The sequence below is a fragment of the uncultured Fibrobacter sp. genome, assembly GCF_947166265.1.
Lineage (GTDB): Bacteria > Fibrobacterota > Fibrobacteria > Fibrobacterales > Fibrobacteraceae > Fibrobacter.
This window is the reverse complement of sequence record NZ_CAMVDO010000008.1, coordinates 57672-143557: the sequence shown is the minus strand read 5'-3', so window position 1 is coordinate 143557 and position 85886 is coordinate 57672. Positions and strand designations below refer to the sequence as shown.

The window sequence follows — 85886 nt, the reverse complement described above, 5'->3', positions numbered from 1 at the left end:
AAATAAGGCGAATTTAACCTAACTTTAAACAGTCCAACTTCTTGGGTTCACTTCAGCGAGGGGGTGATGGAAGACCCGGCTAGAAGATCCCCGCCTTCGCGGGGATGACGAGTGGGGCGCGGTGATGACACAGCCGGGGCTGCAATCAGGGGGAAACGTTCCCCTTTTCTATATCATATCTCTCGTCTTTCGTCTCTCGTCTTTGGAATTGTCACTTCGTTCCAATCCCAAATTCTAGTCTCGGTCATGTCCAAGCAAGCTTGGCCGCGACGCTCGACTTGAGAATTTGTCGTCTAATTTCTATCTTGGCGCTCCTTCGGAGCGCATTTAGCACGGCTCAGCAATGTCAAAACAACAAGTTGTTTTGCCGCTGCGTTCGCCTTTTGCTAAATTTACGCCCGAAAAAATAAAGGGACACATTATGCCTACTATGACTTCTGCGCAGGTGCGCGAATCTTTTATCAAGTTCTTTGAATCCAAGGGCCACCTCTTTGTGCGTTCTTCGCCGGTGGTTCCGCATGACGACCCGACGCTCATGTTCACGAACGCGGGCATGAACCAGTTCAAGGCCATTTTCCTGGGCGACAATCCGAAGGGCTGGAAGCGCGCATGCAACAGCCAGAAGTGCCTCCGCGTGTCCGGTAAGCACAACGACCTCGACGTGGTGGGCCGCGACAACTACCACCACACCTTCTTCGAAATGCTCGGCAACTGGAGCTTCGGCGACTACTACAAGAAAGAAGCCATCGCCTGGGCATGGGAACTTTTGACCGAAGTGTGGAAGCTCCCGAAGGAACGCCTGTTCGCGACCGTGTACCAGGACGACGACGAAGCCTGGCAGATTTGGAAGGACGTGTCCGGCCTCCCGGATGACCGCATCATGCGCTTTGACGCTCACTCCAACTTCTGGGAAATGGGCGACACCGGTCCGTGCGGCCCCTGCTCCGAAATCCACTACGACCGCGGCGACCTCGCTACGCAGGCCGAAACGTTCAAGGACCCGATCAAGGGCGTGAACGGCGAAAACGACCGTTACATTGAAATTTGGAATAACGTGTTCATGCAGTACGAACGCGTGAGCGATGGCTCCCTGATTCCGCTGAAGGCCAAGAACGTCGATACCGGTATGGGTTTCGAACGTATCTGCGCTATTCTCCAGGGCAAGACCAGCAACTACGATACCGACGTGTTCACCCCGATTATCGCTAAGATTGCTGAACTCTCCGGCGTTCCGTACAACGATGGCGAAGCTGGCACTCCGCACCGCGTGATTGCCGACCACATCCGCGCTATTTCTTTCGCCATTGCCGACGGCGCACTCCCGTCTAACGAAGGCCGTGGCTACGTGCTCCGCCGCATTCTCCGCCGCGCAAGCCGCTTTGCCCGCCTGCTCGGCCAGAAGAAGCCGTTCATTTGCCAGCTCGTGCAGGTTCTCGCCGACACGATGGGCGATGCCTTCCCGGAAATCCGCGAACGCAAGGAATTCGTGGCAAGCGTCATCAAGAGCGAAGAAGAAAGCTTTATCCGTACGCTCGACGCTGGTCTCGAACGCTTCGCCGCTATCTCTGCCGAACTCAAGAAGGGCGACAAGATTCCGGGCGACAAGGTGTTCCTGCTGTATGATACTTATGGATTCCCGCCGGACCTCACTGGCATTCTCGCCGAAGAAAAGGGCCTCCTGATTGATGAAGAAGGCTACGAAAAGTGCATGGAAGAACAGAAGGCCCGCGCCCGCGCCAACATGAAGCAGGGCATCAACACGATGGGTACCGAAGGCTGGACGCAGTACAGCGAAGAAAGCACCAAGTTCGTGGGCTATGAACTTTCCGCTTGCGAAACGAAGGTTGTCCGCTGGCGTGAAGACAAGGGTGTCCTCTCCATCGTGCTCGAAACCTCTCCGTTCTATGCCGAAATGGGTGGCCAGGTCGGCGACAAGGGAACGCTCGTTTCTGCTGATTTGGAAATTGACGTATTCGACACCGTGAAGGTGAACGATACCGCCCTCTGCCGCGGTAAGGTGAAGAAGGGTACGGCCAACGAAGAGACGATGGGCGCCGTGTTCATGGCGACTGTCGACAACGACCGCCGTAACGACATCCGCAAGAACCACTCCGCCACCCACTTGCTGCAGGCTGCGCTGCGTCAGGTGCTCGGCACTCACGTGCAGCAGCAGGGTAGCTTTGTTTCCAACGAACTCCTCCGCTTCGACTTCAGCCACTTCAACGCCATGACTGCCGAAGAAATCCAGAAGGTCGAAGACATCGTGAACGCGAAGGTGATGGAATGTCTGCCGGTCAACACCCAGGTGATGGGCGTTGATGAAGCTAAGGCTAGCGGTGCTATGGCTCTGTTCGGCGAAAAGTATGGCGATGAAGTCCGTGTGGTGAAGATGGGCGCCTGCAACGAAGAATTCTCCAAGGAACTCTGCGGTGGCTTGCATGTGCAGAACACCGGTAACATCGGCCTCGTGAAGATTATTAGCGAATCCAGCGTGAGCGCTGGCGTACGCCGTATCGAAGCCGTCTCTGGCCGTGGCGCACTCTCGCTGCTCCGCGCCGGTACGCAGATTCTCACGGCTCTCCGCGAACAGCTCCGCTGCAAGGACGCCGAAGTTCTTGACCGCATTCAGCAGACCTTCGCCAAGACGCAGAACCTGGAAAAGAGCTTGCAGTCTGTGAAGCTTGAACTCGCAACGCTTGCCGCTGCCGAAATCTTGAATGGTGGCATCAACGTGATGGGCGTGAACCTGATTGTCCGCGACCTAAACATGCCCGAAGACAAGTACAAGGACTTGCTCGATGGTGTTCAGAACAAACTTGACGTTGACAGCGTCGCCGTGATTGCCAACAAGGTGAACGGTGCCGGTAGCATCGCCGTGATGGTGGGCAAGAACGTTCAGGCCAAGGGCATCAAGGCCGGTGACATGGTAAAGGACCTTGCCGCTGCTTGCGGTGGTCGTGGCGGTGGACGCCCCGACCGCGCTCAGGCCGGTACCAAGGAAGTCGACAAGATTGCCGGTGCTATCGCCAACGCCAACAATTGGATTAGGGCCAAGCTGGGTGCTTAGTTAGACGAAAGAACGCCGCGTTGCGGCTACAGACGAGAGACGAAAGAATCTCAAAATTTTCAGGCGGCCTTAGGGTCGCCTTTTTTGTTTGTGGACCGGGGGCCGCGCGCTTCTCGGTTGCGCGCCTCTCGTAAAAAAGCAACAGCCTGTTGCTTGTTTTTGCTATAGCTTGGTTCTATATTATACTCGTCAAAAGAAATGATAAACGATTAAAAATATTTTATTTGCAAAAGGAGAATATTATGGAAGTACGAGAAGTTTTGCTTAAGTTGCGCTCGAATCAAAACCTGACCCAGGACCAGATGGCAGAACGCTTGCATGTAACGCGCCAGGCTGTGAGCCGCTGGGAAACTGGCGAAACCCAGCCGAATACCGAAATGCTCAAAGTCATCTCCCGTGAATTCGACGAGTCCATCAACACGTTGCTCGGCGCTCCGCGCCAACTCTTCTGCCAATGCTGCGGAATGCCTCTCAGCGAAGATTCCATGATCAGCCGTGAACCCAGCGGCGAATTCAACGAAGATTATTGCAAGTGGTGCTATACCGACGGTAAGTTTGTTTACAACGACAAGTCGGTCCTCCTCGATTTTCTGCTTTCGCACATGCCCAATCCCGACAATACTTCCGACGCAGAACGCCGTGCCTTTTTCGACAAACACCTCTCGCAACTAAAGCATTGGAAACAAGCGTAAAGCTTTTTGCACAAAATATATATAGAAAAACCCTATAAAGCGCTATAGTTAAATATATCTTGCTGATAACTCTTGCCAATCCTATCTTTCGCGTGCAAAAAATAGGAGAGTAAAATGAATATTGTAAAAATCAGCAAGGTTATTTTGTCTGTGGCGATTGCTGCCGCTGCCGCGTTTTCTGCCGAAGTCATCAAGGTCGGTGCAACCCCGGAGCCGCATGCTTCTATCTTGAACCTGGTAAAAGAGGACCTCGCCAAGGCGGGATACGAACTCAAGGTGGTTGAGTTTACCGACTACGTTACACCGAATGAGGCTTTGGAATCGGGCGAACTGGACGCGAATTATTTCCAGCACTTGCCTTATCTCGAAAGTTTCAATAAGGAAAAGGGGACGCACCTTGTGAATGCGGGCGGTATCCATGTGGAACCTTTCGCGCTTTATCCGTCGAAGAATTCCAAAAAGAAGGTGAAGTCTCTTAAGGATCTGAAGAAGGGTGGCACGATTGCGATTCCGAACGACCCCACCAACGAAGGCCGCGCCTTGCTTTTGCTGCAGTCTGCGGGACTTATCAAGCTTGACCCCAAGGCGGGTATCACGGCGACTCCCATCGACATTGTCGATAACCCGAAAAAGCTGAAGTTCAAGGAACTGGAGGCTGCTTCGCTCCCGCGCATTTTGCAGGATGTCGATGCGGCGGCCATCAACGGCAATTACGCGATTCCGGCGGGGCTTAACGCTTCGACTCACGGCTTGTTTGTCGAAAATGCGAGTTCGCCTTATGTGAATGTGGTTGCCGTCAAGGCGGGTAACGAAAAGTCCGCAAAGATTCAGGCCTTGGTGAATGCGCTCAAGAGCGAAAAGGTCAAGAACTGGATCAAGGGCAAGTACCCCAAGGGCGAAGTGGTTCCCGTTTTTTAGGTTGCGCGATGCAGCTTAAGCTCGAACATCTGAATAAGACATATACGACAAAACGCGCAAGCGTCACGGCAGTCAAGGATATTTCCCTTGACTTTCCTGATAATGCGATTATCGGCATTATCGGCAAGAGCGGGGCGGGCAAGTCTTCGCTATTGCGGCTTGCGAGTTTGCTAGAAACTCCCGACCAGGGCGAGGTCTATTACGACGGTGTCCGCGTAGACCATTTGCCTAAAAAGGAACTGAATCGCCGCAGGCTCGAAATCGGGATGATTTTCCAGAACTTCAACCTGTTCAGTTCGCGTACGGCGGGCAAGAATGTGGCGTTCCCGCTGGAACTTGCAGGTTGGAACCGCCGCGATATCGACGCTCGCGTCAAAGAGATGCTTGCGCTTGTGGGCCTTGAAGACCGCGAGAAGTCGCCGATTACAACACTTTCGGGCGGTCAAAAACAGCGCGTGGCGATTGCTCGTGCCTTGGCACCGCGGCCGAACATTCTTTTTTGCGACGAAGCGACGAGTGCGCTCGACCCGCAGACGACTCACGAAATTCTGGACTTGATTAAGAAAATCCACGCAGGAATGAATCTCACAGTGGTGATGATTACGCACCAGATGGAAGTGGTGCGCGATGCTTGCCAATATGTGGCGGTCATCGACAAGGGCTGTGTGGTAGAGACAGGCGCGGTGTCGGATGTATTCCGTTCGCCCAAGCACGAAATTACCCGCGAGTTCCTTTCGAATATTCGTCGCAACGAAATTTCTGTCGAGTCGGCAATCGCCTATTTGCAGGACAACGGTTACGAGGTGAGTAAAAGATGAGTCCGATAACGGAACTGGTGTTGCAGTCTACTTGGGAAACCATAGTCATGGTTTTCTTTTCGACTTTGTTTGCAGTACTTCTCGGGTTCCCGTTGGGCATTTTCCTGTTCGTGACTTCTCCACGGGGAATCGCTCCCAAGATTGTTCCGTACCAGCTGATTAGCCGTATCGTGAACACGCTGCGTTCTTTCCCCTTCGTGATTTTGATGATTGTGATGTTCCCGCTTTCGCGCGTGGTGCTGGGAACGGCGATTGGGACGGAGGCGACGATTATTCCGCTTTCTGTTGCGGCGGCTCCCTTTATTGCGCGTCTGACCGAGACTGCGTTGAACGAGGTGGACAAGGGCGTCATTCAGGCGGCGGTTGCTATGGGCGCTTCCAAGCGGCAGGTTGTGCGGAAGGTGATGATTCCCGAGGCGCTTCCGTCGATTATTTCGGGCGTTACATTGACGATTATTACGCTGATTGGCTATTCTGCGATGGCGGGCGCTATTGGCGGGGGAGGCCTTGGCGACCTAGCCATTCGCTACGGCTACCAGCGATTCCGCACCGATGTGATGATTGAATCGGTTATAATCATCATCGTTATGGTAGAGGTCATCCAGTTCCTTGGCAATAAAGCCGCGGCCCTGGTGGCAAAATACCCGCTAGGCAGTTTTAGCCGGTCGAAGCGTTCTTAGCAGAGTTTTTTGCGGTTGTCTTTTTCTTGCGCTAGGTCAAGTCCGGGAATTTGCTTTTCAAGTTCTGCCGCCTGCGCGGCGAGCTTTTTCTGGAATTCTGCGGTGGCGGGAGAGCTTTCGTCTTTAATGTGGTGACTCGCCATTTTCAGGAATTTTTCCACGCGGGCGATGTCTGCGCGGGTCTTTTCGTCGCAGTAGGTGTCTACCATGCGCTCAAAGATGTAGTCTTCGGCGGTTTTAGACAAATGAACCATGTCGTCGGCGTAAAAGCGGTAGTCGCGCAACTCATCCATCACGATTTCGTAGCTAGGGAAATATTCAGCGATGTCATTGCGAGGAGCCAACGGCGACGCGGCAATCTCTTCGATAGCTCTTTCTATGCCGAGTAATACTGTTGCCTTGGAAAGGTTGTTGCCGTGTGCTCCGTCGCCCTTGTGCCTGATTGGCGACACGGTGAACACGATGCGGGGTTCGCGGCCGTTGCTGTTTTCTGCGGTCGCGGCGATTTTACGCAAGTTCTCGACGATTTCGCGGATGGCGCAGGCGACTTCTTCGACCGAAATCAGCCGGCGCGTGAACAGATTCGGGTCTTGCCTGTGACAATTCGATACGGGCTTGCCGCTGTCCTTTAAATAGTAGACGAATGCGGAGCCGAGCGTGATGAAGACGGTGTCCGCCTTTTGCAAGAATTCCCGGGCCTGCTTCGCGGCGGCGTTCAGCTTGGCGATGCATTCTTCGCGGGTGCTTGCCGAAAGCGAACTGTGCGCATCCCAGCAGTGCCAAAGCCCGTCGCATCGCGTGTCTTGAAAAACATCGTCTTCTCCGAAAACTTTCCCATCGGCAATCGCTTTGACTTGGCTCTCCAAAGAAATCGGATTATATACCGTGCCGAACGGGTTTGCAAGAACGTTGAACTTCCGTTCTGCAAACTGTGCTGAGATATTGTCTGCGAAACACGATCCGAAAAACGCCAGGTGGCTTTTGTAGTCGATTTGCCAGTCGGATATAGGAATGTCGATTTTCGTGAAAAGATTCATGACGTAAATATAGTAGACGGTAAGAAAAATGAAAAATGCCGAATGTCATCCTGGAGCGCAGCGACGGAATCCAGGGCAGAATGTGGCGAGAGGTCTCTGAGGCCTAAGCCTGTGCCTGCACTGAGTTTAACCGAAGTAAAGGGTGGAAAAGCAGGTGAATTGCGTTGGAAGGCGGATTTGTGAACGTGGGGTGAACGAAAATGCCTCAAATGGGGGCAAAGAAAAGGCTTGTGGGCTTCGGTTTTTCGTCTTTTTTATTATCTTTCTAAGAGGTTACCCTTGTGGTAGAAAGGATATTTTATGAAACCTGGGAAGACAGAACTCCGTCTGAATGCAGAAATCGAGAAACGTGGGGCACTTTTTGCAGTGCTACTGGATCCGGATACCTCGGACGAAGTCGCCTTTGTGAAGGCTGGCGCGATGGCTGCCGAAAACGGTGCCGACCTCTTGTTGGTGGGCGGGTCTTTCCTGGGTAACTTTACGCTTCCGAAGCAGGTGGCGGCGCTCAAGGCGAATGTGGACCTGCCTGTTGTACTTTTCCCGGGTGGAGCCTCGCAGGTGGTGCCCGGCTTTGACGCGATGCTTTTCATGACGCTCGTGAGTGGCCGTAACCCGAACTACCTGATCGACGAACAGGTGCGCGGTGGAGCACTCGTGCGAGCCTTGAACATGGAAGCGATTCCGACAGCCTATCAGCTGATCAACAGTGGCAAGCGCACGACGGTGGAATATATCAGCGGTACGATGCCGGTTCCCGCAAACAAGCCGAAACTCAGCATGGTGAACTCCATTGCCGCCGAACTCATGGGCATGCGCTATGTGTACCTAGAAGCGGGCAGTGGTGCCGAGGAACCTGTACCGGTGGAACACATTGCCTATACCCGCAAGGCGACCGAGATGACGATTATCACTGGTGGTGGCATCAAGGATCCGCAGACGGCTGCAGTCCGTGTGGCCGCTGGCGCAAACATCATCGTGACCGGAACCCTATGGGAAAAGGTGGACGATCCTGCACTTCTCAAGGAATTCGCCTCCGTGATTCACGTTAAGGGATAAAAGTCCGACTATACTCTATTGCAGTTGTTGTCGAATCTACGCAACCTCGATGTCGAGCTTGCTTTCGGTATAACGCTTGACCACGGAATTGAGCAACGTCTGGTAAGGAATTCCGACGCGTTCAGCCTTCGCCTTGAATGCCTCTAAAACACCCGGATCAAAACTTGTTCCGACTTTGGTTTTGCGTTTCTTGACTGTGGCAATGGCTGCTGCCATTGATGGGGCCGGGGGCATTGCGATGCCAGCATTATCACCCGTTTCCTCATATTCCCTTTCGAGGGCCAATGCAAGTTCTTTGTCTGTCATAATCTACCTCCTAGGGAAAAGTGTTATCAGCGTATCCGTGAGCACGTTATAGACCAACCTAAATTTGCGCCCATCAAACACAGTGTCAACCAAAATAACAGAGTTGTCGAAATTGGATAAATTCCAAGAAAAAATCGGCTCGTTGGAATCGAAGAAATTCCTCACCTGTTCTTCGGAAACACCTCTCTCATCCATTCTCTGTTTTGCGTGTTCGCTTATCTTGATGTCCATAATATATATCTTTATCTAGATAATGTCAAGATATTTGTTGCTGGGCAAATTTTATTCACCCCTATTAGTTAACACGTATTTTTTGACTAGACTTGTAGGCGCTTTTTATAGCCTTTTTTGACATTTTTACCTCTCCATTCCCTAAATAATTGTGTATTTTTCAGCTAAAAGGATGCACCGCACCGGTGCAGTTTTGAGGTATCTATGCGTAAACTCGTTATTGTGACTTACGTGCTCCGTGCGCTAGGCTTTGTGCTTGTGCTTCTGAGCTTGTTCGGTCACAGTGTTATTTTGAACTTGTTTCCCGCTCTCGAAGGGCGTTCCATCAACCCGATTTTTTATTCGGGTATTTTGTGCTATGCGGTGGGAGCGGTCATTTATTTCTTTATCAACAAGAAAGAAAAGGCTGAACGCCGTCGCAAGGAAATCGAAGAGGCTGAGTCTCGTGCGTTTGGCGGCTCTAGAAATTCGGAGCAGGAGTGATTTGGTAGATGATTAAGATTGAACATTTGCATAAGACGTACCGCAGCGGTTTCTTGATGAAACCGAAGCTTGCGCTCAAGGATGTGAGTTTTTCCGTGGAACCGGGACAGGTGTATGGCTTTATCGGGCCGAACGGCGCGGGTAAGTCTACGACTATCAAGGTGCTGACGGGTCTTTTGAATTTTGATTCGGGCAAGGTGCTGGTAAACGGGATTTCTCCGCGTAACGTGAAGAGCCGTGAATACATCGGGTATTCTCCGGAACAGCCGTACTTTTACGATTACCTCACGGGCCGCGAACTGCTGAAGTTCTACGGCAAGCTGGTGGGGCTGACGGGTGCCGAGCTCGACAAGCGGATCGACTGGTCGCTGGACCTGCTGCATGCGAATAAGGACTGGATCGATCGCCGTCTGCGTTCGTACTCCAAGGGTATGATGCAGCGCGTGGGCATTGCACAGGCGATTCTCGGCAAGCCGAAGCTGTTGATTCTCGACGAACCCATGAGCGGTCTTGATCCGATGGGCCGTCGCGATGTGCGCGAAGCGATTATGGAACTCAACCGCACGGGTGTGACGATTTTCTATTCGAGCCACTTGCTTAGTGATGTGGAATCGATCAGCCACAAGGTCGCGATGATTGTCGACGGTAAGATCGTCCGCGAAGGTACTGTGGATGAAATTACGGAATCTTGCGGCGTGGAATATCACGTGCGTACCCGCGAAGCGATTCCGCAGATGGAACTGCCCGAAGGCGTTAGCCCCGCAGGGCATCCGCAGGAATGTGTGTGTGCCGACGATGCCGCACGCGATCGTTTGTTGCGCTATTGTTTGGACAAGGGGATTGCCGTGGAACGAATGGACCACAAGCGCCCGAGTCTCGAAGATATTTTGACGGAGGAAATTGCCCGTGCAGACGCTTAAGCATATCGGCATCATTGCCCTCAATACGTTCCGCGAATCCATTCGCGACAAGATTCTTTACAACATCGGTTTCCTCGCGATTGCGATGACGCTTTTTAGCATCGTGCTGGGCGAGTGGTCGGTGTTTGACCGCGCCTACGTGATCAAGTCCACGACGCTTTCGGTGATGAGTCTTTCGGGACTCCTGATTTCGATTTTTGTGGGCATCAGTCTGGTGCAAAAGGAAATCCAGCGCCGCACGGTGCTTACGCTTTTGTCGAAACCCATCAGTCGAGCCTCTTTCATTGTGGGGAAGTACTTTGGCCTTTTGGCCGTGGTGGCGGTTCACCTCATGCTCTTGACGGCAATCTATTATGTGATGCTGTTCCTCACGGGCTCTGCCCCGACGCTTAGCTTGCTCACGGCCATCTACCTGATTTTCTGCGAGATGGCGGTGGTGATTGCGGTGGCGCTTTTGTTCAGCAGCTTCAGTAGCACTGTGCTTAGTGCTCTGTTTACACTGGGCGTTTACTTTGCAGGCCACCTGAGCGATCAGCTCTTGGAACAGGTGCGTTTCGCTACTCGCATGGGCGAACTGAACGGAACGTCCAGTATGGTTTTCCAGAGGGCAGCCGAAGTGATTCATGCGATTTTCCCGGGGCTTTACCGTTACAACGTGACGACTTACGTGGTGCATGGAGTCTCGCTCCCTGACATGTACGTGTTCTGGAACAGCGTTTATGCTTTGGGCTACATTGGCGTGTTTCTTGCGATTGCAAGCTGGTGGTTTAGCCGGAGGGACTTCCTATGAGAAACCAGTACATGGCGAAAGTCCTTGTGCACAACAAGGTGGTGACCGAGGCGCAGGTCAAGGCGCATTGGAACGAGATTACCGACAAGAAAGATATTGGCCAGGTACTCGTGGATGCCGGAATCTTGCCTCCTCCGATGTACATCAAGGTGCTCGCTTTTGTGAAAAACCTGGAAGCGAAAGCCGCCGCCGAAGGCGGCGCAGGGGCTTCTCCGGCGAATGCGTCGGGTGCGGCTTCGGCTCCAGCGGGGGCCGCTTCCGCTAATGCTGCTACTTCGGCAAAACCGGCGGTGTCCCGCTTCGAGGCGCCTCCGGCATCGTCTCCTTCGGTTGCCCCTGCGGCTCCGCAGCCTGCGCAGTCCGAAGGCTTGCAAATTGAAGGCAACAGTAGCTTGTACGGTGAAGTATCCACATCGAATGTGGAAGTTGAGGCCGTGGCGGGGCTTGAATCTACCAGCATCAGCACGGTGCAGGTGCAGGCCGAAGCGGAAGAGGAATCTTCTGAAGAAGAATCCGAAAAATTGCCGAGCCGCTTTGCCATCTTGACGGGTGAAGGTACGCCTGTCGAGGCCCCGGAAAAGATTCGCCCGATGACAAACATTTCGCAGATGATTGCCTTTGCCCGTAAGTTCGGCGCAACGGATATCTATCTGTATGCCGATCGCCCCGTGGTAATGCGCCAGTCGGGGGCTCTGTTTGTGGCTTCTGACGATGCGCTCGACTTGTCGCGTATCAACGAACGCCTGGACGAGGCTTCCAAGGGATTTTCGGACGGCTACAAGATTGTGGTCGGCAAGAATTTTAGCAAGACGATTGGCCTTGCGGGGGTGGGCCGTGCCCGTATGACGGTCACCTGGAACGGAACCAATCCGAGTATCGCCATTCGCGTGATTCCGCAGGAATCGACGACGCTGGAAAACCTTTACTTGCCGCCGTTCTGCAACCAGTTCGCCGAACTCAATAGCGGCTTGGTGCTGGTAGCGGGCCCTGCTGCGAGCGGACGCTCTACAACCATTTCGACGTTTGCCGAGACGATTGCCGCGAACCGCGACGTGTATATCCAGACTATCGAAAAGCCGATTGAACGCGTACTCCAGAATCCGCGTGGCGCCATTGCCCAGCGCGAGGTGGGGCTTCATGTGCGTACCGGTGTCGAAGGTATCGAACTTGCCATGCAGAGTGGTGCTGACGTAATTCTCTTTGACCACCTTGAAACGATGGAAGAACTTTCGATGCTGTTGCGCGCATCCAACGCGGGCGCCCTCGTGTTTGCAACGGCGATTGGCAACAATGTACATGGGCTGCTTTCTCGCCTGATTTCGTCGGTGTCGGTCGAAAACCGTACCGCCTTTGCGAATTCCTTGGCGGAACAGCTCAAGGGCATTATCGTGCAACATCTGATTCCGATTGTGCAGAACCAGGGGCAGGTGCTTGCGGTCGAGGCGACCAAGATGACCTCTACCATGGCGAATATGCTTCGCAAGGGTGAAATTGCGCAGTTGGCGGCTGCTATCAGCAGTCAAGGAAACCAGGGAATATCTTTGGATGATTCCTTGCAGAAATGTGTGGAATCCGGTTATATCGAAGGAGCTGAAGCGTGGATGCGTGCAAACGATAGCCGTCGCTTTGCTTCGTACCGTCCGGCGAACTAGGGGGTGTTTTTATGGCGACAGAAATTGAATCTTTGTTGGAATACACGTTGAACGTGGGTGCCTCTGAACTTTTGATTACCGAAGGGGCCGCTTCTGCGGTACGCCTGGCTGGTAAGGTTTGCGCCATTCCCGATGCTCCGGCGGTTGAACCGGGAACGCTCCGTAACTTTCTGGGCTCAATGGAAGGCGAGTCGGGAACAATGATGGGTGGCCCCTGGTGCGGGTCGCGTTTTCGTGTGCGCTACAATCGTACGGCTCTGGGTAACTCGGCCATTTTTAGGCCGGTACTCGATGAATGCCCGGACTTTTCTGCACTTGGTGCGCCACCGACGCTGTCTAACTTACTCGGAATCCGTTCGGGTCTTGTGGTGTTTGCTGGCCCCGCCTGTAGCGGCAAGACAACGACGGCGACGGCATACGTTTCGGCGCTTTGCCAGTCGGGTATTCTTCGCGTGAGTTTGTTGGACGAAGGTGCTGAACTCCCGGTGAAACGCGGCGAGTCGCTGGTGCTCGAAAATTCGTCGGGAACGATTCCCGAAAAAATGGAGCAGGCGCTCCGCAGTGGAATCGACCTGATCTGGCTCGGTAATTTCGAAGGTCAGTCGCTGATTCCCGTGTTGCGAGCTGCCGAGGCGGGGGCACTTGTCGTGCTTACGGTGACGGCCGGAAATGCGGTGGGCGCCTTGGATGCCCTGCTTTCTTCGGAAACCCTTGAAAACCGTGACATGGCGCGCAATATGCTGGCCTCCGTCCTCAAGGCGGTGGTGGTGCAACGTCTATTGCCCAGTTCTCAGGGCGTGGTGCCCGCTTGGGAAATTCTCTACGGTACGCAGAATGTGGCGTCGCGGATTAGGAACGGGGAACATTTTACGCTTCCCTCCATTATCGCGGCGTCATCGGCCGAAGGGATGATGCTTATGGATGACTGCCTTGCCGGTCTAGTCAATTCGGGCTTTATCACGCAAGAGGACATGGCGCGTTATGCGTCCAATCCGGCTCGTATGGGATAATCTTGTAAAGGCGAAGGGCGCCGCCCTGTTTGGGCTTGCGCTATCTTCTATCGCCTTTGCTGCGGGGGACTCCCTTGCGGCTTCTTCTGCAGTAGAGGATTCTCTGGCTAAAAATGCCGCTTCGGCGGAAAATAGTGTTCCGTCTCTCGATTCGCTTGTTTCGCAGGTAGATTCTGTTGTCGTGGATTCCTTGCGGCCAGATTCTGCGCTTGCCGAGGCGAATTTGAAAGGAATTTCGGCGAATGCCGATTCCTTAAAGGCTCCCCTGAAAACCGTCCTTTATTTGGGCGGCGGTGAGCGTTCACCGTGGTTTCAGCTGGGAGTGCTTTATGCTATCGAGGAATATCGAATTCCGGTAGATTCCATTGTCGCGACTTCTTGGGGCGCCTGGATTGGTTCGTTGTGGGCGCGAGGGGTCCCGCTGGATGACATCCAGAAAATGATGCTGGATTCTGCGGTTGCCCCGTTTATGGGCCACGATCTTTCCTTGTCCGAAAACAACTTGGGGAACGAGGAAGAATCGTTTCAGGATTTCCCGGTTTCGATGTCGGGCATCCCTTCGATGCGTCAGCGCTGGTCTCTGTCTGCCGATTCGTCTTTAGCGTTACACTGGACCAAAAAAACGCTTGCGCCCGATTCGGTGCAGGTGGTGCATGGCATGGCGAAACTCCGGTTGCAGGAAAGTCTTTACCGCCAGCGCTCCAGTTATCGCATTCCCTTTGCGGTACAGTCCTGTGATGCGGGGAATCCGGTCCTTGTCGGTAATTCGATTCCCCAGGTGATGTCTTCGCTTCCGTTGTGGGAAAATGGGCGCAAGTCCCGCCTGCCCGGAGAAGTCTCCGGTGAAATTTGTCCGTATTATGCGATGCCCACGGAAGATAACGCCTCCGAACTTTCAATTATCGTGGTGTCCGATCCGCTAAGGGCCCCTGTGGTCGGTGATGCGCGAAGCCGCCTGTTGAAACTTCATGCCGCCGATATCCTTGCGAGCCAGCCGGGTGTTATTGTGCGTGCTCATACCATTCTCGATACAGCTCGTTTTGCGTGGATCCAGTCTGGGTTCACCTCGTTCGAAAAGCGGCTTTCCGAGTTTGCCGTACTGAAGGGGCGCAAGGGCGACTATTCTGCAAATCGCGAGGGAGCTAAGCCATGGTTCCGCTTTGAACCGAGATATGACAGCCTGTCGTCGGAAATCCAGCAAGCGGTGAGCTCTTACTGGAACGAATCGGATACGGGTATGGTTGCTCCGGAGGATTTTTCCTACAGGCTCTTGCAGAATCCGGCTTACGATTCGCTGGACTTGAGTATGCAGCCGAGCGGAAATCTGCAGGTGGATGCGGCGGTGCATCCGACATTTGATGTGGCCGTGGGCGGATTTGGTTCCAACGCGATAGGTCCCAACGCCTATTTCGAACTGTCTACGCATTATGTGGACCATGTGGAAATCGAGCTGATTCTTTCGGGATTCTGGGGCGAATATTCGTACGGACTGCAACCCCGCCTGAATTTGTCCAAGTTCTGGAATCGGCATTGGAATTTGCAGTTTGGCTACGACTACTTGAAACTCGAACCCTTGAAGTCGTTCAACGGAACGACGGATCGATACCTGCGCGTCGTTTCTGAGGAACGTAGCGATCTTACGATGAATATTTTCTATGAGGTCGATGCGTTCCAGCGAATTTCCGCCGAATTTATTTTTGGCTCCAGAACATTCGAACTGGATCCGCTTTACTACAAGCGTAATACTGTCAAGACTTATCCCGTCTCGCCGATGTTGCATTACCGCTATCTGAATGGTGCCGATGACAACTGGTTTGCAAATAAGGGCTACACCTTGAATATTTGGGGTGGTTTCGAATCGATTGGCTTTGACGACGGCATTATCGATGTGGTTCCCATTTACTGGAAACTTCTGGCAGATGCGCGTTATTCGGTTTCACCGATTCGCTTTACGACTTTTGCCGCCGCTCTTGCTGGTGGAATAGAACGCTATCATGACGAAGGCCATGGCTACGTGTCGCCCAGGTCCTTTAATTATGCTCCTCTGGATATCGCCTACCGTCAGCATGTAGCGGTGACTCCCTGGTCCACGGAATGGTACAATGCTGAACTTTCTTCGCACGAATACGGAATGGCTAGGCTAAGTGCGGGGCTACACAGCGACTATTTTGGACTGTGGCTTTTTGGAGCCTATTATCATGATTTCGAAAAATCCCCGTATGCGGAGCTGAACGAAAACAAGTTTATTTTTGAACCGGCCCTGCGGTTTGCGTACCGCTCGTTTGTTGTCTATGCCGGTATGAACCGCATTGTGGACAAGGATTCGTTTGACGACTTTACTCACGTCAAACAGTACAATTATTTTATCCGAATCGGCAACTACGATTTCTAATCGGTTTGGAATTATACCACGCCGTACTGTTTCCACTTACCGCCACGCCAACGGATGTAGTTGACAATGGAACGGTAGAATTCGTCGGCGGCCATGCCGAGCCAGATACCCACGAGCCCGAGGTGAAGCCCGAAGGCTAGCAGAAGTGCGGTGCCGAGTCCACAGGTCCACATCATGGCAGAGCCCACGATGGCGGGAAACTTGGAATCGCCCGATGCGCGGAGTGCCGAGGTAATCACCATATTTGCGGCCTTGAACGGTTGCAAAATTACGTCGCACCATAGGCAGAGTTTGCCGAGGTAAATGACTTCAGGGTCGTTGGTGTAGAGGGTGAGCAGTTGCCCGCCAAAAATCGCGACGACGATGGCTACGATAAAGCCGCTTGCGCTTCCTGCGATAAGGCTTTGGTGCAGTCTGCGGTTAGCCTTGTCAAAGTCATGGGCGCCAACGAGGTGTGCGACCAAAATCTGGTTTCCGCTACTTAGGCCTACGCTCAAAATGACGGCGAGCATCGCAAAATTTGCGCTGAAAATGCGGGCGGTCATGGCGATAATGCCTAAATGCACCACGATGGCGGTGAGCACTACCTGGAATATCTGGAAACTCACCGGTTCTACCGCAGCGGGGAATCCGATGCGAATCCAGTCCGGTAAAATGACGCGGGAACGTTTGAAGTCGGTTCGGCGAATCTTATGGTGCACCTTGACTCGCAAAATGATATAGAGAATGCTTGCGGCAATGAGCCACGAAAGCATGGTGGCAAGCGCCACGCCCTTCACCCCCATCTGAGGAAATCCGAAGTAGCCGTTTAGAAAAACGACGTTCATGGCGGCATTCGAAATAATCGTGATGATGTTTCCGAGCAGGTTCCACACGGTAAGGCCGTGAGTTGCGATGAGCGAAGTCAGAGTAGATTGCAGCGCGCGGAATGCAAAGCCGAACGAGACGATATGCAGAAAGTCGCGGGCGTGGTGGGCGGCATCGCCTGTAAGCCCCATCCAGCTTACAATCTGGCTGTTCAAGGGAATCACCACCAGCGTAATCGCGATGCCGAGCAGAAGGCTCCCGAGCAGCACCATCGTTTGCGTGGTACCCGCTTGCCTGGGGCGTTCTGCGCCGATAAACTGCGAGGCGATGCTCGCCCCCGCCTGGGCGAAGGCGTTGATGGCCATGAAAAGTGCACCGAGAACGGGCATCAATGCCCCCACGCCCGCCGCCGCCGATTCCGATGTCCGCGACAAAAACCAGCTGTCCATCATCGGCTGGCACGTGGCAATCCCGAAGGTGATGAATAGCGGCCACGAGAGGCTTAAAAGGGAACGGTCCTTGACTTGCACCTGCATACGCTGCCAATTTTAGAAATGCCCCTAGCAAAAAGCTAGAGGCAAAAAGAATACTTTTTGTATACGGCTGTGTGCAGCTATTCTCCGCGGTTCTTCGCGGCGACGTCCTTGTACTTGTTGTGGTCGGAGAGGTTCTTGCTAAAGAAATGCGTCATGCTCCCGTCGTCTTTTGCAACAAAGTAAAGCGCCTCGGTCTTCGCGGGGAATAGCGCCGCCTCGATTGCCTTGCGGCCAGGATTCGAAATCGGCCCCGGCATCAGCCCCTTGAACTTGCGGGTGTTGTAGGGGCTGTCGCTGTTGAGCTGGCTCTTGTAGATGGGCCCGGTTAGGTTCCTAAAGATGAACCGCACCGTGGGGTCTGCCCCGAGCGGCATTCCGATGCGGAGTCTGTTGTGGAACACTCCTGCGATCAGCGGACGTTCTTCGGGGATTCCCGTCTCTTCTTCGACAACACTTGCAAGGGTCAGCACCTTGTGCCAGCTGCCGAGCGTATTCCACATGGAGCCGGACTTCTTCTGCATTTCGTCGCGGACCTTCAGATTCGCGGCCACCATCTGCTTCAATATGGTTTCTTCGTCGGCGTCAATCGGGAAGGGGTAGGTGTCGGGGAGCAGGTAGCCTTCCAGCGAATTGGCTTCGATTCCAAGCGAACGGGCGAACTTCGGGTCTTGGACGAGCTTGTTCCAGCGGTCCTCGCTCAGTTCCGGGTAGGCCTTCTTTATATAGGCGGGCATTTCCCACGAGGCTCGGCCTTCGGGAATGGTGACTCGGCGAACGGCAACCTTGCCCGACTCGATAATCGAGAGTACCTGCGGGAGGGTAAGTCCTGCGGGAATTTCGAACCAGCCGGCCTTGAGGTTCGGGTTGAGTCGTTTCATCGTCAACCGGAAGGCGAGGTCGTCGGTCCAGATTCCGTTCTGTCTTAGAATCTGGAAAACTTTGGCGGGGGAACTGCCTTTGGGGATTTCCAGAAGCACGGTTTGGCTGTTTTCAGCCCGAGATTCCATCCTGGATTTGAGGTTGAAGGCCAAAAAGGTGCCCAAAAGTGCCAAAATGACGGCCAAAATAAGTAAAATCTTCTTCATATCGCAAAAATTTAAAAGAAAATCTGACGAAAGTCAAAAATAAAAGGTATATTCCTACTTGCATTGTTAAGTTTTAACCTGTTTCTGAGGAAAGATATGAAAAAGGTGCTCTTTATTGCTCTCGCTCTGTTGGTTGGCGTCTCCTTCGGTGCCGGCAAAAAAGTGAAATCCAAACTGGGTGACGTGGACCTGACCAAGGAAAAAGATGGTGGTTCCGTCGTCTGTACCGCAGGCTTCAATGATGAACTGACTATCCTGAAGGACGGCGACACCGAAGTGCTCGTGAAGGGTCCTTGCGGACAGGGCTGGGTTCAGAAGTCCAAGGTGGAATACGTTGCACAGGCCGCTGGTGACAAGTCCATGAAACTCGACCAGGTGGACGTGGTCGGCTGGCTCGATAACCCGAGTGCCGTGTTCGTGTTGGAAAACGACGACATCGACCTCGACGGTGTGAACATCGACCGTGACTTCAAGGAATACTTGCAGCACACGATGGACCGCGAACAGATGGAAATGCACAACAACGAAAACTAGTTCGTTTCGTTCATTCGCGTCTTTTGTTGCCCGGCTTTAGTCCGGGCTTCTTTTTTTTGAGGGATAGTCATCCTCGACCCTGGAGTGCGTAGCGCGATAGGGGAGGGAATCCAGGATGATTTATCATTTTTAATTTTTTGTTTACTTCCCCGTGTACACTCGTATACACTTATGTTTTTTTGTGTGCGTTTTAACACGTGGAAAATTGCACCCTTTTAACTAAATTTGCCTTTTGGAGATTGGTGTAAAAAGAGGATGTATGAAAATTTCGAATAGCATCAAAGTCGCTGGCCTGGGCGTTCTCGCCGCAGGTCTTGTTTCACTTTCTTTTGGCCGCGTGGGTCCGGTGAGCCAGTACGGTCAGCTGCAGGCTGGTAAGAATGCAGACGGCAAGGGACGCATTTATGGTTCCTGTCCTACTTACAGCACTTCTGGCAACGAAGTCCAGGTGAAGGGAATGAGTCTCTACTGGAGCTCGGGTGAAGCAGCTTCTACGGATTTCTTTACGGAATCTGCCATCAATACGATGGTGAGCGAAATGAAAATCGAAATCATTCGTTTCCCGATGGGCATTAGCGAGGATTGGGACCGAAGCAGAGGTTACCTTAGCGGTGGTGCCGAAAATCAGAAAAAGATGTTGAAAACCGTGGTGGAAGCGGCAATCGCAAATGACATCTACGTGATTATTGACTGGCATTCCCATCAGGCTGAAAACCAGACGAGCCAGGCTAAAGAATTCTTTAGTTGGGCCGCCCAGACCTATGGTGACAAGAATAACGTAATTTTCGAAATCTATAACGAACCTAAGGGTGGCTGGGGTGAAGATGCGGCTCGCAGTTATTGGCCGACAATCAAGACCTATGCAGAAACGGTGATCGCCGCTATTCGTCAGTATTCCGATAATCTGGTGCTTGTAGGTACGCCTTACTTTGACCAGTATCCGAATGTTGTTACGCCGGAAACAGCGATTAATGACGACAATGTTGCCTATACCTTCCATTACTATGCGGCATCGCATTCCACAGATACGGAAGGGCGAAATGCTCTTGCTGCGATGAACAATGGATATTCCGTATTTGTTTCCGAATGGGGTACTGGCACAGCTGATGGTGGTGGCTACGTTCCTGAAGATGCGAATAACACGTGGCAGGCTTGGATGGATAAGTATAAGCTTTCCTGGGCGAACTGGTCTGCATCGAAGATTGGAGAAACAACGGCTGCATTTACAAGTGCAAGCACATCGAGTACCTTTGGCTATACCGATTCGGGACGTTTAGTGAAAGGCTACCTGGCCGGCGCCTCTACCTATACGGCATGCTCCAATGTTCCCGCCTCTAGTTCCAGTACCGAGGAATCTAGCAGCTCCAATGCCGATGGTACCACCGACTTTATTGATGATTTCGAAGACGGCGATTCTCTTGCCTATACTGGTGGCGTTTGGTATGCCTACAACGATGCTAACGATGATGGTAAATCGACGATTTCAAACAAGACTTTTGTGGTTGATGGTGAAAAGGGCTATGACGTTGTCATTGATGCCGATAATGGATCTTCCTATATGGCCGCTATGACAGGTATTGTTCTTGATAAGGGAGAAAATAAATACGCTCCGTACGTAGCACTTGGCGTTAAGCTGAACGCCGATGAAAGTGATTACGATTTGAGTGCTTGCAAGACGATATCTTATAGGTACAAGGGTGCAACGCATAATTTCAAGGTGGAACTTTCCACGATTGAAAACTACAACTATCATCTGATTGAAAAGTCGTACTCTAGTGAATGGAAAAAGGTGACTTTGGAATTCGATGACCTTGCCCAATCCGATTGGGGCGATAAGAAGACTCATGTGAACCTTTCCGACTACAAGAAGAATATCAACAAGTTTACTTGGGAAGTCAAGGGCGATGAAAAGGGCTTGACTCAGCCGAAGTACGATTACCTCTATATCGACGATGTTCGTTGCAACGGACTTTCGATTGAACCCGTGAAGCCTGCTTCTTCAAGCAGTTCTGCAAGGAGCAGTAGCTCGGTCGCATCTTCTAGTTCCGAAAAGTCTTCCTCCAGCATTGCGTCGAGCAGCTCCATTGCCTCTTCCAGCTCTTCTGTAGCATCTAGCAGTTCCGCAAAGAGCAGCAGCTCGGTTGAATCCTCCAGTTCTGCAAAGTCTTCGAACAGCCAGGACGGCTCCGTAGTTGTGAGCGGTTCTTTGGAACAGACCGTTGTTCCGGGCGGTAGCTTTGAATCGGTGACCTTCAAGAACGTGCAGACGTTTAATCGTGAATCCTATAATTGCTATTTCTTGTCTTTCAATCAGACTGGCAGTGAAATTGTGGTTCCGTCTACTACTATTCCGACCCACTTCGAGGTTGGCTCTGTGCTGACCGAAACCTTGACCATCAACGGTCAAAAGTACGAAATCAAGCTTAACGTGACGGCTGCGGGAAGCAGTTCCTCGACAACCGAAAATTCCTCCAGCAGCGAGGCTGAGGTTAACTCCAGCAGTTCCGAAGAACATACGACCTTTGTGCAGGCTTATGCGGTAAATCCGCTCAAGGTTTCCATTGCAGGCCGTATGCTGCAAATTACGGGTGCTGATGTGGTTCAGGTCGAAGTATTCGATATGCAGGGCAGCCCGGTGGCAAGCTTTAGGCAGGTTGCCGGTTCCGTAAGCCTGGAAAAGCTCCGTCAAGGAAACTACATCGTACGTGTGCGTTCGGGTTCCATGAACCTTACCCGTCGCGTGTCGATTAAGTAAGTCGAAATATTGATGAAAGAAAAGTCAGGCGTAAATTGCCTGGCTTTTTTTGTTTTTAGGAACGGGTAGCGCCAAAAAATTTTAATTTATGGTTTGGTATCCTGGATATGGAGTCCTTGGAGGTGAATATGAGAAAAATTCTGAGTATTGCTCTTGCTCTTTTCTTGACGTCGGTGGCTTTTGCCGCCTTTGACGAAAGTCATTTCAATTTCGGGCAGCAGTGGAAATCGGGACTTGACGTTTCCAATAAGAAACTTTCACATTTGGCCATCTGGGTTGGCGACAATGAAAAATACAACGAGTATTGGGAAGGCGCCATGGTCAAGGCCTGTAAGGAGCATGACCTTACACCGGTGTTCTATGCATACGTGATTGCGGAATTCGACAAGGACCAGAAAGTAAATGGAATCAATCTGTCTGATTGCGATGTGGGCAGTCCGAATCATTGTACGCATGGTGCGCAGATGATTCGCGATCACTGGGACGAAATCATTGCACGATATAACTCGTATGCACAGGGGGTGGCGAAAGATTTTGAAAAAGATGGAACTGTAGGGACGACCATTTGGCTGATTGAACCCGATTTTTTCCAGTATTCCGTTTCGGGCGATGAACGAGATGAACGCTTTAAGCAAGAAAACGGCGGCATTCCAGATGAGTCTCTAGCCGGATCTTATTTCAACGATATTGTGAAGACCATTAAGTCCGCCCTGCCGAATGCAAAGATCGCGGTGGATATTTCTCCGTGGTTGAATGAAAATCTCAAGACTTGGTACAGCCATTTTGATAAGAGCAAGATTGACTACCTGTTTACTTCGGGAGGTCGCACCCAGGGAGACTCGATCCGAATCCGTAACGACAACAACAATGAAGTGACCTGGGCCGCTGCAAGCGCTGCGATGGGTGGAAAGAAAATTATCGCCGATGACGGTTATGGCGTTGGCGGAGCAGGCAATGACGACTACAAGGAATGGATGGAAGATGGAGTTTTGCCGTCTCGCATTCAAGATGGCGTCATCGGGCTTACCATTCAAGATCCGGATAATTCCTACTATACCTTTGTAAGTACGCATGAAATAAAGATCGCCGCTTCTTCGAATACCGATTCGAAATCCATTGTTTTTGAACTCACGAGCGGCAATGTCCCGCAGACGGCGACAGCGGGTGAATCGATTGAGCCGATTGTCTACCGTTTCGATAATATAACGCGTACTCACATATCGAAGTTGGCTCGAGGATTGGAGCATTCGTTGGATTCGAAGGCGATGACTTATACAATTAGCGGAACCCTCGATGAAGGGCTGAAAGATGGAACGTACACTTACAGCATTACCGTGACAGGTGAAGAATCCGATTCGGTGGTGACGGGATCTATTATCGTGAAACATAAGCCCATGGAAACTTCTGTGGTGGTAGAAAGTAACGCCACGCAGACCGTGAAGGCGGGCGATTCTATCAAGCCGGTGGTGTTTAAGTATGCGAACATAGATTCCGTAGCGGTTTCGGGTGAGGTTCCGGTCGGGTCGATTAAGTTGCTGAAAGATGAAAATTCGCAGACGTTCACGCTCGCTGGTGCCGTAGACGAAAACGTTGACGATGGCGACTACTCTGTTACGGTAAAGGTTTTTGGTACAGACAACGATTCCTCTGCGACGGCGACGATTAAAGTAAAGCATAAGCCTTTACCGATGATTTTTGAACTTGTTGAAGGGGCTGATGAACAGACGGTGACAGCAGGAAATTCCATTGAACCGATTGTGTACTATTTCAGGCGCGTCGGGGGAATGAGCATGGAGCGCTCGAGCTTGCCGCTAGGCTTAGAATTTTCTGAAGACGATGACTCAAATATCCTTAAGATTATTGGTACGGTTGATGAATCTCTGAAGGACAGCACATACACTTATAGTATTACAGTAACGGGACCCGATACCAGTGCGGTGGTGACAGGAACCATTACCGTAAAGCATAAACATGTGGAAACATCCGTGAAACTGCTTGACAATGCCTCGCAGACTGTGAAGGCGGGCGATTCCATCAAGCCGATCGTGTTCAAGTATGCATACATGGATTCCGTGGCAGTTTCGGGACTCCCGGTCGGGTCGATTAAGTTGCTGACGGATAAGGAAGCACAGACGCTTACTCTTGCCGGTGCCGTAGATGAAACCCTCCGTGATGGCGAATACACGGTTGCGGTGAAGGTCTTCGGTGTGGACAACGACTCCGTTGCAACGGCGAAGATTACTGTAAAGCATAAGATTGTGGAAACTTCCGTGGTGGTGGTTCGTAATGACTCCCAGGTGGTGACTGCAGGGGATTCCATCAAGCCAATCTTGTTCAAGTATGCAAACATTGATTCCATTGCGGTTATGGGCGTTCCGAAGGGGACGATACGATGGATTCGAGATATAGGTGCCCAGACGTTTACGCTTGCCGGTGCCGTAGATGAATCCCTTGCCGACGGTGAATATACGGTTACGGTGGAGGTCTTCGGTGCAGATAACGATTCTGCTGCAACGGCGAAGATTGTCGTGAATCATTTGCCCGTGGAAACATCCGTGGAAGTGGTAAGTAATGACTCCCAGGTGGTGACGGCGGGTGATTCCATCAAGCCGATTGTGTTCAAGTATGCGAACATGGATTCCGTGGCGGTCTTGGGGCTCCCGGTAGGGGCAATTGATTTGCTGAAGGATAAAGATGCCCAGACGCTTACTCTTGCCGGTGCTGTAGACGAAACCCTCCGTGACGGCGAATACACGGTTACGGTGAAGGTCTTCGGCAAGGATAACGATTCCGCTGTGACGGCGAAGATTGTGGTGAATCATAAGCGCCTGCCGACGGTTTTTGAACTTACAAGCAACAATGCGGTACAATTGGTGACGGTGGGCGACTGCATCGATCCGATTGTATACCGTTACGAAAACATAACCAGCACCAGTGCGACTCTTGTGAAGGGCGTGAATTCGTCTCGCGATGCTGAGGCGAAGACTTATACGTTGTCGGGCTGCATTCCTGAGGGATCTGAGGTGAAGGATTATGAGCTTTCCGTGACGGTGGAAGGCCCCGATACGAGTTTCGTTGTGACTTCGGTCATCAAGGTGAAGCGCAAGGCGAGACCGCTCGTGTTTGAATTGGTGAGCGGCAATAACGAACAGGTGGTAATGGCTGGAGATTCGATCGAGCCGATTGTATACCATTACGAGAATATGGGAGCCTTTGTTATAGCGCATAATGGTTTTCCCCTAGGTTTTTCCGAAGAAGACAAAGACGCAAAGACCATTACGATCCGTTTCGCTGTTCCCGATACCGTGGGCGATTATGTGTACGAGTACTCGGCGAAGGCAAACGGTATTGATTCGGACATCAAGTTTGAGGAAATCAAGCTGTTCGGTAAGATTACGGTGATGCATAAGTCTGCGGAAACGTCCGTGGTGGTGGTTCGTAATGACTCCCAGGTGGTGACTGCAGGGGATTCCATCAAGCCTATCGTGTTCAAGTATGCGAATATGGATTCCGTGGCAGTTTCGGGACTCCCGGTCGGGTCGATTAATATGCTGAAGGATAAAAAGGCAGAGACGATGACGTTTGCCGGTGCCGTGAGCGAAACCCTCAGCGATGGCGAATACACGGTTACGGTGAAGGTTTTCGGCAAGGATAACGATTCCGTTGCAACGGCGAAAATCGTAGTGAAGCACAAGCCTATGCCGACCGTCTTTGAACTTGTGGAAGGCGATTCCGTGCAAACCGTGGTTGCGGGCGATTCGATTGAGCCGATTGTCTATAGGTTTGATTATGTGAAGAAAGTCGAGGCGAACGATCTTCCTTCCGGTCTTACGGGTGTGCTGGATAACGAAGCGAAACTTTTCAAGATTTTTGGAAAGGTGAATGTGAACGCTCCGGCGCAGGAATATGTCTTTACCATCGATGTGGATGGTATTGATGAAGATATTACTGCTAGTGGCCGGATTACGGTGGTTGAATCCTCCAGCAGCGAGGTCAGTTCCTCGTCGAGTGAAGAAACGTCTTCTAGCAGCGAAGAATCCTCTTCGAGCGAAGAAAACTCTAGCTCAAGTGAAGAAGAATCCTCCAGTAGTGTTGAATCGTCGAGTTCTGAAATCTCTAGTAGCTCCGAGGCATCCTCCAGTAGCGAGAAATCGTCTAGCTCCGAAGCTTCTAGCAGTTCTGAAAAATCCAGTAGCAGCTCCCATAAGGTTTCTTCTAGTAGCGAAAAGTCTTCTTCGAGTTCTGCGAAATCCAGCTCCAGTTCTGCAAAGTCTTCTAGCAGCGTGGCAAGTTCCTCGTCGAAGGATGAAACATCTTCTAGCAGCGAAGAGATGTCCTCTAGCAGTGAGGAATCCTCTTCCAGTAGCGAAGAATGGACAACGGCTGTCGACGCCCGTATGAATCCGGTGACGCTTACGGTTTCTGGTCGTATGTTGCAGATTGAAGGTGTAGACAATGTGCAGGTTGATGTGTTCGATATGCAGGGCCGTCCGGTGGCAAGTTTCAAACAGGTCAAGGGGACGGTTCTTCTGGAAAGTCTCCGCCAGGGAAATTACATCGTGCGCGTTCGTTCGCATTCTGTGAATGTAACACGTCGAATTTCAATCCGGTAGTAACGCTTCTACGCGAGAGCGTTAGCAGAAATTACAAGGTACAGTCTTGCCCTAGGGATGTCTAGGGCATTTTAAGTAATGCGTGTAATATCGAATTCAGTTTTGCATAAATTTGCATATTTGCATAAAATTTGTCTGAGAAATTTCTATATTTGGGCGCATGAAGTTTTCAAATGGTGTAAAAGACGGCCTTCCGATCGGTCTTGGCTACTTTGCAGTTTCGTTTTCGTTCGGAGTTGCGGGTTCCAAGCTGCTTTCGTGGCCGTTGGTGACGTTCATTTCGATGACGAACTTGACTTCGGCAGGGCAGTTTGCGGGTCTTCAGATTATGTCCGAGGCTGCGGGCACCTTTATCGAAATGGCGCTCGCCACGTTCTTTATCAACCTGCGTTATAGCCTGATGGCAATTTCTTTGTCGCAAAAGGTTGCCCCTTCGTTTGGAACGTTTAAGCGCATGCTTTTGGCAACGGGAATCACCGATGAAATTTATGCGCTAGCCGTAAGCCAGAGCGAACCTGTAACGGCACGTTATTTTGCAGGGCTTATGGTTCTTCCTTATATCGGCTGGTCTTCGGGGACTATGCTTGGGGCCATCTGCGGCGAGATTTTGCCTACGGTTATTACGAATGCGCTGGGAGTCGCCCTTTATGGCATGTTTGTGGCGATTGTTGTTCCGCAGATGAAAGTGCATGTGCCCACGTTGGTGGCGGTTCTGATTGCCATTGCATGTAGCCTTGCGTTCAAGTATGTTCCTGCGTTGAGTGGTGTAACGGTCGGCTTTGCGATCATCATTTGTGCGTTGGTGGCATCGCTTGTGGCCGCAGCGCTCTTTCCGGTTAAGGATGATCAGACTCAGGAGGATGCATGCACCTGAGAGATTATTTCTTGTTTCTCCTGGTAATGGCGGGTATGACGTATCTGCTGCGTGCCGTCCCGTTCGTCTTGCTCAAGGGTAAGATCAAGAGCCGTTTTTGGCGCTCTTTTTTGGCATACGTCCCTTACACCGTCCTTGCCGCGATGACGGTCCCTGCGATTTTCTATGCGACCGACAGTAAGTTTTCGGGAGCGTGTGCCCTGTTGACAGCTGTCGTTGCGTCGGTATTCGGTCTTGGATTGGTGGGGGTTGCCGTGGTTGCCTGCCTGACGGTCCTAGGTATCGACGGCCTGATGATGTTGTTGTAGGATTGTCATCCCCGCGAAGGCGGGGATCTCCATCTTATTTCTAAATTGTAGTCATGACTCCTGATATATGGAAAAAAATCCAGGACATCTGCGATAGGTTGTCTAAAGTCACCTACGAGAACCTGACGAAGATTATCCGTCTCGAATCGACGGGGAGTTCCTCGGCTGCGCAAAAGCTTGACGACAGTTTTCAGAACGATGTCGATGCCTGGATGGGCGGTGGCACGTGCTTTAGCATGACTTGGCATCTTTATCAGGTGTTCAAGGATATGGGGCTTTCCCCGCGCCTGGTGATGGGCCATAAGCGTAAAGAAAGGAATATCCACTGCGCCCTTATACTCCCCGATCCGGATGCGTTGTCGCTGTCATCGCTAGCATTAGCCCCACAGTCTACAGAATACCTCTTCGATCCCGGCTATCTGATTTTTGATCCGCTGCCGATCCCGCTCCCGCCCCCGCAGGGGGCGGGCACAGCCTTCTTTCCGCTGGTCCCGAATACGGTAAGACTGGACCGCCCGAACGCAGAAAGTATGGCCTTATGGACGGGCGGTGCGGGATCCCCGATGAAACTCCGCTTTGAATACCCTGTCGAAGGCGTATCCGTCGAAGAATTCAAGCAGCATTGGAACGAAAGCTTCTACCGCGAAATGATGACGTACCCGGTGCTCAACCGCCTCGATCGTGAACGGGGCGTGCAGTACTACTATCAAAAGGGAAATTTGGTGACCCGCGATGCGAACGGCTCCCGTATGGAAAAAATAGAGGATTCCGTCAGGGTCGAGACCCTAAGCCGGATTTTCGACCTAAAACCCGAATTAATTGAACGCGCCCTTCGCATTTTGAACAAATAAATATTATATTAAGGAAAAAGGTTTTCTACAACCTATAAAAGAGGTGAAAATATGAAAAAGCTGGCCCTTGCTATTCTGTCCGTCGTCTCGCTCGCCCTTATGGCCTGCGGTCCGTCTAAACTCGAAATCCAGGAAGCGTCTTCCCAGAGCGATGTCCTCGTCGAAGTGCGTCAGGTGCTCAATGACTCTATCAGCCTGTTTGTCGGAAACACGTTCTACCTGAATTCCAAGCAGATTATTGCCGACGATCTGTATCCGCTCCTGGTAAGCACCCGTGACCCGGCGGAACTTGAAAAGCCGACGGCGACCGACATCCTCAACAATGACGAAGATTTGCTCAATTACCTGCGCCGCAAGTCCCCCGACCTGATAAACGTGGGTATCGTGATTGGCGAAACCGCCTACAACGAAATCGGCTTTGAAGAGCGTGATGCCATCGAAAAACTCACCAAGATTTTCAAGAAGGTGCAGGGCGGCTCGCTGGTCCTCTTCCACGAAAAGGCAGGCGAACTCACCGACATGAAGAAACTTTACTAGCGTTGATTTCTCCCTGCTTCGCGCAGGGAATTTTTTTGTACGAAAGGTCCCCTTAGATGAAAAAGCTCTCGCTGATAGTCTTAATCCTCGTTTTTTGTTTCCCGGCTTTATTGTTTGCGACCCATGTTGCGGTCCTCGAAACCATATCTGCCAAAGATGCCCTTTCGTTAGAGGAAAAACAGTACCTTACGGATGTTCTTCGTTCCGAGGCGGTAAAGGCGCTGCCTGCCTCCAAGGGCTTTGTCATCATGACTCGCGAAAACATCCAGATGATGCTTCCGCCCGGCAAGGCGATAGAGGATTGCGAAGGGAGCTGCCTTGTCGAAACGGGCAAGAATATTTCGGCGGACTACGTGGCGCAGGGGCGTATCGGACGTTTCGGTTCGAACCTTACGATTACGGTAGAACTTTACGAAACGGCAGGAAATAAACTCATCGGTAGTTTTGCCGCCAAGAGTCCCGATGTGGAACAGCTGGAAGTCGAAATCAGGGGCAAGGCGCAAGCACTGTTTTTGATGGTGTCCGAAAAGCAACTGGAAAATGAACTTTCCAAGGAAGCGATGTTTCCGGCTGCGCCTCAGGTGGAACCCGAAGCTGAGTCGAAAGCTGAGGTTCCCGTAGAACCCGAAGAAAAAGCTAAATGGATTTGGGGTGGGGCCATTATCGGGGCGTTTTACAGTGATTTTTACGATTCCCAGTTTGGACTTGCGAATATACAATTCAATAAAAATTACTCTGTGAAGGCGACCGGAGGCGATGATCTTAGCGGTAGCTATTGGGGCGTTGGTTTTGACCTCGGTGTCGGTGGTCTGTTCCTTTTCAATCCGTATTTCGGGGTTCGTGCCGATGTGGGAGCGTCCTTTGTATCGGGTTCCGGAAAGTCTGACGTGACCGTGAAACTGAGCGATGAAAATAAGATGTCCAAAAGTACGGATATGGAAATTGAATATTCCGTGCAGCAGTTCAATGTCGATATTCCCGTGGCACTTCGTCTAATGATGCCGTCCCTGGTTTATGTAGAAGCGGGCCCGATGGTATCTTTTAATTTGTATTCGAAACACAAGTCGACGATTACGGACGAATTTGGAACCGAAGACTACGAGGCGGACGGCGGCTTGAAGGCATTTGAATTTGATGTCGTTGCTGGCATAGGTGTAATGCGTCGGATTGGATCGTCATTCCTGGATTTCAATTTGCGTTTTGTATTGGGGCTTACCCCCTTGTGCGATACGCCTGATTCTCCAAAGACATGGCAAGGTCGCTTTAACATAGCGTATTGGTTTATTTAGGGAAAGGGGACTCTGCGATGTTTGTGAAATACTTTTATGGACTGATTCTTGCAATGGCGGGGCTTGCTTCGGCGGCATCCGTGGCTCCGTTCGAATTTGAGGGTGTTCCTGCCGACAGTCAGCAAATCTATTGGGATAAGCTGATATCCTTCAAGATTTGGGGAACGGAAGGGATAACGCTTAGACGCTCGGTCATTTCGGATTCCTTAGGGGCGGTTGGTACGGCTTCCGGGGATTTGGCATTTCTGAACGACGGAAATAAATTAGCGGGACCGATCTATGTTGGCGGAAATGTTGTTTTAAGTAACGGCGTGGATTATTTTACAGGACCTGTGCGCACGACCGGCAACTTTTTAGCGGGGCCGAATGGGAATGAGTTTTACGGGACCTACTGTGTCGGGGGAAGTGTGAACGAATATGCTTCCAGCGATATTTCGGCCTCTGGCGGTAGTCTGTATACAGGAACTGCGGCAACAAAGGGTGCTTGCAGTTACGACAAGGTGCCTGCGGTTCTGACGAATCTAAAAGTTCCCGATTATCCCACTGCCTTAACTTCGAATACCATCGTTCTAGAAAATATCGATGTAAGTGCTACCACGTACACAATAGATGTTCCTCCAGAAGAGGCCGTCGTTGACTTCTCCGTAGAAAACATCGTGCTGGGTGGTGGAGCGAAATTAAATGTTCGGATGCAGTCGCCCTGGACGCTTGTCCGAATTTTTGCCAAAAGTATTGATGTAAGTAGTGATGCTGTTGTTCAGGTGGTTTATGTAGACGAAAAGGCCGTTTATTCGAAGTCCAAATGGACAAATATTACGACAGAAACTCCCGTTTCAAATGAAGATTATGCCGGCAATCTTTTGTTCTATTCTAAGCAAGATATGACGTGGCCGAGTATGAATGTAAAATCCTATTTTCAGGGAACTTTCATGACACATGGAACAATGACGCTAGGCTCAAATCTTGTCTTGGCGGGTCAGCTTATTGCAAGTGAGGTGATGGTTGGTAGTGAATTTAATGGAGAAAGTGTCCGCTATGCTCCGTTTGATCCACCAACGATTTCGTTGGATCCTATTCTTTACATGTCTAGTGTCGATATTGCAGAAAATAATTCGAATGTTGAAATTCCGCTAAAGCTTAATAAGGAGGCTATGACGGATGTCACGTTTAAGTATTGCTATGATGTCAAGGATTCCGCGTCTACGCCTGCTGGGGTTGCGTCCATTCAGGATTTTAATAGAGGCTCTTCTTATCCGAGTTTCCCGATTTGTGATGCAGCGTATGAATCGGTGAAAATTAAGGCTGGAGCTTTGAAGCCGACAAGCAAAATTTATCTAAATGCGATGATCGATGCTTTGAATGAAGGCTCGGAAACATTGACGCTACGGGTATATGATTTAGAGGGTGCTGTACTTTCGAATGGAAATAGAGAAGGCTCTTTTACTTTGGTAGTTGATGATGCCCCTCTTCCGGCGGGACCTGTGATATCTTGTCTTGCAAGTGACGAAAATTGTGAGGGAACGATTAGTGTTGCGGAAAACTCTCCTACAGGAACTATTGCCCATAAATTTGCCGTGAGTAGCGACAAGAATGTAAATGCACTTCTGGTTACTTTGGCGGATGCGAATGGAAAAGGGGCTGATAAACTTTTTGCAGCATCTTTGAGTTTGGGTGAAAATGTGGGAATTGTAATTACAGTTAAAGATGGCTTTAACCTAGACTATGAAAAACTGAATTCCAGTTACTCGGTGAAAATAACCGTCACTGACGAAGATGGATTGTCGGATTCCATTGTTCGCACCATAAAGATTCTTGATGTAAATGAACCTCCGGTAATTTTTGATGCAACCTTTGAGGTCGCTGAAAATTCTCCAGTGGGAACTGTCGTGGGAACCGTTCAGGCATCTGACCCCGATGTAAAAAATGCTCAGTTCCGTAAACTTACTTTTTCTATTGTTGAAGACGTGCCGTTTAAAATCGATGGTGATGTTATTGTTGTGAAGGACCCAATGAAGCTGGATTATGAAACGAATCCTTCGTTTATATTTACGGTGAATGTCAATGATGGCGGAATCGATGTTCTTTCGTCAGTAACGGTGAACGTTTTAGATGTAAACGAAGAATTGAGTTCCAGTTCTGCCAAGTCGTCGAGTTCCCGTGCAAAATCGAGCAGCTCGGAGGCATCCTCTTCAAGCTCGGCACGGTCTTCGTCGAGTGTGTTGTCTAGCAGTTCTGCAAAGTCCAGCAGCTCAAAGGGAGCCGAGATTATTGAAGATTCGAGTAGCTCCGCGAAGTCGAGCAGTAGCCAGAAAGTTTCTCCTAAATCTTCAAGCTCTCGTGCAAAATCGAGTAGTTCGGAGCTTTCCTCTTCGAGCTCTAGCGTAAAAGTGAGCTCCAGCTCGGCGCAATCTTCGTCGAGTTCACAGCCCCTTGATGAATTCCCTGGATTCCGTCTGAAGATGACTGGGCCTTTCCAATTTACGATTGTTCTGGCCGAGTCGGTCGCGAAGGTGCAAAAAAACTACGCCGTGATGGATTTACAGGGTCGCGTTCTTTACCGCGGTGTTGCCTATTCTGGAGAAACGGAAGTTCCTGCGTTAAGCGCGGGTTCCTATGTGGTCCGTGTCGGGGTAGCAATGCGCCGCGTGAACATCCGCTAACGTCATTCCAGACGCCCAATTTGTCATCCCGGACTTGGTTCGGGATCTCTTCAATTCCCATTGTCATCCCCGCGCAGGCGGGGATCTCTACTTGAGTTTCTTCATTTCATGCGCGAGCATGGCAAGGCCGATAATCGCAGCCCCAGTGTCTGCAATCGGCTGCGCCATGAACACTCCCTTCAGTTCAAAGAAGTGTGGCAGAATCAGCAAGAACGGAATCAGCAGAATCACTTGACGGCAGGCGTTCAGGAACATGGCTCTGAACGCCTTTCCGGTCCCCTGGAAAAAGTTCCCCGCTCCCATGCCAAAAGGAATCATGAAGAATGCGGCAGAGAATATGCGCATTCCCCAGGCGGCAAGCTTGATAAGTTCCGGGTCGTTCGGTGCAAAGGGTGCCACGAGGGCTTCGGCTTGCCACATGAGGATTCCCCAGGTGACGAGCATGAACCCGCCCGCATAAATAAAGATGAACTTGAGGGTTTCCTTGACGCGTTTGTTGAGGCGGGCGCCATAATTGTAGCCGATAATCGGTTGCGTCCCGTGGACGAATCCTAGGAGCGGAAGGAGGATGATGCAGACGATACTATTGATAATGCCAAATGCAGAAATCGCCATGTCGCCGCCCGAAAGGACTCCGGAAGTCTGTACGCTGATGTTTCCGTAGGTGGTAAGGCTCCAGGCCAGGATGGCGTTCATGAGGCTGTTGCAAATCTGCATCACGGAAGGCGGCAACCCAAGAATAAGAATCTTGCGCACATAGGCTGCACGGAGTTTCATGTGGCGCCAGCGAATGTGGATAGGCGCTGTTTTCTTGACGAAAAACTGCGTGATGAGTGCCGAGGCGACAAGCTGCGAGGCGATGGTCGCCCAGGCGGCGCCTTCGATACCCCAGTGGAATTTCATGATAAAGAGGTAGTCGAGGATAATGTTCGTGACGGCGCCCGCGATTTCACGGAACATGGCCGTTTTGGGGTGTCCCATCGAACGGATAAAGTGGTTCATGCCGGGGGCGATTGTCTGGAACACGGCGCCACACAGCAAAATGCGCATGTAGCTGCTGGCAACCGGCAAAGTCTGCTCGCTTGCACCGAACAATTTCAGGAGCGGCACCATGAAAATTTCGCCGAGCGTGAATGTCCCAAGCGCCATTAGGATAAGCAACGAGAAAGAGTTGTTCAGGATAATGCTTGCCTGGATGTACTTCTTTTGACCGAGGCGAATTGCGAAAAGCGTATTGCCGCCCACGCCCACCATCATGGACATCGCCATTATAAATAGGCAAATCGGAAAGCACAGCGTAATGCCGGCAATGCCGAGACTACCGACGCCTTGGCCTACAAAAAAACGGTCCACCACGTTGTAGAGGGCGTTCACCAGCATGCTGATGATGGCCGGGACCGAGAACTGCAACACCAGTTTCGGGATGCTTGCAGAACCAAAGGAGTTAAGGCGATCGGAATTCAAACTAGACATTTCGACGCCAAATTTAGAAATTTTTTTACAATTTAAAAGGCCACCTGATTTCTGCCGCTTTCCTTGGCGATGTACAGCAGACGGTCACATTCGGCGATCATTTCCTCGATTTTCCCGATGTTTTCGCCTTGGCGGCTCGCAAGCCCCAGTGAAATTGTCACGGGGATGATCGTGTCCTTCCACGAAAAACGGTGACGTTCCACGGCGCTGCGCAGGCGTTCGGCGCTCTTTTTGGCGTCTTCTGGGCCGATTCCGCTTAAAAGTAGCACGAATTCCTCGCCTCCGTAACGGGCGAGTAGGTCGGATTCGCGCTTTTCTTCCTTGAGGATTCTTGCGATTTCCTTGAGAACCATGTCACCGCACTGGTGGCCCCAGGTGTCGTTCACGCGCTTAAAGTGGTCTGCGTCGACCATGATGGTATGGACGTAGTAGTTGTTACGGCGCCCGAGCGCAAGTTCGCCGAGGCTCCTGTCCATAAAGGTGCGACGGTTGCTGATACGGGTGAGCGGGTCCATGGTGGCCGCTTCGTAGAGCTCGCGGTCGAAAGCTTCTTCGGAGGCGTCCTTGAAATCCACTTTCAGGACCATCTTGCCGATTTGCAGGCGGTTGTGGTCTTCGAGCTTGCTTTCGGCGACAGGGGAGCCGTCCACGAAGGTGCCGTTGGTGCTGCCCAGGTCCTTGACCGTCACGTCGATTCCGTCGAAAGTGAGAGCGCAATGCCTGCGGCTTACCAGTTCGTCGTCCATGCGGATGTCCGCGTCCTGCCCACGGCCCAAGATAACCGTTCCCTTTGTAAGCGGTATCTGCTTGAACTGGTTTTGCGGGTAAAGCACAATCAGGTGCGGTCGTAGCTGGGCTATCGGTAGTTTGATGGTGTTTCCGCTGGCAATTGTTCGGTCCATATCCTGCATAAGACACTCCGTGTTGCCTTGAAATGTAGTAAAATAGTAGGACGTGACACGAACGTGTCATCCTGAGCGTGGTTCGACAAGCTCACGCTTCGCAGGCTCGCTAACCTTATAAAGGTCCCTGAGTGATACACTGAGCCTGCCGAAGTGCAAGCGAAGCGCGTCGAAGGGCCGAAATCGAAGGGGCGGCATCTCTTATGGACGCTCTACGGTCTGGTTTGAAAACTACTCTTTACAAAAGGGGCGTTTTTTCTGTGATTTTTTTCACTGTCAAAAGTTAATCCACCGTTTGTTTACAGAAAAAACCGCTTTTTTAATCAAAAATTACAAAAAGAGTTGGCATTTTTACGTAGAAAAGAATAAATTTGAGGGCGGTATGTGGCATTTCAAAAAGGCCGGTCTTTTTGGTATGCCTAGTTGGAAGGAAAACCATCGATGGAAATAAACATGAAGAATACATCAGTGAACTCCCTGTGGAAGTGGGCTTTGGGTGCAGGTATGCTCGTTGCAGGTGTGCAGAGTGTATGGGCTGGCTGTGCTGGTACGCTTTATTTTAAGAAGCCTGCTGACTGGCCGTCATCTTTCTTTGTGACGATGAATAATATTGATGCTCCAGTGGATTCATCTAATTATAATGCGACTTCGGGCTATTATGAATATGATTTGGCTAATGCGGGTGGTGAAGCTCAGGAAACCGCTTTTGGCTTATCGACTTCAAAAACAGCTCCGTTGCAGTATATTCTTATGTCGGAATGGAATGGTAGTTCTCCTTATGATCCTAACCTTCCGAAGAATCAACGTGACATTAAGTGCCCCGGTGCCGGTAACAAGGTCTATGTGATGCAGGATCCCCTGCACGATGGCAAGACCTTTGCTGGTTCTGAACCTTCCAATGCAAAATTTTTCTATTTCCTTGTTCCCCAGGACGAAGGCTGGCAGTCCGACAACGTGATGATCAATATTGACGGTACCAAGGATACGGCCATGGCGCCGGCGGTGGATATGTGCGGCTGGTACTATATGGCTTTCGATGGCGATAAGGTCCCGTCGAGCATCGTCCTGTACCGCAAGAACGAACCCACGGAACAGTTGGGCCTCAATGGCATGAACGAAGCTGCCTCCCAGGCGACCCCTATCAATTTGGCAACGTATTTCAACGCCTTTAATACGAATACCTTGTATTTCGTTCCGGACGAAGATGACTGGAATGACCTCACCCAGGGTGGCTGGGCGACTGTTGACCCCGGTATTCCGGAAGCGGGTGATACGGAACGTTGTTCCTACAAGCTGGCGGCCTTGATTTACGATACCGACAGAGAATTGAATAAGTTGTTTACAGATTACAATGCCGATAAAAGTGAGCCTTGCGTCGGTGTTCACAAAGACATTGTGAAGAAGGATCTTAATCCGGCAACCAAGAAACCGGAATATTCTGGTTCTGCCAATGCGCAAAAATGTTTCCATTCCGAAAGCGAATTCAGTACGCTTTTCAACTACGTTCCGAATGTAAACGAAGTTCAGTGCTTCGATATGCCTTTCCGTCACTATGGTAAGGATACCCGTTGGGGGTATGATTCAGATTCCAACAAGATTGGTAACTTTATTGGTGGTTTCTACCCGCTTGAACATGATGGAGATACATATACGCTCGATGCTAGTGGCGATATGGTTGTTTCCGATGGCAAATTCGGTGATGCCAATGTGGTTGTAATCAACGGTGTTCCCCAGGGTCCGACTTGGAAGGCTCGTAGGAAGAGAATGGCTGAAGCTCCAGTCCCTGTAAAGGATACTGTCAAGAACTTTGACCAATACTGCACAACTCCTGGTTGGCCTGGTGGACGCGATTGTAATGGCTTGTTTAATGATGGTGAGCAACCGTCTGTTTGGGATTGGGGAACTCGTCAGGATTGGAAGGCTATGAACGGCAATAAAAATCTGCCTCGTAACCAGCATTTCTGCTTTGAATCTCATGCTAAGTTCACCTATTACGAAGACCAGGAATTTACCTTCCGCGGTGACGACGACATTTGGGTGTTCATCAACAACAAGCTTGTCGTGGATGCCGGTGGTCCGCACCTTGCAACTCCGGGACACGTGGTTCTTAAGAACTTGAATTCAGCTACTGCTTATGGAGATGGATTCCTTGTTCCTGGTAATGAATATGACCTGGATATCTTCTTCTGCGACCGTCGTACCTCTATGAGTAACGTGATTATCAAGACGAATATGTACATTCGCCAGAAACAGGATATTACGTTGACCCGTGATAAGACTGTTACCGATAGCAAGAGCTATGATGTCTGCTATTCCGAAACGGGTGATGGTTCTTGTGCCGCGGTTGCTGTTGGTAGCGATGAAGGCTTGACCTGCTGCGGTAGCGACTTTACCAATAAACCCGAATGTGCAGGGCTCGATATTTCCTACTGGCTGGTTGAAGGCCGCAAGATTTCGGACTCTACGTCGGCTCGCTCCAAGCATATTACGACGCCGGGTCAGTACAACTGCATTATTGATCTCACGAATTGGACAAAGCCCTCTGTAGGTAAGGCCGAAGACGTTTGCGAACTCGGAACGGGCCGTTACACCTTGTTTATGAAGATTGGCAACAAGTCCAAGCAGGTGGCTACCTTCCGTCCGCAGGGCGAAGTGGACGTTATCTACCGCGACGGTATCGCTCAGGATACGAACGGTGTCGAAATGACCGGTGGTCGCTACTCTGTTACTACTTCCGCCATGGCGGGTGATTGGGTTCCAGTCTACATTTCTAGCGTTCACGAACCGAAATCGTCTTCTGATCCGCTCGACATTCTTCCGATGGATGCCAGCAACGTTCCGTATACTCTGAACGCCGACCCCCTGATGCAGGTTTGCCTCAAGGTGGCTGACGACGGTTCTTGCGCTGAGCTCCTGACTGCAGCTAATGCAAATCGCACGATTGGTCCTACCGGTGTCGATACTGTCTTTGTGACGGTTCTGGAAACGGATTTCGAAAAGGCTGACAACGGACAAAAGGAAGTGGGCATCAGTGTTGTCGGAAGGACGAACACGATGAAGATCAAGTTCTTCTTGCCGGTCATCCAGTTTATCGAAGCTATTCCTGATTCCGGTGTGCTTCCGGTTGCTAAGAGCGGTGATACCGAAGCCGACGGTAACAACGGCGAACGTTGGGTCGGTTCCGTGGTTGACCTGTACCTTGCCATTTTCAAACCGGATGGCGATGGTGGAATTATCCCGTGCCCGGATTGCAAGCTGACCATTCACATGTATAGCGGTGCCGACGGTACCTCCGAAGGAATCGTGTTCTCTCAGCCCGAAACGACCTTTGAAAATGGTTACGCAGTTATTTCCTTGACGTCTGAAAATAAGGAATATAGGCGTCCGGACCATCCGGCAAAGATTGTGGTGGCAAACGCCCTCGGTACGGTGACTGCCGAATACTCCCCGATCTTCTTCAGAACTCCGCCGGTGCCGACTCCGCGCCTTGCTGACGTGTTCGACGTTCGTGGAAAGACTCTGCCGGGCTACAAGATTCATGAAAAATACTATAGAGAAGATCAGGAATACCTTGACGGTATCGCTGACTCCGTGGCTATCTACTATCACCGTGCCATTCCGAAGGACTCCCTGCCTATCAAGGTTTGCATCATTTGGGACTCCACGGTGACCTCTACCGATGACCTGAAGGTGGACTTCAGCCTTGCCGAAGAAGGCCTTACCAAGAAGAAGGATTCCGAAGAGAAAATCTTCTGTAATACGCTTCAGCCGATTGACGCTAGCATGACGAGCTGCTCGGGCGACCTCTGCACCAACGTCCTGAAAATTGGCGGTCTCAAGCTTTCCGAAGTGGCAAAGACCGGTGGACGCGGTAGAATTATTTCTTACGCCAAGTTCTGCGATGCCGACGAATCTATCTGTAACGATTCGCAGAAGAAGGCTGCCTACGAAGTCATTCAGGGTTTCCAGACCGACTTGATTGACCGTGTGGCTCCGGTTCCGCTGCGTGTCGAAGTGAAGACCTTGCGCGACAAGGGTGGCGATTTGCTTGACCGCGATAGCCTTGTAGTGGTGATGTCTGAACCGGTGGATCTGGTGTCTAAGGATAACAAGAAGAGCTCCATGGACTACTTCCTGAATTCTGCAACCGATATCCAGGACGAGGCTTCCCGTTACGCCTCTGTTGTGGACGGCGGAACCACGAAGGTGACAGCACTTTTGGAACCGGCCTTGAGCGAACTTGACGATCAGGGACGTGTCCGTTATACCTATAGCCGTGAAAACATCGGCCCCCACAAGGGTGACTATCTCCGCGTGACGGGTAACACCGAAACCGTTTACTGGACGGACAAGGCCGAATACAATGTGTCGGGTAGCGATACCCTGCGTAACGTTGAAGAAGACGCCAAGTTCAACTGGAACTCTCCGACGGGTCTGGATGACAAGAGCGGTCGTCTGCCGTCTCCGTGGGTTCTGATTGTTGGTGAAGGTGAAAAGAACGTTATTGAAAAGAACTTCGGTCATACAAGCGATGCCGAACCGGGTCCGGCTGTTTATGTGAGAAGCTTCCTCACCTCTGTTTCGAAGGACGAAATCCTGAGAGACTCCGTGAATGTTCCGGGTCACTTCGTGATGCCCGATATGTTCGGCTTGATTCTTGAAAACGAAATCGAGGATGTGAGCGACGTGTACTTCTCTTACGAAGTCGAATACTTCACCAACCTCGGCTCCTTCGTGGCAAGCAAGAGTGGCAAGATCTATTGCGACGACAAGTTCAATACCGAAGTCGATCAGAACGGCAAGAAGATCCAGTACTTCGACGGTGGAAAGTGTAACGATCCGGGTAAGGACCGCAACTTCTTCATCGCCTGGAACATGCGTTCCGACAAGGGCCGCCAGGTGGGTACCGGTGCCTATATCGTGAAGTTCAACTCCTTCGTTAAGCTGGGCGACCACGGTAAGGACAACAAGCAGGAAAGCACTTCTATCTGGGGTGTAAGACGCTCCAAGATCAAGTAGTCTCGATGCTTTAAAGTTTCAATCCCGGTCTTTGACCGGGATTTTTTTATATTTGCAGTATGCGAAAGTTTTTAGCTGTTATGAGTTTGTGTGCCGCCGCTGTCGTAACGTCGAATGCGTCGGAACCTACGGATCTGGATTCCCTTTTCCGTGGCAAGGAATATAAGCCTGTACTGAGTGCGTCTCTCCGCGATTCCTCTACAAGCGAATCCGCTGTTCAGGGAAAGGCTTCGGCAAAGGCGGCGAAGTCTGACGGCTATTATATGCTCCAGTTTGAATCTGTTGCCGATTTTGATGCTGCCCAGCGTCGCCGTGCGCAGATTTCTGCAAGTACGGGGTATGCCATTCAGGTGGTGTTCGATGCTCCGTTCTACAAGCTGCGTGGTGGTGGCTGGGGAAGCAAGAAGGCGGCAGAGGACAAGGCCCGCGAGCTTTCCGCTTATAACATCACCGCATTCGTCGTGAAGGTGAAGTAGCTGTCTGCTACAATCACGCGAAATGAATTTCGCGTAATCAATGTCATGCCCGACTTGGTCGGGCATTTCTGTTATTAGAGAAATATCCCTAAGCTCTAAGTTCTACCAACTAAGTCTAGTAACTTAGAACTAGTAACTCTACTCGAGTAGTCCCATCGCTTCTTTCAGGGCGTGTTCGTCCATGGTCGCTGGCATGAGCGCTCTTTCTTCGGGCGCCACGTAGGCGAGCTTTCTTTCGAAGTCGGGGCGGTCGGCGCGGTTGCGCGGAACGGCTTCCTTGGGCTTGAGCGAATAGAAGAAGGGCCCGGTCTTGATAAAGCGCTTCTTTTGAAGTCCCTGGTTGATCGCTTCGGTAAGCGCCTTTTGGAGCATCGGCCCCATCCGGTCTACATGGTGAAGTTCCAGGACGCGCTGGAGCAGCATATCCTGGTGAATAGGAGCTTCGTTGTCCACATAGAACTTGAGCTGCGTGATAAGGGCTGCCGTCGGCAGTTCCGCAATCGGCTTGTCGTGGGCGGTGCCTTCGATTTTCGGATGCATCACCTGGTAGGGAACCGTGGTCGGCGCATTGGAAAGGCTTGCCTCGGATTCCTCGTCTTCGGGGGCCGCGGCAGAAGGCGGCGGTGCCACGCTCTGCTCGATGGCAATCGTTGCAACCAAATGTCCGATTTCGTCTTTCTGCGCCATGAACCAGGTGGGAAGCCACAGGTTCAGCACTTTCCAGCCGAGCTGTCTTAAGATAAGCGGACGGATATAGTCGCGGTCTTCGACGGAGTCACGGAAACGTTCAGTAGTGCAGTCGTCTTCGATAAGCGCAAGGAACCGCTTGGGGTTATTGGCGTCTACGACGACGGGACCTACGGGAATGCCGCCTTTCGCAAAGGATTCCTGCAACACGATGTTTTCGGCAGAAAGCTTTGCGACGACCTGCTCACGCAGTGGAGACGGTGCCGGTGCGGTATTTTCGGAAATGGAATAGTCCTTGCTCTGCAGGTAATGCATCCAGTTCCAGAAAAGCGAATGTTTCTGACCGTTGTTCTTGGAAAGGTCCGCCTCGGAAATGAATACGCGGAGTTCCTTTTTGGCCAAGGTCGTGCAGAGCGATACCTTGTGGTCGCCGGCCATGCCGGTTGCCCCTTCGGCTTCGCAGCAGACGAAAATCACGTCCCTAAAGTTATCTACCGCACGGTCGGGGGTTTTAACAAAGTAGCGGATGTCCGGATTCGGCCTGTTAAAGAAATGATAGGCGGCCGAGCCTGCGATCAGTTGCGCATGAATGGCGTCGTCGATTTCACGGCAGGTGGACTGGTGGAAGGCCACGATACCGAGAGTCTTTTCGGGGTGACGTTCCGCATGTTGCAGTGCGGCCTGCGCAATAGCGAGTACCTTGTCGTCGGTAACTTTCAGGTGGATTCCACGGAATGTTTCGTTATTTGGCGAGGGGAACTGCTTGATACCGTGATTGTAGATGTTGTCGTTTGCAAATGCGATAAGGCTTGCGTCCGGGTATTGCGTCGAGAACCAAAGTTCGCGTGTCGGAATGCCCTGGCGAAGTGCTGCCGTAAGGATGCTTTCCTGGAAAAACGGCGAAAGCTGAGGCCTTTCCTGGTAGGCATCCAGGGGCTGGTATTCGAGTCCTGGATTCTGCGGGTTGCCGATAAGGATGACCTTCTTTGCGGCAAGCAGTGTCGGTAATGCTTCTGCAATCGAAATGCTATCGGCATCGAGAATAATGGCGATGTCGTAGTTGGTCGCTTCGGGAATCCGGAGCGATTCGTTCAGATGAAGTGTCGTTAGCGCATCGGGAGTATCCTGTACGGCGCTATGCAGTTCGCTGAAGTTCGCGCTGCTGAAACGGTCCAGAAGGTCGCGGTATTCCTTGCTTTTCTGGGAACGCGCCTTGGGTGTTTGCGTAAACAGCCCCGGACAGTTTCGGGTGACAATCTGAATTTGGTTCCTTGCCCAACAGTGGGCGACCGCTTGTGCCAGTTCACGGTCGACGTTGTCCGGATTCTCGATGTACTGGAGAAGATTCTTGCAGGGGTAGCTTTCCATTTTCTTGAAAAGCGCGGTCAGCTGCACGTGGATATCCAGGTGGTTCCAGTTTTCGCTCCAGGACTTGATCTTGTCGAGCCATTTTTCGATGCTCAGGCTTTCAAGCGGATTTTCGAGCGCCATGGCCTTGTTAATCTGCCTGATCGACTGCTGCAGTTCGAGTACCGAACGGTACAGCTTGTCGAACTCGGGGAGCATTTCCTTGAACAGGTGCCATTGCTCGAGAATCTGCAACAGGAGTTCGAGCTTCGGGTCGCTCTTGTGCTTGTCGCGGAAATCGTAAATGAACTGAATCTTGGACCGGAGTTCTTCCCAGTTGGAACCTTCGTAGTGCCAGTCCTTACCGAGCAGGTGGTTTCCGAGGACGGCACTTTCTTTGTAGGTTCTCTTGTTGTCCTGCAATTCGAGTAGGGTGTCTATAAGGTCCAGAAGCTTTGCATCGGATTCTACGCTCTTGGGCTTGCGCAGAACGGAAAGCAACTTGCGACGGGATGAACGGTAACGGTCCGAAAGCCCCTTAAGGGCAATCTTCTGGCATTCGGCAAAATCGTCGCGTGCCGACTGGATGTTTTCGTCGACGGCGTTATCGGTGTAAATGTCAGAAGCCTGCCTGCGGTAGTTGACCCACTTGTCGCCCGCTTCGGGGAGTGCAAGGAGCGTGTCGCGGTAGTCGTTCCAGTTGTGGCTTCTCAGCTGCCAGGATTCGAATACAGGAGTGTCCTTGCTGAAATGGTCGCGAATCAGTTCCAGAATGTCGGCGAGGCTCGAAAGGAAGATTCCTGCCGGGAAAAGCCCTGCGGACTTCATCGTGGTGATAAGTCCGTCCAGTTCGTTCGCGTGCTGGGCTGCCCGGTTCAGTTCCTGCGAAAGGGCCTCTCCTTGTTCCGGCTGGAGTTCGGGGAGCTTTACACCCTGGAAAGCCTTGCGTGCTTCGATGCCGCCCTTTTCAAAATAGAGTTCGTTCAGTTGGTGCAGGTCTGCCTTCAGCTCCAGGAAATCCTTGTAGCTGAGTGCAGGGATTCCCTGGTAAATGGAATCGCTGTATTTGCGTTTGGGCGGTTTTGCCTCGATGAATTCACGGAGCAGCTGCGAAAGCTGGATGCCTGTCGGGGCAAGCGGCTTGTTGATAGTTTCGTAATAGTCCAGGAATTCCTTGCGGATGGAGCGTATCCCTTGCTCCAGGGCGCCCCGGTCGGATTTTGGGAACGTGCGGAACGAAGGTTTCCATGATTCCTGGAAGGTGCGCGCCGAAACGGCTCGCCTGTAGGTGACCAAAACCTTCTGCCCCTTGGCTACCGAGTCGGCAACGATATTGGCGGTAACCTTCATCTTGTCGGTTCCGGGAAGGGCCTGAATTGCGTATGCGCAGGCGTCTTCGTTCAGGGCGTCGATCGTAACCTTGTCGGTATGGGAATCGGTTGTGTACAGGAAATGGTGGTCTGCAGGCGAAAAAATCTTGTTGAATTCCTGCTCTTCGAACAGGGATTCCTGAGTCTGGAAACCGTCTTCGCTGAAAAGGGAAGAAAGCGTCGGGTTCGCGTTTACGACCTTGTCGGAAAATCCAAGTGCCATCCGCTTTTTAAGGAGCAGATGGCTTGTGTTGAAGAACCCAAGGCAAACTCCGTGCCGGGTGAACTTCCAATTGCGTTCGGCGACGATGGCTTTTTCAAAAAGTGAAAAATAGAGCAGCAGGCTGAACTTGCCGTTTATAATGGCGTCTTCGACGGTGGGGAGCGTTACGGTGTCCTTGAGCCTTTCGCGAAGAACCACGTTTTCGATCGGGAGTCGCTTGGAAATGGTAAGTGTCTTTTGGGACGCATCTGTGTCCAGGGGAACAAGGAGGCTCGGGGCGAGCGCGTTGCCGTCCCATTTCAGGAATCCAAGAATCAGGTACAAGTCCGTTTCGCCAAAGTCGTCCATTTTTTGGCGGAGAACTGTTGTCATGGTGTCGACCGCGGTAATCTTTTGCTGTGCCGTGAAGTTTGCCGATACCTGGAAAAAGGATTCTAGTGGAAGCGGGCCTTGTGCCTGCATCCATTTTTCAAAGAACAAGTCACCGGCTTCCATAAGGGGAGGGGATTGGAAGTCGCTTTTTGCAGTAAAATGAAGTAAGCGGTCCTTGGAGTCAAAAAGGGCTGCTTCTTGCCTTATTTGGGCAACAATTGCAGATGGGGACGACATATCCCGAATATACGTATTTTTCGGGCTTTTGTTCTGGGGCTCCGCTATAAAATACGGATAATTTGTCCAAGAGCGGCGTCGAGGGGGGTGGGGGTATCGCTTTGGGCGATTCCCACCTTGAAAAGGAGACGCCCGAAAAGCTGTTCGGGGGTGGTTCCGGCTTCTTTGTCTTGCCTTAGGCTATGGGCGTGTTCGCGCTTGGAAAGCTTTTTTCCGGTGCTATCTACAATGAGGGGGTGGTGTAGGTACTTGGGGCGCTGATAGGGCGGAAAGTGGAGGGTGGCATCGCCCTGGCAGGCATCGGCGATCATTTCGGTGAGGGCTATTTGGCGGGCCGTGGAATTCAGGATGTCCTCGCCCCGAATAATGTGCGTGATACCTTGGGCGAGGTCGTCGACGCAGACGGCGAATTGATAGGTCCAGTAACCGTCGCGGTCACGGATTGGAAAATCGCCACATTGTTTTTTCGGATTTTCGTAAAAGGTTCCGAGGCGCTCGTCGTGCCAGCTGATTACTTTATCTGGAATAATGATGCGCAAACTGTGCGGAACAATCTCTCGTCTTTCGTCTGTAGCGAGCTTGCGAGCGTTCTCTCGTCTAAAACACTTTCCCTGGTAAATTACTTCGCCGGTTTCGCTTCGCGGATTTTCGGCCAGGAGCTGCTTTCGACTGCAGTAGCAGGGGTACACGAGCCCCCTTTCGGCAAGGTGCTGCAGGACTCTTTGGTAGATTTCGCTGCGGTTGCTCTGGATGCTTTCGCTATCGTAGGTAAAACCGAGCCAGGCGAGGTCTTCGCGGATGCTGTCGATGTATTCCTTGCGGGCGCGACCCTGGTCGTGGTCTTCGATGCGCAGGTGAACCCTTAGGTTCCATTTTTTTGCGGCTGCCCAAACGAACAAAGCCGAAAGCAGGTGACCTTCGTGCAGGTATCCCGTGGGACTCGGTGCAAAGCGGATTGTTCCGGACATGCTGACTAAAATAGAAATGTTTTTGAGGTATCAGGGTGTCATCTTGGAGCTGTCATCCTCGACCGAGTGAAACGAGGGAGGGGAACCAGAGAAGCTTTTCAAGCATAAACATTCTGTTGATGGAATCCAATGCGTTTATTCGGAGAAAAAGCAATATTTTGTAAAAAATGCAACTTTCGAAAAAAAATACTTGCTTTTTTGTTGCTTTTGAGGTAAATTGCAAAGAAAAAGTAACATAAGGAGTGGAAAATGAATTTAAAGAAGACTTTGGCTTTGACGATTGCGTCTGCCGCCTTTGCCTTTGCTCAACAGGCAGCTCCTGCTGCCGCACCCGCTGCAGCCCCTGCTGCACAGGCTGAAACACCTACCGCGCCCGCTGCCCAGCCAGCTCCCGAAACAGCAGCTCCGGCAGAACAATCTGCTGCCCCTGCTGCCGCACCCGCCGCCGAACAGCCTTCGGCTGCACCCGCTGCAGAAACCGCTGCTGCTCCCGAAGCGGCCCAGCCGGAAAAGGCTCCCGTAGAAAATTCTGTCGCTGCAGCTCCTGCTCCTGAAACCGTTGCTAGTGAAACGAAGCCGGCCCAAGAGGCTGCTCCGGCTCCTGTACAAACACAGCCCGCCGCTCCTGTTGTTCCTGCCTCTGAGGTTGTAGCGACTGCCGAAGGAAATGCTCCTGCCACTTCCGAAGCCCCTGTCCGTATGGGCCCGCCGAAAACTCCGTTCACGGTCTTGCATGGCAACGCCTACAACCGTGTAGAAAACGAAGCCGCAGGTGACAACGTGAATACCTTGCTGGAGAAGCGCCTAACGAAGCTTGCGTTCAATAAGTTCTTCTACCTCGAACCGTCTGGTGAAAAGGGTGCCTTCTCGTTGGGTGGCTTCTTTGGTGCCATGGATATCTCGGGAGAGCTTGGCCGCGCAACTCTCGGTTATGCGACACCCAGCTTTGCCATCGAGGCTCGTGTGGGCTTAGGACAAATGAAAACGGAAACCAAGAGTGCCGATGTCAAGGAAACCGAAGCTGGCGACGACTGGGGCCTTACTTTATCTAAAACCCTGGGCGGCTATGTCGTGACTTTGTCAGGCGATTGGACCACATACGATCACGAAAAGAATGTGAAACCTGTTAAAGGTCCTAAGACCGAAGAACGTTACCGCGATTTGGACGCATCTTTGATTGTGACGGACGGTCCGTCTGCACGTACGCACTTCTGGTCGGCAGGTGTAGCCTTTAATCGTCACGAAGAAGAAAGGGAAGTTGGTGGAACGCTGATTGGTGATTCCCTGGCTTCGGCAAATACGATTGTTCCTGTGTTTAACTATGGTACGCCGGTGCTTCGTGCAAGCTATGCCAATGTCTACATGGGTGTGAACACAGCCGTTCCTGTTACCATTTACGACAAGGCTGATATGCGCGACACGACAAGTGGAAAACTGAAAGAAACCTCGTTTACTACGGTGGGCGTGGATGTGATCCCGAATATCTTGGGTGAAGTTCTTCTGACGGATGAACTGATGATCTTTGGTGAAGCGGACTATATTTGGGAAGTCTTCCGCTATATTGATAACAAGACTCCGTATGACGAAATCAAGATCAAGGAGAGCTATTCGAGTAAGGTCGAAGCTTCTATGGGACTCCGTTACCAGTATAAGGACTGGGCGGCCTGTGAATTCGCCTTTGGCGACAAGTTCTTCACCGACACCAAGTCGATCTTCAATGGCGAAGGCGTCTTTGTCACCTTCGGTGGCTTCATCTACTTCTAACCCGTGCGGCCATCCCCGCTTCACACACTGTCATCCCCGCCTCACACTCTGTCATCCCCGCGAAGGCGGGGATCTTCCTTTTTAAGTCGCTCCAGTTGCCTAATTGGAGCATTATTTTACAGAAGGGGCCCTGCCGTATGGCTGGCCTTTTTTCTATTTTTCAGCTCACTATGGCAAAAATTCTCTTTAAAAAACAAATGTCTTCCGCGGTCTACATGTTCCGCGTCGAGGCCCCGCTGATCGCTCAAGAGCGTAAGGCCGGCCAGTTTATCATCCTCCAGACGAACAAGGACAACGGCGAACGCGTGCCTCTCACCATCGCCGATGCCGACACGACTGAAGGCTCTATCACCCTGATTTTCCAGACGGTTGGCAAGACCACCACCGAACTTTCCAAGTTCGAAGTCGGTGACGATATTCCCGTGCTCGTGGGCCCGCTCGGCTCTCCGACCCACATCGAGAATTTTGGCCACGTGGTTTGCGTGTGCGGTGGCGTGGGTATCGCCCCGATGCACCCGATTGTTCAGGCCCTCAAGGCTGCAGGCAACAAGGTCACCATCATTATGGGTGCCCGTAACGAAAGCCTGTTCCTCATGAAGGACGAAATGACAGCTCTCGCCGACAACATCATCTTCATGACCGACGACGGTTCCTATGGCCGCAAGGGTCTCGTGACCGAACCGCTGAAGGAACTCTGCGAAGACACCAAGGGCAAGCCCGACATGGTGATCGCTATCGGTCCTCCGATCATGATGAAGTTCTGCGCCCTCACCACCAAGCCCTACGGCGTGAAGACCGTGGTGAGCCTCAACAGCATCATGGTGGACGGGACCGGCATGTGCGGTGGCTGCCGCGTGACTATCGGCGGCAAGACGAAGTTCGTCTGCGTCGATGGTCCGGAATTCGACGGCCACGAAGTCGACTGGAACAACATGCTCCAGCGTATGGGCGCCTTCAAGCCCCAGGAACAGGAATCTCTGCACCGCTTCGGTGCAAACGATGGCCACAAGTGCAACATTGACAAGATGGCTGACGCAAAGGCCAAGGAGAGCAAGTAATGTCTGAACATTTGACTCGTGAACAGTTGGACGCCGCCGCCAAGGTGGAACTTGAAAAGATTAACGCCCTTCCGAAGCCGCTCAAGCCCAAGGACAAGACTGCCATTCCGGCCCAGCCGATGCCGCAGCTCGAACCCAGCTACCGCGCCCGCGTGATGGAAGAAGTGGCTCAGGGTTACACCGAAGCCCAGGCTATTGTGGAAGCCAACCGCTGCCTCGCCTGTAAGAAGCCGTCCTGCGTCGAAAGCTGCCCGGTGCACATCGACATTCCGGCCTTCATCGCAAAGATTGCCGAAGGTGACTTCAAGGCTGCTATTGCGAAGATTAAGGAAACGAGCTTGCTCCCGGCAATCTGCGGCCGCGTTTGCCCGCAGGAACGCCAGTGCCAGATGAACTGCACCATGGGCAAGATGCACAAGGACGTGAACCAGGCTGTGGCTATCGGTCGCTTGGAACGCTTTGCTGCTGACTATGAACGCAACAACGGTGGCGCTTCTGTGCCGGCCGTGAAGCCTGCTACTGGCAAGAAGGTTGCTGTGATTGGTTCCGGTCCTGCCGGCCTGGTTGTCGCTGCTGACGTGCGCCGCGAAGGCCACGACGTGACCATCTTCGAAGCTTTCCACAAGCTCGGTGGTGTGGTCCGCTACGGTATTCCTGAATTCCGTCTTCCGAAGAAGATCGTGGACAACGAAATTGAATCCCTTGCTGCCATGGGCGTGAAGTTCGAGACAAATTTTGTCATCGGCCGTACTCGCAAGCTCAAGGACTTGATTGAAAAGGATGGCTTCGATGCCGTGTTCGTCGGTACCGGTGCAGGCCTCCCGCTCTTTATGAACATCGAAGGTGAAAACCTGGTCGGTGTGTTCGCCGCTAACGAATACCTGACCCGCGCTAACCTCATGCGCGCCTACGACAAGGAACATGCCGATACTCCGATGTGGCCCGGCAAGAACGTGGTCGTTCTCGGTGGTGGTAACGTCGCTATGGACGCTGCCCGTATGGCTCTCCGTCTCGGTGCCGAAAAGGTCCGCATCATTTACCGCCGCAGCATGAACGAACTCCCGGCCCGTAAGGAAGAAGTTCTCCATGCTCAGGAAGAGGGTGTCGAATTCTGCGTTCTGCAGAACCCGGCCAAGATTCTTGGCGACGAAGCCGGCCACGTGCGCGGCATGCTCGTCGACAAGTACGAACTCGGCGAACCCGATGAAAAGGGCCGTCCGCGTCCGGTCAAGGTCGAAGGCGCAAGCTTCGAAATCGAATGCGACACCGTGCTCGTTGCTATCGGTAACGGTTCTAACCCGCTTATCAGCAACACCACGCCGGAACTCTCCGTCGACAAGAAGGGTCACATCCTTCTCGAAGATGCAACCGCCAACAAGACCTTTATGGAAAAGGTCTACGCCGGTGGCGACATCGTGCTGGGTGCCGCAACCGTGATCCTCGCCATGGGTGAAGGTCGTCGTGCTGCTGCAGGCATCAACGAATATTTGAAGAAATAAACTTCGCGATAGTTCGTCACCCGGACTCTCGACGTACGAGTTGTACGCCTTCGGTCCGGGTTCTACTGAGACTCCGCACTTTAGTGCGGGAAATGGGCTTAGCCCATTGATCGTCGAAGGATGTCGTAGTCCTATCTTGTCGGAAACTTGTTTCCGTTACAAGATAGAGATTAGGACCTGCTCTCGCTCGTTTCTTCTTCAAATCTTGAATTTGAAAAAGATGGTCTTTCGGCCATCTTTTTTGCTTATGCTCGCTCAAGCCTAGAATAAAATAGAGGAATGTCATCCCCGCGAAGGCGGGGATTTCCCTTACAAAATATCCCGACTCCTTATAGGGAGCCGGGGTGTTTTTTTTTGTCTTTATTTCCTTCTGCAAAAATGGTATATTTAAAATGAACGATAAGAAGGATTTTTTCGCGGATGTAATTCTGCGCTTTGTTGTACTTGGGAAAATTTATGAGCCGTTTTATTGAACCTCCGTGTGCGCTTTTACGTAATGACGAAATTGTCAAGAGACAGTTTTTTCGATTCTTGATTCCGTCTGTCGTAAGTACTATAGCCCTTTCGTTAAACGAATTTGCGGATTCCATCATCGTGGCGCAACTTTTGGGAAGCCCCGCCATGAGTGTAGTCAATTTGGGTATGCCGATTATGTTGGTGTATGCCATTGTCTATACGATGTTTGGTATCGGGGGCTCGGTGCTGTATGCCAACTATTTGGGTAAAATGGAAAGGAAAAAGGCTGGCGAGATTTTTTCGTTCACGCTTTTTGCTTCGCTAGCGGTTGCGGCAGTAATAACGCTTGTAGGACTCCTTTTTTATGAAGAAATTTCCAGAATCTTTTGTACGGATGAATCTCTGTTGTCGATGTTTATTCCCTATACAAGGGTTCTGGCGATAAGTGCCTCTCTTGTAATTCTTATCCAGGTGCTAATCAATTTTTTGCCTGCGACAGGGAACCCTAAACTCGCTACGTTTATCAATGTTTTGGCGAATGTGGTGAACCTGATTTTTGACTACATCTTTATCCATTTTTTCGATATGGGTATAACGGGGGCCGCATGGGCGACGTTTGTCGGTTACGCGGTGGGGCTTGCATTCCTGATTGCTTGGGTGCTGCTTGGAAAATGCAGGATTTCTTTTGCGCTATTTTCAAAAGAAACGGTTCGAATGTTGTCGCAGATTGTGGCTGGAGGAATGTCGTCGGCGATGACCCAGCTGGGTTTTGCAGTCAAGTTCTCGTATTGCAACTTTATGGCGGGTAGCCTTGCGGGTATTGCGGGCATTACCGCCTTTGCGGGGTGCATTCAGACGATTTCGTTGGTGTCGATTTTTATGGCCGGTATTGCAATATCGATTATCCCCTTGATTGCCGTGATGAGGGCTCAGAAAGATTATGTGGGAATTCGGTTTCTTTGTAAGCGGGCTCTAAAATCGCAACTTGCTGTAAATATGATCTTTACGCTTTTGTTCTTGTTCTTCCCCTCGATTATTACCTCTATGTACAATATCGAATCTGCTGATGCGTATTCCATGACGATTAAGGCTGTGAGGATATTCTCGGTGATGTTTGTTATCAGGGGCTTTGTGCAGGTGGCGCAATACAATCACATGGCTTTAGGACGCAAAAAATATGCCTTTATTATAAGTGCTTTCGATGGCTTTGTGGGCATTGTCCCTCTAGTGTATCTGTTGTCTAGATGTTGGGGCGTAGATGGCCTGTGGCTTGCGTATCCGTTATGCTCGTTACTGATCGTTGTCGGTATATTCGCCTATAACTTTGTAGCGCAAAGGAGGCTTTCTCATAAGATGTCACCGTTCCTGTTTGTTCCGAGTGAAAAGTTTAAGAACGATGTTCTGGATATCTCAATACATGGGAATATGGAAAAGGCCGGAGTGGTGACTAGAATGGTTCTTGATTTCTGTGACGAGTACGGAATAGACTCTCAAAAGGCAAACCTCTTGGCGGTGGCTACCGAAGAAATCTTTGTCTATACGGCTTGCAATTCTAAAGATAAGTACGTTAATATGGATATGAGGATTACGATAGAGAATGAGTCGATTGTGGTCTATACTCGAAGTATCGGGCTACCGTTTGATCATTTTAGCGCTGATCAAGAAAAATTCGGAAACATCTGGATGATCAAGAAAATTGCGTCAGAAGTGAAATATGATTACCTGTTGGGTGTGAATCAGACAAGGTTTAAATTAGCTATGTAGGGGATACAATTATGAGAAATATAATCGTTGCAGAAGCGTTATCGACAGGATACAACTTCATCGAGGATATCGTCTGTCGAGGCTACAGGGCCGTTGTCCTAGAATGTAAGGCGACGGGAATAATGGCTGTCGATCGTGAAGAAACGTACAAAAAGATAAAGTATCCTTTTGAAGTTATCCGGGAATGTGATACCTACGAAGAAACGGTTGAACTGGTGAAATCCTATAATCCAGTCATCATCATACCGGGAACGGAATCTGGCGTGGTTATGGCGAACAGGCTATCGGAATCTCTGGGACTTCCGGGAAATCCGACTTCGATTCTTGATTCCATGACAAGGAAAGATGCCATGCACGAAGCCCTGAAAAGGGGTGGTGTTAGGTACATTCGAGGGCGAGTCGTATCGAATGTTGAAGAAGCGGAACAGTTCCTAAGCGAAAATCATCTGGAAAGGGGTGTCGTAAAACCGCTACAAGGTGCAGGAAGTCAGGGGCTTGCCTTGTGTGACAGCAGAGAAGAAGTTCTTGAACACGTAAGGACGAATTTGCAAAGTACTGATTTTTACGGAAATGCGATGCATGAGGTCCTTGTTCAGGAAAGAATCGTTGGTACGGAGTACATTGTGAATACGGCGGTTTCGGCCGGAAAGCCTCGCTTGACCTCGATGCTTGTCTATGACAAGATAAGGACATCGGAAGGTGGATATATTTACAGGTTTATCGAAAGTATTTCGGAACTGTCTGCGGGACAAGCCGAAATTGTGGAGTACGCCTTTGAAACCGTAAAAGCCATTGGCATCCAGTATGGGATGGTTCATGGGGAGTACATGGTTGACGAAAAGGGCCCCGTGCTTATTGAAGTGAATTGTCGCCCGATGGGATGCAGCCAGCCTGCGGAATATATGGACTTGATTTATGGGCAGCACGAGACAGATTCTATTTTGGATGCGTATTTGCAGCCCGAAAAGTTTGCGGAAGAGGCGAAAAGACCGTATCGATTGCGTCGAAAAGGGGCTATGAAAATGATGGTTATTCCCCGCAATATCGAGTCCGAGAGTCTTTCGCTTTGGAAAATTGCGGAAAACTTGAGAAGTACGTATAAAATAGCGCTTGCTCCGATGAACGAAACTCGAATATTCAATAAGACCGTTGACCTGGAAACGGCTGGTGGGTTAATCTACCTTGTTCACGATGACGAAAATGTGGTGATGGATGACCTTAGGCTGCTGTGTGAGTTGGAACAAAAGTATTTTTCGCTTTTGTACAATGACGGTGCATCTAGACCGTGGTTTATCAAGAAAGAGGGAATGCCGCAGGATATCGAAAAGACTCTTGCGGAAACGCGCTGCATGGGGAGTACCCTGGTTGTCACAGAAAATCCCTATCCGATTGAGAATGTGATGGTTGCAAAGACTTCGGAGCTGGATTCGATTTATTTCCGGTTTGACCAGGTAGTCATTTGCCTGACAGAAGAACTGCTTCAATTGAAGGAAGCTGATTGCCTCGACCGGATTTTTAAGGCGATGAAGCTGGTTAAGGAAGGGGGCCGCGTGATTATCCCCGAATCGACTTACCAGTATCTGACATACACCCGTAATGGTGCCGAGACTCTGCTGCGAGTCCTGCGCTTTAGGATCGAGGCTCCGAAACCTGATTGCGTCAAGTATGTTATCGGGACTAGATAATCGATTGAAGATTTTTCTATTTTTGAACCTAATATGCTTTTTTCAGAACTTCCCTTAGCGAATCCGTTGCAACGCGCTGTGCGTGCTGTTGGCTATGAACAACCTACTCCGATTCAGGAAAAATCGATTCCGAGTCTGTTGGAAGGCAAAGATCTTCTAGGAATTGCCCAGACGGGAACGGGAAAGACCGCCGCGTTTGCGCTTCCGATTTTGCAGTTGTTGCTGGATTCGGGAAAGTTCCGTGCGCCTAAGACTTGCCGTGCGCTGATTCTTTTGCCGACGCGAGAACTTGCGATTCAGGTGGAAGATTGCTTTAAGCAGTACGCCCAGTTTACGGCGATTTCGACGGCCTGCATTTTTGGCGGCGTGAGCGATGTCAGCCAAAAGCGTAATCTGATTCGAGGCGTCGATGTGCTGGTGGCAACCCCTGGACGCTTGCTAGACCTCATAAACCAGAAGGCGGTGTCGTTAAAGGCGCTGGAATTTTTCGTGCTCGACGAGGCCGACCGAATGCTCGACATGGGGTTCATTCACGACATTCGCAAGGTGGTGGCGTTACTCCCGCAGAACAGGCAGAACCTGTTCTTCAGCGCGACCATGCCCGATGACATCACGAAACTTGCCGCGACGATTCTGCGACCGAACCCAGTGAGGGTGGAAGTGGCGCCGCAGAGCACTCCCATCGAGCGCATTCACCAGGAGCTTTACCGCATCGACAAGCGCCGCAAGGGCGCTCTCCTCAAGGAACTCTTGCTTGCGCACCCCGAAATGAAAAAGGTGCTAGTCTTTAGCCGAACCAAGCACGGTGCGGATAAAATCACGCGAGTGCTTGAAAAGGCGGGCATCAAGTGCGCCGCGATTCACGGCAACAAGAGCCAGAACCGTAGGCAGGAGGCCCTGGGCAACTTCAAGTGCGAACAGATTCGTGTGCTAGTGGCGACTGATATCGCCGCTCGTGGCATCGACGTGGACGATGTGTCGCATGTTTTCAACTACGACCTGCCCGATGTCCCGGAAACGTTCGTGCACCGTATTGGACGTACGGCCCGCGCAGGGAAGGACGGTATCGCGATTTCGTTCTGCGCTCCCGACGAAGAACAGGACCTTCGTGCCATCGAGAAATTGACTCGCATCAGTATTCCCGAAGGCGACAAGACGATTTTCGAAAAGCTCCCGCCCCCGCAAAAGGAAACTCCCGAAAGCGAAATGCGCAATGCACGCGGCCGTGGATTCCCCAAAGGCAACCATCACGGCAACAAGCCGAATCGTGGTGAGCTGAATCGCCACGAAAACCGTGGCGGCGACCGTCGAGGCGAATCTAACCGCGAGGGCCATAACACGGGCAATCCGCAGAATGCCCCGCATTCGAAGCAGAAACCGCAGAATCAGCAGAAGCATCAAAAGCCGCAGATTCAACAGAGCCAGGCTCCGCAAAATCGCGAAAAGCCGAACGGCGGTATTCCGCAGAATCAGGAAGGTCGCCGAACTATCGGCATGAATCGCCCCGGTTCGCGCGCCCGCAAGCGTATGCGCGAAGCCGCAAAAAATCAACAGTAAAAGAAAGGTCCCGGAGCTAAAGCTCCGGGACCTTTGCGTCTTAAGAGAAATTTATTCGACTTCGTAGAGGAACCAATCCCACTTGATTTCGACTTTCTCATTTGAGGTCGTCTGTGAGGTCGTTTCCATATCCTTGATAAGTCCAATCTTCTTGACCATGAGGCACTCGTCCTTTAGAACCGTCTCGTTTTTGAATTGGTCTTTAAGTTCGTTTTGCTCGATAACGATGGGGCAGATTTCAATCTGGTCGATGCCGCGCGGAATGAGTACGGTCGCCGCCTTTTTGCCGCTCCATTTCTTTACGTTCAGGGTGTCCAGTACAAGGGCGGTCAGCGGTTCGTAACCCGAGGAGTCGCCTTCGATAAAGGTTCTGACGATAAAGCGGATTTCAGGATCGCCGACTTTTTCGGTCGAGCTGATGCTGTCTGCCAATTGCTTGTAGCTTGTAAGCGTAATGTTCAGGTTCTTGTTGACGGTCAGGTAGTGCGCCGTGGTATCCTTGATGGCTTCGGAACTGGAACTGTTTGCGCTGCTTGAACTGCCCGGCTGTATGCGGGTATAGTCACCCTTGTCGCTATAGTTCACGGTATCAGACACCATCTTGATGATAATCGAAATGTCCGTGTCTCCGGAGTATTTTTTGATAAAGGTTTCACAGCGGGCCTTGCGCGTTTTCTCGTTTGAAATAGCGGTATTTTCCTGCATGCACTGGTAGAAATCGACCTTGTTACGCATCGAGGCGACACTGTCTAGGGCCAGCTTGATTTCTTGCTTGCCAAAGTCGAAGTCCTTTCCGTTTTCCACTTCAATCGGGTTGTCGCCACACGCCGTAAACTGGAGTGCGGTCGCAAAAAGGAATGCAAAAGCGATTGTCTTGAACATAAAGTTTTTCTGTGTCATGATATGCCCCCGATTACCTTATGCTGAAGTCCAGGAAAATGCGCCATGTCATATCGGAATCGTGGCCCAGATGGTAGTACCTGTGGTTGTCCTTAGTGGATGTTCCGATTCCAAAGAACTGGACTTCGAAAGAAACGAGTCTGCTTTCTACGCCAAAGCCCAGCCAGCCGCTTGTTTCCCAGTCGTCCATATAGAAGAACTTGTTCGTCTGGTGACTTTCGTACAGCGGGAAAGGATTCTTTCCTTCGTTTGTGATCGTCTCCATTTCGGCATTGAATTCCTTGGAATTCGAATTGAGGTACAGGTAGTTCTCGGTGTCGACCATCTCGAAAATGGGCTTGGTAATGTCGAGGGTCGCACTCATGAAAATGAATCCCGTCGTTTTCTTAACGTGGTGTCCGAGCTTTAAGGTCAGGGGAAGGTCGACGGCGAAATTGTGGTACTTGCGGTCGAAGTTGTGTTCTAGGCTGTATTCAGTTCCGTCCTTAAAGCTTCCGTTTGTCCATTTCTTGTCGAATTCGAAACGCGAATAGCGGTAAAGTCCGCCGAGACGCCCCTGGAAACCGACATAGTGTCCAAAGTAGCGGCGGTAGAAATAGTACATGCCAAGCCCCGTTCCCCAGTCGGCGCCGTGGTCCAGGTCTCCGTAGCTTTCGTCATGGTAGTTTGCCGAGACAATCGTGAGGCCGTGGTGCAGGGTTCTCGATTTTTTCTTCGCGCCCGCATTGATCTTGGCCTGGTACTGGGCGTAGGTGATCTTGTTGCGGGGCTTGACCCAGGCGGGTTCGGCGTCGCTTGTATCTGCCTGCAAGGTGTCGGCCTTGGTAGAATCGACTGCGGCCACCGCCTTTGCCGAATCGGCAGGAACAGCCGTCGAGTCCTTGGCTAGGCTTGCCGTGGAATCGGCTGTGGAATCGACCGTGGCAACGGAATCAGTGACGCTAGCCGGGGTTTCTGCCGCCTTGTCGGTGGTAGAATCGGTAGGGGCCGCCTGCGGTGCTGCGGTCTCTTGGGCGAAACCGAGCACGGAAAGTAGGCTTGCGATAGTCAAAATTCTTCGAAAAGTGGTCATATTCTTGCGTGGACTCCCATAAAGCGGATTCTATAATGTAAAATAAGAAAAAAATAACGAAATGGACGAATTTTCTTTGTGAAGGCCTTTTTTACCAAATATATAAAAAAAACTTACCCATGTAAAAATTTTTTAATTATTTTTAAGAGAGAAAAAGAAGCCGAGGCGGTTTCTGGGTTTTTTGCCGTCCAGAAATTGATTTCTCGGCAAAGGATTGCTTATGGATAAGGCTATTCAGAAGTTTTCGTTCGTCCGCTTGGTATCCCTGCTCGTGTGTGCGCTGGGGATTGGTTCTGCTATGGCTGCCTGGGATGGCACCTCCACCCAAAAAGTGGAAAAAGATACGGTAATTAAGGGCAAGCACTATTTTGTCATTGAGAATGAAAAAAACTTGGCGTGGTTTTCGGATACGGTGAATACGTATGCGGCTATGCAACAGGCGGAAACTTTCTTAATGAAAGATTTGCGGACATGGCTAAACACTTACAAAGATACTGTTTCCGTTGAAATGAGCAAGACCATTGCGAACCTGTATATTGACGGTATGGAGGAAATCTCGGCCATTGAAGACAGTGTTGCAAAAATAACTCGGGCCCAAGCCATTGCGAAAAACATTTTTTCTGTGTCCAAAGAAGATGCCATTAGGGTGACTTTAGCGATTTTGAAATCGAATTCTGGTAAAGAGGTTGGGGTTGCTTTTAATGCCTTTGTGTCGGCTCCCTACCTGGACATGGGAGGAAAACCGTTTATCCCGATTGCTGCAGGTACGGGTGCCATAAGGTACGCGGGTATTTTTGACGGTAACGGGGTCACCATTTCTAATCTTTCTGTTCATAGCGAATACCTTGAAAGTAAGGCTTATATTTATGGACAAAATGTCGGCATGTTTGGAACGATTTCGGGGACGGTAAAAAATGTTGTTTTGGATAACGTAGATATTCAGGCTCATGGTCAGGTGCAAGACTATTTAATCAGTGACAACAGCTTTGTGAGTACAGGCGCTATCGTAGGCTGGATGCCTTCTGGTACGATTGAGGGCTGTTATGTGTCGGGTTCTGTAGATACCTATAAAAAGGGGCAGGCTGTTGGTGGTATAGTGGGTACAGCTTTTGGCGGAACAATCAAGAATACCTTGAGTGTCGCTACAATTAAGGTTGCCGGTGATAGAGCTTTTGTCGGTGGTCTTGTGGGACGCGTCAAATCTGGAACGGTTAAGTTTGAATCGAGCGTATACGACGGAAGCCTGCTGCAAAATACGGGCACTAGTGGTGCCACGGGAGGCCTTATCGGTTTGGTGAGTAGTAAAGCTAACATTACCGAAGGTTATTATGATAGTGATGCTGCAGCTAGTGGCGTTGGTTCTGTTGAAAAAGGGGGCGCTGTTGAAGGGGATAATACCGGTGTCGGCAATTCGGTCGTGAACCAAGAAGAGTATGTCTGTTTGCTCAATAAGGGAACATGGAACAATGGTAGTTGTACGGGTGCAAAGACTAACATTTGGAGTAAACACACAAACATAACAAACCAAGGTGTGACAAAGGATTCAAAGGGAAGGACTCTTTATGTGATTACTTTTGATGCTAATGAAGGCTCGTTTTCTGGCGGAGCTACAACAAGAAGTAAGGAATTGTATCTAGAAGATCCAATAACTTCACAGGGAATCGATGATCCTATTCCCGCATCAGATTCAAATGTGTTTGGGAAAAATTGGTCTTTAAGTAAAAATGGAGAACCGGGAAATCTTGGCAAAGTATATAAGCCAACCACGGTTTATGCCTATTGGAAAGATGCTTATAAAATAACGTTCAGTTCCAAGCCGGGATTTTTCCCTGGCGAACCGGCTACGCAGCAAAAAGAAATCTGGATAGAAGAAGGTGAACCTATTACGATTGACTTTGACCTTCCTACGGAGTATATGGAAAATGGAATTAAGTATTACTTTGCCGGTTGGAAGGATTCTCAAGGAAATCCGGTACAGACAATCGGTAATGCAACAAAGGAGTCATCTTTTTCTGCGTCGTGGACAATAGCTCCGACTTTCACCGTTTCGTTTGATGTGCAGGGCCATGGTGTTGCACCTGAGGCACAGCATATTCTTGATAATGAATTGGCTACTGACCCCGGTGAACTCGTAGAAAAAGGATATACTTTTGGTGGATGGTATGAAGACCTTGCTTGTACGAAGAAATTTGAATTTGACAAGGTGCAAATCACAAAGAATAGCAAAGTTTATGCGAAGTGGACTCGAAATATCTATGCTATTCTTTATGAAAATTTGAAGGACGCTACTTATAATCCTGCCGACTATCCGAAAACCTATAATGTTGATACAACTATAGATTTGAGTCTTTTGCGCCCGTCTAGAGAAGGCTATGACTTTGAAGGCTGGTTCCTTGACGAAACCTTTGATACTCCGATTTCACATATCAATGATATGGCCGAAAAACTAACGTTATATGCAAATTGGGCAAGGACTACGTATATAATCACTTATACCCCAGATGAATTTGCTAAAGAAGCGATTGTTAAAGATGCAAAAGATTATGATACGCCTATAAATTTGCGAAACGAAACCTTTACGGCCATTGGTCGTGTACAGGATGGTTGGTCTAAAACATTGAATGGCGATATAGATTATGACTTTGATGCTGTGTATTCGGACAAGGCTAACCTGGATCTTTATCCGCATTGGAAGCTCCAAGACTATACAATTGATTATGTTTTGAATGGCGGAAAATTCTCTGAAACGCCGGTTTTATCTTATAATCTTGATTCTGCAGAAATTAAGTTCAAAACACCAACCAAGGATGGCTATATATTTAAGGGCTGGTGCACTACGGATGTAACAGAGAATTGTCCCAAGACGGTAACTAGCTTCAAACCGAATGCGCCTTATGGCGATACTGCATTCTATGCCATGTGGGAACAGATTACGGTCACGGTGACGACTAAGAATAAATCTAAGGTTTTCGATGGCACTCCGCTTGTTGTGGATCCGTCGGAAATTACTGTAACTTTCCCAAAAGGTGTTGATTATACAGCTGAGGCTGCATCTACTGTTTCTGTAACTCACGTGGCTGAAGGCGAGGTCGAAGCAACTTGTGACCAGTTGGTCATCAAGAACAGTGATGGCGTAATTGTAACGGATTCCTTCAAGATTGAACCGAATTATGGAATCATCAAGATCAATCCGAGACCACTTTCGTTTACGGGTAAAACGCAAACTTTGACTTATACGGGCGAAGAAATTGCCTTGACTGATATGACTGTTTCGGGCAAGGGCTTGGTTGCTGGTCATACGCATGATGATGTCGTTTATAGTGCCGCTGGCACCGATGTGGGTGAGTACGATGGCGTGATTACTCCGGCAGAATCTGCCGTTATTAAGGATGCTGAAGAAAATGACGTTACGATGGATTACGCGATAACGACCACTCCGGGCAAGTTGACTATTACACCGGCAAAGTCGTTTACGGTTACACTTAAAAATGAAACCGTTGAGTACGATGGAGAATCCCATGCGAATACGCACGAATGTGAAACACCGGAAGCAAAGACTGGTTCAACAAATTGTGAGTATCAGTTCAAGGATGATGTCAAGGATGATGAAAAAAATTGGACTAAGAATTTGGGCGACCTCACTCGGACGGATGCTGGAACCTACACTATCAATGTAAGGGCGACTAACCCGAATTATACGGATACAGCAAAAACAACTGCAAAGCTGATAATTGAAAAGCGGCCGGTCACGGTTGTGGTTGAAGGTAAGAAAACGAGTGTCAAGGTCGAAGAGGGTTCCCACGTGTATGTGTCTGAAGGCTATACGGTTGTGAGTGCATCCGATCCTCTTTACGATGTGTCGAATGTAAAGCTGAAAAAAGGTATGTCGGCCTCGGTGAGCCTAGAAACTGTAGGCAAAAAATTTATGAATCTTGCTTCGAAACTTGAAAATGTAGATGGTAATTTTGATGTAGAGTTTGATGTAAGTGACGGCTATATCGAAGTTGCCGATGCAAAGATTGTTACGGTAACCATTAGAGGTCACCAACAGACTGTTGACTATGATGGTGTCAAACACAGTGTGTCGGGTTACGATGTTTCTATAGACCATGAGGGCTATTCGCTGACGGACTTTGTGTTCAACGGAAATAGCGTTGTGGAGGCGACGTCGGCGGGAACGTATCCGATGGGACTTGATGTGACTCAGTTTGAGGACAAAGGCTTGACGGATTTTGAACAGGTCAAGTTCAACGTGATTGACGGTGGCCTTGTCGTGAATCCGATTAAGAAAACTCTGACGATCACGGCGAATTCCGTTGCCCAGGGCAACGGTAAGGACGCTGTCCTTACGGATCCGGGATTTACCTTCACTCCGGACGTCCTTGCGGAGGGCGACTACATTCAGGTCGTGATTGAAGGCTCTGTGACGGGAAGAGGCTCTTCTGAAAATGAGATTCTCTCGTATGTGATTAAAAATTCTAATGACGAAGATGTCACGGCATCGTATGAGAATGTCAAGACTGTCAATGGTAAGTTGACGGGGTATCCTGTCGTTGCTGCCAAGTATGGTGATGGCGAAACGGATACCGTTCAGGTCGTCCTTGTCAATTGCCCCGAAACAGAAGATCTGGAAAAGTCTCCGCTATGTCTTCGAAAGCAGGTGAAAAATTCGCTTGATTCGCTGAGCGATGAGCTTGGTGAAGTTTTGCCGCGCAGGGGCGACAGCGAAGATTCTACGTATGCCTTCAATACTTACCGTAACAAGTGGCATTACAATGAAGACAAGGATTGGTATGAACCTGAGTTCGAATCCTTAGTCAAGCAGACTGAAATTGTTGTGAGATATGGTGAAACTCCAAACGATACGATTCATTTGAAGGTCAATGTGCCGGTTACGCGTAACGATTCGCTTTTGAACAAGGCGATTGTCAATGGTTTGAATAACCACAATCCGAGAATTCCGCTTCCGACTAAGACCGAAACTTGGGATTCTACGTATACGTTCGCACAGAAGTGGGAAAAGGATACGGACGGTGCTTACGTGCCTCTGTTTAAGAGCGAAGTGAAGGAGAAGGAACTCAAGGTTATTTACGCAAGTAAGACCAAATATTTCTGGGTCGATGTCCTTGTGACCGACGATGAAAACCTGGTGATAGAAAAGATTCAGGCGCAAGCGGAGGTAGAAGGTGTGACTCCTGAGCCGTATCCTCGCAATGCGAATTATGACTATGAGTTTAGAACTTGGGTAATGGATCCGGAAAATGATGAGGTCTATCGTGCGGACTTTATCATGACCGTCAAGAAAGATACGATTGTCGCTGTGGTGGGCCCCGAAGATTCCGTCAAGGTAATCGTTGATAGGACCGATGACGAAGATGAACGTACAAGGAAAATCGATTCGACCCTGGCAAGTAAGGAACCGAAAATTGTTCCTGTGCCTACGGACCCGCATCAGGATTCCGTCTATACTTTCGAGGAATGGGAGAAAGATCCGGCTTGCAAGACTTGTTACAATCCTATATTCTCGTCGGAAGTCAAGGATGATACGGTTGTCGTTGCCTACGCAAAGGGCAAATCGGTCGACGTGGTGATTAAGGTGACGGATAGCGAAGAAGAAATCGCAAGAAAGATTGATTCGACCATGGCAAGCTTCGATCCGCCTCTCCAGCCGGAAAAGACGAATCCGCACAAGGATTCCAGCTACGTTTTCTCGAACTGGAAAAAGGATTCCGACAAGCATTATGTGCCTGAATTTACTCCGGTTGCAAAAATCAAGGATATCGTGGTGGCCTATGGCGGTGGTCCAAGTGATACCCTTTGGGTGAAGGTGAAAACGCTGGATTCCGAGGATGACATAAGCAAGGTCATTTCCGATACGCTTGCAAAGCATAAGCCGAAAATCCCGCTGCCGCCCAAGGTTACTGAAGATGACGATTCCACCTACGTTCTTGATGGCTGGAAACAGAGTGCAGAGGATTCTACTCGCTATGAACCTGTCATTGTGGGCATTGTCAAGAAAGATACCATTGTGGTGAAGTATGGTAAAAAGGCTACCGATACGATTCATGTGGAAATTCATGTGACCGATAACGATGCCAAGGTGAACCAGAAAATCAATGCCGCTATCAAGTCGCATGTTCCGGCTATTCCGACTCCGACCAAGAAGTCGACGGAAGAACAGACGTTCACGTTTAATAGTACCTGGCACAAGAACGAAAAGACTTCGTACTACGAACCGGGATTTACCGCTGCCGAAAGAAGCCGTGAATATGTCATTAAGTATGGCGATGGTGCTGCGGATACGATATCGACAATGTTCTTTGTTGTCGATGTGAATACGCAGGAAAAACTGGATCAAAAGATTGGCGAATTCCTGGAACAGTCCGGAAAGGTTGTTCCGTCGAAGGCTGAAACCGAAGATTCTACGTTCGTCCTTCATTGGAAGGAAAAACAACCCGAAGGCTGGCATGTTCCAGAATTTGAAGGTGTTGCAAAATCTGTAAAGATTATAGTGAAGTATGGTGACAAGGAAACGGATACGGTCTACGTGGTGATCCGGATAACCGATACGGATTCGATTATTGAATCGAAAATCGAGGAAGCCCTTCCGAAGCAAGGTGGCGATTCCATTCGTGTGTTGCCGGTGAAGGATGCGGATAGCACATATACCTACGAATTCGAAAAGTTTGTGCGGAATGACTCGACAGATGTCTACGAACCGACTTTCGCAAGGATTGCCCGAGTGTTTGACGTAATCTTCCACCTGCCTGCAGAAGGAGATTTAACGGCTGAGTTCAACGGCTATACCTATGGGAAGGTGACAATGCTTCCGTCGGGTTACATCAAGGGTGATTCCACTTGGGAATTCAAGGGATGGTACCAGAAGAAGAATGGCCTGGGTGAGCGCTACAAGGCGATGCTTGCCACCGATTACGGCGACAAGGATGTGTACCCGCTGTTCCAGAAGACAATCCGCTACGATGATGCTCGTGGAGAAACGGGTGAAATCGTCGTGATTTATTCTGGCTCTGCCGAAAAGACGATTGACCGCGCCTTGGCGGGAGTCATTCCTGAAAACTACAAGAAGGGTCAGGTGACCTATACCTTCGATAAGTGGCAGCTGAAGGACGGTGTTTATACGGCAACGTTCGTGGATGCCGCTACCGGCTTACCGGAATCTAGGTCTGTGGGCTTTACCGTGGCAACGAGTGGCCGTGCCCTTGAAATCTCGGGAGCGAAAATCGGTTCGAAGGTGATGGTCTACGATGTTCAGGGGGTCCTTGTGGCACAGGATGTCGTGACGAATGGAACTCGTCGAATCGAACTCTCTCGACCGGGCAGTTACGTTGTGCGGGTTAACCGCCGTACACTCCGCGTGAACGTGGAATAGCACACTCATCCCTCGTCATCCTGCGCAAAGCGCAGGATCCAGGATTTTATGCGTTGAATTTTTCTATTATTCTCCGTAATGGTTTTACGGAGAATTGTCTTGTTGCTTTGTGTGGCATGCGCCTTCGCCTTTGGTGAAGGTGCTTCGAAAGATGATTTTCAGCGCTACTCCGTAGTCCCGATTCTGGGCTATACTGAAGAGACCGAATTCCAGGTTGGCGTGATGTCGCTGTTCTTTTTGAGGGCCGACGAGCATGGCGGTAAGGTTCCCGAGATTGGTCTTACGGCATACGGCTCGACGCGAGGGCAGCTGCAGCTGCAATTGGAACCCTACTATTATATGTTCCATGACCAGGTGAGTATCTGGGGGCTTCTCAAGTATCAGGACTGGGTGGCCGGTTATTACGGTCGCGGGAACGATCCCGATATCGATGTTTTAACCAATTTCAACCGAAAAAAATTCCAGTATGGCACCAAGGTCGAATCGCGGATTGGGTTGCCGTCGACGCTTAAGTATGGCGTTGAGGTCCACGCCGAATATACCGAGATCGATTTTGAGGAAGGCGATATTACGGACCTGCCCGACGATCATTCCGGTTGGCGTAACGGCGTGGGGTACCTGTTCGGATACGATTCCCGAGACAACATCAACTGGACGCGGCATGGTTTTTTGGCGCAGTGGCAGCAGATGTTTTACAGCGACCTTCTGGGCGATTATACTTTTGACGTAGAAACGCTTGACTTGCGTGGTTATACAAGCCTTTCAAAAACGACCACGACGGCGGTCGGTTTCCTGTGGCAACGTTCCAATGGGGATGTCCCTTTCGATATGTTGGCAGGGCCCGATGGAATTTGCCGCTTTCGCGGTGTAGAGAGCCTTTATTTTGGGGATAACCAGGCCGTCATTGTACAGGCGGAGTTACGCCAGTTCATCTGGTGGCGATTTGGGGCGCACACTTTTTTTGAAGGGGGCAAGTCGGGGCGGTATTTTGGAGAACTTGTACGCAACGATTGGCACCGGTCCGTTGGTGCGGGTGCGCTTTTGGGCCTCAATTTAAAGCAGACGCTTTTTGCCCGTGCAGATTTCTCGTGGGTTGATTTTGATCACCTTGGGCTGTCGTTCTACGTCCGCCAGGCATTCTAGTGGCGTTTTATCCATACTTTTCGCTATTATGTCGGTTTTGTAAAGAATTTGACATTGGACTTCTTATTTTTTTCTATCTTTCGGCGAAAATAAAACTAATGAGGTAAATTATGTCTTCTGAAGAAATGAAAAGCAAACTCAAGTCCTTCTTTATGTCCGACCTCGGCGTCGATGGCGACGTGCTCCAGTACGATACTCCGCTTTTTGGTGAAGAAATTGGCCTTGATTCCGTGGATTCCCTCGAAATTATCTCTTTCGTGGATTCCAACTTCGGCGTGTCCATGACCGGTGTTGCCAAGGAAAACTTCCAGAGCATCGATACGATCGCCGCCTATATCGAAGCCCACAAGGCCTAATTTTTGTTGCTTTGCCCCTGCGGCACAATTAAACTTGTCATCCCCGCGACCTGTGCTGAGCTTTGTCGAAGCAAGGCGGGGATCTCCTTGTAGATTTTTGGAGTAGTATGACCCCTGACGAACGTCGCTGTGTAGTTACTGGCTTGGGTGTTATTTGCGCCGTCGGTAACAATGTCGAAGAAACTTGGAAAAGTGCCCTGGAATCTGTTTCGGGCATCCATAAGACGACTTCGGTCGATACCGTGAACTGCTATGCGGACTTGGCTGCCGAAGTCAAGTGCGATACCCTCGACAACTTGGACGCTCCCGAAGAAAAGGACCGCGTCTCTAAGCTCTGCATCAAGGCCGCGAATGAGGCCTTGGCCGATGCGGGGCTTTCGAATTTTGGTGACGACCAACGCGTGAGCGTGGTCATCGGTAGCTGCGTGGGCGGTGTCCTTTCGATTGAGCAGTACCACCAGCATGGCCGCGACGCTTCTGAAATTGCAAAGATGCCTATTGCGGCGATTGCTTCGCAGGTGGCAGAATCCTGTGGTGCTGGCGGTATCGTGACGAACGTGGCGAACGCCTGTGCGGCAGGAACGATTTCGATTGCGGTTGCTTGCGACTTGATTCGTGCGGGCAAGGCCGACGTGGTGATTGCGGGCGGTGCCGACTCCTTTGCTGCAGTTCCGTATTCCGGCTTCCTTTCGCTTCATGCCCTCGACGAAAACGGATGCTCTCCGTTCAACCGTTGCAACGGCATTACGCTTGGCGAAGGTGCGGGTATCGTCATTGTGGAATCTTACGAACATGCCCAGAAGCGCTCCGCAAAACAGTACTGCGAAGTGCTCGGATCGGGCGTTACGAGCGACGCGAACCACATTACCGCCCCGCGTGAAGATGGCGTTTGCCTGATGGAAGCGATTAACCGCGCCGTCAAGAATTCCGGCATCGACAAGTCCGATATCGGTTACGTGAATGCTCACGGTACGGGTACGGGCAAGAACGACAATGCCGAAATTACGGCGTTCAAGAATTTCTTTGGCGAAGACAATGCAAATGTCAGCGTGAGCTCGACCAAGGTGATGACCGGCCACTGTCTCGGTGCCGCCGGTGCTATCGAAGCCGTGTTCAGCATCAAGGCCCTGACGACCGATACGGTGCTCCCGACGTTCCCTTACAGCGACGAACAGTCCGCTGCCCTCAAGGAAAAGGTAGGGAGTCTCGACTTCGTGCAGAACCATGCCCGCCATAAGGAACTCAAGTGCGTGTTGAGCAACAACGTGGCGTTCGGCGGAACGAATGCGGCGATTGTTTTCTCGAAGGTCCCCGGCGAAGTTTCCGCCCAGTCCGCCAAGGCAAAGAAGATTGCCGTGACAGGTCTTGGAATTGTCTCTCCGCTCGGTAACAGCAAGGCTGCCTACCTCGAAGCGGTAAAGGCCGACAAGAAGCCTGAATCGGCTTCGGTACATTCGACGATTGCGCTCGACGACTATAAGGAACTCGGCATCAAGATGGCGTTCTACCGCAAGCTCGACAACCTGGGACAGCTCCAGACGGTATCGGGGATGCGCGCTTTGCAGGACGCAAACCTCCAGGTGACCGACGATAACGCGAAGGATATCGGCATTATCGTGGGTACCAGCGAAGGCGGCCTCGGTGCCACTTACGATTTTGAAGAACTGATTGCCCGCGAAGGTAATTCCCAGGGATCTGCTTTCAAGTTCCCGCATACGGTTTACAATGCGGCGGGCGGCTACCTTTCCATTTGCTCCGGCATTAAGGGTTACGGCGTCACGATTACGACGGGGCCGCTTTCTGGCCTCGACAGCATCGGATACTCGATGAACGTGATTCACGACGGCCAGGAACAGGCGATGATGGCAACCGGTACTGACGAAAACCTGCCGATCATTACCGAATTTGCCCAGAAGCTCGGCGTGGCCGCAACGGACGTGGTGGCGCCTTTCGCAGGCAACGAAGGTTGCGTGGTGGGTGACGGCTCTGTGTCCATTATGCTCGAAGAAGAAGGCTACGCCAAGGCCCGTGGTGCAAAGGTCTACTGCTACGCGCTCGGTTTTGGTCATGGTCGCAAGAACGTGAAGTTCGGCAAGCTGGTCGGCTCCGACGAGGCGCTGGACAAGGCGATTGCCGATGCTCTCGCTGATGCTGGAATTTCCGCTAGCGAAATTGATGCGGTTTGCGGCTTTGCGAACGGTTGCAAGCGAATCGACGATATCGAGAAGGGCGCACTCAAGCGCGTGTTTGGCGAAAAGCTCGCCTCGATGCCGCTATTTGAAGTCAAGGAACGCACGGGCGAAGGCCGTGCGGGGTCTGCCGCTTTGGCCGCTGCTGAAGCTGCTCTCCTGTTGAGTGGCGAACTTGCAGGCGACAATGCCTACTTTGTCGCGGCCGACGGTTCCGTGGCATCCAAGAAGGCTGACGCTGCAAACCTCAAGAAAGTTTTGGTGATTTCGTTTGCGGCGGGTGGCTCCTACAGCGCCGTTGTTTTCGGAAAATAGTTTAGAAGGAGAATTGAAGATGAAAGTTGCTTTGGTGACAGGTGCATCTAAGGGAATCGGCAAGGCTTGCGCCCTGCGACTCGCACGTGACGGTTATACGGTCGTGGTGAACTACTCCAGTTCCGACGAGGCGGCAAACGCGACGCTCGACCAGATCAAGGCTGAAGGTGGCGACGGCATGATTTACAAGGCCGACGTTTCTAAGCTCGACGAAGTCAAGGTGATGGTGCGCGAAGTGTTCAAGGCGTATGGCCGCATCGACGTGCTCGTGAACAACGCGGGCATTGTCCGCGACGAATACCTGATGATGATGAACCCGGCAACTCTCGACAAGTGCTTCGACCTGAACGTGAAGGGCTATTTCTATTGCGCCCAGCAGGTCGCCGTGAAGATGTACAAGCAGAAGTCCGGCGTGATTATCAACATGAGTTCCGTGTCTTCGAAGTTCGCTCTCGCGGGCCAGGCCGTTTACAGTGCCACGAAGGGCGCCGTGAATTCTCTGACGCAGACGCTCGCGAAGGAACTCGGCGGCTTCGGTATCCGCGTGAATGCTGTCGCTCCGGGTTTTATCGCAACTGAAATGATCGAGGCCATTCCCGAAGAAACCCGCAAGGGCTATCTCGAAAAGATTCCGCTCAAGCGTTTTGGCTCTGCCGACGAAGTGGCGAACATCGTTTCTGCACTTGCTTCTGACCAGTTCGCCTATGTGACAGGCCAGGTGTTCGTGCTCGACGGAGGACTTTCTCTATGATGAACATTTACGAAATTAGCGAAAAGATTGCGCAGCGTCCGCCGTTCCAGATGATCGAAAAGGTCAAGGAACTGGTGCCGAATGAATCGGCTGTGGGCCTCAAGAATGTGAGCGTGAATGAACCGTATTTTACGGGACATTTCCCGGGAACCCCGATTATGCCGGGTGTGCTCATTGTGGAAAGCTGCGCCCAGCTCTGCTCGCTCGTCATCGAAAAGCCAGCCGAAGATTTGGAAAAGAATCTCTATGTGCTTTTGAAGATTGACGGATTCAAGTTCGTGAAGCCTGTGATTCCGGGCGACCAGCTTGAAATTTCCGTGAAGAAGACGAAGGAAGGCGGCGTATTGGTCGGCTTTGACTGCATCGTGAAAGTGAACGGCAACGTTCACGCGAAGGGTGCGCTCACCTTTACGAGCATTCCGAAGGAAAGCCTCGGAAAGTAAGTATTGTGGATTGCTTCGCTTTCGCTCGCAATGACGTACTCAGCAAATGTCATTCCCGCGAAGGCGGGAATCTTCTCTCGCAAAGACGTTGATTAGTAATGCCTGACGTAAAAAAGAAAAATCCGCTTGTCGAACTTGTGATGTGCGCGTTCGTTGTCGTGGTGATATACACGGTGCGCGTCTTTATGTTTGTGTGGTTCCGCCCGAAGGTCGTGTTTACGGGAGAGACGGTCAAGTCCGCCCATCTTAAGACGCCTTCGGTGATTATTGCAAACCATACGAGCATGCTCGACCCGATTATGATGCTTGCGGTGTTTTTCTACAATCATAGTATTGTGGTGGCGAAGGACCAGGTTGAAGATCCGCATTTCAGTTGGGCCTTGACTCGTGCGAAGTGCGTAATTCCTTGCGACCGTTTCAATATGGATACCGAGTGGGCCTTGATTGCAAAGCGTGAGCTGGAAAAGGGAAACTCGGTGATTATTTTCCCTGAAGGCAAGTGCCGCTATGACGGCTTGCTGAACGAATTCAAGACGGGCTTTGCGTTCCTTGCTCGTAGCACGGGTGCGCCGGTTTTGGCTGTAGGCCTCGATGGAATCTACAAGTTCGGTCACCGCACGCAGGTGGTTGTTGCTGAACCCGAAAAGATTGAACGCGTGAAGGGAATTCCTTCTTCGAAGCACTTGGCGGAACGTAGCGAATACTTTAGGCAGAAAATTTGGACGCTTAAGCAGAAGGCCCTTGGCGTAGAGAATGCGCCGGTGTTGCCTATCGCGGCTGAAACTCCAGCTGAACAGGAAATTCCCGATCAGGTCGGGAATGACAATGGAGGGAATGCGTGAAAACGGGACTTGTACTTGAAGGTGGCTCTCGCCAGACGATGTTCAGTGCAGGGGTGATTGATACCTGGCTTGACGAAGGAATTGATTTCAATTACGTGGCGGGTGTATCTGCCGGTGCACACGCTGCCGTGAATTTCATTACGCGTCAGCAGGGACGTTTACGTTTTATCGTGCTTCCGACGCGTCTCCAGAAAGGCAAAAAATGGGCGAGTAAGTTTATCGGAATTCAGAAGGAATTCCATGCGCTGAATTACCTTGCCGCCGATGGTGTAATGCCGCTGGATTTTGAGGCGTATCGCAATTCCAATATCGAATGTGAAATTGGCCTTACCTGTTGCGAGACGGGCCGTGCCGAATTCAAGAGCGAAAAGAACGACAAGAAACGTCTGCTGGACTTGATTAGTGCAAGTTGCGCCTTGCCGATGATTTTCCCGATGGCCTCCCTCGAGGGGAAACATTACGCCGACGGTTGCATTACGGTGCCGATTCCTTTTGAACGCGCTTTTGAAAAAGGCTGCGACAAGGTGGTTGCGATTTCGACGCATTACCCGGGCGAGGCCGTGACGGATTTCCGCAAGTACCGTGCAATTTTAAATCCGATGTACAAGCGCAAGTATCCGGATCTTTTCCGAGCCCTTATGATTCGCCTCAAACGCTACGACAAGATGTTTGTGCGGATTGAACAGCTCGAAAAAGAGGGGCGTTTGCTCTTGATCCGTCCGTTGATTGATTTGTGCGACCAGTTTGATACCAATATGGAAAAGATGAATGAATCTTACGAGCATGGTGTTGAAATGGCTAAAAAGCGCATGGACGACTTAAAGGCCTTCCTCGAAATTTAACCGCGAATGCGCAGGCTTTCGCGAACGCTTACTTTTTCTTTCCCGAGCAACTTGTAGAGTTTGCATCTGAAAATGGGAATGGCGACTATCACGCCTGCGGTGACAATAAGTGCTGAAAGGTAGGCGATGCCGGGGCGGTCCATCTCTTTCTTGAAAATAATGCGTAGCACCAGTAGAATCCACCAGTGAACGGCGAGAATCACGAGTGCATTTCGGGAAATGTTCTGCAGAATTCCCTTGACGATTCGGATGGGGGCTAGGCTTGGTAATTTATCTGCAAGCATGAATGTCGCGATGAGTCCCGTGATTCCGAAAATAGAACTTGCAAGAAATCCGATGAAACTTTTTCCGAGGTCGTTGTTCATAATACTGAAATACGGATCCGGAACTTCGATAAATGCGTAGGTGACGAAAGCGACAATGGTCGCTACCGCGAGGATTACGTTTTTTTTTCCAGTTAGTTTCGCTTTCTTTTTTGACATCCCCGCTTTTTTTCTGTCATCCCCGCGAAGGCGGGGATCTTTTAATACTCCCTTGCAAAGCCACCCGCAGGCGAAGAAGAATAACACCGTCAGGTCTCGCTCAATCCCGAGTGGCAAACGAATGTGGTTCTTGTACAGGAGCCAACCGCCCGCAAGACTTGCAATGGCTATGATTGTGTTCGCAATCCGCGGCGCCGTTATACGGCCCGCGACTTTTTGCAACCCGTAAAACATCAGACTCACGCTATACAGCGTGAACACGAACCAAAGCGGTCCCGAGCCAATCGATGATTTTCCTGCCACGAATATTTTCGCCAAATTCCAGTAAATATAATCCCATACAGTTGTGATTTCGGGACAGATGTTCATCACGGTCATGCGCGGCGCTCGAGGAAACCAATCGAAGTGATAGAGTACCGGGTCTAAAGCCAAAAACTGCAACGAAAGTAGAATGTAGGGGACGAGTAAGACGCGGGTCTTGTGAATCAGGTAATCTTTGAAGTTCGGAAAACGGCGTGTGCTGAAAAGCATTCCCGAAATAAAGAAAAATGCCGACATGCGGAGTGCGCTTAGATGCAACATTCCCATGTTGACGTTTGCGAAACTTTGTTCGATGTGGAATAAACAGACGAGCAATAACACGAATCCCTTGAATTCGTCAATCCACCCGATTCTTGCTGTCTTATCGCTCATTTCTTTTCCGCTGTAGCCATTCTCGCGCTTCTATTTGTCATCCCCGCCTTATTGCCACGCCCTTCGGCAGGCTCAGGGACCTGTGGCATTTAATACCATCTCGCTTCATCGCCGATGGTTGTCATCGGGCCGTGTCCGGGGAATACGACGGTTTCTTTCGGGAGCGTCATCAACTTGTTCTTGATGCCGGTGACAAGTGCATGATCATCGCCACCGAAGAGGTCGCTGCGTCCGCGGCTCCCTGCGAATAGGATATCGCCGGGGAACAGGAGCGGCGGCACATTCGCTTGGCCGTTGACTTCGCCCGGTTTTTCGCAGTAAAACGCGAGGCCGCCGGGGGAGTGGCCTGCAATGTGAATCACTTGCAGCTTAATGCCAGGGAATTCTATCGAATCGCCTTCTGCGAGATAGTTCCCTAAGGAAGGCGAAGGCTCGCGCATCGGGAGTCCGTACATTTGGCTCTGTTCTTCTTGCAAATCCAAAAGGAATGCGTCTTCTTCGTGTGCCTCGGGCTGCACCCCATAAGTCTTAGCGATGAATGCGTTCCCTAGCACATGATCCAAGTGCAGGTGCGTGTTCAGGAGCCTGCGCACTGTCAAATGGTTCTGTTCAATGTAACGGGCGAGCGCTTGTTCCTCTTGCTCACTTCCGGCGCTCGGGTCTATCAAAATGGCGTCGCCGGCGTCGTTGCTTAAAACGAAACCGTTTACGCCGAAGGGGTTGAAGACGAAAGGCTTGAGATTCATGATGCCTAATATAAAAAAGGAGATGGCGGCTCGGGGGCCGCCATGACAATTAAGGAATCAAGGTTTGCGTTTGGGCTTATCCCTTGATTTCCCAGGTCGTGCCTTCCTTGCTGTCCTTGATGACCACGTTCATGGCGGCGAGTTCGTCGCGGATGCGGTCACTTTCGGCCCAGTTCTTGTTGGCGCGAGCTTCCTTACGGGCGGCAATCAGCGCTTCGATCTTTGCGACATCCACGCCGTCGTTTGCGCCCTTCTTGGCGTATTCTTCACGGGGCTCGTCGAGCTTCAGACCGAAAATCTGGTCGAAGTCGGCCACCAGGGCGGCCTTCTCGCCGTCATCGATATCGCTCTTGAGCATCGTGTTCATGATACCGAGTGCACGCGGCATGTTCAGGTCGTCACCGATGGCTTCCTTGAATTCGTTCTGGAACGCCTTGGCAGCATCGCTTTCGATAGCGGTAGCCTTACCGATCAGCGGGTCCGTCTTCTTGTGCAGGCTCTTGAGGCCTTCCTTCGCACCTTCCAGAGCTTCCCATGTGAAGTTCAGGTAGTTGCGGTAGTGGCTGCCGATGGCGAAGAAGCGGTAGTCGAGCGGGTTGAAGCCGCGGTCCATGAGGAGCGAAACCGTCAGGAATTCGCCGCTGGACTTGCTCATCTTGCCGAACTTAGTCTCGGTGGTGCCGTCTTCCAGTTTTTCTTCGCTTGCGGTGCGCAGGAATTCGCCGTGCATCCAGAAACGGGCGAACGGCACGCCGTTGGCGCATTCGCTCTGGGCGATTTCGTTGGTGTGGTGCACGCGGATGTGGTCCGTACCGCCGCAGTGGATGTCGAGCGTCGGGCCGTTGTACTTCATGGCCATGGCGGAGCATTCGATGTGCCAGCCGGGGAATCCGACGCCCCACGGGCTGTCCCATTCCATGGCGCGCTTCTTGTCCTTCGGGCTGAACTTCCACAGGGCAAAGTCGGTGGCGTTATGCTTTTCGCCCATGTCGATGCGGCTACCCTTGCGCAGGTTTTCCACGTCGAGGCGTGCGAAGTCGGCATAGCGCGGGAACTTAAGGCTGTCGAAGTAGATGCCGTCGGATGTGCGGTAGGTGTAACCCTTTTCTTCCAAGGTTTTTACCAGGTCGATCTGTTCCTGGATGTGCTGCGTGGCAGGCGTCCAGCGGGTTGGTTCCTGGATGTTGAGGCGGTGCCAGTCGGCCATGAAAGCGTCGGTGTAGAACTTCGCGATGTCCCAGACAGACTTGCCTTCGCGGGCGGCGCCCTTTTCCATCTTGTCGTCGCCAGAGTCGGCGTCGCTCGTGAGGTGGCCCACGTCGGTGATGTTCACGATGTGGTTCACCTTGTAGCCGTAGTACTTGAGCGTACGCACCAAAAAGTCTTCGAAAATGTAGGTGCGGAGGTTGCCGATATGGGCGAAATGGTACACCGTCGGGCCGCAACAGTACATGCGCACGGCGGGGACGCCTTCGGGGAGAGTGAAAACTTCTTTCTTGCGCGATGCGGTGTTGTAGAACTGTAGAGCCATTTTTGCCTCCGGTTAGTTAATGTGGCGCAACCTGCGCCATACATATTAATGCGGGGACAAATATAGCAAAAGGCGAGGGTCGCGCCAATGGCTCAAAAGCCAATTGGCATGACCGAGCCGTGCTATATGCGCTCCGAAGGAGCGCCATATAGCAAAAGTGTGCAAGGCGAGAAAGCGGGGCCGCTTGCGGACCCATTTTTGAGCCGCCACGGACGCCGAAGGCGTCAAAAGCCGTATGCCGCGTTTTACAGCAGTTTTTTCTTGCAGCGGACAGGCGCCTTTGATTTCTTCTTATAATCCGAGCTCGGTGACATAGACTCGCTAAAATCGTAGGTGCCGACAAAGTACACGGTTTGGTGAAAATGTAACTGGTAGGCGATCGTGCTTCTGTCTCCCGGTTTGTTCGGCCATGACCAGCTTCCCGTTGATTCCTTGGAAATCCATGTGGAGGCGTTGTACTCGATATATTCGATTTCGCCTGTCGACCTGGTGCCGATTTCCATGCTGTGAGAGGAAGAGCTGATGACATAGGTTTCCATGGCGTATGCAGTGTCAATTTTGTTGGGGGTAAAGTTTAATCCGGACCTGTTGTTGCCAAGGGGCCTTGGCCACCCATTCCTTGAGAGCGCCGAGTGGTAGTCGTCATCGGTAGACGATGACGTATATATGCTCGGAACGGCGTAGAAATCGAGCAGGTTACTTGCTTCAGAAGCGGTGAGGAGCTCCCATCCGTCGGGGCATATTCCCTGATGTCCCGATGTGTCGAAATCGGCTTCGGCACAATAGAGCGAGTCGCACGATTCATCAAGGGCCATCGCTTCGTGCCATACATACATGCTGTCTCCACCGTATTTCACGTTTTCTGCCATGACGAGCATGCCTCTCAGAAGGACGCTCCTGTATTCCCTATTGTCGCGGGAATCCGTAAAATGGTGGTACCAGATATGTTCGCTTGTATTACAGATAAATTCCTGTCCTCTGTAAGTTCCCTTTTCTCCGTTGTTGGTGCAAAGTCCGAGGCTATCTTCGGGAGCCTGGAGGGGGTACCAGCGGTTTCCGGCGCATACATATTTCTGGCTATTGAATTCACCCTTGCCGATGGTAATCATGTCGTATTGCCGGCTCGCGTCGCACAGACCTTCTTCTTCGTCGGCTTGGCTGGCGACCTTCCACTTATTGTCCTGGCAAACATATTTTTGCTTGTTCAAGGAGACCATCTCGCCGTTTATCGTGCTGTCACACTTTTTAACTTCGTTGATGTTGGCTTCGTACCAGTATCCCAGGCTATAGTGGAAGGTGGAGTCGATATATTGGCAGAGCGTATCTCCTGCAATTTCGCATTCCTTAAGGATGGTGTCCTTGGGGGTGTATATCCAATGATAGGATGTGGTATAGCCGATTTCTCCTGGTCCGTCCGGTGTCGGGTACACGATCGTTGAATATTCTGATGCTTCGCACAGGAAACTCGTGTCCTGCAGCATGAACCGCTGGTTTGCGATTTCTGCGTTGCATTCGCCAATGGCAAAATTAAGCTTCTGCTCCAGGTTTGCGGTTTCCCAGAAGCCATCCTTACAAATGTAAAATGAGGATTTATGCTCACCGACGGAACTTTCCTTTTCGTCGGTGCACTTGCCTAGCGATTCAAAGATAGTGCCTTTGTCGTTCACGCAGCGGACGTGCAATCTTGCATCTCTGTAGATGTCGTTGGAATGCCAGCTCGGGTCCCTTTCGAAACGGATATAGTCGGCGTAGCCGTCGCGGTCTACCTTTGACATGGTCCAGAACCCGGCCATCTTGCCTTGGTAGCGGCAGTCGGAACCTCTGCAAATTCCGGTCGGTTTGATGTCGAAATTCAGAATGTTGCCGCCGTTACCGCTGACCACTTCTCCGTCGGTCGTGTCACTTTCCCAGCCGCTGGTCGATTTGAGTGCCCAGCCGGCGGAATCTCCGTAAACCTTTTCGAGAGCTTTGAATAGTTCAAGCCATTCCTTTGTCTGAGATAGGTGCCAACCTTCGGGGCAGGCGCTCTGAGCGGATGTCCAATCGTACTTCTCATCGGAAGGAGAGTCTCCTCCTCCGGAATAGGCCAGGTTCTCGACCATCCAGGTCTGTTCGCCGATGGTGACGGTATTGTATGATTTTCCGTCGCGGGGGTCCTTGAAGCTGCCGGTGGACACGTCAATCGAGATTTCTTCGCCGTCCTCATTGACATAAGTCAGGCTGTCTGGGCCGGAACCGGATGTGGAATCACCACAGGCGGTAAAATAAAGGAAACTGGCTACCATGAGTAGCGTAAGCCTTTTTGTCATCTTTTAACTCTCCCAAAAATGAATCCGCTAAGGAATTCATTGTTAATTACAAAGTAAATATAGAAGAATTGGGATTACCTTGTTTTACAGAAAATGTAAAAGCTGGATTGTATGAGGCTGGAATATTCCAATTTGGAATAATTTTGAGGAAAACTCGAATTCAAAAGGGCGAAATTTATCGAAAAAAAAGGAGTTTTTTGCATTATTTCGCTATTTTTTATTTTTTTTGAAACGTTTTGTAAAAAAAAAGTTATTTTAAGTTCAGAGTGTCGGGGATGCTTCCTTTGGCGTGTATTTGGCACGCGTTTTGGAATGTCTCCTTCACGAATGAATTATCTTTGGTACGATGTTGTGTAAGGATACGAATATGCTGTTTGCAATGCGCACTGCTCGCAAAATGAAGGCGGGTTATACCCTAGTTGAAGTCCTGGTGGTGGTGTCCATCATGGGGATCCTTTCGAGTGTAGGGGTGGCGGGCTTGCAGCGGGCTGTAGCGAATGCGCGAATCAAGGATGCTGCCAGGAATACGGCTGCATTTGTAGAGCGTGTTTCGGCTTTGGCTGCTCAGCGCAACGAAGTCCTGTGTCTGAAAGTTTTTGATAGCGATTTACAGCAGATAGTTGTTTATCGTGATACTATAGAGAGAAATTGTTCTCAACCAAAGGGAAAAATTGATTCGTTGCGAATCGATTCCCCCGCAAAATTTGTACCAAGCGGAGAGGGGTGCCCGACAACAATGAAAAGTTGGATAAGCGATGATTTGAGTCCCTCATCCATGAAAGCTTTTGACCCTCATCGATACATAGGACTTTCCTCGATGCCTTTGAGTGGTGGCATTTGTATTCGGTACGGTACGATGAATATTTACGGTGCCGCTAGTAATGATAAGAATATCAGAAAAAAGAATGTAAAAAAAGTGATTCCAATGTGGAAGGTTGAAGACGACGGGTCACAGAACAACAATTGGAATAACTGGACTGAATTGTAGGTGGTGTTATGGTGTGTGGCAAATTACATAAAAATTTGGGTTTCCAAAACAAACGGGGCTTCGGCATTGTCGAGGTGATGGTTGCTGCCGTTGTGCTTGGATTTCTCTATATGGCTGTTATGAATTTACAAGCCGGCAACCATGACGCTTTATTGCGTATTCGCGGTCGTGATGGGGCGACTGAGGTTGCTCAAAATATCATCGATTCCTTAGGAGCCTTGGGAATTGCCAGTCTGTCTACAGAGAACAATGACAAACTGATACAGGTTCATGACAATGCTACTGACGAGACTTATTGGACGCTTGCAACTTCAAAGGGAAAACCCGATACAATCAAGGTCAACAGAAAATGGAGGGGACAGCCGGGGATAATCGAAAATACGATGGCTGTCGACTATGATGTGGTCGTAAAGGTTTCTCCAGATACGGCTTATATGGCAAAGACCACGTCTAAGTATTTGGAAATGGATAATGATACAATTAGGCATGTCTATGCGAAACGTCTGGATGTCAAAGTTCTTTGGTGCTTTAAATGCTCCAATTCGGAACCAAACCAGTCTATCACGGTTTCGGGGGTAGTCAAATGAATTACATAAAAAAAGACGGCTTTACCCTTATGGAACTTCTTGTCTACATGGCGATTGTAGGCATTGTCGTTGTTGTTGCCGGAGAAGCTTTTAGTAATTCCACCAGATTCCGTGTTCGTACCGAAAAAATGATCGAGGCTACACAAGAAGCGGAAAGCGTTGCGGCGCTTTTTAAGAACGACCTTGAACAGATGGGGACGAAAAGTGCAAAAGAGGCAGGAAAAGCAGCTGGAGGTCCTATATACGGAGATGCCTTTGGGGAAGTGCACTCAAGTGTCTACATGGATCCCCTGAACGATGATTATTCATCTTTTTTGATTAGTACTGATACTGAAAAATTTAGCAATATCAAGTTCCGTCGCTTGCGGTACGATGAATCGGGGTACTATGTAGCAACGGAAGAGATTAACTGGTTTGTTAAAGATAGAACGCTCAAGCGTACTTGTAAGCTACTTGATGTTAAGACGGGCTTTGTTGCTAGTATGGATGAACCTTGCGCTGGGGTGAACGAATCTGATCTAGACACGATGGATATGGCGACTGGAGTGGACTCCTTTAAGGTTGCTCCTGCGACACCAAGTGCTGTGGGCGATGATGTTGTTCAAATATTCCCCCCGGATCCGGACCATTCAGATTTCAATTTTGTTTCTAGAATCGGTGATGCTAAGTATGTTGGCCTTAAGTCTGTAAATATAAACGGTGAAGTTGGAATTGGGGGAACGACTCTTACGTTATCGAACTTTTTCTCGAACTATGACCGAGAAACTCAAAATTATTATGATGGTCCGAATCAAAAAATTAACCAGGTGTTTGCTGTAAAAAACGAAACAATCGAGGGAACACCGGTATGGAGCGATGTGTGTACAAGTTTTGGCAATCTCACTTTGGAAAAAAATCAGGAATACGAAATTTCGTTTAAAATCAACTCTCCTGGCGTGACCGATATATATGCGAATGATGCTCGGAACAGAAGTCTTGCGTTTGTTCCTGGAGTGGACCACATGTCGGTTGGCTTCAGAAGCATTAGTACAGGTGATTTCCCTAAGGTTGAAGGTAAGAAGTTGATTGACGATTTCTTTTTCTTTCCTCCGCTTGATATAAATGGTGGAAGTGGCACTCGGTCTATGCGCTTTACGGTCTCCCAAAAAATAGAAGGGGTTTGCTTAGCTTTTACCTTTGCCTGTTTTTCGCCGCTTGTATACCAGGGAAAGGTTTCCATCGAAGATCTTAAGGTAAAGAAGATTGCTAGCTCAAGTTATAGCTTTAGCAATCCTCCCTTTGATGCCGAGGCCCATAAGGCGGATAAAAAGAATGTGAAAGCGATGCGTCTGCTTTTGCAAGTTAGTCGTGGAGCTGCAAATGGAGGATCTTCTACGAAAGGAAGATCAGAACTAATCATTCCAATTCCTAGTAACGGTCCTAGGGATTAAGGTAAGAGGTTTCCTATGCGTAATAATTTAAATTTGAATAAAGCCGGTGTATCGCTAATCGCAGTACTTTTGTTTATGTTGGTGGCAACAATTGCCGCAACAGCGACCTGGAAATGGCTTTCCCATGAAGGGTTTTCCAGCACAAGTCGAATGTTAAAAAAACAAGCGTATCAGAATTCTATTGCGGGTGTTGAAAATGCCCGTGCGTGGATGACTTTCCATGCGAATGATGTGGGCGCGTTGATAAAACAGTATATTGACGGAAATGAAATGCCGGTGAACTTGGATGCCCAACTGCGTCCGCTACAGCGTCCGAATCAAAATCACCATGTGTGGCTTACGGGTGTCAATACGAGTGGTTCTACGTATAAATTAAAAATCCTGTCCGTCGGTGAATCTCTTAATAAGTCAAGACATACTGAAGTTGCCATTTTTAATGTGGACGGCCTGTATCGCGTTGCCCTTCCTAATGGAAAATCGAAAAAGAAGGTTCCCTTTGACTATGCCTATTTTGGAGGAACCTATGATGGTGCTGGCGATTTGACTATATCGTCAGCTCTTATTAATGGAAACTGGCGTGGAAACCCGCAGGGGATTGACCAAACGTTTGTTGTAACAGGTAATGCCGATTTGTCTGGTAATAATGTCCATTTAGGTAATCTTGCCTGTGTTGGTGGCAATTTAAATCCTGAAAACAACGGTGTGAGTGGAAGGGATCTTTTTGTCGGAAAGAATATGGTTGGAAATGTGGATAGCTTGACTGGAGATGCTTATTTTAACGGCGATGTTTCTCCAACTAATGCGGGTAAGTTTGTTGTTGTGGGAAATGTGACGTTAAATGGACTCTTGAAAACGGTACAGAATGAGAAAGACCTGACTATTAGAGGAAATTTGTGCTTGGCTGAAGATGCAGGTATCCATTCTGTGGGGACCAACTATACCTTAGAAACCCAGGGGGACGTATGGATGCCTGGGACTAAGAATATTTGGTATGGTACGGTAAAGTATAGTGGCTGTAAGTGCGAACGAGTGTGGTGTAGTTATATGGGGTGGTGCGCACCGAAGACTACCGTCAATTGTAAGGAATCGGGAAAAAAGAACGAACGTTATGGTATGTGGGATGGGACCGCGACTTATACTTTGAAAACCTGTGCCGATACCACGCTGATTGATGGCGGTGATAACTTTGACAATTATGATAAGATAATTCTTGGTGGCACAGACAAAAACGTATACATCAAAACGGGGCATCCGTATAGCGACTATAAGTATCATCAGGAGGTAACGACAAATTTCCAGGAGACTGCAGATGGTATTATTCGGTGTAATGCAAAACCCGGTGTGACGGCCCCTGCAGGGCATGGATACTGTGATTACGGTCCTGACGGTATGGTGGGACGTGAGGAAAGATGGCATGGTAATAAACATTCTCCGTATCCGGCTCGCGATGATAAGGACAAGCCGAATCTTTATTATTCCTTCTACCTTCCCCCGGGACATACGGACGTTTCATACGGCCCCTATGAAGATACGTTTTGGATATGGTGCGAAGAATGGGCTAAGAATTCGTTTGGCACGACCTATTGTGCTAAACAGAAAAATGGTGGCGTAATCTATGCGTCTTATTTTGTGGATGGAGAACGTTATTGGGACGGCTATGACCCCGAATCTCAACATCCGCGTAAACGCTTGAACTACAGCGATGGACATGCGACGGGTTCGCCTTATTGTACGAGCCAGCCTGGTTCTCCGGGACATGAACAGAATAAATATCGTCCGACGTGTAATGTGACGCCCTGGTTTAAGTCCAATGGTAACGTTACCAATTCTGAACCGTCAACTAAAACTAAATGTGCCGAAGATGTGGTGACAAAATGCGATGCTATTTGGGAGAAAAAGCCGGGATGTGATGGATCGTCTTATATGGTGGACGACGTCCTTGTTACTGCTAAAGACAAGTTTGAATCGTATGCCCTGAAGGGATGTGCCAAGGATATAAAATACTATGATACTGATTTGGTGAAAAAGTTGAATGCATGCTATCAAGAGAATAAAAATGATCCTGTCAAGAAGGAAAATAATCTTTATAATGGGTATCTGGTCGTCAATGTTTCTGGAGGCTCCACAAGTACGAATCCTGAAGGAACCTTAAATGGTAAGTTTATCATTATTGCCGAGGATCCCCTGTATACGAGTCTTCCGCCAACTGGGGATGGAACCTACGTGTTGCTATATTTGAAAAAAGGTGCAAGTTCTTTGCATGACACCAAAGCCGATGAAGTTAAAAATTATTTCATCTATACGGAAGGTGAAATCGGTGCTGGTAACCAGTTCAATATGGTTGGTTCCCTTTATGCAACCGCGGAATCTTGTTCGGGTCTTGGAAAATTGCAGTCGTCTTCTCTTACCTATAGTCCAGAACTCGTTGAGGAATTGTCCAATGCAGGCGTGATTTGTGAAAACGACGGCTCCGTTTGCGGAGGCTCCGTGTCATTAAGCTCCAGCTCAACTGCGGAATCATCTGCCTCGGGAGAAGGGGACTTTGAGGATGGACGAGATATGTATTATATTTCGATGGCTCCGCAATTGGGAGTGTCCTTGGAATCCCAGTATGAAAATGATGAAACAAAATACAACAAGTATACGCATGAAATAGTTCCCTGGGAATTGGAAAATGTCCAAAAGCCAGATACCATTTCTCCGTCCTATATCATTTTACCGCGCGTTATTTACTTGCCTTCGGATCCGTATGGTACATTGCAAGACTATTATAATGTGGTGCCCTTGAATGGTGCTGCGTTGAAAAAAACGGACGTGAACGTTGGCTATTGTACGGGTACAATAGGGTCTATTCCCACCAGTGGACCGCTTTTCGAGGGGACGACTCTTACAAAAGGTATCTACAAATGTGAGGCGAAAGCGAGTGGTTTCGATGACATCCCCTTCTGGGTAGTTGTTGGAAATAACCATCGTGGTGCAGAACCTATCGTTTTCGAAACGCCGAGCCAAGATGTTACTGCGGGTGGGTCTAAGGAGGTTCGCGTGAAGATTCCTCCTACGACTCCATCGATTCAGTTGCGAGTTCGTTGCCCCGAAGCTCCTGAAAATTGGACAATCACAAAGGGCGAGACTTTTGATTCCGAAGAATCGAACGTTTGCTTGTTCAACGTTCAAGGGGATGCCTCGTCAGATATCATGGTAACGTTGTTTACGGTAAGTCCTGATAATAGTGCTACACACGGCTCGATTACGTATCAGCTTTTGGAAAGCGAAGCGTATGTGATTGGTAGCCCGTTTACATCTACTGTTAAGATGGCGACAAGCGCGACCCTCAACCGCGAGGAGGTTACGTCAGAGGATATTACCGCCTATTGCCAAAATCATGAAAGTAGTTGCCCGCCTGAAGATGAACGGAGTACTTGGCCCAATTGTACCACGAGTGAGACTTGGGTGGAACCGTCGGGAATATCGTTTGCCCCTGTTGTAAAGAACCAGTCTTGGTCTATCGTTGTGGGCGGAACGGGTACTATGAAATTGGCGGGTAAGAATATAGCCAACTGTGTGACCATTATTCCTACAGACGATAATTCGTATGATATTTCCGAGCTCGAATCCAATACGTCGTATTCGTTACGCGCAAGCCTCAAGGCTAAGAAACATACGATCAAGGTTGCTTTTGTTGGAGAGGATATCACCAACGATCCGGTTATTGCGATTGATGTTGCTGGAAAAACGTCAAGTTGCGAATATAGTAGCTTTAATGATGAAGACGAAAAAGCATGCTATGTCTCTGCATTTGCAGGAGAACTAGTGTCGTTATCCGTGAATAGAAGCTCCTATAATAATTTCAGCTATTGGAATTGTTCTGGAGAAAGCTGCCCTGTAGAGGAATCCATTAGCAGCGAAAATTATGAACCGTTCACTGTCAAGGACGACAATACGGTTGTTTATGCTCACTTTAACGAAAAAGATAAACACTGCTTCTTTGAAGAATTTAATTCTGGCTCTGTCGCTTGTGGTTCCACCGAATCGGAATATTGTATAGATGATTGCGGTGCACAATCACCTTCTTCGGAAACAGTGTGTTCTTCGATAGACGGTGCTGCAGGATCTTCCAAGTGGGCCTTGATAAATGGTACACTTAACGATATCATTCTTTATTCGGGTAATATTTCTATTGATAAGAGTGCTAGCGATAAGGGTAAGAAGCCTGTAGTTGTACTTAGTACAGTCAATGCCGGTGTTTATGGAACCTTAAAGGCTCTAATGCAGTTGCCGAGAGAAACGTCTAGTTACCCGCATACTGCTGCAAATATCCAGAATTCCGGTTTCTTGCTGCATACCAATAATAAAGCTACTGAATTCTTGATGCTTAATCTGTATGTCAATGTGTCTGGAAAGCTAGAAGCTCAAGTCTGTTCGAAACACAATTCAAAACTCGATTGCAAAACGGCTGAACCTACCAATAGTTATAAAAATCCCGCTTATGTCTCTACCTCCAATATGGTAATGATGACTGCTACTCTTTCCACGGATAGTAAACTTCGGGTATCCGCTTTCACGGGAAACTATTATTCTTCGTTGGCAACAGCAACTGAAGAATATGTCCATGAATTTGACTTGAATGAGTTTACTTATAAGTATGCGGATGAGGCTCATGAATTCGTTGGTTTCAGTCTTGCGGATCCGAATATGAAACTATACGGAATTGGCTGGGCGAGCGAATCTTACTCGTCTGAATGTCATGACACCTATCCTACGATAAAATGTTCCTTTGCAGCAAAAGCAATCGATGGTTATATTAAGACTGATACTCTCGTGGAACCGTGGATAGGTCACTCCGCTTGGTTTGATAGCAAAGAATATAATTGTTCTAAAACATACTATTACCAGAACGGCTCGGATGCTTGCGGTGCTTCGGACAATTCTATTGCGACATGTAATGGAAACTATAAATTTGCGGATGCTGGTGCGGGCCCGCACGGTTACGTTAATGCGAACGAAAAGGATATAAAAACAGCCCGTGCCTGGATTGATTGCCATTTACCGCAACAGGAAAATGCTTGGACTACTGCGACTCCCGAAAATAGTGCTCATTGCGGAGCTTTCTGGACGGGTA

The 85886-nt window shown here is 50.3% G+C and carries 56 protein-coding genes (1 of these 56 only partly in view); 41 read left to right on the top strand and 15 right to left on the bottom strand.

What is annotated here, in order from left to right:
* The first annotated feature begins 421 nt into the window (after positions 1–421).
* The 5 genes from alaS (at position 422) to Q0W37_RS06275 (ending at position 6175) form a co-directional block, all read left to right on the top strand.
* A complete protein-coding gene (gene alaS / locus Q0W37_RS06295; RefSeq protein WP_297699829.1) occupies positions 422–3067 on the top strand; it encodes an alanine--tRNA ligase in 2646 nt (881 codons plus the stop codon).
* Between the two features lie 242 nt (positions 3068–3309).
* On the top strand, positions 3310–3759 hold the full coding sequence (locus Q0W37_RS06290; RefSeq protein WP_297699827.1) for a zinc ribbon domain-containing protein: 450 nt from the start codon (positions 3310–3312) through the stop codon (positions 3757–3759).
* 114 nt (positions 3760–3873) lie between these two features.
* Positions 3874–4677, top strand: coding sequence for a MetQ/NlpA family ABC transporter substrate-binding protein (locus Q0W37_RS06285; protein ID WP_297699825.1), 804 nt, complete (start codon positions 3874–3876; stop codon positions 4675–4677).
* A gap of 8 nt (positions 4678–4685) precedes the next feature.
* Positions 4686–5495 (top strand): methionine ABC transporter ATP-binding protein, encoded by an 810-nt coding sequence (locus Q0W37_RS06280; protein WP_297699823.1) that lies wholly within the window; start codon positions 4686–4688, stop codon positions 5493–5495.
* On the top strand, positions 5492–6175 hold the full coding sequence (locus Q0W37_RS06275; RefSeq protein ID WP_297699821.1) for a methionine ABC transporter permease: 684 nt from the start codon (positions 5492–5494) through the stop codon (positions 6173–6175). The genes Q0W37_RS06280 and Q0W37_RS06275 overlap by 4 nt, the downstream gene beginning before the upstream one ends.
* Here the strand turns inward: Q0W37_RS06275 and Q0W37_RS06270 are convergent.
* Positions 6172–7212, bottom strand: a complete 1041-nt coding sequence (locus tag Q0W37_RS06270; protein WP_297699819.1) for a GSCFA domain-containing protein — start codon at positions 7210–7212, stop codon at positions 6172–6174. The genes Q0W37_RS06275 and Q0W37_RS06270 overlap by 4 nt on opposite strands.
* Before the next feature lie 300 nt (positions 7213–7512).
* On the opposite strand from Q0W37_RS06270, the gene Q0W37_RS06265 reads away from it, so the two are divergent.
* Positions 7513–8268 carry a geranylgeranylglyceryl/heptaprenylglyceryl phosphate synthase gene (locus Q0W37_RS06265; protein WP_297699817.1) on the top strand — a complete coding sequence of 252 codons (756 nt, stop codon included), beginning with the start codon at positions 7513–7515 and terminating at the stop codon, positions 8266–8268.
* A 36-nt stretch (positions 8269–8304) separates the two neighbouring features.
* Here Q0W37_RS06265 and Q0W37_RS06260 read toward each other — a convergent pair whose 3' ends face one another.
* Positions 8305–8574 carry a hypothetical protein gene (locus Q0W37_RS06260; protein ID WP_297699815.1) on the bottom strand — a complete coding sequence of 90 codons (270 nt, stop codon included), beginning with the start codon at positions 8572–8574 and terminating at the stop codon, positions 8305–8307.
* A 3-nt stretch (positions 8575–8577) separates the two neighbouring features.
* A complete protein-coding gene (locus Q0W37_RS15395; protein ID WP_367186248.1) occupies positions 8578–8805 on the bottom strand; it encodes a DUF4258 domain-containing protein in 228 nt (75 codons plus the stop codon).
* A gap of 204 nt (positions 8806–9009) precedes the next feature.
* On the opposite strand from Q0W37_RS15395, the gene Q0W37_RS06255 reads away from it, so the two are divergent.
* The 6 genes from Q0W37_RS06255 to Q0W37_RS06230 are packed head-to-tail and all read left to right on the top strand — an operon-like array spanning position 9010 to position 16052.
* Complete coding sequence (locus Q0W37_RS06255) at positions 9010–9288, top strand: hypothetical protein (protein ID WP_297699814.1); 279 nt, start codon at positions 9010–9012, stop codon at positions 9286–9288.
* Positions 9289–9296: 8 nt separating this feature from the next.
* Positions 9297–10208 carry an ABC transporter ATP-binding protein gene (locus Q0W37_RS06250; RefSeq protein ID WP_297699812.1) on the top strand — a complete coding sequence of 304 codons (912 nt, stop codon included), beginning with the start codon at positions 9297–9299 and terminating at the stop codon, positions 10206–10208.
* On the top strand, positions 10195–10998 hold the full coding sequence (locus Q0W37_RS06245; RefSeq protein ID WP_297699810.1) for an ABC transporter permease: 804 nt from the start codon (positions 10195–10197) through the stop codon (positions 10996–10998). Before Q0W37_RS06250 ends, Q0W37_RS06245 begins: the two co-directional genes overlap by 14 nt.
* Entirely contained in the window at positions 10995–12650 is a 1656-nt protein-coding gene (locus Q0W37_RS06240) for an ATPase, T2SS/T4P/T4SS family (protein WP_297699808.1), read from the top strand. Before Q0W37_RS06245 ends, Q0W37_RS06240 begins: the two co-directional genes overlap by 4 nt.
* Positions 12651–12661: 11 nt before the next feature.
* On the top strand, positions 12662–13660 hold the full coding sequence (locus tag Q0W37_RS06235; protein WP_297699807.1) for an ATPase, T2SS/T4P/T4SS family: 999 nt from the start codon (positions 12662–12664) through the stop codon (positions 13658–13660).
* Entirely contained in the window at positions 13632–16052 is a 2421-nt protein-coding gene (locus tag Q0W37_RS06230; protein WP_297699805.1) for a patatin-like phospholipase family protein, read from the top strand. Before Q0W37_RS06235 ends, Q0W37_RS06230 begins: the two co-directional genes overlap by 29 nt.
* A gap of 11 nt (positions 16053–16063) precedes the next feature.
* Here Q0W37_RS06230 and Q0W37_RS06225 read toward each other — a convergent pair whose 3' ends face one another.
* Together Q0W37_RS06225 and mltG are read right to left on the bottom strand one after the other, a co-directional pair.
* The gene (locus tag Q0W37_RS06225; protein ID WP_297699803.1) at positions 16064–17395 is read right to left on the bottom strand and encodes an MATE family efflux transporter; all 1332 of its coding nucleotides are present in this window, start codon (positions 17393–17395) and stop codon (positions 16064–16066) included.
* A gap of 77 nt (positions 17396–17472) precedes the next feature.
* The gene (gene mltG / locus Q0W37_RS06220) at positions 17473–18480 is read right to left on the bottom strand and encodes an endolytic transglycosylase MltG (protein ID WP_297699801.1); all 1008 of its coding nucleotides are present in this window, start codon (positions 18478–18480) and stop codon (positions 17473–17475) included.
* A gap of 96 nt (positions 18481–18576) precedes the next feature.
* Between mltG and Q0W37_RS06215 the strand changes: the two genes are divergently transcribed.
* The 9 genes from Q0W37_RS06215 (at position 18577) to Q0W37_RS06175 (ending at position 32901) form a co-directional block, all read left to right on the top strand.
* Entirely contained in the window at positions 18577–19014 is a 438-nt protein-coding gene (locus Q0W37_RS06215) for a hypothetical protein (protein ID WP_297699799.1), read from the top strand.
* A gap of 259 nt (positions 19015–19273) precedes the next feature.
* Entirely contained in the window at positions 19274–21769 is a 2496-nt protein-coding gene (locus tag Q0W37_RS06210; protein WP_297699797.1) for a cellulase family glycosylhydrolase, read from the top strand.
* 128 nt (positions 21770–21897) lie between these two features.
* Positions 21898–26382 carry a T9SS type A sorting domain-containing protein gene (locus Q0W37_RS06205; RefSeq protein ID WP_297699795.1) on the top strand — a complete coding sequence of 1495 codons (4485 nt, stop codon included), beginning with the start codon at positions 21898–21900 and terminating at the stop codon, positions 26380–26382.
* 160 nt (positions 26383–26542) lie between these two features.
* On the top strand, positions 26543–27256 hold the full coding sequence (locus tag Q0W37_RS06200; protein ID WP_297699793.1) for an AzlC family ABC transporter permease: 714 nt from the start codon (positions 26543–26545) through the stop codon (positions 27254–27256).
* Complete coding sequence (locus Q0W37_RS06195; protein WP_297699791.1) at positions 27247–27564, top strand: AzlD domain-containing protein; 318 nt, start codon at positions 27247–27249, stop codon at positions 27562–27564. Before Q0W37_RS06200 ends, Q0W37_RS06195 begins: the two co-directional genes overlap by 10 nt.
* A 53-nt stretch (positions 27565–27617) precedes the next feature.
* Positions 27618–28415, top strand: a complete 798-nt coding sequence (locus tag Q0W37_RS06190) for a hypothetical protein (RefSeq protein ID WP_297699790.1) — start codon at positions 27618–27620, stop codon at positions 28413–28415.
* 51 nt (positions 28416–28466) lie between these two features.
* The gene (locus Q0W37_RS06185) at positions 28467–28952 is read left to right on the top strand and encodes a hypothetical protein (RefSeq protein ID WP_297699788.1); all 486 of its coding nucleotides are present in this window, start codon (positions 28467–28469) and stop codon (positions 28950–28952) included.
* Between the two features lie 56 nt (positions 28953–29008).
* Entirely contained in the window at positions 29009–30241 is a 1233-nt protein-coding gene (locus Q0W37_RS06180) for an outer membrane beta-barrel protein (protein ID WP_297699786.1), read from the top strand.
* A 23-nt stretch (positions 30242–30264) separates the two neighbouring features.
* Positions 30265–32901 carry a cadherin repeat domain-containing protein gene (locus tag Q0W37_RS06175; RefSeq protein ID WP_297699784.1) on the top strand — a complete coding sequence of 879 codons (2637 nt, stop codon included), beginning with the start codon at positions 30265–30267 and terminating at the stop codon, positions 32899–32901.
* Between the two features lie 87 nt (positions 32902–32988).
* Here Q0W37_RS06175 and Q0W37_RS06170 read toward each other — a convergent pair whose 3' ends face one another.
* Both Q0W37_RS06170 and Q0W37_RS06165 read right to left on the bottom strand, forming a co-directional pair.
* Complete coding sequence (locus tag Q0W37_RS06170; protein WP_297699782.1) at positions 32989–34374, bottom strand: MATE family efflux transporter; 1386 nt, start codon at positions 34372–34374, stop codon at positions 32989–32991.
* 32 nt (positions 34375–34406) lie between these two features.
* Positions 34407–35276 carry a GGDEF domain-containing protein gene (locus tag Q0W37_RS06165; protein ID WP_297699780.1) on the bottom strand — a complete coding sequence of 290 codons (870 nt, stop codon included), beginning with the start codon at positions 35274–35276 and terminating at the stop codon, positions 34407–34409.
* Between the two features lie 453 nt (positions 35277–35729).
* Here Q0W37_RS06165 and Q0W37_RS06160 point away from each other — a divergent pair, with 453 nt between their 5' ends.
* A complete protein-coding gene (locus tag Q0W37_RS06160) occupies positions 35730–40295 on the top strand; it encodes a fibro-slime domain-containing protein (RefSeq protein ID WP_297699778.1) in 4566 nt (1521 codons plus the stop codon).
* A gap of 59 nt (positions 40296–40354) precedes the next feature.
* Entirely contained in the window at positions 40355–40771 is a 417-nt protein-coding gene (locus Q0W37_RS06155; protein ID WP_297699776.1) for an SPOR domain-containing protein, read from the top strand.
* A 138-nt stretch (positions 40772–40909) separates the two neighbouring features.
* On the opposite strand, the gene Q0W37_RS06150 is transcribed toward Q0W37_RS06155, so the two are convergent.
* Together Q0W37_RS06150 and Q0W37_RS06145 are read right to left on the bottom strand one after the other, a co-directional pair.
* Positions 40910–45007, bottom strand: coding sequence for a hypothetical protein (locus Q0W37_RS06150; protein WP_297699774.1), 4098 nt, complete (start codon positions 45005–45007; stop codon positions 40910–40912).
* Between the two features lie 44 nt (positions 45008–45051).
* Positions 45052–45975 (bottom strand): glutamate--tRNA ligase family protein, encoded by a 924-nt coding sequence (locus Q0W37_RS06145; protein ID WP_297699772.1) that lies wholly within the window; start codon positions 45973–45975, stop codon positions 45052–45054.
* Between the two features lie 249 nt (positions 45976–46224).
* Between Q0W37_RS06145 and Q0W37_RS06140 the strand changes: the two genes are divergently transcribed.
* From Q0W37_RS06140 to Q0W37_RS06115, 6 genes are all read left to right on the top strand, one after another.
* Complete coding sequence (locus Q0W37_RS06140; protein WP_297699771.1) at positions 46225–47739, top strand: hypothetical protein; 1515 nt, start codon at positions 46225–46227, stop codon at positions 47737–47739.
* A gap of 170 nt (positions 47740–47909) precedes the next feature.
* Entirely contained in the window at positions 47910–48797 is an 888-nt protein-coding gene (locus tag Q0W37_RS06135; protein ID WP_072801142.1) for a sulfide/dihydroorotate dehydrogenase-like FAD/NAD-binding protein, read from the top strand.
* Complete coding sequence (gltA, locus tag Q0W37_RS06130) at positions 48797–50296, top strand: NADPH-dependent glutamate synthase (RefSeq protein ID WP_297699769.1); 1500 nt, start codon at positions 48797–48799, stop codon at positions 50294–50296. The genes Q0W37_RS06135 and gltA overlap by 1 nt, the downstream gene beginning before the upstream one ends.
* A gap of 456 nt (positions 50297–50752) precedes the next feature.
* A complete protein-coding gene (locus Q0W37_RS06125) occupies positions 50753–52516 on the top strand; it encodes an MATE family efflux transporter (RefSeq protein WP_297699767.1) in 1764 nt (587 codons plus the stop codon).
* An 11-nt stretch (positions 52517–52527) separates the two neighbouring features.
* Complete coding sequence (locus Q0W37_RS06120) at positions 52528–54201, top strand: ATP-grasp domain-containing protein (RefSeq protein ID WP_297699765.1); 1674 nt, start codon at positions 52528–52530, stop codon at positions 54199–54201.
* A 33-nt stretch (positions 54202–54234) separates the two neighbouring features.
* Positions 54235–55758, top strand: coding sequence for a DEAD/DEAH box helicase (locus tag Q0W37_RS06115; RefSeq protein WP_297699763.1), 1524 nt, complete (start codon positions 54235–54237; stop codon positions 55756–55758).
* A 51-nt stretch (positions 55759–55809) separates the two neighbouring features.
* Here Q0W37_RS06115 and Q0W37_RS06110 read toward each other — a convergent pair whose 3' ends face one another.
* A complete protein-coding gene (locus Q0W37_RS06110; RefSeq protein WP_297699761.1) occupies positions 55810–56658 on the bottom strand; it encodes a hypothetical protein in 849 nt (282 codons plus the stop codon).
* A 13-nt stretch (positions 56659–56671) separates the two neighbouring features.
* Positions 56672–57730: a hypothetical protein gene (locus Q0W37_RS06105; protein ID WP_297699759.1), complete on the bottom strand. Its 1059-nt coding sequence runs from the start codon at positions 57728–57730 to the stop codon at positions 56672–56674.
* 220 nt (positions 57731–57950) lie between these two features.
* Here Q0W37_RS06105 and Q0W37_RS06100 point away from each other — a divergent pair, with 220 nt between their 5' ends.
* From Q0W37_RS06100 to Q0W37_RS06065, 8 genes are all read left to right on the top strand, one after another.
* Positions 57951–65120, top strand: a complete 7170-nt coding sequence (locus Q0W37_RS06100) for an InlB B-repeat-containing protein (RefSeq protein ID WP_297699757.1) — start codon at positions 57951–57953, stop codon at positions 65118–65120.
* Positions 65121–65231: 111 nt separating this feature from the next.
* Entirely contained in the window at positions 65232–66263 is a 1032-nt protein-coding gene (locus Q0W37_RS06095) for a BamA/TamA family outer membrane protein (protein WP_297699755.1), read from the top strand.
* Between the two features lie 110 nt (positions 66264–66373).
* Complete coding sequence (locus tag Q0W37_RS06090) at positions 66374–66619, top strand: acyl carrier protein (RefSeq protein WP_297699754.1); 246 nt, start codon at positions 66374–66376, stop codon at positions 66617–66619.
* A 107-nt stretch (positions 66620–66726) separates the two neighbouring features.
* On the top strand, positions 66727–69123 hold the full coding sequence (locus tag Q0W37_RS06085; RefSeq protein ID WP_297699752.1) for a beta-ketoacyl-[acyl-carrier-protein] synthase family protein: 2397 nt from the start codon (positions 66727–66729) through the stop codon (positions 69121–69123).
* 19 nt (positions 69124–69142) lie between these two features.
* A complete protein-coding gene (locus Q0W37_RS06080) occupies positions 69143–69874 on the top strand; it encodes an SDR family NAD(P)-dependent oxidoreductase (protein WP_072979539.1) in 732 nt (243 codons plus the stop codon).
* Positions 69871–70317, top strand: coding sequence for a 3-hydroxyacyl-ACP dehydratase FabZ (fabZ, locus tag Q0W37_RS06075; RefSeq protein ID WP_297699749.1), 447 nt, complete (start codon positions 69871–69873; stop codon positions 70315–70317). The genes Q0W37_RS06080 and fabZ overlap by 4 nt, the downstream gene beginning before the upstream one ends.
* A 98-nt stretch (positions 70318–70415) precedes the next feature.
* Positions 70416–71159, top strand: a complete 744-nt coding sequence (locus Q0W37_RS06070) for a lysophospholipid acyltransferase family protein (RefSeq protein WP_297699747.1) — start codon at positions 70416–70418, stop codon at positions 71157–71159.
* Positions 71156–72001, top strand: a complete 846-nt coding sequence (locus Q0W37_RS06065; RefSeq protein ID WP_297699745.1) for a patatin family protein — start codon at positions 71156–71158, stop codon at positions 71999–72001. Before Q0W37_RS06070 ends, Q0W37_RS06065 begins: the two co-directional genes overlap by 4 nt.
* On the opposite strand, the gene Q0W37_RS06060 is transcribed toward Q0W37_RS06065, so the two are convergent.
* The 4 genes from Q0W37_RS06060 to Q0W37_RS06045 form a co-directional block, all read right to left on the bottom strand.
* The gene (locus tag Q0W37_RS06060) at positions 71998–73176 is read right to left on the bottom strand and encodes an acyltransferase (protein ID WP_297699743.1); all 1179 of its coding nucleotides are present in this window, start codon (positions 73174–73176) and stop codon (positions 71998–72000) included. The two genes, Q0W37_RS06065 and Q0W37_RS06060, sit on opposite strands and share 4 nt — an antisense overlap.
* 89 nt (positions 73177–73265) lie before the next feature.
* Positions 73266–73922, bottom strand: a complete 657-nt coding sequence (locus tag Q0W37_RS06055; RefSeq protein ID WP_297699741.1) for an MBL fold metallo-hydrolase — start codon at positions 73920–73922, stop codon at positions 73266–73268.
* 76 nt (positions 73923–73998) lie between these two features.
* Complete coding sequence (gene cysS, locus Q0W37_RS06050) at positions 73999–75453, bottom strand: cysteine--tRNA ligase (protein ID WP_297699739.1); 1455 nt, start codon at positions 75451–75453, stop codon at positions 73999–74001.
* 245 nt (positions 75454–75698) lie between these two features.
* On the bottom strand, positions 75699–77762 hold the full coding sequence (locus tag Q0W37_RS06045) for an FISUMP domain-containing protein (protein ID WP_297699738.1): 2064 nt from the start codon (positions 77760–77762) through the stop codon (positions 75699–75701).
* A 367-nt stretch (positions 77763–78129) separates the two neighbouring features.
* Between Q0W37_RS06045 and Q0W37_RS06040 the strand changes: the two genes are divergently transcribed.
* The 4 genes in view from Q0W37_RS06040 to Q0W37_RS06025 are tightly spaced (at most 15 nt apart) and all read left to right on the top strand, a layout consistent with a single transcriptional unit that may run on beyond the window.
* Complete coding sequence (locus Q0W37_RS06040) at positions 78130–78750, top strand: Tfp pilus assembly protein FimT/FimU (protein ID WP_297699736.1); 621 nt, start codon at positions 78130–78132, stop codon at positions 78748–78750.
* Positions 78751–78758: 8 nt separating this feature from the next.
* Positions 78759–79337 carry a type II secretion system protein gene (locus tag Q0W37_RS06035; protein ID WP_297699734.1) on the top strand — a complete coding sequence of 193 codons (579 nt, stop codon included), beginning with the start codon at positions 78759–78761 and terminating at the stop codon, positions 79335–79337.
* Positions 79334–80767 carry a prepilin-type N-terminal cleavage/methylation domain-containing protein gene (locus Q0W37_RS06030; RefSeq protein WP_297699732.1) on the top strand — a complete coding sequence of 478 codons (1434 nt, stop codon included), beginning with the start codon at positions 79334–79336 and terminating at the stop codon, positions 80765–80767. Before Q0W37_RS06035 ends, Q0W37_RS06030 begins: the two co-directional genes overlap by 4 nt.
* 15 nt (positions 80768–80782) lie before the next feature.
* Positions 80783–85886 carry the 5' portion of a hypothetical protein gene (locus Q0W37_RS06025; protein WP_297699730.1) on the top strand. 2420 nt of this gene lie beyond the right edge of the window, so 5104 of the gene's 7524 nt are visible here — the first part of the coding sequence; its start codon is at positions 80783–80785; the stop codon falls past the right edge of the window.

Coding starts and splice junctions, on each gene's coding strand:
- alaS (WP_297699829.1), top strand. CDS start 422: ATGCCTACTATGACTTCTGCGCAGGTGCGCGAATCTTTTATCAAGTTC.
- Q0W37_RS06290 (WP_297699827.1), top strand. CDS start 3,310: ATGGAAGTACGAGAAGTTTTGCTTAAGTTGCGCTCGAATCAAAACCTG.
- Q0W37_RS06285 (WP_297699825.1), top strand. CDS start 3,874: ATGAATATTGTAAAAATCAGCAAGGTTATTTTGTCTGTGGCGATTGCT.
- Q0W37_RS06280 (WP_297699823.1), top strand. CDS start 4,686: ATGCAGCTTAAGCTCGAACATCTGAATAAGACATATACGACAAAACGC.
- Q0W37_RS06275 (WP_297699821.1), top strand. CDS start 5,492: ATGAGTCCGATAACGGAACTGGTGTTGCAGTCTACTTGGGAAACCATA.
- Q0W37_RS06270 (WP_297699819.1), bottom strand. CDS start 7,212: ATGAATCTTTTCACGAAAATCGACATTCCTATATCCGACTGGCAAATC.
- Q0W37_RS06265 (WP_297699817.1), top strand. CDS start 7,513: ATGAAACCTGGGAAGACAGAACTCCGTCTGAATGCAGAAATCGAGAAA.
- Q0W37_RS06260 (WP_297699815.1), bottom strand. CDS start 8,574: ATGACAGACAAAGAACTTGCATTGGCCCTCGAAAGGGAATATGAGGAA.
- Q0W37_RS15395 (WP_367186248.1), bottom strand. CDS start 8,805: ATGGACATCAAGATAAGCGAACACGCAAAACAGAGAATGGATGAGAGA.
- Q0W37_RS06255 (WP_297699814.1), top strand. CDS start 9,010: ATGCGTAAACTCGTTATTGTGACTTACGTGCTCCGTGCGCTAGGCTTT.
- Q0W37_RS06250 (WP_297699812.1), top strand. CDS start 9,297: ATGATTAAGATTGAACATTTGCATAAGACGTACCGCAGCGGTTTCTTG.
- Q0W37_RS06240 (WP_297699808.1), top strand. CDS start 10,995: ATGAGAAACCAGTACATGGCGAAAGTCCTTGTGCACAACAAGGTGGTG.
- Q0W37_RS06235 (WP_297699807.1), top strand. CDS start 12,662: ATGGCGACAGAAATTGAATCTTTGTTGGAATACACGTTGAACGTGGGT.
- Q0W37_RS06230 (WP_297699805.1), top strand. CDS start 13,632: ATGCGTCCAATCCGGCTCGTATGGGATAATCTTGTAAAGGCGAAGGGC.
- Q0W37_RS06225 (WP_297699803.1), bottom strand. CDS start 17,395: ATGCAGGTGCAAGTCAAGGACCGTTCCCTTTTAAGCCTCTCGTGGCCG.
- mltG (WP_297699801.1), bottom strand. CDS start 18,480: ATGAAGAAGATTTTACTTATTTTGGCCGTCATTTTGGCACTTTTGGGC.
- Q0W37_RS06215 (WP_297699799.1), top strand. CDS start 18,577: ATGAAAAAGGTGCTCTTTATTGCTCTCGCTCTGTTGGTTGGCGTCTCC.
- Q0W37_RS06210 (WP_297699797.1), top strand. CDS start 19,274: ATGAAAATTTCGAATAGCATCAAAGTCGCTGGCCTGGGCGTTCTCGCC.
- Q0W37_RS06205 (WP_297699795.1), top strand. CDS start 21,898: ATGAGAAAAATTCTGAGTATTGCTCTTGCTCTTTTCTTGACGTCGGTG.
- Q0W37_RS06200 (WP_297699793.1), top strand. CDS start 26,543: ATGAAGTTTTCAAATGGTGTAAAAGACGGCCTTCCGATCGGTCTTGGC.
- Q0W37_RS06195 (WP_297699791.1), top strand. CDS start 27,247: ATGCACCTGAGAGATTATTTCTTGTTTCTCCTGGTAATGGCGGGTATG.
- Q0W37_RS06190 (WP_297699790.1), top strand. CDS start 27,618: ATGACTCCTGATATATGGAAAAAAATCCAGGACATCTGCGATAGGTTG.
- Q0W37_RS06185 (WP_297699788.1), top strand. CDS start 28,467: ATGAAAAAGCTGGCCCTTGCTATTCTGTCCGTCGTCTCGCTCGCCCTT.
- Q0W37_RS06180 (WP_297699786.1), top strand. CDS start 29,009: ATGAAAAAGCTCTCGCTGATAGTCTTAATCCTCGTTTTTTGTTTCCCG.
- Q0W37_RS06170 (WP_297699782.1), bottom strand. CDS start 34,374: ATGTCTAGTTTGAATTCCGATCGCCTTAACTCCTTTGGTTCTGCAAGC.
- Q0W37_RS06165 (WP_297699780.1), bottom strand. CDS start 35,276: ATGGACCGAACAATTGCCAGCGGAAACACCATCAAACTACCGATAGCC.
- Q0W37_RS06160 (WP_297699778.1), top strand. CDS start 35,730: ATGAAGAATACATCAGTGAACTCCCTGTGGAAGTGGGCTTTGGGTGCA.
- Q0W37_RS06155 (WP_297699776.1), top strand. CDS start 40,355: ATGCGAAAGTTTTTAGCTGTTATGAGTTTGTGTGCCGCCGCTGTCGTA.
- Q0W37_RS06150 (WP_297699774.1), bottom strand. CDS start 45,007: ATGTCGTCCCCATCTGCAATTGTTGCCCAAATAAGGCAAGAAGCAGCC.
- Q0W37_RS06145 (WP_297699772.1), bottom strand. CDS start 45,975: ATGTCCGGAACAATCCGCTTTGCACCGAGTCCCACGGGATACCTGCAC.
- Q0W37_RS06140 (WP_297699771.1), top strand. CDS start 46,225: ATGAATTTAAAGAAGACTTTGGCTTTGACGATTGCGTCTGCCGCCTTT.
- Q0W37_RS06135 (WP_072801142.1), top strand. CDS start 47,910: ATGGCAAAAATTCTCTTTAAAAAACAAATGTCTTCCGCGGTCTACATG.
- gltA (WP_297699769.1), top strand. CDS start 48,797: ATGTCTGAACATTTGACTCGTGAACAGTTGGACGCCGCCGCCAAGGTG.
- Q0W37_RS06125 (WP_297699767.1), top strand. CDS start 50,753: ATGAGCCGTTTTATTGAACCTCCGTGTGCGCTTTTACGTAATGACGAA.
- Q0W37_RS06120 (WP_297699765.1), top strand. CDS start 52,528: ATGAGAAATATAATCGTTGCAGAAGCGTTATCGACAGGATACAACTTC.
- Q0W37_RS06115 (WP_297699763.1), top strand. CDS start 54,235: ATGCTTTTTTCAGAACTTCCCTTAGCGAATCCGTTGCAACGCGCTGTG.
- Q0W37_RS06110 (WP_297699761.1), bottom strand. CDS start 56,658: ATGACACAGAAAAACTTTATGTTCAAGACAATCGCTTTTGCATTCCTT.
- Q0W37_RS06105 (WP_297699759.1), bottom strand. CDS start 57,730: ATGACCACTTTTCGAAGAATTTTGACTATCGCAAGCCTACTTTCCGTG.
- Q0W37_RS06100 (WP_297699757.1), top strand. CDS start 57,951: ATGGATAAGGCTATTCAGAAGTTTTCGTTCGTCCGCTTGGTATCCCTG.
- Q0W37_RS06090 (WP_297699754.1), top strand. CDS start 66,374: ATGTCTTCTGAAGAAATGAAAAGCAAACTCAAGTCCTTCTTTATGTCC.
- Q0W37_RS06085 (WP_297699752.1), top strand. CDS start 66,727: ATGACCCCTGACGAACGTCGCTGTGTAGTTACTGGCTTGGGTGTTATT.
- Q0W37_RS06080 (WP_072979539.1), top strand. CDS start 69,143: ATGAAAGTTGCTTTGGTGACAGGTGCATCTAAGGGAATCGGCAAGGCT.
- fabZ (WP_297699749.1), top strand. CDS start 69,871: ATGATGAACATTTACGAAATTAGCGAAAAGATTGCGCAGCGTCCGCCG.
- Q0W37_RS06070 (WP_297699747.1), top strand. CDS start 70,416: ATGCCTGACGTAAAAAAGAAAAATCCGCTTGTCGAACTTGTGATGTGC.
- Q0W37_RS06060 (WP_297699743.1), bottom strand. CDS start 73,176: ATGAGCGATAAGACAGCAAGAATCGGGTGGATTGACGAATTCAAGGGA.
- Q0W37_RS06055 (WP_297699741.1), bottom strand. CDS start 73,922: ATGAATCTCAAGCCTTTCGTCTTCAACCCCTTCGGCGTAAACGGTTTC.
- cysS (WP_297699739.1), bottom strand. CDS start 75,453: ATGGCTCTACAGTTCTACAACACCGCATCGCGCAAGAAAGAAGTTTTC.
- Q0W37_RS06045 (WP_297699738.1), bottom strand. CDS start 77,762: ATGACAAAAAGGCTTACGCTACTCATGGTAGCCAGTTTCCTTTATTTT.
- Q0W37_RS06040 (WP_297699736.1), top strand. CDS start 78,130: ATGCTGTTTGCAATGCGCACTGCTCGCAAAATGAAGGCGGGTTATACC.
- Q0W37_RS06035 (WP_297699734.1), top strand. CDS start 78,759: ATGGTGTGTGGCAAATTACATAAAAATTTGGGTTTCCAAAACAAACGG.
- Q0W37_RS06030 (WP_297699732.1), top strand. CDS start 79,334: ATGAATTACATAAAAAAAGACGGCTTTACCCTTATGGAACTTCTTGTC.